The organism is Planococcus sp. TJ-301 (assembly GCF_058268475.1).
In genome coordinates this window covers 57,672-173,014 of the sequence record NZ_JBZDOH010000002.1, presented here as the reverse complement: position 1 = coordinate 173,014, position 115,343 = coordinate 57,672, and the positions used below count along the sequence as shown (strand labels likewise).

Sequence of the window (115,343 nt, the reverse complement as noted above, 5' to 3'; positions counted from 1 at the left end):
CAATGTTGTCCCGTTGTTTTTCAATTTCTCGATGATTTGGCGGACTTTCTCTTTCGATTGGTGATCCAAACTTGCAGTTGGTTCATCAAGTAGTAATAACCTTGGTTTTTTCACTGTCGCCATAGCGATATTCAAGCGTAATTTTTCACCGCCGGAAAATGTATTGGGATAGCTGTCCCATAACTTCGAATCGAGTTCAAAATGAGTTAATGCTCTTTCTGCTTCCACTCGTGCCACTTCCTCAGACTCACCCATTTCCAGCAATGCATTGGTCACGAGCTGCCGGCAAGTTGTTCTCGGCATCACATTCAAAAACTGCGACACATAGCCAATTTCATATTTGCGCAAATACAGCATTTGCCTTTCCGTCACTTTTGCCAAATCAATGATTCCAAAGCGGCCTGAGTCGTAAAGCAGCTTTCCTGTATCCGGCAGATACGTACGGTAAATACTTTTCAAAATGGTGGATTTCCCGCTGCCGCTTTTACCTACAATGCCAATGAATTCGCCTGCGTCCAACGTGAAATTAATATGTTCCGTTGCAGGCATCGTTTTGCTTAAATGATGAATAGTAAATCGCTTGCCAAAATCGGTTATTTCCAGCATTGCCATGTCATTGCCTCCTCGCTCTACTATTTCGTTCGGTAATTCGTCGTGGTGATCAATGCACCATTCACCATTGTGGCAGTCAGCATCGGGTACCCGTCATCCATTCTTTCAATAACAAGAATGTCGGCTTTCTTCCCTCTTTTGATCGATCCCAATTCATCATCCATGCGTACTGCTTTTGCTGGATTAAGGGTGACCATCATAAACATTTTGTGCAAATCATTGCCGTGTTTTTCATGCAGATCGAATATGGCATGCAAAAGTGCTGCCGGATAATAATCACTGCAAAGAATATCCACGCAATCGTGTCCAATGGCTTCTGCAGCTGATAAATTTCCCGAGTGGGAACCGCCAAGCAACACATTTGGGGCTCCAGCAATTGTATACAATCCAAGCTCTTTTGCTTTTAATGCCACATCAAGCGTGATGGGGAATTCACTGATTGTCGTCCCAAATGTTTTTACCAGATCCAATTTCTGTAGGTTGTCATCGTCGTGTGATGCTATCGCAATGCCTTTAGCCAAAGCGATGTCGGCCACTTCTTTGATTTTTTCGATCGTTAAAAACTCTGTACTCTGGCGTTCCGCGATTATTACGTTCACAGCGTCATCCGTGATATTGCGGTATCCTTTTAATGTTTCCCGGTAGACTTCCAAGTTGCGGTATTGCCCTTGTCCCGGTGTATGATCCATAAAGGACAGCAAATGCACTTTGTCGTCTTCGATATTTTTAACAAGTTGATCAACTTCATCAATATTGTCAATTTCGAAACGTGCATGCAAACGGTGGCGAATGAGATGCAGCTGATGATGGGTAGCGTCAATGGCATCTACCATACGCTGGATATTATGCGGATTCCGCATCGGTTTGTGCGTAAAAACATCTTCCCGGTAAAAAGACAGGGAATGGAACATCGTCGTTATCCCATGGCCGATTAATATTTTTTCCGCCTCTCTTAAGCTGATGTTGAAATCCATCATGCTAGTCGGACGGGGGGAAGCAATCGTTTCAATATAATCGGAATGGATGTCTATAAACCCCGGAGAAATAAAGCCGCCCCGCGCATCGATCAACTGAGCATCCTCGAAATGGACGATATCTTTTTGAGGAATAATCTCTTGGATCGTTTCTCCTTCAATAACAACAGCGTGCCCTTCAAGTATTGCTTCTTCTGTTATGATTTTCCCATTATGAATAATGTACACGGTGGCTGTTCCTCCTATAATAATGAGTAGACTAATTGCTGCGTATATTCATGTTGTGGATCTTCCAAAATCTGATCCGTTAAACCTTCTTCAATGATGGCGCCATTCAGCATGACCACCGTACGGTCTGCCAGCATTCTAATAACTGCCAAATCATGGGACACAACGAGCATGCTGATGCCTAATTCTCGTTGAATGGTTTTTATTAAATCCAAAACATTTGCTTGTACCGACAAATCCAATCCGGTTGTTACTTCATCCAAAAACAAAACTGGCGGATTATTAGACAGCGCTTTGGCAATTTGAACCCGCTGCTGCATCCCTCCAGAAAAATTGCGGGGCTCTTCTTTCATGCGATGCAAGGGGATATGCACACTTTCCAACAACTTTTTGCTCGTAGCTTCCATATCCCTTACGTTGCGGTTGCCAGCTGCAATCAGTTTTTCTGCAATATTCCCGACAGAAGAAAAGTTCATTTTCAAGCCATGCACCGGATTTTGATAAACCATGCCATAACTATGATTACGGATAAACCGTTTTTGCTGTGTCGATAAGTCAAAAACATTCTTGCCTTCTAGTGTTGGGTCTTTGATATAAGCTTCGCCGGATGAGACTTCTGCATCGAAGTACAAACATTGCATCAGCGTGGACTTGCCACTTCCGCTTTCCCCGACAATCCCTAAAATTTCTCCTGGATATAAATCCAATGAAATGTCTTGGCAAGCATATACGGTTCCGCAGTTTATACAGTAGTTTTTCTCTAATTGCCGCTTATCCATTTGCCCACATTCACGGCAACCCGGACCAAATTGCTTCCGTAAGTTCCTTACTTGCAATACCGGTTCCTCATGCATAGCTGCCTTTCACCTCAGCTTCCTCTTTCTCATTCACGTTTTCGTTCATCCGTTCCATACAATAACTCGTATCGTTGCATTGGTAGATCGTTTCTCCGGTTATGTGATCAATCAGTTCGTCCAAAAATACATCCGCCGCGCTGCATAAGTGGCAATGCACACCTTCAAACGATTCCACTGTAAATGGATAATCATCAAATGCCAATGACTCTACATTTGTATAAGGTGGAACGGCATAGATTTTCTTTTCCCTTCCCGCGCCGAGCAGGATTAAGGCATCGGATTGGTGCATTTTCGGGTTGTCAAAACGTGGAATCGGACTAGGCGCCATTACATAACGATGATTCACATATACAGGGTGATCCGCGGCAGTCGCAGTTTTCCCGAATTTCATAATCTGTTCGAATAACATTAACCATGCACCACTATAATCATCTTCTGAATGCATTCTCTTCGTTATATATTCTCTTGCTTCCACGCCGCGAAGTGGCTCTGGCATCGGAACTTGCAAGACAATAATTTGTTCTTTTGTTAACGCAATTTCCGGTATCCGGTGTCGTGATTGAATAATATCGGCATCTTCCGTGAGATCTGTAAGTTCAACGCCCGTGGTTTCATGAACCAGTTTTTTGATGCTGACAGCATTCACGGATTCGTCCGCGCCTTGGTCTATAACTTTCAGTACATCGGATTTCCCTATAATCGAAAGGGTGATTTGCAATCCACCAGTTCCCCATCCTCGGGCAATTGGCATTTCTCTCGAAGCAAATGGCACTTGATAGCCTGGTATTGCTACAGCTTTCATGATGGCACGGCGAATTTCTTTTTTAGAACCTTCGTCAAAGAATGCAAAATGCGTCTCAGCTTTCATTTTCCCGCACTCCTTTCTTCACTTGACGAATACTGTCCAATTTTGATTGGAATGTTACATAATGCGGCAATTTCAAATGGGAAATAAAGCCGGTAGATTCCACAGAATCGATGTGCAGCAAAACGAATTCTTCATCATGCGTCGGAAAATCGAAATTTGTATGTTCCAGGCATTGATCCAGGATACTCATCGCAATCGCTTTTGTTTCGTTTTGGCCATAACAAATGCCATAACCGATTTCAAATTCCAGTTCATCTTCGTTGCTTTCATTTTTCACTTTGACTGGCACAAAAGATTCCACTTCCGTCACTTTTATTTCTCCGATATAGAACTCATCTTCAGCGTCGTGCCCAACTTCGTTTGGATGCTCGACGTAAATAGGTACAGCGCCTACTCGCACTTCACCGACTGTCGGATGGACTTGCCCGTATCCTCTTAGCGAGGCATATCCCAGAGAGGTGACAGCTCCTGTTTGTCCGCGTGTCAATACTTGCAATCTGGCGCTGCGGCTTGTCGGGAAATCCAAATTTTGTTTTGTAATATCTATTGGAGGGGTATTGTCCGCTTCGTATTTTTCAAACAGGCCTTCTTCACGTAAATGCTCTACTACCTTCGGGAAGTACTGTACTCCCTCGGAAGGTTCGATATGTTGTAATTCTTGCTTATACTTTTGGAGCCATTGCTGATTTTTTGCTGCGTTTTCTTCTACCAGGTTAAAATCCAGTAATCTATGCGTGTAGTCGTAGGTCGGACCTAACAACTGTCCTCCTGGAATATCTTTGAAACTTGCTGAAATACGCCGCTCGACCAGCATGGTTCCTGTTTCAACTGTCTGGCTATAATAATTGCGCGGCAATGTGGAACGGTGAGCACGCATCAGGAAAACGGCTTCTTCCATGCTTCCTTCCGCTTGCTTGATAGACAATGCCGCCAGGTAAGGCGAATACAAGCTGCTTTCGGACATCACTTGGTCTACCATGCCACGCATGGTGGACATAATCGTATCGACCGCAATTATTTCGTTGCCTTTTAAACGTTCGTACTTCAATCTTTTTATAGAAGCTTCAATTGCCTCAGTGCCGCCTTTTACCGGAACATACCCCATTTAGTTCACCCCCATAAGTTTTACTGAGGTTGTCCTAGGAATGCAGACAATTTGTGATGCTTCATCTGTAAAGATCAAATCTATGCCTATCGGGTATTCCTTTGTCCGTTCATTTCTGGCTTGCCATAGAGCTGTGCTAAAACTCGTATCAAGCTGTGCTGTGTGTTGAACCCCTGGTCCGGTTAAAGTCAGTTCATTTTTATTTGATAAAAGTGAACTTTCAATAATCCATGTTGATGATTGCTGGGGATCAATAAGATTGCCATCTTTACATTGCTTTAACGCCTCTTGGATTGCCGCTTCTGTATCTTCACGCAATACAATGACAAAGTCCGCTTTGTCAATCGGGGCAAATCTGGCTAATGTATAATTTGAAATTTGTTCTATTAAGTCTTGTCGGTTTTCTGAAAGGATATGGAATGTAACCTCTGCATCCAGCAGCGTCATCGCACTCAGCAGCGTGGCTTCATAACAAGGAAGATGGTAATCGACTCTTTCAGCATTTTTTTGGATGGACGAAATTGTGCCTGGCCGTGACATACTATGCAATATTTTTCTGAAAACCTGCTGCAAATCATGTACTTGATCAATAGCCATACTATCTCTCCTGTAAATTCAGTTTGTTTGGATCGCCTTAAACTTCCATTGTTTCAAAACGGACTTTCGTTTCAAAAAGTTCCGCTTGCTCTTTCGCTCGCTGTTTTAAAATAATGTGTTCCTCTTTTATCAGCTCCGCTTTCCAACCAGAGGTTTCCGGTAAGTCAGCTTTATAGGCTGCATCAATAATTGCTAAGTTTTTGGCCAGTTCATCTTGCATACCAACAACAATGCCGATACCGATGCGTTTCTCAATTTCTACTTTGGCTTCGGTCACGAGGACTTCTCCGATATAAAATAAGGAATTCTTTGCAGATTCACGCATCTTAATCATTGTTAAGCCATATTGTGGAGCAACGATTTCCCGACACTCATAACGATCGACAATCGTTTTTACAAAATTTCTAGCCAAACTGCAATCACCTTGAATGAGAATCTCGGTTCTTCTGCGTCTTTTCATATTCGATGCATCCTCCTTTACAAAACTCATCGTAACTTGTCGCCAAGTTCGCATGTTTTACGTAACCGTTAAGAAATCGTAAACCTTCTTAACAATCCGGCCAATAAAAAAACAGGCAAAGGAGTTTTGATCCTTTACCTGTTCGTTCCTTAATCTATCGTTAATCCATCGTTAAATCATATTTAAACTTATCGCTGCGGTACAATATTTTCGTATGTTCCAGTACTTTTCCTGAGCTTACATCTATGCAATCGCTTTCTACAATAATGAGGGGCACCATGCTTTTGCATGAAAATAGTTGCTGCTCGTAAGAAGTAGGGAACGTTATACTTAACATGCTTTTTTTACTCGAAAATTCCGAGTAGCCAAGCTTTCGGTAGTAGGCAAACATCGACTCTATTTCATGGCCGTCTTCCATGATTTCAGGCAGCATCGCTGCATTTACAAATGAATTATGTATGGCGATCGGCTCACCATTGATATAACGCAACCTTCCAATTTTATAGACATCGTCATCTTCTTTAGCGTTTAAACTTTGATATATCCCTTCGTTGAAACGAATTTTTTCGCAGTATATATTATGCGTTTTTAAATCGTATCCTGATTGCTTCATCTTATCTGTAAAGCTTGTTTTGCCCGTCAAATTCAAGTGAATTTGAGTTGATGCCTCTTTTAGATAACGCCCCTTGCCTTGCTTCGAATAAATGTATCCCCGTTCTTCTAACTTGGTAAGTGCATTTCTTATCGTCATTCTTGGGACCCGGTATTTTTCTGCAAGTTCATTTTCAGACGGAAATTTCTCTCCGTATTTAAGTTTCTTTGAAACGATTTGATCCATGATATCATCAACGATTTGAGTTTCCTTATCTGCTGACATAAGAAGCATCCCCCTTCATTTTTTTGGTGCCTCTGGAACAAAAAATTCCGAAAGTTTACTCACTTATATGTATAACGCTTCTACTCTGCTCTATTTAAAATACCATAATAATATGATTTCTAGTAATAAACCACTTGTCCCTCTCTCAGGAAACCATGCATTTCAGAGATGCGATTCCAAGCCTTTTTTCTTAAGCTATAGCTCACTTCCGTTCTATTAGAGGTGGCTATAGTTTTTTTATTCCCAATAGTGCTGGCCGGGCTTAGTAAAACTCTATAAAGGGTAAACAAAAGCAAAGTTGGTGTCAGTTCCGCTGACTTGGAGCGTCCTGTCATTGGCAGAGATTCAGCTTTGATTTGCCGCGGCAATCTGGTATATTCAAAAAAATGAAACTTCTGCAAGGACGGAACGTATTTTTAAAAGAGGTGAGCATATGGGGTTTTTAAACCGCTTATTCGGCGGGAAGGAAAAACAGGCACCGGAAGTGGAAAAACGGACGCTGCGCAATTTGCGCGTCAAAGATTTTGTCACTTATGACCTTGTCGATTACGAAGTCGTCGGCAAAATCCACTACGACGACAGCGGCTATACGTGGGATGCCTATCAGCTGACGTCTGGCGGCAAAAGCACCTGGCTCAGCGTGGAAATGGACGATGAACTTGAAGTAGGCATATACGAAAAGTTCCGGATTCCGGGGCTCGAACCCGGAGCCAAGCAAATCACGCATGACGGCAAAACGTATCATTTAGAAGAAAAGGGCCGGGCGTACGTCACATCCCAAGGCCGCAGCGAGAACGTCAACGGTGCGGAAATGGACTATTACGAATACCTGGATGAATCCGGCGATATCTTCCTGTCCGTTGAAGTATGGGGCGGCGAAGTGGAAGTCAGCAAAGGCTCCAAAATCGAAGAATACGAAATCACCATATTAGCAGCAAGCTAAACAAATTGGAGGAGAGAATATGTTTCAATTTTTCAGTCGTGTACGAACGTATGTAGAATCCGAGCTTAACGCAGCACTTGATAAAGCAGAAGATCCGGTAAAAATGCTCGACCAGTTTATGCGGGACATGGGCTTGGACATTCGGGACGCCGAAACGGCTGTCGCGAAACAACTTGCCAACGAAAAGATCCTGAAGAAAAAATACGACGATGCCAGCAGCATGGTCGCAAAACGCCAGAAGCAGGCCGAAGAAGCTGTGGAAGCCGGCAATGAAGACTTGGCCCGCCGCGCACTTGAAGACAAACAGAACCATGTGGTCCAGGCGAACTCCATGAAAGAAGCTTACGAACGGGCAGCCAATGACTCGACGGTGCTGCGCGAAAAACTAGGCGAAATGAAACGCGAATACGACGAAATGCAAATCAAGAAAGATTCGCTGAAAGCACGTGCGGAATCCGCGAAAACGCGCACTAAGATCAATCGTACGATGAGTTCGGTCGACAGCGGCGAATCGCTCCAAGGGTTCAACCGCATGGAAGAAAAAGTCATGCACCTGGAAGCGGAAGCGGAGACATCGGAAGATATGCGGGCAGGCTCACGCACGCTCGATGATGAATTCGATTCGTTGAAAAAAGGCAGTGCCGTGGACGACGAACTGGCAGCCATTAAAAAACAGTTTGGAAAAGAATAACGAACCGCGGTCCGCTCGCTTGCGGGCGGGCCGTTTCCGTTCATATGGAGTGTTTAAACGATGATTAAAAAAACTTGGCTAACGGGCCTTGTGGCTGCCGTCCTGTTCTTATCGGCATGCGGCAGCCTCGTACAGGCGGAAGATTACGTGGAAGACAATTATGCGTTTGTCAATGCGATCCAAAGCGACGCCGGCGATAACAGCCGCGCCATGATGTACCGGTCCGACAAAGACATTGAAGGCACTATAGCGGAACTGAGCGGTATCCAAGAGCCGGAACAAGTCGGCGAGAAAGTGGAAGGCCGTCAAGTAATGGTCTATGACAAGGAATTCATCATTTTGACAGAAGATCCGGACAATCCCGGCTCTACGCTTGTGGAAGTGGCCGAAGATGAATTTGTCCGCAACCATTACAACCCCGGCTTTTTCAGCGGTATGTTTTTCGGTGCGTTCATCGGCAACCGTTTCGGTTCCGGCTGGAGCCAATCGCAAGCAACTCGCTGCGCGCGTGGTGGATGTTATTCTGGCGGCGGCGGATACAATTCGATTCCATCATCTACTACGGGCGGGCGTGGATCCGGATTCCGCGGAGGCGGACCGGGTGTCGGAAAATAACTCATAGCAAAGGAGCTTGACTAGTGAATTCATTCTTACTGACGTTTTTATATTTCCTGGCAGCGATTGCTGTCGTCCTTGTCGGCCTCGTCATTTTTGAACTATTGACGAGAAAGTACAAGGACTGGGAGGAAATCAACGCAAACAATACGGCCGTCGCTTTGTCGATTGCCGGAAAAATCATCGGTACGTGCGTCATCTTGACCTTCTCGATTTTGGAGAATGACACCATTCTCGAGACTGTCACTTGGGGGCTTTTCGGGTTGCTTCTCCAGTTTGTCGCTTATTTCCTGTTCGAATTGCTGACACCCCGCTTTTCCGTGGAAACCCAATTAAAAGAAAGAAACACTTCAGTCGGCATCATTTCGTTTGCCGTTTCAGTCGGTTTGGCGTTCGTCATCGGCGCTTCTATTACGTAAGGCGGTGTGTTGAATGCTGACTGAACAAGAATCCGTCCGGCAAAGCCGGGCGATTTACTATGCCTCCGGGATCGTCTCCATCTGCGGCATCATTTTCGAGGTGCTGTTCGGAGCGCTCGGTTCATACATTTTAGGAGATGGAGTGAAGCAATACACACTCACCATCTCCCTTTTTTTAACGGGAATGGGCATAGGCGCTTACCTCAGTGAGAAAATGACCCGCCATTTGATTGCGTCGTTCGTCTGGATTGAATACTCTATCGGCCTCATCGGCGGATTTTCCGCGATGCTGCTGTTCGGCGTAACGGCTTACCTGCCGCCGGGCACCAGTTCGCTGTTTTTGTACAGCGTCATTCTGATTGTCGGTTCTCTGACAGGTGTCGAGCTGCCGATTTTGATCCGCAAAGCGAGCGAAATTGGCGTGTCCCTCCAGAAAAGCGCTGCCAAGGTACTGTTTTCCGATTATGCAGGCGGGCTTGTCGGCGGGCTGCTTTTTCTGTTTTTGCTGCGCCCTTATTTCGGGCTGGTGAAAACGGCTTTTCTCGTAGCATTGATCAACGTGGCGGTCGCCCTGTGGATCGTCTTCCGCTTCAAGCATGAATTGAAGCGCTTTAAACTGCATGCTTCGTTCGGCGTTTTGTTTTTAGCTATTCTTGTACTCGGTGCTTTGTTCGGAGAGCAGGCGGCGTTTCATTTCGAGCAGCAGCTCTACAAAGACCCTGTGATTTTCTCAGAGCAGACGTCGTACCAGAAAATCATTTTGACGAAGCAGCAAGGCGATACCCGGCTTTACTTGGACGGCCAGCTGCAATTCAGCTCTTCCGATGAACACCGCTATCACGAAATTCTCGTCCACCCACCAATGGCTGCGGCGGCACGGCATGATCGTGTCCTCGTACTTGGCGGCGGTGACGGTCTCGCGGTCCGTGAATTGCTGAAATACGAAAATCTTGGAAGTGTCGACTTGGTCGACCTCGACCCCAAAATGACCGAAGCCGCAAGAAATCAGCATTTGCTGACGGAGCTCAACGAAAACTCGCTCGATGACCCGAAAGTGAATGTCTTCAATGAAGACGCGTTCCGCTTTTTAGAATCTGCGGAAGGCTTTTATAATGTCATCATCATTGATTTGCCCGACCCGAACAACGAATCGCTAAATAAACTCTACACGCAGGAATTCTATTCGCTCGCTCGCAATCATTTGCATCCGGACGGCGCCATGATGATCCAGGCCACAAGTCCGGTGTTTGCACCGCAAGTCTATTGGACAATCGATAAGACCATAGAGGCGACCGGCCTCCAGACCGAAAACCTGCACGCCGACATCCCGAGCTTCGGCGGCTGGGGCTACGTCCTCGCTTCCCGTTTTGGAATAGATGTGGAAAGCCTTGCCATTATGGATGACACCGAATATTTGACCACTGAGCTGCTGCCGGCATTGACGGCATTCGGCAAAGACGAAGACGCGGTGATCGAAGACAGCAATGGCGAGGCGGTTACGCTCGAGCCCAATACGCTCATCCGCCCGAACTTGATCGAGGTTTATGAGAAAGCATGGACGAATTACTGAAATGATACACGAGTTGTTGGCGGGTGAAGATTTTCTGCAAAAAAATTGCGCAAATCAACCGGCCATTGATACGTAAAAGCGCACCCTTCCAAATGGAGGATGCGCTTTTTTGATTTGATTTCAGTTGATCCATCAGAATAGCGATGGTTCTCTATCAGCTGTCAATCGGCTTCCCATGCTTACCTTGCTTCGGCATGTCCAGAGGAGTGAAATAATAGTCACATCCTTGCCAATCGAGTTCCTGGATTAGAATATCAAAAGAGCTTCGGAAAAATTCTTGGATCGTCCGGCTCGGATCGGCGGAACGGGCTGCCGTTTCCAGGTCCAGAAAAAACTCGCTCTTCTCTGGATCGTAATAGGCTTCGGCAGGCTGCAAGGAGGATGTATCGAGCTCTTTATAGAGAAAAGGATAAGGCAGCACGAAAAATGTCGGCTTATCGACGTTGTCATCTCCCAGCCAGAAACCGTATTCCAGCATATGCTCATCAAAAGCAGCTTTTTCGATAACTTTGTCCATGGGAAAGGCTTCAGGGATGCCATGCAAAATCAGCAGCGATACATCAAATGTGCCCCAAAACAGCGCTGGTTTCACCTTCCGGCAACGCATCGGGCCGACAAACTTCAGCTGTTCCCGCAGCGCATAATGGAAAAGTTTTAACCCTCTTAGCGCATCCATCTGGTTGAACTTTAAGGGAGCCGCATCTTCGTTCAACATCTTTTTATAAGCCATTTCCTGCGGCTTCGGGTTGATCGACAGCATGATCCCCCGGCTGTTCAACGCTTGGAAAATCTCGTCAAAATAGTCTTTGATGGATTTTGACGTTTCCAGTGGCACGCTTTGACTGTCGCCGTCCACATTGATTTGAATTCGACTGTTGATGATGTCCAAGTCGATTTGAAACGTTGCATCGCCATGAAACAATAAGCCGGTTGAGAAGCCCTCAGGTGTGACAGCCAAGGTTACATGCGCCCATTGCGGCTCTTGCTGCGCGGTTTCCAGTTTTATCTTCCCCAGAATCTGTGAGATCAAATGCAGCGTGAATTTGGTATCCGCCCACTCCGAATGCTTTATCATCTCAAGCTTCATCGCGTTCTCCTCCTTGGTCTGCTTATTCAACTTCTGTTTTTCTCCATTGTTTTCCGAAGCCGTTGACACTTGTTTTTCTTTCCACTTCTTTTATTCGATGCCAGCAGACATTTTCCTCTACTCTGTAAAAAAAGCGAACCGGATTGATTGACAATCAGCTTCTGGTGCACAAATGCTTTGCTTGCTCAGACAAGCGAAATGCATCCATCTTTGATTTGGGGGCAACAGTTTCGCCCGTTAACATGAACTAAATCGCAGTTAACATGACTTAGCCAGGTGTTAACATGAAGTGCGGAAGAGTCAACATGAGCTAGCTAGCCATTAACATGAACTATTAGAAATTTAACCGGTACTAGCTGAGAAGCATCTCTCTACAACCCAAGTTCAAGAGTGTAAATGGAAAAGCCGTTCGCCCCAGCGAACGGCTCCTTAATAGAAAGAGCGCATTTCGGCTTAGCGAAATGCACTTATCTTTGTTTTTGGGGCAACAGGTTCGCAGTTAACATGAACTAGCTAGAAATTAATATGAGTTACCGCCCATAGTATTCCTTCAAAGTGTTGCTGTATCCGGTATAGTTCTTCTGTCCAACGCTTGTAAAAACGTTTCTTTCCTCAAATTTCATTTCGGTCTGGCTAGCTCGAAAATCTCACCGAGGGTGGCATAGTTGGCGCCGGCCAAACGGCTGACGGCACCCAGCACTCTCGGATCAATGCGGCCGTCTTCGTAAATCGCCTCGTCGACATGGAATTGGACAATTTCGCCGATAAACAAATCGCTGCCAGGGCCTTCGCCGCCAAACGGCACAGCCTGGACCAACCGGCATTCCATGCGCACTTTCGATTCGGTGATCCCCGGAACTGAAACCGCTGTACTCGGAACGGGTGTCAGGCCGACGGTGTCCACTTCACTTTCCGAGGGCGGCAAGGATGCGGAAGTTTCGTTGATCTTTTCCACATTTTCGCCGTCCACAATGTGCACCACAAATTCCCCGCTTTCGTAGATATTGCGGGCCGTATCCTTCAGTTCTCCCTTTGGCCGCTGAATGGCCAATGACACCATTGGCGGATTGGACGAAACGATATTGAAATAGCTGAATGGTGCCCCGTTGACAACTCCCGCTTCCGATTGGGTCGTCACAAACGCAATGGGCCGCGGAATAATGGACCCGACCAATAATTTATAATTGTCTCGCTCAGTGTTTTGCTTCGGATCGATTGAAATCATGTTCTTCAGCTCCTTTTCATTTAGTAACTAAATACCCTTAAAATGTTCTGCTCAATATCTATTTTGAAACTAAATGCCTGAATGTCTTTGTTCCCTGGGAGCGAAACAATTCAAAAGAGCTGAAAACGCCAAAAAGAACGACCGTAAAGTGCACCACTCTTTACGGTCGTTCTTCTTTTTACTTTCACGGATAGTTTCAAAGACCATTTAAGAGCGTTTTAAATGTGAAGGTGCCGTTCCGAAGCTGTTCTCTCAGAAGGTCCGATTTCATTTAAGACCGCTTGCTCTTCAAGCTTTCTCATAACTGCTGCTACCTCATCCGCTCGAATCGGCTCCTCTTTCAACACATGAATCGTTTCGTTTTCCCTAACCGCCTGGACGGCAATTTCATCGATCCAGCGGCTTGGTATTTCTAAGTCCTTGAGTGACACCGGCAAGCCGATTTTTTGATAGAATGCCATCAACCCTTCGGCTTTTTCCGATTTCTCTTCCAGCAGCAATTGCACGAGCACTCCGTATGCCACTTTATCGCCGTGCAGCGCCTGGTGCGACTCGGGTGCGATGGTCATGGCGTTGTGAATGGCATGTGCGCCTGCGACGCGGCCGTATTTGTCGCCGAATCCGCCGACCATGCCGCCAAGCATAATGATGGTTTCGGCCACTTTGATGAACGCGGCGGACAGCTTTCGCTGCTTAGCATCGGCAATTGCGGCTTCCGCATGTTCAAACATTTCGTCGGCGCATAGTTTCGCGGTGTAATGGGCTACTTTCAAGGCAATCGGCGGGTCTTCAAAGCGGCTGATCTGGACATCCGCCTCGAACCATTTTGCGATGGTGTCGCCGATCCCGGCGACAAGCATCGGAACCGGTGCATCAATCAATACTTGGGGTTCGACCAAAAGCAGGTCGACGCTTCCTGGGAAAACCGTGTAATGCGTCATCGCCCCTTCGTCTGTGTAGATAACGCTGAGCGGGGTCCACGGTGCGCAATTCGATGCGAGTGTCGGAATCAGCACCAACGAGGTGCCGGTTTCATGAGCGACGCCTTTCGCGATATCCAGGACTTTGCCGCCGCCGGCTCCAATGATCGCATCGGCTCCTAATGACTTAGCGAGGCCTGCAACCCGGTCGATTTCTGCAAGCGAACTTTCTCCCTGGTAAATTTCAAATGCAGCTTCGACTCCATCCAGTTCCGGAAAAAAGGGACGCAGCGCTTGCCAGGATTTTGTGCCAGTCAGGATCAGCACTTTTTTAATGTTTCGTCTCATCAACTTATCTTCGAGTCCGTCGAGCACACCGGGAATGCAGATATATTCAGCCGGTGCACCTTTTACAATGATTCCTTCCATTCCTGTCCCCTCCTTGATTAGCGAGATTCCATCCATTCCGGTTTGCCGAAGCCTTCGAAATCGGAATCGATCAAAGCTTCAAATTCCGGAGACTCCACAATTTCCACTAAATCTTTGGCTAATTGCGTGTCTTTGTTTTCCGTCTTGACCGCCACTAAGTTGCGGTATTGGTCCGGCATGTCTTCAAGAACAAGCGCATCCTGCAGGTCCATTTCAGCCGCCAGCGCAAAGTTTCCTGGCACAGCTGCCAAGTCCGAGCTTTCAACAGCACGCGGCAAGCCGCCTGCTTCGATTGGCTGGAACACAAGGTTTTTCGTATTTTCATCGATGTCTTTTTCAGAAACCGTCAATTCTTCAGCTGCCGGATCGAGTGTGATCAAGCCGTGGTCCTGCAACACCAAGAACGTCCGCGCCGCGTTGACCGGATCGTTCGGAATAGCGATAGTTGCGCCGTCTTTGATTTCTTCGATTGACTTAAAAACGTTGGAATAAATGCCCATTGGCGCTGTTGGCACGGTGATCAAACCGGTCAGGTCCATGCCGTTTTCTGTCGAGAAGTTTTCCAGGTAAATCGAGTGCTGGAACAAGTTGGCGTCAAGGTCGCCATTATCCAAGGCGTTATTCGGCTGAATGTAATCGCTGAATTCAACAATTTCCACTTCGTAGCCTTTTTCTTCAAGAGCTGGCTTGAATGCCTCGTTCAGCATGTCGCTATAAGGGCCGGCCGTTCCGCCGAGTTTGATGGATTTGCTGTCGGTGTTCGATTCTTCACCACCACCGCCGCATGCGGCGAGCAAGGCAAGCAGGATGAGCAGGATAGCTGGTAAGATGAATTTTTTCATGTGAGTTTCTCTCCTTTTATTATCGTTTGTCTATTGCTTTGGATGTCCAGTCTCCAAGTTGCTGAAGAATTTGGACGAGAACGATCAAGATGACGACGGTGACGATCATGATGGTATTGTCGTAGCGGTAATAACCGAAGCGGATCGCCAAATCGCCGATGCCGCCACCGCCTACGACTCCCGCCATAGCGGAGTAGGCAACCAAAGAGATGATTGTGATCGTGACGCCTTGGATGATGCCCGGCTTCGCTTCCGGCAACAGCACATCTTTGATGATCATCCACGGCGTAGCGCCGACCGCAACAGCGGCTTCAATGACCCCTTTATCGATTTCGCGCAGCGACGTTTCGACGATGCGGGCGAAAAATGGGATGGCTGCGACTGATAGCGATACGCTTGCTGCCGCTGGCCCGATGGTCGAGTCCACCAATAGCTTGGTCAACGGAATCAATGCAACGAGCAAGATGATGAACGGAATCGACCGCACCATATTGACGATAAAGCCGAGAATCGATTTGATCACCCGGTTTTCCAGAAACAGCCCTTTGTCGGTGACAAACAACACGATGCCGAGCGGCAATCCGACGACAATGGCAATCGCGAGCGACACGCCGATCATGTATAAGGTTTCGCCGAATGCTTTTGAAATATCCGGCCATAATTCGATCATATGCTGAAAATCAAAGCCCATTTTTAATCACCTCCACTTTTGCGCCACGGCCTTCCATATAGGTGATGGCCCTCCTGATATTTTCCGGCTGTCCTTGGATTTCCATCAAGAACAACCCAAGCGGCTTTTCCTGTATATATTCGATGGTACCGTGGAGAAAGTTCCCTTTGACATCAAAATGCTGGACGGTATCGGTGATGACGCCTTCTCCGGCCACCGCTCCCTTGAACTGCACTTTGATGATGCTTCCTGTACACGCATCGAGAATCGGCTGCGGCACATCAAACGACACGACAGAAGAAATGAATTCCTTCGTTAAATCGGTTTTGGGATCCGAAAAGATGTCGTAGACTTCTCCTTCTTCGATGACCCTGCCGTCCTGCATGACCGCCATCCGATCGCAGATTTCTTTGACGACGTTCATTTCATGGGTGATGAGGACAATCGTGATGTTCAGTTCCCGGTTTATCTTTTTCAACAGCCGCAGGATCGACAGCGTGGTATTCGGGTCAAGCGCGGATGTGGCTTCATCGCAAAGCAGGACCGACGGGTTGTTCGCCAACGCCCGTGCAATGCCGACACGTTGCTTTTGCCCGCCGCTCAGCTGTGCGGGATAGACGTCTTTCTTATCCGCCAATCCGACCATGTCCAGCAATTCGTCGACCCGTTTCGCCGACTCTTCTTTTGGCCGCTTGGCCGCTTTCAGCGCAAACGCGACGTTTTCGCCGACCGTCTTTTGGCTGATCAAATAGAAATGCTGGAAGATCATGCCGATTTTCAGCCGTGCCTGCCGAAGCTTTTCACCGCGAAGGTGGGTCAGGTTCAAGCCGTCCACTTCAATATCGCCGCTTGTCGGCTGTTCCAATAAATTCATGCAGCGCAGCAGCGAACTTTTCCCCGCTCCCGAGTAGCCGACAATGCCGAAAATTTCGCCTTCGTTAATGGTCAGCGTGACGTTGTCTACGCCGGTCACCAGACCTCTTTTCGTTTTATAGTCTTTTGATAGGTTTTGTATGCTGATCATGATGGTCCTCCTCTTTCCTACCAATAAAAAAGTGCCTCTTTCATATAGAAAGAGGCACCGTAAATGGAATTGGTTTATCTTTCAGAATGAAATCATTCTGCAGGATTTAGCACCTTCCCAGCTCGTGCTGGGGGTTGCTGGACGTCTTCGGGCCTGTCCCTCGGTCTCTCTTGATAATGTTCCATATGAAGTTGTGTATTGGCTTGGATTTAATAGTATAGGACATCCTAAATGCTGTCAAACCTTTTTTTGAAAGTAATTGCTGTTTTCGAAATTGTTAGACCAGCTTCAGAAGGCGAATTTATTTCGTATTTTTTATTTTGATTGTGAGAATGGGTATGCTCGCTCCCCATCCTTTCCTACCCCCACTATCAACTTGGATCCCAGCTCAAAAAAGCTTGGAACTATTCATTTACCCCTTCCATCTCTATTGTAGAAAATCCAATATTTAGTTCAGCTGTTGCTTCCCTAACAAGTTGTTCAATGGTTCGGGCATCTTCAAGTCCGTCTCTTTTTGCATAGAGGTGGACGTTCATTGCGTTCTCTTCTCCGTCAATTGACCAAATGCGCAATTGCTGAACCGATTGGTCTCCAGGTATTTTTTCTAATTCCAACCGGGCGCTTTTCAAATCGATATTTTCGTATGCGCCTTCAAGGAAACATGTCATTCATTGATAACTAGCCAAATGGCTCCATTATATTTCAATGCGTGTATCCGACTATCAAACTAACGGAATTCGCCAGATTTAGTTTTGAATTCCGTCAACTTTTTTATCAAAAGATTTTCAAAACCAAAGTCAAAAAAACAGCATGCTTTAGTTAAAAGCACGCCGTTTTCACTATTATTGTAGATAATTCATTGGATTTACCGCATTAGAACGCGATCCGTTCCATGAACCAATATGAATTTCAAAATGTAGATGCGGACCGGTTGAGCGTCCTGTCGAACCAAGCAAACCGACCGTTTGGCCTTGTGAAACGGCTTGGCCAGCTGATACGCTAATCGCGTTCATGTGAGCGTAAACAGTCGCATAGGATTGGCCATTGATCGAATGGGTAAGAATGACGACATTTCCGTATCCACCCATCACGCCGGCAAAAGAAACATAACCGGACGCTGACGCAGAAATCGGTGTGCCGGTAGCATTTGCTATATCTTGCCCTAAATGCGATTCAGCACCTTCTCCGATATCCCGTCCACCGTAGCCGGATGAGTATCGGCCAGCAACCGGTCTGATAAACATTGCTCCAGAAGAAGGAGCAGCTGCGGCTGCAGGGATTGGGCTTACAGAAGGACTTTCTGTTTTCGCTGCCGGAACAGCTGAAGCCTTGGAACTGCTGGCAGCTTCCCGAGCCTCTGCAGCGCGTGCTTCTTCAGCAGCGGCCTGTGCTAACGCCTCTTCTTCTGCCGCTTGAGCGAGGGCCTCTTCTTCTGCCGCTTGAGCGAGTGCCTCTGCTTCTGCCGCTTGAGCGAGTGCCTCTGCTTCATCTTTTGCTGTGGCTTGAGCGCGCGCTTCTTCAGCTGCTTGTGCTCGTGCTTCTGCAACAGCTTGTGCTCGTGCCTCTGCCGCCGCAGCTTGTGCCCGTGCTTCTGCAGCAGCTTTTTCAGCTGCTATTTTACGAAGACGTTCTTCTTCCGCTTTTCTTGCAATTTCAGCCAAGCGGGCTTGCTCATCAGCGATTTGTTTTTCCAAGTCTTCGCTGATTTCGATTACTTCACTGAATTTAATCTCTAGGCTGCCTTTTTCTGTCGCTAACCTTTGTTGTTCGGCTTCCAGCTCATTTACCAGGCCGGCTTGCTCTTTTTTCTGTCCATCAAACGAAGCTTTTAACCCGACCAGTTCCGAACGGCGTGTTTCCTGGTCATTAAGCTTGCTTTCAACTTGCGCTTTTTGTTCGGCCAATGCTTTTTTGTCATCCGCCTGATTTTGCATAATCTCACGATCCGCTTCAATCAGCGCGTTGACTGCAGAAAAACGGTCAATGAAATCAACGAAACTATTGGCGCCAAGCAGGACGTCGAGATATTCGACCGATCCCCCGCTTAATTGGATGGCACGAGCCCGTTCCTTAAGCAGTCCTGTACGCTCCGCAATCTTTTGTTCAAGTTCTTCAATCGATTTTCTCAATTCATCGATTTCGGATTTTGTCCCTTCGATTTCGGATTGCACCTGATTGATCTTTGCTTCTGTTTCGGTAATTTGGGTATTCAAATCTGCTATTTTCGCCGCAAGCTGCTCCAATTTCGTAGCATTCTGATTGAGTTGCCCCTCTTTTTCATTGATGCCCGAATTCAGTTCGCTTTGCTGCTGCTGGGCTTCTTGTTTTTTCTCTTCTAATTTATCCAGGTTATCTGCATTAGCCGTTGGGACTAAAATGGATATGGCTAATATTGAAGATAAACTGGTCATCATCCATTTCGAAATCAAGTATTTTTTCCCCTTCCGATATCTTTCTGATATTGCTATATATGATTGATAATAATGTAAGAAAGTATTTTCTATGTTTAGAAATCTATTAATTGGCTTAGAAATAATTTTATGTAAGAGTTTACTTCTCAAACCTCTAACCCACTTAGTATATCAGTTAAACCTCTACCACTGATTACAGCCATATTTCAATTTCTTCTATTTGTGAAATATTTCTGTATTATTTTAACTATTCTGATTATTGAAGAAAGATAGCGTAAAGGGATAATAGCTTCCTAGGAGGTAATCTAATGGATAATACTTGGAACACAACTATTTATAAATTATAGTGGCCTGTTTATGATGTGATTTTTAATGTTGAATATTTTTTAGAAGCGCGCAAAAATGTAACTTTTTAAGTCCGTATGAATAGGCAATCCATTCAACTTCCCAATAAAAATACACCCTTATTCGTTAGATGGTCGTCTAACAATAAAGGTGTATTTTAGATGCAGAGATAGGGCACATGTTTTTTTGCCGCGGGCGTCACCGCTGTTTTGCTTCATATCGAGAAATCTCTTAGCGGAGGCGCGTCAAGGGACTAGGCAAGGAGATGGCCAAATTTAATTTGGACCATTTCCTTTGCTTCGAAGCTAGCGCAGCGATGCAACGCTTTTTCATGTCCCGAAGCTAGCGTAGCCGGGACAGAAACAATCGTCTTTGCTCTGCCCAAAGCGTCCAAAGCGGTTTATCAATATCAACATATTTTGTTCAACTTATAACCGCTAAAATCTTCCCTTTAGTTAGTCAGCCCATTCAAAATAGTGTCGATATTCCATTCCATCATTTTGATATACGTATCGCCTTCTTCTCCTGGTTTCCCAATCGAATCGGTGAATACTTTCCCTTTGATTTCCATCCCGGTTTCTCTTGAGACCGCTTCCATGCTGCGAGGGTCGATACTGGTTTCTAAAAATAAGCCTTCGATATTCTGTTCTTCAATAAGGTCCACTATATGCGTAATCTGCTTGGGTGTTCCTTGATTTTCCTGATTGATTTCCCAAATATATTCTGCTTGGAAATCATACGCTTGGCTGAAGTATTTAAATGCGCCTTCGCTCGTTACAAAAGTACGTTGTTCTTCTGGAATTTCGCTATACCGTTCAATGGCATTTTGATGAAGCGCTTCTAACTCGCCAATATAGGCTTCCGCATTTTGCTCGTATTCTTCCGCATGTTCCGGATCGATCTTGATGAATGCGTCCCTTGCATTTTCTGCGTATTTAATGCCATTTTGCACATCAAGCCAGGCATGAGGATCTTCTTCGCCTTCTTTGCCTTCAGTTGTCAAAAACATCGGCTCGACCCCTTTGCTCAGTGCAAATACGGGTGCATCCTCCCCTGTTTTGCCAGCAGTGTCCAGGAGTTTTTCAAACCAGGAATTCCCTGCTTCAAGATTCAAGCCGTTATAGAAGACGGCATCAGCATCGGTTGTTTTTTGTACATCCCTTGGCAGCGGATCGTATTCATGCGGATTGGATCCGACCGGAGCCAAGCTATGAATTTCTACCCGGTCTCCTCCTACATTTCGGACAATATCGTAAATAATGGAGTAGGTGGTGACTACCTGTATGGTATTTTCATTTTCGCTTGCCGCGTTGTTTTGGTATGGATCGCTTCCACACCCTCCCAAAGCAAGAAGCAATAAAAGACTAATAACTAAAAACTGCTTATGATTTCTCATCGGTATGCTCCCCTTTTGTAAATTTTAAGTCATCAACTTGTTCTGTTTTTTCTTGGCACTCAGTTCTCTCCAAATCACCCCTTGTTTAGGAGAAAACAGGAAAGCCAAAAAGAATAGCGCTGTTGCTGCAAGTACAATCGTAGCGCCTGACGCCAAATTATAAGTGAAGCTGAAATACAGGCCGATGACGGAAGCACTTGCTCCTATGGCAGCTGAGAGAAAAATCATCACCGATAACCGATCTGTCAGCAGATAAGCAGTTGCCGCCGGCGTAATGAGCATGGCTACGACCAGTACAATACCAACTGTCTGCAAAGAAGCGACTGTCACCATCGTCAGCAGCGTCATTAAGAAATAATGGATGAGCCTCACTGGAAGCCCGTAAACTTCTGCCATTGTCGGATCAAAAGATGTGACAAGAAGCTCTTTGTAAAAAAGATAAACCGCGGCTAATACAAGCACTCCGGTACCGAGCGTGATCCACATATCCGATGGCCGGACTGCCAATACATTGCCAAACAAAATATGATACAAATCCGTGCTGCTTTCGAGTACTGTAATCAGGATAACGCCTAAAGCGAATGCAGCTGTAAACATGATGCCGATTGATGTATCTTGTTTGATGCGGCTGTTTTGGCTGACAAAGCCGATTCCGATTGCGGTTAAAACCCCTGTGAACACAGCACCAAAGAAAAAATTAATGCCCAGTGCGTAGGCGATGGCCACTCCCGGCAACACCGCATGTGAAATCGCATCTCCCATCAATGCCATGCCGCGTAAAATGATAAAGCAGCCGATGACGCCGCAAATGACGCCGACCATGATTGAAGTCATTAACGCCTTTTGCAAAAAGTCATATTGGATAATCCCCTCGATAAAAGCCATGATCAGCTCACCCCTACTTCATGCAAAAAGGACAATTCTCGTTCGTACGCTTTCAGGATGATTTCTGGACGCAATACTTCCTGAGGGTTTCCGAAATGAATTACCTGTTTGTTCAGTAACAGTAATTGATCAAAATAATCATTCGCTTTGCTTAAATCATGGTGGATGACTACTACCGTTTTCCCTTGATCTTTTAAATCTTTCAAAAGATTGATAATCGTTTCTTCGCTAGAAACGTCAATGCCGACAAAAGGTTCATCCAAAAAGAACAGGTCGGCATTTTGTGCTAGCGCTCGTGCGAGAAATACGCGCTGTTGCTGGCCCCCGGAAAGTTCCCCGATTTGTCGATCTGCAAATTTCTCCATGCCCACTTGTTCCAAACACGCGTAAGCCCACTCTTTTTCTTTTTTCTTTGGACGCTTGAATAGCCCCAGAGTCGGATAAGTTCCGATCAAGACGGTATCAAGAACATGGATGGGAAAATCCCAGTCAAACTCGCTTCGCTGCGGAACGTACGCGATTTTTTTGCGGTTCTCCTTCAACGTACTTCCCAATATCTCGATGCTGCCCTTATCAATCGGCACGAGGTTCAATAATGCCTTTAACAGAGTCGACTTCCCAGCACCGTTAGGCCCGATAATTCCTAAGATGTTTCCTTGTTCAACCCTTAAATCAATTTCTTGGATCGCTGCTTTGCCGTGGTAAGAGACGTGGACATTTTTTAATACGAGTGCATAAGCCATTTTATTCCCTCCCGACATTGTTTGTTGCTAGTTGAATTGTTTTTCCTAAAGGAAACTTTTTAATAGTTTATTCCTTTTTCTGATAATTGTAAATAGAAAAGATTCCTTCATTTCTATATTTTTTTCATTATATTGAACCTGAAAATCGGATTGAAGAAGAATTTTTCTTGGACGCTCTGGTGCTGCTTGGCTAATAGCAAAAAAGCACAAAGGGCTAAAGACTAGCCCTTTGTGCTTTTCATTTTATTGGATCTTACTTCTTACTTTTGCAGACATCTTGCCCCTCCCATAAGTTCATTTGAGATGAGTTTTTATCTTTTATATACGAATTGGTAAATTTTAAGTTTTACTTTATGTTCCGCTTAGAAAAACATTGATTTCTTCTCAGCAGCGATAGGTGCAGTATAAATTGCAATGTATGATCAGATTCCTTTAGAATACCCTTTTCCGCTTAGACGCTTTTTTAAAGAGCTTTTGGAATATCAAGTACTGCACAAAAAACAGGAGCAAGGCGGCCAAACACAGATTGATGTAATACCAAAGGCCGTCTCCGAAAAAATCCAATGGAGAAGCGGTGGACGGCCGACGATCCAAGTAGAGATAATTGGATTCCGTCATGGGGTTCACAAGGAAACCGATAACTGCGGCGTAAACAAGCAGCAATGCATAAACGGAAAACACCGAACGGATGGTGATGGTGCTTGGAAAGACCAATCCCAGAAACAAGCAAGCCCAAGAAATCGCGGTGTGATGGATAAAGAATTTCCAAAACCGGTAATGTTGATAATCGTAAGGCAATTCGGGGGTCAATAAGGCCAGCACAGCCGGAACAATCCCGATAAAAAATGAGACCTGAATCCAAAAAGGCCGCAATGTCAGCAAGCCGGCCATGGCAGTAATAGAGGCGATTCCACATAAGTGAAGCGGCACATGGCGGCTGAAACTCCAAAGATCATGTGTAATGGCCCAATACTGGTAGGAAACTTCCGAGAAAATCAGAATGGCAAGCAATAGCCAGCGCAGCCGCTGGAACAGCTGAGCTTTCACTCCTAATCTATCTTTCAACAGGATAATGCAAAAGAGTCCAATGAAGGCTACGCTTAACGCCAGCAAGTGGCTAAGGGAAAAAAACTCAAAAGGATAGTCGGACGTTGCACCAAACCAGGTTTCCATAGCTGCCCTCCTGTATAACTCGTTATGAGAATAGTTTAGCATTATTTATCGGTGGAAGAAGTCTTATTTGCTACAGGCTTCATTCCATTATTTTGCACAATAAACGCCCCAAATCTATTGGCGTGGATACACTATGCGGAGTTTACAGAAGGTGTTAAAATGTCACTATATTCAGTATTTTCGATTTGAGACGGTCATGAATTGTAATGTGAAAGCTCGGATAGCAATACTTCACCGATTGGTTTTTGTATGTGCAACAGCGCTTAAAATTGGTTCTTTTCACTTCTTCGTCCACTAGCAGTTTCACTGGCAGTCCACCGCTTTTATATTTACATTGCCCCATGTGAACCTCACAAATAAAGCGGATTCGAGCCTATTCCCCTCCCAAATTTCAAGCTGCAAACTATAGGTTTTATTAACTGGACGTAAAGAGGGCATAAAGACTTATTTAAAAGGCAAAAGATTATAAAATTTTGTTGTTCCTGTAAATGGGACATGCTAAACTGAAAATGAATGATTGCGCTTACTTGCTGTGTTGGAAATACATCGAAAGACAATTTGCCGCAGTGCTTGTGTGCACAGGCAACAGCCCGGTATCCGCCAATCGCTCAAAAAAAACTAAGGATGGTGTCGAATGAAAGGAAAAGTCTTTAAAACCGCGATTGCGGCTGTATTGACAGCTAGCGTCATCGGAGTTCAAGCTCCGGGCAACGTACAAGCAGCAGAAGGTGATTTCGAGCTGACGATCATGCACACGAATGACACGCACGCGAACTTGGACCAAGTGGCCAAGCGCGCCGGAATCATCAATGATATCCGCTCGAAAAAACCGAATAATCTATTGCTTGATGCGGGAGATGTTTTCTCAGGAACACTTTACTTCAACACATTCCAGGGCCAAGCGGATGCGGAAATGATGAATTTGATGGGCTATGACGCCATGACTTTCGGAAACCATGAATTTGACCTTGGTGCAACGGATGGCCATCAGGCACTTAGTGAATTCATGTTTGCTGCAGGCTTGCCATTCGTATCGGCAAACGCGGACTTTTCACAGAACACCTTTATCAAGGATTACCAGAATGCTGAATATACAAGAGTATTTGAAGACGGTGAAATTTACAACGGCATCATCAAAGAAATCGACGGCGAAGAAGTCGGGATCTTCGGTTTGACGACAGCAGAGACAGTAAACATTTCAAGCCCCGGCGATGTGACGTTCTCGAATTACATCGAAGCGGCTGAAGAAGCTGTAGCGGCTTTTGAAGCGGAAGGCGTAGACAAGATCATCGCGCTTACGCACATCGGCCTTAATGATTCAGTGAATTACGACAACGACATGACATTGGCTGCAGAAGTTCCAGGAATCGACATCATTGTTGGCGGGCACACTCATACGAAAGTCCAGCCTCCAATTGTTGTGGAAAACGGCGACCCGATCGTCATCGTGCAAGCTAACGAGTACGGCAAATTCCTTGGGCAATTGGACGTCACTTTTGACGATGCCGGCGTTATCACAAGCCACACAGGCGTTTTGCATGATGTAGCTGCAACTACACTGACGCCGGATGCAGAAGTAGCAGCGGCACTTAAAAAGTATTCAGATGAAATCAATGCAATCAAAACTCAGCCAACAGGCGCTGAAGCTGACGTTTTTCTTAACGGCGGACGTAGCCAAACTCCTGGAGACGGAGTCGGTGTACGCTCTTCTGAAACGAACCTTGGAAACTTGATCACAGACGGCATGCTTGCGAAAGCGAAGACCGTTGACGCTGAAACAGTGATTGCTGTTCAAAACGGCGGCGGCATCCGTGCATCAATCAATGCTGGACCAATCACGTACGGTGAAGTCTTGACGACGTTGCCATTCGGCAACTCGCTTGCCATCATGGACTTGACTGGCGCTGAGCTGAAAACGGCTCTAGAGCACAGTGTTTCCCAATATCCGAATGAATTGGGTGCATTCCTTCACGTTGCGGGCATGAAGTTCACATTCGATCCAGCTAAAGCAGTAGGATCGCGCGTTACTTCAGTAAGTGTTAAAGAAGGCGATGCGTTCACAGCATTAGACCTTGCTAAAAACTACAAAGTAGCAACGAATACATTCGTAGCTGCAGGCGGCGATGGCTATACGTCATTCGGCGCAGCTTATAAAGATGGACGCGTATCTGAGCCAGGATTCACGGATTTCGATATGTTCGTTGACCACATTACGTCATTAGAAAACGTTAACCCTGTTGTTGAAGGGCGCATCGTAGCTGGCGCTTACGTCGAACCGACAGTTCCTGGCGAGCAAGAAGCAGATCCTGACCTGTCAGGTGAAGAAGCAGTCGTCAAAGCTGGCGAATTCAACGAAGAAGGCGAATTAACGATTGAATTCACAGAAGGCACGATCGCAGCATTGCTCGAAAGCGGCAAAGATCTATTGATTGACTTGCCGACTGCTGATTTGACTTTGTCAGCAGCTAATCTACAGCAAATCGCAGCAGCAGCTGGCGAAGGCTTTAATCTCGACTTCGCAGTTGAAGATGCGGCAACAGTAGACAGCCGCCCAGCATTAGCGCAGCAATTTAATATCGCCATCACAGACGCAGAAGGCAATGAAATTCCTGTCCAATTCACGTCAAGCGTTGAACTGGCATTCGACACGGACAGCAGCATCAAAGTCCAATTCGGTGCACGCGAAGACGCACAAGGCAAATGGAAAATCATCCAAGGCGAATTGAACGGCTCAACGTTCACGCTGAACGTCAACGAGTTCGGCAACTACACAGTGGTCACGAACAAAGGGCAAGCTAAAAAGAAATAAGATGTGGAAAGATCCGAGGCGCTGAGGCGTCTCGGATCTTTTTTGGTTTGGGGAGCTGGTTTTATGTGTTAACAAGGGTTTCTGCGGAGTTAACATGACCTGTCTGGAGTTTAACCAGCACTAGCGGTAGAGAGTCTCTCTATGATCCAAGTTCAAAATCCTAAATGGAAAAGCCGTTCGCCTAGGAACAACACAATCATGAAAAAGCAACTCAAACAAAAAGCACAACCGGCTGCTAATCGCCGATTGTGCTTCTCACCTTCATTTATATCACTTCATATACCGGTGCTTTCTCAAGTTTCTTAAGTCAGCAATTTCCTGCAATAACTTTTCCCCGATATTCGTTTCCCGCACTTTTTTCCGTTCCAATTCTTCGTCAACTAGCCGTTTCACCGATAAGACGTCGGTTTCATTGCTCAAGACTTCTTTTTTCGAATTGAAGTGCTGGTGGGCGACGAGCTGCATGCCGAAGGAATTGTAGAGCAAAGTATAGCCCGCGATTCCGGTGGTGGATTGATATGCTTTGGAGAAGCCGCCATCGATGACGATCATTTTGCCGTTCGCTTTGATCGGGTTTTCGCCGTCGATTTCTTTTACCGGCGTATGGCCGTTGATGATGCGTCCGTAATCGGGATTCAAATCGAATTCCGCAAGCATCTTGCGGCACATTGCTTCATCTTCCCGCAAATGGTAATACGGGTTTTTCCGTTCTTTATGCGTTTCTTTTTCTTTGATAAAGTAACGCTCGAACGTCGTCATTTCCCGTTTGCCGAAAAGCGAGGAATTTTCCCCTGTCCACAGGTACCACACCATATCAGTCGCAAAATCATCGGTTTCTTCCGGGTGGGCGAATGCGTAGCGCAGGTAATGTTCGAAAACATCCAGCAACTCGCGTCCCGCGTAAGTTTTGCCTTCGATTTCCATTTCTTTCATATCGCCGTTTTCTTCCAGCGGAATGCAGCCATGGATCAACAGATTGCCGTTATAGCGCATATACAGGCTGCCTTTTTTCATGAGGAAATTCATATGGCGCGCCAGTTTTTCCGAATGCTGAATCGAGAACAGCAGCTTGTCCATCACTTGCGCTTCTTCTTCCAGCAATTCTTCCGGCCGCTCCGGGTTGACCGTTGCAAAGCACGTGTTTTCAAGCTTATACGTTGTACCGTTGAGCGTGACTTCTTTATTGGTGTAATCGACTTTTTCTAATAACAGGCGGTCTTCCATGTCAAAGCACGGGCGCCTTTTAATGATCGGGCTTTCCAGTTTGAACTGGATGATGGAAATCGCTTGATGGATCTTGGTGATTTGCAGCTGTTCCTGCTCAGTCAATAGCTCATCTGAAATCCGCTTCGGACGGAAAACCGGATTGTCCTCGTAGTATTTCTCAGCCAGGTTCACAAGCGGCCGCAAGTTGATGCCATAGGCGTCTTCGATAATGTCCAGGTTGTTGTAGCGCGCGCAGATCCGGACAATGTTCGCCAAGCAAACTTTCGATCCTGCATAGGCACCGAGCCACAGGGCATCGTGGTTTCCCCACTGGACGTCCACCGAATGGTAATCAATGAGCGTATCGACGATTTTATGCGGGGCCGGGCCGCGGTCGTAAATATCCCCCACGACATGAAGATGGTCCACAACCAATCGCTGCGTCGTGTAAGCCAGTCCGATGATCAGCTTATCGGTTTGGCCGAGGGAAATGATTTGCTCGACCATTTTCTCGTAGTATTCCTTCTTGTTTGTAAACTCGTCCGTCTTGTACAGCAGCTCTTCAATAATGTAATAGAATTGCTTCGGCAGCGCTTTGCGCAATTTCGAACGGGTGTATTTCGAAGACGCATAAGCGACCAGTTTCAACAGACGCTCAATAGTCTCGACGTACCATTCCCGCAAATTCTTTTTGCTGGTGAATTCGCTTTTGATCAATTGCAATTTCTCTTCCGGGTAATAAACCAATGTCGCAAATTCGTTGAGTTCTTCTTCAGGCATTTCCCCTTCAAAAAGATCCCGGATTTTGACTTTCACATTGCCGGAACCATTGCGCAGCACATGCTGGAACGCCTGATACTCGCCATGCAAGTCACTGACAAAATGCTCCGTCCCCTTCGGCAAATCCAGTATCGCTTCCAGGTTAATGATTTCAGTTGCCACTTTTTCTTCACAGTCGTATTTTTCCGCCAATAAATTCAAGTACTTTTCATCTAACATCAGAAATCCCCTTCCCCTTCGTATTTCCAATAAAGACAATTCCGTTCTTAAAGCATCCCATCCGGTCACCCAAAGAATTTTCTCTGTATCTTCAGTTTATAGCACTTCGCGGAAAGGCTCTAGTGCAAACTACGTGGCTGGGTGAACTGTTTTTGAAAATGATGGGAATTGCGCCCGAAAAGTTGATACTGCAGAATCTAAAAAAGATGGCTTCGGCTCAATACCGAAGTCATCTTTTTACAAGGTGCTTTTATTAAACTGTTCATTTGCTGACAATGGAGAAAGTGTAACTTGTCTCCGACGTAAACTCCTCTTCCGCTTTCAGGACGGCGGATGGGAAATGGTCATGGCGCACAGAATCCGGAGGACTTTGCGTCTCTAGGCACAGCCCCAGATAGTCTTGAGCGTCAACTTCTCTTATGGAGCTGGCGCCTCCGATAAAGTTTCCGGTATACAAAACCACTGCCGGTTGGGTTGTTACGATCACGAGTTTACGGCCGCTTTCAGCTTCCGTTAATTCGATTCCTGGCTGCGTTGCGTTGTTCAATAAAAATGGGTGGTCGTAGCCGTTTCCTACTAGCTTGGTTTGCGGATGTTCGGCTGTTGTTGCTTCCCGGATGCTTCTGCCGCTCCTGAAATCGAATAATGGGTCTTCGGAAACTGGGACCAGTTTGCCTGTCGGCAGCAATTCATCATCCAGTTCCACATAATGATCGCTTTTCATCGTCAATTCATGATCCAGAATGGTGCGCTTGAAATTTCCGCTCAAATTGAAATACGAATGGTTGGTGACGTTCAGCAACGTCGTTTTGTCGGATTTTCCTGAATAGGAAATGACAAGCTGATTGCTGTCATTCTTCAGCGTATAACGGACCGTCATGGATAAGGTTCCAGGATATCCTTCTTCGCCATCCGGGCTGGTATGCGTAAATTCGACGATTGCTTCATTGTTTGTCTGGATTACTTTTGAATTCCAAATAACTGCGTGTAAGCCTTTCGGGCCGCCGTGCAGGTGATGGCCATTGTCATTTTGGGGGACTTGATAGTCCAACCCTTCAATGGCAAACTCCCCATCTTTGATCCGTCCGGCAAAACGTCCAACCAATGCCCCAAAGAAGTTAGGATTGTTCTTGTATTCTTCGACTGTGTCAAAGCCAAGTACGACATTCTCCAAGTTTCCGTTGCGGTCTGGCGCGATAATCTCAGTGATTGCACATCCATAATCAATGCAGGAAACTTGAAAGCCTTGATCGTTTTTCAATGTATATAATTTGATTGGCTTTGTGTCTTTAGCTTCAAATACCTTTTCACTGATTTCCATTTCTTGTTTCACCCCTCCAATCTTTTCCGATTATTTTGGTTCAAAGATATCCACCAAGAGCAAGGTGACCGCTCCAATCAGCGTCGCATCGTCTCCTAGTTTGGAAACTTCCACTTTTGTTTGGCTGGCTGCAGGCGTCAATGCAGATGTTTGAATGGTGTCACGTATAGCAGGCAAGATGAACTCTTCTGCTTTGGACACCCCGCCGCCAAGAACAATTTTTTCCGGATTGACGATGTGGATGAGATTTGTCAGGCCAATGCCCATCGCTCTTCCGGTTTCTTTCAAGATGGCAGTGAAGCTTTCATTGCCAAGGACAGCCTGTTCGAATATGTTTTCTGCCGACAATGGGTTTTCCGTTGTCCCGCTGTTCACTTTTCTGGCGATGGCTGGTCCGGTGACAAATGTCTGGAGGCATCCGCGGTTGCCGCATTCACAAATTTCGCCGTGCAAATCGATTGTCATATGGCCGATTTCCCCCGCAATATCGGATGCGCCGTGATAAAGTTTGCCGTTAAGGATCAGGCCTGCACCAACGCCACTGCCGATATTCACTGCCAGCATGCTTTCCAATTCGCCGTGGTTGCCGAACCAGTATTCGCCGAGCGCCATGGCTCGCGCATCATTCTCCACTTTCACTTCCAAACCAAATGCCTTTTCCAACTCTTCTTTGATTGGAATATTGGCCAAGCCCAAATTCGGCGCATACAAAGACGTGCCGGTATCGACTTCGACCACACCGTGCATGGCGACGCCAATGCCGATTAACGGATGTTCCGTTTCCAGAACTCCTTCGATGCAGCTTTTTAATGCGGCGATAAATTGCCCGTTGTCGATCGGCAGCTGCAATTTGGTTTCGGACCGCTTCAGCACCTTGCCTGCGAGATCCGCCAAAATGCACTCAATGCTTTCCGGTCCTGCATCTACGCCAATAATGGTGATGGCCTGGTTATTGACGATCAGCATCGTCGGTTTCCGGCCACCCAATGATTGCCCGATATCACTTTCTTCGACAATCCCTTGTTCAATCAATTCTTTTACGCTGCTGCTGACAGTCGGCGGCGTCAACTTCGTGTCCCGAGCAATCTGCGCTCGCGATATCGGTCCATCTTTTCTTATTTTATTGAGGATCATCGATTTGTTCACCGATTTCATCCATTTAAACGTACCTTGACGCATCGTAAATCCCTCCGTTTTTTGCTGAACTATTTAAGTTGGACTCATGAATATTCATAATCGATATTCCGCAGGCGTCTATGCTGTGTTTTTCCCCATATTGAGAGATATCTTAGCGGAGGCGCCTCCAGGAGTTAGATGGAGCAATGAGACAAGTGGTCTTCTCGGCTTATTGCGGAAGTCATGCCCAAAGCGGCCGGAGCGATGTTCCGTATGCTGCTTCTTAATCCCAACTCTATCGTCCGTAATAGCTTCCAATCTCGTTATTGTATAGTTTACCAAAATACTTTATACTTATGTTAATTAAATTAATTTACAAAGTATTGGAGGAATACGATGAATCAGGCTAAATTGGCTCAAACTTTCCGCGAAATCTTCAACAACGATACCGAACCACGTTTCTTTTTTGCTCCCGGCCGCATTAACCTAATTGGTGAACATACCGATTATAACGGCGGGCATGTGTTTCCAGCCGCTATTTCCTTGGGCACTTATGCAGTTGCCAGCCCGCGCAGCGATCAAAAACTGCGGTTCTACTCGCTGAATTTTTCGGAACAAGGGAAAATTGAATGTGAGCTTGGCGACTTGTCTTTTGACCCCGATCACGACTGGGCGAACTTTCCGAAAGGCATGATTCAGCATTTTATGAAAGATGGTTTTTCAATCCCCCACGGATTGGACATTCTGTTCTACGGAAACATTCCGAACGGTGCCGGACTTTCCTCTTCCGCTTCTATTGAAATGGCGACAGGCGTTGTTCTTGAAGGCCTGTTCGAATTAGAAATAAACCGTTTGCGTATGATTCAGTTGGGACAAAACGTGGAAAATCAGTATATCGGCGTCAACAGTGGCATTATGGATCAATTTGCAATCGGCAAAGGGAAAAAAGACTTTGCGATATTGTTGGATTGCCAATCACTCCATTATAAATACGCACCCATCGAATTAATGGATCATGAAATTGTCATCATAAACTCCAATAAACAACGGACACTGGCCGCTTCAAAGTATAATGAGCGCCGCTCCCAATGTGAACAAGCGCTGTCTGATTTGCGTACTGAAATGCAAATCAGCAGCTTAGGCGAGTTGACAGCAGAAAAATTCGAACAAGTTAAACACCTAATCGGAAGTGAGATAAATCGCAAACGGGCAAAGCATGCGGTGTATGAAAACGAACGAACACTGCTCGCGCTAAGAGAACTTGAACAAGGCCATATTCAAGCGTTTGGAAAATTGATGAACGAGTCTCATACCTCTCTTCGTGATGATTATGAAGTTACTGGCGCGGAGCTCGATAAAATTGCAGAATTGGCTTGGGCGCAACCGGGTGTTATCGGCGCGCGAATGACAGGTGCTGGCTTCGGCGGATGTGCGATTGCGATTGTTCACCAGACGCAAATCGAAAGTTTCAAAGAAAAAATCGCGGAGAGCTATACCGAAGAATTCGGTTTCCCGCCTTCATTTTATGAAGCAAAAATTTCGGATGGCGCAAAAGAACTTAGAGAGGAGTTTTGAATATGAGTGTTTTAGTTTTAGGCGGAGCCGGATATATTGGTTCACACGCAGTTTACCAATTGATCGATCGAGGGGACAGTGTTGTCGTTGTTGATAATTTGGAGACAGGCCATCTTGGAGCCATACACCCGAAGGCGGTTTTCTATGAAGGCGATATCCGCAATGCAGACTTTCTGGATACTGTTTTTGAAAAAGAATCGATTGATACAGTCCTCCACTTTGCCGCCAATTCCCTTGTCGGTGAATCGATGGAAAATCCCCTGAAGTATTTTGATAATAATGTCTACGGCACCCAAGTTTTGCTGAAAGCCATGATCAAGCACGATGTTAAAAAAATCGTCTTTTCTTCTACCGCAGCAACCTACGGCGAGCCGGAAGCGGTGCCGATTACCGAAACGATGCCAACCAACCCCGGCAATGCTTACGGCGAAACAAAGCTGACCATGGAAAAAATGATGAAGTGGACAGCATTGGCCCATGGCTTAAAATTTGTTTCCTTGCGTTATTTTAACGTGGCCGGTGCAAGAGAAACGGCAGAAATAGGGGAAGATCACCAACCTGAATCGCATCTCATCCCTCTTATCCTGCAAACAGCACTCGGGCAGCGACAGGAAATTACGATTTTTGGAGATGATTATGACACTCCGGACGGGACGTGCATCCGCGACTACGTCCATGTCGAAGACCTCATCAAAGCACATTTATTGGCGTTGGAGTATTTGAAAAAAGACGGGGAAAGCGATGTATTCAACCTGGGAAGCAGCCAAGGGTTTTCAGTGAGTGAAATGATTTCTGCAGCCCGTTCTGTAACCGGAAAAGAAATTCCGGTAAAAATAGGTCCTCGCAGAGCAGGCGACCCGGGCACCTTAATCGCCAGTTCAGATAAGGCTAAACAAGTATTGGGCTGGAAGCCTGTCCATACTTCTGTTGCTAAAATAATCGAAGATGCATGGAATTGGCATTCTTCGCATCCATCAGGCTACGAAAAGGAAGTGTAGAAATGGTTTACCAAAATCTTCTTGGACTTATTCACAAAGCCATCGAAACCAACTTGATAGAAGCGGATGATATCGATTATGCCCGCAACCAGGTGATGAATCTTCTGGGGCTGGAATCGTTTCCTGAAGAAGCTATCGAAGCTGCAGATGATAGCATCCCAAACCTGCTGGAAAATTTGACGGGTTATGCAGTGGAACAAGGCGTTATTACGAACATGTTTGACGACAAGGAAATGCTGTCAGCTACTATCATGAATTGTTTTGTAGCCAGGCCTTCTGCCATCAACACTCTTTTTAATGAAAAATATGCAGAATCCCCAATCGCAGCAACCGATTACTTTTATGAATTAAGCAAAAACAGCAACTACATTCAGATGAACCGGATCAAGAAAAACATTTCTTATAAAGCGGACACTGCCTACGGCCAAATGGATATTACCATTAATCTGTCGAAACCCGAAAAAGATCCTGAGCAAATCAAAAAAGAACGTGAGATGAAACAAACGCTCTGTTACCCAAAATGTCTATTATGTAAAGAAAACGAAGGCTATGCAGGCCGGATTGGCTATCCAGCACGCGCGAATCATCGGGTCGTTAAAGTCCCTCTCACAGAGGAAAATTGGTATTTCCAGTATTCGCCCTATGTTTATTATAACGAGCACAGCATTTTGCTTTCTGAGGAACACCGTGACATGAAGATTGATCGAATTGGATTTGAACGATTGCTTAGTTTTACAGCGCTCTTCCCCCATTACTTTATCGGTTCGAACGCCGACTTGCCGATCGTTGGAGGGTCCATTTTAAGCCATGACCATTACCAGGCCGGACGTTATGAATTTGCCATGACGACAGCGGAAGATGCGTTTGTGTTCCCTTTGAATTCACATCCTGGTATCGCCGCATCCGTCGTGAAATGGCCGATGTCCGTTATCCGTTTGAAAGGCAAAGAAATCGGCAAGCTGGTGAATGCTGCTGATGAGATTTTACAGACGTGGAAAAATTATTCCGATGAATCAGCGGATGTCCTAGCATTTACCGGCGATACACCCCACAACACCATTACCCCTATCGCGCGAAATCGCAATGGGCTGTTCGAAATCGACCTTGTGCTAAGAAACAACCGGACAACCTTGGAATATCCGTCCGGGATTTTCCATCCGCATGCGGATGTCCAGCACATCAAAAAAGAAAATATCGGATTGATTGAAGTGATGGGCCTTGCTGTCTTGCCGCCCCGGTTAAAAGATGAACTGGCTGAAATCGAGGAATTTTTGCTTGGGCATCTACATAACGTAGCCGCTCCCCACCTCGAATGGGCTGAACAATTAAAAGCACAATATGGCGTTCTTGCGCTTCGGGAAGATGTCGAAGTTCTCCTGCAAAAAGAACTGGGGAGAAAATTCGTCCGAGTGCTTGAAGACGCCGGCGTATTAAAAGAAACGACAGCATTTGAACGATTTATCAGCACCTTGAACAAACAAGGTGTCTGCCCTTAATACAATAAAAAAGAGGCTGATCCTTTTTCAAGGTTCAGCCTCTTTTGTGTTTTTCCGTATGTCGGCAAATCCGTTTACACTTTCGCTAAAATCAAGACACCTTTCGCTTCCAACTCAACATTCCCGCTCAATTGCTGATCTGTCAGCAATTCCTGGTACTGGCTGTCTTGCAAATCGATAGTAGCTTGTTCGGTATTATGGTTCAGCACAAACAGGTAGGTTTGACCGTCTTTCACGCGTTCAGTTGTTTCGATGCCTTCCGGTACAGCCAGCAACGGCTCGACGCCAGCTTCTTCGCAGACCGTCTGCAGGAAGTCGACGAGGAATTCTGCGTCCGGGCTTGACGCCACGTACCACGCTTTCCCTTTGCCGAATTTATTGACGGTAAGAACCGGCATGCCTTTGTAAAAGTCAGAACCGTATTCTGCGACTGCTTCTGCGCCTTCGGTATGGATCAAGTCAAACAGCAAATTGCATGAATAGCTGCCACTCATGTTGCCGCGGGCATCTTTCAGTACGATTTGGTTCGTTTCATCCGGATGAAGCGCATCGATTTCTTCCGCCCAAATGCCAAGAACATGGCGCAATTCGCCAGGGTAGCCGCCCAATGTGACAATGTCGCTTTCGTTTACGATGCCGCTGAAGAAAGTTGTCAGGAACGTGCCGCCGTTTTGCACGAATTGTTCTACTTTCGTTGCATAGCCTTCTTTGACCATGTACAAGATCGGCGCAATGACAACATCGTATTGGCTCAAGTCTTCTTCCACGCCAATCATATCAACTTGGACATTGAGTTTGTACAGCGCATCGTAATATTTATGGACTTCGTTGACGTAGTCGAGCGACACGGAAGGTCCGCTTGACAGTTCAGTCGCCCAGCGGTTTTCCCAATCAAAGACAATCGCTACTTTGGCGTTGACCCGTGCATCGAGCAAGCGATCAGATAGGCTGTTCAATTCTTTACCTAATTGGGCTACTTCATTGAAGACCCGCGTATTTTCATGGCCGACGTGTTCAATGACCGCTCCGTGGTATTTCTCGCAAGCGCCGACTGAGCGCCGCAGCTGGAAGTACAGGATCGTATCCGCTCCGCGGCCGATTGCCTGGTAGCTCCATAAGCGCATGACGCCTGGACGTTTCAAGGAATTATACGGCTGCCAGTTTTGCTGGCTCGGCGTTTGCTCCATCAGCATGAACGGCTGTCCGTTCTTCAATCCGCGCATCAAATCATGCGTCATGGCCGTGTAGCTGAACGGCGTATCGATTGCCGGGTAATTGTCCCATGACACGACATCCATTTCTTTCGCCCATTTGAAATAATCCAGCATCGGGTATGTGCCCATCAGATTTGTTGTGATCGGGGTATTTGGCACGTGCTTGCGGATCGCATTGTATTCCAGCTTGTAGCAATCCAATAAGCTGTCCGACTGGAAACGGCGGTAATCGAGCGAAATGCCCTGAAAATCGGATTCGTTGTTTTCGCGTTCTTCGCTCAGCATATTCGGTGCAACGATTTCGTCCCATTCGTAGAAAGCATGGCCCCAGAATCCGGTATTCCACGCTTTATTGAGCTTTTCGAGTGTGCCGTATTTGTCGCTCAACCAATTGCGGAAAGCGTCTTGGCAGTTGTCGCAATAGCAATAGCCACCGTATTCGTTGGACACGTGCCAGATCAAGACGGCCGGGTGGTCTTTGTAGCGTTCTGCTAATTTCTCAGCAATCTTCTCAGAATACTCGCGGTACGTCGGGCTGTTCGGGCACGAGTTGTGGCGGCTGCCGAATTTTCGTTTTCTGCCGTAAAAATCCACGCGCAAAACATCCGGGTATTTTTTCGCCATCCATGCCGGATGCGCTGCCGTGCTTGTTGCGAGGCATGTGTAAATGCCGTTTTCGTAAAGTCGGTTGATCTTGTCGTCAAGCCACTCAAAATTATACGCTTCCTCATTCGGCTGATTTAATGCCCACGAAAAGACATTCAATGTCGCGACGTCGATCCCTGCTAGTTTGAACATCCGGACGTCTTCGTCCCAAATTTCTTTCGAATCCCATTGTTCCGGATTATAGTCCCCACCGTGCCAAATTTTTGGCAATTTATCGTTGATCATGTTTTTCCATCCCTTCTGGTTCCACTTCGATCACCTAAGCTTTGGCTGATCCAGCAATTGGATTTGATCGCTTGTGGTGTTTTCAAGTTCCAACACAATTATTTCGTTGTGTTCTTTTTTCAATAATGGCCCCGGCAAGTAAAGGCGCTGCTGCGGCCCAGCAGAATTCCAGTAGCGTCCGAGGTTAAAGCCGTTGATGAAGACATTGCCTTTTGTAAAACCGTGCAGATCGACATATGTATCCAGGCCTTCCGCCGCATCAAACGAACCGCGGAAGAATTTCGGGAAACGCTGGTCTTGGCTCGTCCCATAGTCTTCAGGCAAGCGATCCAGCTCCACTTTGAACATTTCCCAGTGGAAAAAATATTGTTCACCGAGCCACAGGTTTTTAACCAATCCTTTGGGATCGGTCAAATGTTCTCCGTAATTGGCGCGCCCCATGTTTTCGACCAGTATCTCCAGTGTGTTCATGGCATCCGGGAAATCGAGTACGAGCTCTTTTTCCGCATCGTTGATATACGTTGTGGCGATGTAGCGCCCGTTTATATAGATGAAGCCGCGGTCGCGGATATTGCTTGAGTTGAATTTTAGTTCCCCTTGGCGATTGACTGTCGTGCGGTAAAGCGTGTAGCCATATGCCTGGTCGATGTCTTCCATCGCCAGCGGCACAATGTGCTCGGCTTTGCCGCTGATGTCTTCCAGGACGTCGAACAAACTGACCGATTCCGTAAGCTTTATGCTTCCATATGCTTTCGCAGATGGTGCCTCTACAAAATCCGCTGGCACTTCCCGATACTTGCTCAAAACCTTTTTTACCGCTTTGTATTTCTCGGTAATGGCACCGCCCTCTGTCAGCAAACTGTCGTAATCGTAGCTGGTGATTGTCGGGTAATAGATATCGTAATGATTGGCGCCATTCATGAAGCCGAAGTTTGTGCCCCCGTGGAACATATAGAAATTGACAGAGATGTTCTTCTCCATAATTTCTTTAAAAACTGCTGCGACATCTTCCCCGCTCCGCACCGTGTGTTCACCTGTCCAATAATCAAACCAGCCGATCCAAAACTCGGCCACTATTTTCGGCGATCCCGGCTTGAATGCTTCCAGCGCATCGAACGACTCGTCCACACGCGAACCGAAGTTCAGCGTCGTCGTGACGTCCGGCAGCGAGCCTTGTTTGATAAAGTCCGGACCGTCTGACGTGAAGAGGAATGTATCCAATTCATGCTTTTCGTATTGTTCTTTGTAAAATTCCAGGTACACCCCATCGTTGCCGTAAGCACCGTATTCGTTTTCGATTTGCATGGCGATGACCGGCCCGCCGTTTTGGTACAAGTGCTTTTTAAACTTTGGCAGCAATTCAGCAAAATAAGCTTCCACATGCTTCAGAAAAGACGGATGGCTGCTTCTCATGACCAAGCTTTTATGCTTTAACAGCCACGACGGCAGGCCGCCCATTTCCCATTCTGCGCAAATATACGGCGCCGGGCGCAAAATCACATAAAGCCCTAGACTATGCGCCAGCTCGATAAAGCGTTCGATATCCGCCATTCCGGAAAAATTGAACTCCCCTTTTTTCGGTTCATGGAAATTCCACGGAATGTAGGTCTCGACTGTATTCAGCCCCAACGCCTTCAATTTCAACAAGCGGTCTTCCCATTGTTCCGGCACCGTGCGGAAATAATGCATGCCGCCCGATAAGATTTGGAAAGGCTCCCCTTTAAAATAAAACGATTCGTTTTGAACAGTCAGCACTTCGACGCCTCCTATGTAAGTTGGAATGATGTTGTTGATATTCCGCAAAGCTGCTCCAGCTTTGCGGAGCATCGCATTTACACACGCTTTAACTTAAAAATAATTGATGAAAAGTCAGCCGGATGTTCATTGGAGCGGCAGCGGTTGAGCTGCAAGCCTGCAGCCATTAATTCATCGCCATAAAACGTGTCGTCCAACCCATCGATTGCATACTCGAATTCCGGATTCAGCCCTTTGAAGAAAACGCGGGTGAGCCCGGGGTTCGGTTGGGCTAGAACTTGGTAAAAGCCAAGCATCGCTTCACGCTGGTCCTCTGACACGACTACCCAACTGGTGCGGTTGCCGTCTGCTGCAAAGGGGCTTTCGATGCGGTAAAATCTTCCTTGCTGGATCAGCGCACGATTTTCTTTGTAGAAAGCGATCTGCTGTTTCACTCTTTCTTTTTCTGCATCCGTCATCATCATCACATCCAGCTCATAGCCAAATGCGCCAAAGTAAGCGACGTTAGCCCGTGTCTCAAGGCTCGTCATCCGGCCCACTTGATGATTGGGCACTGCGGATACGTGCGCACCCATTGAAGAAATAGGATAAACCATGGACGTTCCGTATTGAATCTTCAAACGTTCAACCGCATCCGTATCGTCACTCGTCCATCCTTGCGGCGCATAATGCAGCAAGCCCGGATCGAACCGGCTGCCCCCTCCTGCACAGGACTCAAATAACACATGTGGGAATTCTGTAGTTAACCGTTCATATAAGGAATAAACGCCAAGAATGTAACGGTGCACCACTTCGCGCTGCCGGTTTGCTGGCAAACCCAGTGAGCCGATTTCCGTCATATAGCGGTTCATGTCCCATTTTACGTATGAAATCGGAGCGTCTTGCAAAATGTCTGCCATTAAATCGTGAATGAAATCCACAACTTCCTGTCTAGAGAAATCCAGCACAAATTGGTTTCGGCCATGCGACATCTGGCGCTTTGGAACGTGAATCACCCAATCCGGATGGGCTTTATACAGTTCGCTGACTTTCGACACCATTTCCGGTTCAAACCATAAGCCGAATTCCATCCCCAAGCCGGTAATTTTTTTTGCCAATCGGGTGATGCCATTCGGCAATTTGCGCTTATCTTCGGACCAATCGCCTAAGGAAGTGGTATCAGCATCGCGTTTGCCGAACCAGCCATCGTCTAAGACAAATAGCTCTACACCCAATTCCTTGGATGATTTGGCGAGCTCGAAGATTTTCTTTTCATCAAAATCGAAATACGTCGCTTCCCAGTTATTGATCAATACGGGACGATCACGATCGCGCCATTGCCCTCGCGCCAACCGGGTCCGGTACAACCGGTGGAAAGTCTGGCTCATGCCGTTCAACCCTTCAGCCGAATACACCATGACCACTTCCGGCGTTTGGAAGCTCTCACCGTTTTTCAGCAGCCAATTAAAATCGAATGGATTGATGCCCATCATTAAGCGGGTTACGTCGTAATGGTCCACTTCTACCTGCGCCAGGAAATTGCCACTGTACACAAGGCTCGCTCCGTATACTTCACCTTGGTGTTCTGTTGTTTCTGGGCGTTTCAGTGCAAGAAACGGATTGTGCTGGGCACTGCTCGTTCCTCTTGTGCTGGCAATGCTTTGAATTCCAGGAACCAGTTTGCGGTTTTTGATATGCCGCTCTCTTGCCCACGAACCTGAAAGTTGAACCATCTCAAAATTCGAATCCGGCAAATCAATGCTGGCACTTAGCGCTCTCGTCAAATTCACATCCGCCTGCCCGCGATTGATAAATTGAGCCGACCGGGTAATCGCATTTAATTCCTCAAACAATGTATAGGAAAGCCGGAGCTCTACATCGATTTCTTTATCGTATAAAAAAATCTCTAAGGTGCTTGCTTCCTCATCACTCTCTACATAAGTAGCAGGCAAACCTTCCAGCTTCTTTTTACCTCCGAAAATTCGATGATCCCGATACACGAAATTCGTTATGCGGCTGCCGTCTTCCTGCAGAACCTGATAAGCCGGCTCGCGGAAATCGGTTGTTCCGTATGCCGGATACTCCTGTTTGAGCAAATCCAGCGAAAACACAAGATCCCCTTCATTGATACAGGCTGTATTCGGAGTGGCTTCCACATGGAATAAGCGATGGAACGACTTTCTGTGGTGAAGCTTCTTTCCATAATAAAGTTGGCCAAGTTGATCATTTTCCATAACGCTAAAAATGTAGCTTGTTTTTTCAGTTTGCAGATGAAACTCCCGCGTAGAGTCGTTGTATAAAATCGGCACAATTTACCTCCTACTTGTAACTTAGATAAAGTGGACTTCTTATCCGCTTCGGCCGCTCTGGGTAGAGCAAAGACGATTGTTTCTGCATCGCTTCGCTAGCTTCGAAACATGAAAGTGCGTTGCTCCTGCGCAAGCTCGTCGCAAGAAGCCAGGAAAATCACCGTCTCATTACTCAAAACCTCCTGCTTCTGTCTCTGCATCGCTACGCTAGCTTCGAGACATGAAAGTGCGTTACATCGCTGCGCTAGCTTCGAAGCAAAGGAAATGGTCCAAATTTCATTTGGCCATCTCCTTGCCTAGCCCTTGGACGCGTCGGCGCTAGGTAACTGAATAACTGAAAGCAACTAAACTTTTCTACTACTTAATCAGATATGGAGAAAAATAGCGGAGACGCCTGCGGGGCAGCGAAGCGACGAGACAGCCGAGACCCTGCAGGAGCGCAGCGACGAAGCGGCTTGGCGCTCGCCCGCGGCAAGCGTAGCTATTTTTCGGAATATCGATGATTAACTTTAACCCTTTACCGAGCCCATCATTCCCGCAACAAAGTGTTTCTGCATCAGGAAGAATACGATCGCGGTCGGCAATGTAGCGATGACGATGGCTGACATGATGACGCCGTAGTCTGGCGAGTAGCTTGAACCCAAGTTAGAAATCAGTAAGGGAATGGTTCTTTTTTCCGGTGATTGCAGGATGACCAACGGCCACAAATAATTATTCCAGCTGTTCATGAATGTAATGATCGCCGCTGCAGCGTATGTCGTTTTCATCGTAGGCATGTAAATTCGGAAAAAGACGCCAAGTTCACTCAAGCCATCAATCCGTCCCGCTTCCACCAAATCTTTTGGAAACATTTTCGTGTTCTGGCGGAAGAAAAAGATGAAGAACGCTGTTGTGGCTGTCGGCAGAATAACTGCGCCCAGCGAGTCAATTCCAATTAAAGGTGCAGTGTCGCTGATGCTGCCGAACATGCGGTACAACGGCACCATAATTGCCGCAAACGGAATCATCATCGACAGCAGCAAAATGTTGAAAATGATGTCTTTTCCTCTGCTGCGATGGATCTCAAACCCATAGCCAGCAAGCGATGCAAGCAATAGCGTCAAAATAGTAGTGATGATCGCGATGATCGCTGAATTGACCAGGGCCGGAACGATGTCCACTGTCGCAAACAAGGTTTTCATGTTTTCAACCAAGTGGGTTCCAGGCAGTAAGCGCCCCTGCGTCACATCCACCGATTTATTGGTGATGCTGACGAGCATCCACAGGAACGGGAAAATGGACACTATGGCTGCGAGGCTTAGGAACGTGTAGATGAAGATTCTTTTCAAGTTTTTCATTTTCTCTCACCTGCCACTCTGAATTGAATAATGGAAAGAATTACAACCAAGATTACGATAACGTACGATACGGTTGACGCGTAACCGAAGTCAGGCGTGTATTCGAATGAAAGATTGTAGATATATTGCGAAATGGAAATTGTCGCATTTCCGGGTCCGCCATTAGTAATGTTGACGATTTCATCAAAAATCTGCAATGTACCGATTGTTGACGTGATCGATGTGAACAAAATAATCGGTTTCAACAGTGGAACGGTGATTTGGAAAAACTGCTGGATGGAGTTTGCTCCATCAATTCTTGCTGCTTCGTAAATCGACTTATCGACGTTTTGCAAAGCCGCCAGATAGAAAATCATATTATAGCCAGTCCATCTCCATGTAATCGCCAGGATGATAACCACCTTTGCCCAAAAGGGATCGGCTAAAAAGTTGATTGTTTCAGAGATGAATCCGAAATTGAGTAAAAATAGGTTGATGATGCCATCGACACCGAACAAGTATTTAAAGATGACCGAATAGGCAACCAGTGAAGTGACACAAGGCAAGAAAATCGCGATTCTGAAAAAGCCTCTGAATTTCAGTTTGGGATCATTTAACAATACGGAAAAAAATAACGCCAAGACAATCATCAATGGGACTTGAATGAGGAGATAGATTGATGTATTGGTTAGCGCTGCGATAAATGTCGGGTCACCGAACAATCGCTGCCAGTTCTCTAAGCCCACATATTCGAGATTCCCGCCCATTCCAGATTGGAACGACAAGAGAAAGGCTTGTACCATCGGATAAAAGTTAAAAATTGTGATTGCGATGACTGAGATAATGATGAACAGCCAACCAACTTTTTTCTTGAAATACACACCTGTTTTTTCGCGTTTGGTTTCTTTATAGCGCAAGCGCACTGGAAGATCCATTTCACCTTTTTTCGTTGATTGCTGACTCATGTTTCTCATTCCTCCTATAAAAAAAACTTGAGCTGAGCCGGACTGGTGAGCGAACAAGCACTTCTACCAGTTATTCGGCGTCAACTCAAGGCTTCATTTATTTTCAATCAATTATTTGAGTTGTGCTTCAGCTTGTCCTTGGACATTTTCAAGTACTGTCGTAAGCTCTGCGCCGTTCAAATAATCCTGCATTCCAGTAACCAAAATATCTTCAATTGCATAAGTGTGAAGGCCATAATTGACGGCTGGAATTTCGTCAGTCCATTTCGAGAAGTCAGTGATGATTTGCTGCCCGCCGAAAAATTCGTCTTCTACTGCATAAGCATCGCCTTCAGCTGCCGCTGAGTAAGTCCCAAGAGCGCCGATGTCTTTAACCAATGTTTGATACAAGTCAGGATTCGAACCGAATGTATTCAACATGAAATCTGCCGCTTCTTCTTTGCCGTCCACGTTCAAGACGTACCATGAGCTTCCGCCCAAGTTAGAAGCGTTGACCGCTCCTTCCATATCCAATCGTGGCATTGGAACCACTGCCCAGTTACCTGATTGATCTGCTGACTGTTTGATGCTTGGCGTAATCCAGTTTCCTGTTGGAACACTGGCGACATCCCCGCTGTTGAAGGCGCCGACAAACTGGCTCCAGTCAGAAACAATTTTGCCGATGTCTGCATCCATCATCTTTTTGTATGTTTCAAATGCTTTGGCAAGTGTTTCGTTACCAGCAAGGTTTGGTGTTGAGCCATCTTCATCCACATACCAAGAACCGTTTGTCTGAATCATCATGCGGATTTGCCCCAAGTCGTTCGGGTCCAATGTCAGCATGTTTTTGCCTGTTGTTTCTTTTACTTTTTTACCGATTTCAATGTATTCATCCCACGTGATATTCGTTACATCTTCTACTGTATATCCTGCTTCTTCAAGATAGTCTGTTCGTACATACAATCCAGCTACGCCTGAATCGAATGGCAGTCCGTATTGCTCGCCTTCGTGGCTCGTAGTCGCAATTTTGTATTCAGCAAAGTCGGATGCTTCGATGACATCCGTCAATGGATGGAATGCATCCGGGTAAGCTTGCAAGAAACTTTGTGCACGGTAATCTTCGATCAAGACAATGTTTGGCATTCCCTTAGTCGTACCAGAGCTAAGTCCCGTGTTTAGTTTTTGAATAATATCGTCTTGTGCATTTTCAATGATTTCGACTTCAAACTCGCCGTCTCCATTGTATGCTTCTTTTGCTTTTTCAAGAGCTGCAATGTTGAATGCCGGATCCCAAGCCCAAGCTGTAATGGTATCTGTACCGGATGAACCTTCTGAACCGCCGCTTCCACTTGCTTCTTCATCCCCTGAAGAACAAGCTGCCAACACAAGCATGCCGACTGCCAGCAATAACATAAGATAAAACTTCTTCATCTTAAATCCCCCTTTTTGTAAGCGCTTAACTTTTCGCCTTACATACAGTATAGCGACCAAAAAAAAAAGATTGTTAGCACAATCTTTAGGTGTTTTATTCAAAAATTTTTAGATATTTCAAACTTCTATTCGTATTAGTTGGACTATTCTTAGATACTTGTAATTTTGTTGGAAATTTCTGAAACTTCCGTTTTTCGAAGAGGCATCTCCACTTTCACTTTGGTTCCCTCGCCCTTCTCACTTGTAATTTCTACGCCATATTCTTCTCCATACAGCAATTGAATGCGTTCATGAACATTGCGTATGCCGATCCCGCTAAACAGATGGCGTTTCTCTTTGATATCTTCTTTCGTATGGTCGCCTTTGATTTCCATGCCGTCGCCATTATCAACAATCTCACATAACAGGTTGTCGCCTTTTTGGGACACGAGTATTTGGACAAAGCCTTCTTTTTTCTCGTTGAACGCATGGAAAAAAGCATTTTCGATAAACGGCTGAAGGATCAGCTTTGGCAGCTGGCAGTCCAGGCAATCCGGTGAAATGAAGAAATTCACTTTGATTCCCTCACCGTAGCGTGCTTGGTTGATCAGGACGTAATTTTTTAAATCCGTAATTTCCTGTTCCACGGTGATGGTTTGATCGACATTACTGAGGGCATTTTGCAATAACGAAATCAGCGCGTGGATCATATCGGTCGCTTTTTCCTTTTTGCCTTGTTGGACCATAAACTTCACTGAAGCCAAGGTATTGTATAGGAAATGCGGATTGATTTGATGCTGCAGCGCCATCAATTCCGCGCCGCGCTGCTTTTGCTGAGCCTGGACGACGAGATCGACGTATTCCTGCAATTCGCTGAGCATGGAGTTGAAGGCAGTGGCGATTTTCTTCGCTTCATAGCCGCCGGTTTCAGCCACAGGCTTGTTGAAATCGTGTTTGGCCATTGTTGAGATTTGCTTGACCAATCGGCTGATTGAATTGGTCATCCGGCGGGAAATGATGAATACCACAATCACAGCCAGCAGGACGATGCCCAGACTAATCAGGAGAATTTCTTTCGTATTGACCAAATTATCCAAGACCGCGCTTTTATCCACCAGATTCACCAAATACATATTGTAGGTTGGAAGGTATTGCGACATTAACATATAATCCTTATCAAACACATGCACATCTTTAAATTCCAGTTCCTCATCGTCGACTTCTTTTGCCAATGCCATGACGTCGACCGCATCATCCCCGATCATTTCTTTTTTGTTGCTGGAAATGATCCTTCCTCTTTCATTGACCAACATCACTTCGTTTTCTATGCTCGTGTAGCCTTCGTAGAATTCTTTCAATTGCGCTTCCCGGATCGGGAAATACAAGACACCGTAAATTTCACCAGTCGACCATTCCATTAATGCTTTCGTTGCCACAATCATCGGTTCGTCGTTAAACGAAGTGGACGGCAAAAATTGATAAACCAGTCTATTGGGCTGATTGATCGCGTATTTTGTAATCGGATGGTTTCGCAGCACTTCCCATGAAACCGGCCAATTTGAATAATTCGCGTTGTACAGCCGCTCGTTGAATCCCAGCACGATCATATTCGCATCATAGGACTCTACTGTCGGATAAATGCGTTCCATCTGCCGGCTGATGTCATGATAAGCTCTTGATGTTTCAATAGCGTTTCCATTTTCTTGAGTCAAGACCCTTTTGATGGTGCCGTTATTTTGGACTTCATTCATCGCACTGACGATGGCAAAGCTATACGCCTCGAATTCCGTTTCAATCTGTTCCAAGGCTTTCGTGTTCGAAATGCTGAAGGTTTCCATGAATAAATTGGAAGACATCCGGATCGAGCTGAAAGTGATCAGGAGCGACACAGCTACGATGCTGAGCACCATGATCAGGAACATTTTGATAAACAGGCTGTTATTTCTTAAGACTAGAAAGACCTTTTTCTTCATTTTCATGGTGCGCTTGGAGCTCCTTTCGATAGCTGCCTGGAGACATTCCAGTTATGCGTTTGAACACTTTGCAAAAATAGCTATGCTCCGAATAGCCGACCATCCCGCTAATGTTCGAGATGGACACGGTGCTGTTCTCCAGCAATTCCATCGATTTTTTGATCCGCACCCGATTCAAATATTCGCTGAACCCTTCTTTGTGGTGTGTGCTGAAATACGAAGACAGATAGGATGCGTTAAAGTGGAAATGGTTGGCGATTTCCGATAGTCGCAGCGGCTCTGTGTAATGCTGTTCGATGTAAGCCAGAATCTTATCGAGGTTATTCGCCGGATCACCCGCTTTGTCGCCCAAGAGCATGATGATCCGCACTTCTTCCAGGAATCCATTGAACTGATCCAGCGCTTCGTTGACATGAACGGCTTCGTTAATGGTTGAGAAATAGCCGTATTTCTTTTTTTCGAGGTCTTCGGTGTTGTATTTCATGGCATCCAATAACACGATGATGTTGAAGACGATATTGCCTAAAAATGATTTGAATTCGAAGCTGTCGTTATTAAAGCGCCCAGCCAAATAATCGACATGGTTTTCCAAATACGTAAAATCCGCATTGAACAGCCGGTCTTTGAACATCTCGATAAAGTGATTCAAGTCGAAATTGGCTTGTTTTTCATTTTCTATCGGCAACTTATCGTAGACGAATAAGCTCGTATCCGGCAAATAAAACCCATACTTTTTCATCTTGGAACGGCCTTCATCGTACACTCTTTTCATGTTGTCGATGGCATCGAATGGCTCATACACCATCCACATTGTGCCTATCAATTCGAGTGCCTGGTATTCGATGGCCTGTTTGACGGCTTCTAGCTGATGCGGTTTGAAATTGAACAAAAGAAGGGTTTCGGACTCGCTGGAATTCAAGGCGAAAATCGGCAGTTCTTCAAGAATAGAGCGTTTTAATGTCGTTTTCAGCTGACTCGAATCCAGGCTTTTTCCATGGATAGCCACTAAAGCGAATTGGCTATTGGGCAGCACATCCGATAAAATCGCCCCTTCTAAGGCAAAGTCGTAGCCCAGGATCATGCTCTCCAGCATTTCTTCGACAGAGCGTTCTGGCTTCACTGCCGATCCGGAATGCTGCAAGTCCGGAATCCTTCCCACTACTCGGTTTAAGATCCGCAATAATTCGGGACCGTTCAACTTAGGCTTTAATATATAATCGGCGACGCCGTTCTGGAACATCGACCGCACGTAATCGAAGTCTTCAAAACTGCTCAAGACAATGAATTCAGTGTTTGGAAATTCTTTCTTTCCTTCTTTAACTAAGTCGATGCCGTCCATGATCGGCATGACGATGTCCGTAATGACAATATGCGGAGAAAATTCCGCAATCAATTGCATCGCTTCTTTGCCGTTCGAAGCTTCCCCGACAATTTGAAAGCCCTCTTGTTCCCAGGCAATATAATTAATGATCCCTTGTCTGATCAACATTTCGTCATCGACAATAAGAACTTTACATGCTTCTCCCATGAACTTACCCCCTTAAAATGAAACTCATAAGAAAATCCCGATCCCCTCAGATCCGGCTATCTATCTATTGGATTGAATCGTTTGTTCAATCCCATTCACTTGGCAATTCTCTGAATTCTCTTTCTTGCCAATCTACAGATATGTTACCATCTTTTTATAGAACCATGTCGATTAATCAAAACATTGAAATTTTGACGCATAGCAAAACCCGCCGCCCCTTCGCTTTTCGCTGCAAGGGAGTTGCGGGTTTTAGTATGCCTTAACGGTGTTCGTAGGTTTCGATGGATCCTTCTTCAATTTGCGATTCTGTTTCTTCCTGCACTGCCGGCATTGTCGCAAGCGGTGCTTGTGCAACCGGCTGCTTGTTGCGGTTAACATATGATTTCAGCAAATCGCCGATGTCGATGCCGGTCATTTCCTTCAGCGGCTCCTGCATGTCGACCATCGTTTTCGTAACGCTCCGACCAAACGACGGGATGCCTTGGCCGTTGCCGGAATCGATGATTTTCACGGACTCAATGTTGCTTAGTGGCAACGCGACTTTCTCCGCAAATACCGGCAGCATGTCGATGAGTTTTTCGGTGATGATGACGTCGCCATGCTCTTCCATCGCTTCTGCGAGCAGCTTGCGGGATTCAGCTTCCGCTTTCCCTCGCTCGCGGATGACCTCGGCCTCTGCAGCACCTTCGTCACGTCTGATCTTCGCTTTCGCTTCGCCGTCAATGACGGCACGGCGGGCTTCCCCTTCCGCGGAACGCGTCGTTTCGTAATACGTGGCGTCGGCTTTCGTTTTGCGCACTTTGCTTTCTTCTTCTTCGAGTTTTACGGCGCGTTCCCGTGCCATGAATTGCAGGTTCAATTCTTCATCCTGGATTTCCATCGCAAGCTTGGCTTTTTCCAGTTCGTACGACTGCTCGGACTTCGCACGCGCGCGCTCGGTTTCTTCCATAAAGGCGGCGTCTTTCAAGTCTTTTTCTTTTCTCGATTGCGCAGTGGAAATCTGGCGCTTGTACTCTTCTTCTTTCGCTTCCTGATCGGTCTGCGCACGGTGAATCCGGGTTTCGCGCTCAGTGTTCGCTTCGGCGATTTCAGCCAGCTTGCGCACTTCCGCAATCCGCGGCCGCCCCAGGTTCTCGAGGTAGCCGTTGTTTTCATCAGCATCACGCAAATCGGTCAAGCCGAGAGACGTAATCTTGAAGCCCATCAAGTCGAGCTGTTTCTGAGCGATATCCTGGACGTCATTATTGAATTTTTCGCGGTCGCTGTTGATGTCTTCAACGGTCATCTTCGATAAGATCGCGCGCAAATTGGAACCGAGCACTTCGATGATTTCGGTTTCAATCTCTTCCTGCTTTTTGCCCAGGAACTGCTCGGCGTAATTGGCGATGCCGTTCAGCGTATCCGCCACTTTCACCATTGCCACGGCGTCCGCGACGATCGGCACGCCGGCGTTCGTATAGACGCGCGGCGTTGCCAGCTTCAGCTGGAACGATGTCAAAGAGACAGGCGTCGAGGTCTGGAAGCGTCTCAGCAAGTAGCCGCCGCCCCGGATAATTTTCATCGAACGCCCTTCGTCGTCGGTGAAGATGTTCGTGTCTTTTGTCGGGTCTCCCAATTTTGGCCCGGTGATAATCAATGCTTCATTGGATTTGGCGGTGCGGTACCGAATTTTCATCCAAAAGAAATACCCAACGCCTGCGATCGCTGCAATAATCAGCAGCGCGATAATGACTGAAATGATCCCTAATGATTCCATTGTGCTTCCACTCCCCTTTGATCAAATAGTTGCCGTGCCCCCTATACGCCACTCCCCGGTTCTTGCTCTGTACTGCTTTGTGCATGAGATCGTGGCCTATAGTAGTTATACGGATGATTTGTCTAAATGTTTCAAAAAAGGGAATCTTTTTACAGGATTTGGATCATGCAATTATGGCCGGTAACCGTATCCCAGGTTGAAGAAGAAATAAAAGATGAAAACAAGTAAAGCTGCCGGCAACAAACTGATCGCTAGCAGGATTTTTGCCCAAAGGGTCTGGACATGAGTAAACCACTTATAATAGATGAAAATCAAAATGCCGATGAATGGCACCAGCAGCAGATTCGATGCGGTGTATGCCCACGCTGAGTTTTCATCCCAGTAGGCATCAGGAACAGGGATGATGCCGGCGTATTTGGCATTGATGCGCCGGGTGATGCCGATGAACAAAAATGTGACGAAGGCATAATAAATGACGGCCAAACTTTTCGCTTGCCAGTTGAAATAAGGGCTGGTCATAACGAAGAGAAAAATAACTCCGATTATGATAAATAACAAGTAACTTTCCATCATTCCACCTCTTCCTGGCTTCTGTCGAATAATTCCCCGGCTCGCCTCTTCCATTCCGAAGCAACCTATTTACTTAAAATAAGTTTCATAAGGAAATAAGTTCCAAAGGTGGTGTGGCGTTTGATTAAAGTATTGGGCATCATTCTGCTGCTGTTTGCAGGGCTTCTTTTCATTGGCAACCGGGTATACGAGTTCACCGAAAAGCCGGAGATTACCGGCAGTTTTTCGATTCGCACAAGCGCGTCTCCCGGCCAAGTCAACATTATCGAAATCATGGAGATGTACGATGATGGCGGCCCTGGAAACCCCTTGCATCAAGATAGCGAAAGCCAGGGATTCCATTCACTGCGCATTCATTACGGGGAATACGGCAGCTTGCTCGAAAAGTATAAAGAAATAACCGATATCCGGATGCAGGAGATCGATTATTTTGATGTCGTTTGGACTGGCGATGAGCAGGTGGCCATCCATGTGATGCACCGAAACGAAGCCGGGGAAAGTTTTGTTTCCGAGTCCTACCACTTTGATTTCCTGACGGATACGCTTACCCGGCAGGAGCCGTAAACATTGTTTTGAAACGTTTGCGCCGCTGTTCCGTACTATAAGAAAAGGGGGTTGGATCATGGTTGGAGATTTTTTTATGGTATTGCCTTTGCTTACGATCTTATTCAATTTAGTTTTTATCGGCGTCGGGATTTATGTTATTTTCGCTTTTTTGAAACAAGGGAAAGAACGCAATGCTCTTTTGAAAGAAATTGCTGATGAGCTACGCAGGAGATAATTTTAGAAAGGGGCTGGGTCCAGTATGGGATTATTCCGTTTTTTATTTCTCGAAAAGAAATATTTGGTCCACACGGCATTCGGCCATGAAATGTACAACCGGGCTGTCAGAAGGTTCGAAGCACAAAAAATTTCATACGACGTTGTGCGGAAGATGAATGACACTAGCTTCGGCTCTACCGGACAAAGCGACATCCCTTTGGTTAGGAACTCTTCCGCAAGCAAAGTTCAGTATGATTTCTATGTAAAAAAAGAGGACCAGCACCGCTGCCATTTTAATTAAAATGTCCGAACAAAAACCGCAGTCCCCGGACTGCGGTTTTTTTCTTTAACGTTTTTTCATAAATTCATGATAGCCGCTCTTGTAAAACTCGTACCATTCATCAATCTCTGCTTGCGGCGCTGACTGAAGCGCCTCCATCATTTCTTTACCGAACTCCAGGAACGCTGACCCATTCGCCGTGATGATCTTGCCGTCGCGCACCGCCTGCTGCTCCGCGTAATCTGCCTCGCCGGTATAATTTTCAGCGGACGCCTCCTTCAGCTCCGCCAACTGGTTGCTTGTATGCCGGACATCGTTCAATACGCCGTTCATGCCTAGAAAAACAGACGCGTCGCAAATCGCACCAACGACTTTATTGGCATCGAGCGCTTTTTGCACAAGCCCCATCACCGCCTGGCTTTCCTCTTTGCGCCACGAATTGCCGCCGATCAACACGACACCGGCAAAATCATCGCCGACTTCCTCCAACGCATAATCCGGCACAGTGCGGAAACCGCCGATTGAACGCACCGGTTCCTTGCTGAGCGACACTGTCTTCACGCAATAGCGCTGCTCGCCCTGCTCCGGCTTTTCATTTAACGCCGCTGCAAGCGAAGCCGCCTCCCAATCCGCATACTCATCCAGCACCACAAACAAAACTTCTCCCAACTTCATCCGAACATCCCCTTTACAATAAACTCACATTCCTTCTGGCTGAATATTCTATTTACTTTGCATTATAGCAGTTTGTTGCATTTGAAATAAGCTTTTGGGAGCGGAAAAGCTTATTTACCTAAACAAGCGCGTCTTTTAGGCACGCGCTGACGAATACGCTCCATTGCGTGTGAAATACGCTCGATATGGGTCGAAATACGCTCGGCAAAAGCTGTAATACGCCCCATTAGCTCCGAAATGCGCTCGAGACGCAATTTGAGCCACAAAACTGTTCATATCTCCGCCACCGAAAATTGATATTCAATTTATATTCGTCCGCTATGATGATTTCGATAGCAGTATAGAAAAAGGAGTGTCACGTATGAACAAATTCTTAAACCCGATCACGGATTGGGTATCCACCAAACGGGGCATGTGGATTACGATTATCGTCTGGTTCGTAGGGATGATCGCCCTTAGCATGGGCCCGACTTTAAACGATTATAAAGTAGCGAACTTCCAGTCGCTGCCCGATGATGCCCAGTCGATCATTGCGGACAACAAACTGAAGGAATATTTTCCGAACGACCAAGGGACGCCGGGCATCCTCGTCTTCCATAACCCGGAAGGCGATGTTAGCCTAGAGGCTGTCAAAGAAATCTTGGCCGGCATCACGGCAGCTGAGCTTGATGGCGTCGAGTCGATCGTCGACATCAGTCAATTGCCCCCACCTGCCTTGAAAGGCTTTTATTCAGAAGACGGCACGACGATGATTGTGCCGATGGCGCTCCAAGCGGGGCTCGGCAGTGCCGATTTCGCGGAAATCAACGATGAAGCGTCGGAAATCGGACGGGACATCGCCGCTGATTTCGACGCCATGGAATTCTACATCACCGGTCCCGCAGGTATTGCCGGAGACACTGTCAAATTATTCGAGCAAGCGGATTTTGTACTGTTGATCGCAACCGTGCTGATCATTTTGGTGCTGCTGATTGTCATCTACCGCTCGCCGCTGCTTGCTATTATTCCGCTGCTCGCAACGATCATCGTCTACCAGGTCGTTAACCAGACGCTCGCGTTCATGGGTGCTGGCGGACTGGAGCTGACGAGCCAGACGACGTCGATTATGAGCATCTTGCTGTTTGCGGCGGTTATTGATTATTCGTTGTTCGTATTCTCCCGTTTCCGCGAGGAACTGAACCATTACGAAAGCAAATTTGAAGCGATGAAATATGCCATGCGTGCTACCGGCGAACCGGTATTTTTCGCTGGCGGCACCGTGCTGGCTGCAATGCTCGTGCTGTTCTTTGCAGATTTCCGTGACTACTCGAATTTCGCACCGATTTTCGGCACAGCTGTTTTCGTCATCATGATTGCGTCTATTACGCTGATCCCCGCGTTGTTCACCCTTTTCGGCCGCAAAGCGTTTTGGCCGAAAGTACCGAAATACGGTGAGGCAAAAGAAATGAAACACGGCATCTGGGGCCCGGTAGCAAAATTCGTCGTCAACAAGCCGTTGTTGTCGGGTGGCCTTGTTACGATTCTGTTGCTCGTTTCGGCCATCAACATCATCAACTTGGAATTTGAATTCGATACAGTGAAATCATTCCCGGAAGATTTGCCTTCCCGCGTCGGCTATGAAATCGTCGAAGAGAAATTTGATAAAGGCGAACTTGCCCCTTCCACCTTGCTCGTCGAAAGTGATGAACCAATTTCGCAAGAAGCGGCAGCGGCAATTGCTGAAGAGCTGAGCGCATATGAGAAAATCGCTTCCGCACGCCTGTCTGGCCAAACCGAAAACGGCGAAGCGGTGAAATACAGCATCGCGCTGTCGCTCAATCCGTATTCGGTGGAAGCACTCGACTTCATGGAAGACTTGCGCGCCGACAGCGGAACGCTGTTCCAAGCCGCGGCCATTGATGGAGACGCACATTTTGGCGGCGTCACGCCGAAGCTTGTCGACGAACGCGCCGTCAACAACAGCGACATCTACAAGATTGTGGCACTTGAGACTTTATTGATTCTCGTGCTGCTGTTCGTGCTGACACGTTCGTGGAAAATGCCGTTTTATATGATGGCAACAATTTTATTCTCTTATTTGTCTGCGCTTGGCCTCGGAATTTTCTTGGTCGATGTATTGTTCGGCTTTGAGGCAATCAGTACCCGCGTGCCGGTTTACGCGTTCATCTTCCTGGTCGCGCTGGGCATCGATTACAACATCATCTTGGTGTCGCGCTTTATCGAAGAACGGAAAACGCGCCGGGTCAAAGATGCGCTTGAAATCGCCATCCGCAACACCGGCGGCGTGATTTCAAGCGCCGGCATCATCCTCGCAGCGACGTTTGCAGCGCTGACGACGATGCCAATCGCCGATTTGTTCATCTTCGGCTTTATGGTGTCAATCGGCATCCTGATCGACACGTTCCTGGTGCGCGGCTTGCTGCTGCCGGCGTTGATATTGTTTTTTGAAAAAGACCAGTAAACCCTGCATACTAAGGATAACCGGAAGCCGCAATTCAGGGCTTCCTTTTGATGGGGAGGAAAACGCATGAAAATTCTCGTCGTGGACGATGATCTGTATATCCAGCAATTGGTGGCGATTCATCTGGGCAATGAAGGCTATAAGGTGCTGCGGGCAAGCGACGCGGATGCTTCGCTTTTGCTGCTCGAGGAGGAAACGGTCGATCTCGCTATCGTCGACGTCATGATGCCGGGCATGGACGGCTTTGAGCTGACCCGCGTCCTGACGCGCGACCTCGGCATCCCAGTGATTCTGTTGACCGCCAAAGACCAGCTGGAAGACAAGGAAAAAGGCTTCTTGTCAGGCACCGAGGATTATGTGGTCAAGCCATTCGAGCCGAAGGAATTATTGTTCCGGGTCAAAGTGGTGCTGCGGCGCTCCGAGCGGTCGGTCCAGGAACACCTGCAGGCTGGCAATTTGTCGATCAACCGCCGCAATTTCGAAGTGGCGATTGGCAATGAAATCCTGATTTTGCCGCTGAAGGAATTCGAATTGCTGTCGCTTCTGGTGTCGCGTGCCAATCAGGCAACACCGCGCAGCCTGCTCATGGATTACGTCTGGGGCGAAGAGCACGAAGGCAATGAAATGACGCTCAACACCCATATCAACCGTATCCGCGACCGCCTGAAACGCTACGGCGCAACCGTCGAAATCCATACGCTGCGAGGCATCGGCTATAAGCTCGAGGTGCCGAAATGAAGACCTTGTACCGGCAATTCACTGTCGCAACGTTGTTCATCCTAGCCATTAGCATCCTCGTCGGCTTCACGATCGCCAATTTCTTTTATTTGACGGTTACGAAAGACGAGACCATCAAACAGAACGTCGCCATTGCTGAAGAAATCGTTGACACGCTCAAATTGGTGCCGTATTCAGAAGCAGGCTTCGACAGCTATCTGGAAGCCGTCGCAAAACTCGGCTACCAGATTGCACTTGTCGACAGCACCGGCACCAAGACGTTCTTCGGTGAACCGTTCGATGACACGGCGTTTCCGGATGAAGCGCACCGTGTTCTGACGGAAAGGTCCGTCTACACCGGTTTGGATCGTTTAACGGACCAGATCTTCATGATCGGCCATTTCACCAATGAATTGCATAATACGGTCGGCGTCCCCTTCGAACTCGCCGGTGAACAGTACGGCTTGTTCATCCGCCCCGATACGAAGCTCGTGTCGACCGATATCCACTCGGTGCTGATCGGCTTTGTTGCGGCAATTGCGCTGGTCAGCATCATCGGCATGATTTGGATGGCGCGCCAATTGACGCGCCCAATCGTCCAGTTGACAGAAGCGACCAAACACATTGCGCGGGAAAATTATAGCTTTCCTTTAGACATCCGGCGCAACGACGAAATCGGCCAGCTGTCGGAAAGTTTCAACTTGATGCAGAACCAGCTCAAGCACAACGACCTGGCGCGCAAATCGTTCATCAGCAATGTTTCGCACGATTTCCAGTCGCCGCTCATGAACATCCAAGGTTACGCTGATCTCTTGAAGTCGTCGGACTTGCCGGACGCTGATCGTCTGTCGTATACATCGATCATCGACCAGGAAGCGAAGCGGCTGTCGAGTCTGACCCGGCAATTGCTGCTGCTGACTTCGCTTGACCAAGGCGCGTATCCCTTGAAAATGAAAGAATTCGGGCTCGACGAACAATTGAAGAGCGCCGTCCAGAAATACCGGTGGCGCCTTGAGGAACAAGACATCAACCTGTCTTATCATCTCTCCCCAACCCGTTTCCACGGCGATCCCGAATTGCTGGAAAACGTCTGGGATAATTTATTGACCAATGCCATTAAGTACAATAAACCCGGCGGCAGCATCGAAATTTCGTTGCAACCGGACGATTCTGAAGTTGTAGTGTCGTTCAAAGATACGGGCGTTGGGATTTCACAAGACTCCCTTCCGCAGCTGTTCGACCGCTTTTACCGGGGAGATGCCGCACGCAAGAAAGACGGCACCGGACTCGGCTTATCGATCGTCCAACAGATTGCCGAACTGCACCACGGCACAATCGAAGCCGAAAGCACACTCGGTGAAGGCAGCTTATTCACGCTGCGTTTGCCGCAGACACCCTTAAAAGGATAATTGGAGGATTTAGTTTATGGAAAAAGTTTGGAGTTTACGTTTGATCCAGTTCTCAGCCATCTTCGGCTTCCTGGGCACTTATCTTGGATCACATATGGCTGGGCAGATGGATTACGCGTTACGCCCGATCCACGCGCATATTTTATTGGTCGGCTGGCTGTCGGTTTTCGCCTGGGGCATTTTCTACCGCGTCTACACGATTAAATACAAAAAACTTGTCGCATTCCACAGCATACTCGCGATGGTCGGTGCAGTCGGCCTGACCGCCGGAATGTGGATGTATAATTTGAATCCGTTCAACATGAGCGATACGCTCGTGCTGGTTCTGTTCATCGTTGGCGGAAGCTTGCTGCTGCTGGCGTTCCTATTGTTCGCCGTGATCACGTTCCTGACGGAGAAAGAATAGGTTTACAGCAAACCCGCTTTCGGCATTTTGTGCCTAGAGCGGGTTTTTGTTTTGGCATTATGTGGTTTGTAGGCGTGTGATTTCACGTGTGTTCAGAATACGCCCCATTGCATAGGAAATACGCTCTGACAATGAAAAAATATGCTCTGCAATGATGGTCATACACCCCATTAGCGGAGAAATACGCTTTCACGCATTGGAAACTCTATTTGCACAAAAGAAGCGCGCCCTATAGGCATGCGATTAAAAGCCCAAATTACCGTTTAAAAACTTCCTCTACTTTCTCCGCTAAATAATCTTCACTTTCGACGTCTTCAATCAGCAGCGCGAGGACGTATGGCGGTTTTTCTGTCGGATAGCCGATGAAAAGGCCGTTTTCGTTGCCTTGCGCTTTGATGAGGCTGAGCGACCCGGTAAAGCCGTCGAGCGATTCGCGCATTGCGGCTTGGAGCGGCTCGATGTTCGCTTCGCTGATGACATTGTCTATCCAGACTTTCGGCGTTTCACCTGCAAGGAGTGTCGGCTCATATACGGAGCCGCCGTTTTGAAACGCTGAATACAAGGCTGCGAGATGCAGAATGTTCGCCTGCACCTGGCCTGCAGAACCCGGCGCACCGTTTAAGGACAGCGTCGACGGCGTCAGTTCGATGGTGAACGGCATCGCTTCGCCGAAACCGAAATCTGCTAAGCGTTTTGCGAATGCCTTGCTCCCTTGCGCCTTCAATTGCGAGTTGTACAGATTATTGGCGGTGGCCTCTAAGGTTTTATTCGTCGCATCAGGCTTTACGGTTCCTGCTTCTAATCCGGCTGCAGCGAGAAGCGGATTTAATGCCGCGCCTGGCGTATAGGCTGCTGCGAAGCGGTTGAAGAACACCAGGCCCGGATCATTCGCGAGCTCCCGGTAGCGGCTCTGGGCGATGTTTGGGATGAATAAGTTCGGATCGTAGCCTGGAGAGCTGACGAGCGCTAACACTTCGCCGGTTTTCGGATCGATTGCTGCGGCTGCGCCTGGTTTGCCGTCCATCGCGTTGTAAATGCGCTTTTGCAGCTCGGCATCGATGCTCAGTTTTAGCGCTTCGCCTTGCGCCGCTTCCCGTTCTGACGCGGTGACGGTTTCGCCGCTATTCGCTTTTTGGATCAAGATGCGTCCAGCCGTGACGCCGCGCAATTCCGCTTCGAAGCTTTCCTCCAAGCCGCGGCGGCCGATGACGTCATCCGTCTCGTAGCCTGTGCCTTGCCGTTCCGCCAATTGCTCGGCCGTAATTGGCCCGACAAAGCCTGAGATGTGAGACAGCTGCTCGCCATACGGATAACTGCGCAAGGTCATCTCATTTCGCACTGTGCCTGGGATGGCGAACAGCTGGTCAAGCACAGCCTGGTCTTCGCGTATATGAGCAAGCGGTACATAGAAATTCGGCTGCACCCAGCTTTGGCCCAGCTTGTCGTTAATTTCCGCTGGCGTGATATCGAGAAGCGCGGCGACGTCGGCAATGCGCTTTTCATCAAATTTCTCTGGGATGACTCCGACTTCATAGCTAACCGCGTTGATGGCGATGCTTTTGCCGTTGCGGTCGACAATGTCAGCCCGCGGCGCAAGGTCTTTCACTGCCGAGACCGTGTCGCCACGCTCGAGCCCCGGCAAAATGAACGACGGGTCCCATTCAACAAACCAATCGCTGTTTTCATACAGCAAGCTCATCGTTTTCGTGAACTCGATCGGCCCGCCTGCGCTGTCCATCGCCAATTCCAGCTTAAAATCAGCCGGCAGGTCGCGGCTCCACTCGGCGTCTGCCGCCGGCTCGCTAACTTTCACGGCAAGGTTCTGGATGGCAAGATCGCTATGGAGCTTTTGCTGCCAATCAACAAAAAGCTCTTTGCCGAATGCCCCTTTCGTGCCTTCATTCAAATACGAATCGTACATCCCTGCAAAATCCTTCTGCTGCCACAGCTCGATAAATTCTGTGAGACGCGCTTCTGCAGCGATCTGCTCTTCCGACACCTTTGCCGCTTCTTCTTCCGGCTCCGCTTCCGGCGCGGGCTGCGCCTCGTCTTGGCAGGCGGACAGGATTAGGACGAATAAAAATAAAATGATGGCTCTCATCTTTTTTTCCATTCCGGCACCCCCTTTCTTCTTAGTTTAACAGTTTTCTGAATAGTTTGAACTTGTAATTTAGGTTATCATGGAGGAAAGATCCAATACGCTCTAGTCTAAAACGAAAGGCGGTGCTGCGGATGTTCGAGGAAATGAAATCACGGCATTTATTCGGCTGGATGTTTGGCGCGTCGATCGCATCGATTTTTATCCTGCTGCAGGTCACACAAAACCCGCTCATTATCGACGTCGCGCTGCAGCTGGTGTTTTACGTCGTCGTGCCGGTATGGTTTTTCAGCTACCATTTCAAAAAACGCGGCGTGAAACTGCGCCAAGTCGTGTTCTTCCGCGGCACCGCGCGCTGGCTGCTGCCGGTCTTCGGGCTTACCGCTTTGTCATTGGCGTTTTCCATTGGCATGATTTGGCTGCTCTTGCGGGCGCTCATGCCGATCGCCCCAGCCGCGGTCGATTTCGTGCTTACACCCCAGCCCCTTCCCGACGCATTATGGTATTTGTTCGCTACCGGTTTTATTGTCGCAGTTATCGGGCCGATTGCAGAAGAGTTCGTATTCCGCGGGCTCATTCTGAACCGGTTGATCTCGAAATTCGGCTTCTGGAACGGGCTCGGATTATCGAGTGCCATTTTTGGCATGTTCCATATCGACTTTTTCGGTGCGTTCCTGTTCGCGGTGGTCGCGTCGCTCTTGTATTTGAAGACCGGCAATCTGCTCTTGCCTATTTTGCTGCACATCGTCAACAACACCGTCGCCGTCTACCAAAGCTTTGTCAATCCGTCTTTTCCGCAATGGCTGATGGTGACAAGCATCAACGACCTCTACACGAAAAGCATTCCGAACCTCATCGTACTGCTCGCCAGCCTAGCGCTGCTGCTGTTTATCATCGCGCGGATGGCCAAAGGCTTGGAAGGACAGATAAAAGAAGACCAGATCTTTTCGGAGTAAATTCTTTGGGAGGTGCAAGGCATGAAAACCCATTTTCTGCCGACGACGCTGCGCGGCCGGATTGGCACGATGCTCGCAGCTTTGGCGTTGCTGGAATTTTTAGCTCTTTATTTTTTTGCTGAATTGTTCGATGTCATTCGTTCTGAAATGTTGTTCACTGCATTTGGTCTGGTTGCGATGGCCGCCGCTATCACAGGGGCCGTTATGGCCCTGCTTGCTATACGCAAAGACCGGGAGCGCTCTGTACTCGCTTTTTTGTCGATTGCTCTAGGCTTTGTGACAGCCGGCTTCGTCCTCGGCAACCTTGTCGGCATTCCGGGTATTTGAAGCGGGAATATTCTTCTTCTACTTAAGAAAATCCTGGGGCCGATGTTGATGGCTCCAGGATTTTCTCTTTTTTCGCTAGTGCCGGTTAAACTTCAAATAGTTCATGTTCACTTCTTATTAACCCATGTTAAATCACCGCTTCGTCATGTTAACGCCAAATTAGGGCATGTTAACGTGCAAGCCTTCTCCGTAAAACCACAAACAGATGCACTTCGTCCCAGCGAAATGCGCCCTCTCCATAGAAGGAGCCGTTCGCTGAAGCAAACGGCTTTTCCAATAATGCACTTGAACTTCCATTCAGCTCGCCGCAGTCTTTGCAAACTGGCTGTTGTATAGATCGGCGTAGAAGCCGTTTCGGTCGAGCAGCTCGCTATGCGTGCCTTGTTCGATGACGCGGCCTTTGTCCATGACGAGGATCAAATCGGCTTCGCGGATTGTCGACAGCCTATGCGCGATGACGAAACTGGTGCGGCCTTTCATCAATCCTTTCATCGCCTTTTGTATGAGGACTTCGGTCCGCGTATCGACGCTTGACGTTGCTTCATCGAGTATCATGATCGGCGGGTCGGACAGGATGGCGCGTGCAATCGTCAACAGCTGTTTCTGTCCTTGCGAAATGTTCGACGCTTCTTCATTCAATAAGGTGTCATAGCCGTCCGGCAGCGTGCGGATGAAATGGTCGGCGTGAGCCGCTGTTGCCGCAGCAACGATTTCTTCTTCTGCCGCACCGGTTTTGCCGTAGGCGATATTGTCTCTGATCGTGCCGTTGAACAGCCACGTATCCTGCAGCACCATGCCGAAATTGCGGCGCAGTTCGCCGCGCGGCAAGTCGCGCGTGTCGATGCCGTCAATCAGGATGCGGCCGCCGGCCAATTCGTAAAAGCGCATCAACAAATTGATGAGCGTCGTTTTGCCTGCGCCGGTCGGGCCGACAATGGCGACAGTTTGCCCCGGCCGTACCCGGATGTTCATGTCTTCGATCAAAGGATTGCCGCCGTAGCCGAATTCGACATGTTCGAACGCTACTGCACCTTTCGCACGCTCTAATGCAGCATCCTTCGCTTCCTGGCTTTGTTCCCGTTCATCAAGCAGCTCGAATACGCGCTCAGCTGCGGCGACGGTCGACTGGATGATGTTCGCGATATTCGCCGTCTGCGTCACCGGCTGTGTGAACTGCCGCGAATACGTGATGAACGCCTGGATGTCGCCGATTGAAATGCGTCCTTGCGTCACCAGGATGCCGCCTGTCACGCTGATCAGCACATAACTGAAGTTGCCGATAAATTGCATGAGCGGCATGATGATGCCGGACATAAACTGGGCTTTGCGCCCGGCTTCGTATAATTGTTCATTCGTTTCATTGAATTTATGGATCGCTTTCTTTTCGTGGCCGAACGCTTTGACGACCGGATGTCCGGTGTACATCTCTTCGATGTGGCCGTTCAGTTCACCGAGCGTGCGCTGCTGGTCGGCAAATTGCGTCTGCGAGCGCTTGAGGATCGGACGGATGACGAACACCGACAGCAAAAGGCTGGAAATCGCAATCGCGGTCAATATCGGGCTGATGATCAGCATCATCACCGTGATGCCGATGATCGTCACGAATGACGTGATGAACAGCGTCAAACTTTGCTGCAGCGTCGTGCCGATCGTATCGATGTCGTTCGTCACGCGGCTCAGCGTTTCGCCTTTCGCCGTTTGGTCGTAATAATTGAGCGGCAGCCGTTCGAGCTTTGCGCTGACGTCTTCGCGCAAATCGTAGACCGTATCCTGCGCCACCGTCGACATCAGATATTGCTGCAAATACATGAACGTGCTGCTGAAAACGTAAAGCCCCGCCAGCAGCAATAAAAGCTGGCCAATCGCGTCGAAGTCGATCGACGCTCCCGGCACGCCGCGGATTTCGCCGTACGCGCCTTCGAATAATTCCGTAATCGCCAACCCCATAATCATCGGACCGATGATCGTAAACACCGTGCTGAGGATTGCCGCTGCGAACACCACCGTCAGGCGTGCGCGGCGTGGCTTTAAATAAGCAAGCAGCCGCTTGAGCGTCCTTTTGAAATTCTTCGGCTTTTCGCCTGCCATCATCATATTCGCACCGGGCGGCCCGAAGCCTGGCCCGCCGCGCTGAGGCCGTTTCTTGATGTCGCTCATGCGATTTCCTCCTCTGACAGCTGGGACTCGGCGATTTCCTTATAGACTTTATTCGTGCGCATGAGCTCTTCGTGAGTGCCCATGCCGGCAATCCGTCCTTTTTCAAGGACAATGATGCGGTCGGCGTCCATCACCGAACTGACACGTTGTCCGATTAGCAGCACAGTCGCTTCTCCGGTTTCTCTCGCGAGCGCGGCGCGCAACTTCGAATCGGTTTTGAAATCGAGCGCCGAGAAGCTATCGTCGAAAATATACAGGTCGGGTTTGCGGATCAGCGCACGCGCAATCGCGAGGCGCTGCTTCTGGCCGCCGGACAAATTGGATCCTCCTTGCTCAACGTACGTATCATAGCCGTCTTCCATCGATTGGATAAATTCGTCCGCTTGCGCGATTGTCGCAGCGCGCTTGATTTCATACGGTTCCGCATCTTGCTTGCCAAAGCGGATATTGTCAGTCACCGAGCCGGAAAACAAGATCGATTTCTGCGGCACAAAGCCGATTTTCGAGCGGATTTCGTCTTGCGACGCGTCGCGGATGTCCACGCCATTGACGCGGATCGATCCTGCCGACACTTCGTAGAAACGCGGGATCAAATTAATGAGCGTCGATTTTCCGGAACCGGTCCCCCCGATGATTGCCGTCGTCTCGCCTGCTTTCGCACGAAACGTGATGTCCGACAGCACCGGCTCTTCCGCTCCCGGGTAGCTGAACGTCACCTGTTCGAACTCGAGCGTGCCGCGTTCGCGGTCAGCGGTTTGCGTGCCGAGGTCCTGGAACGCCGGGCGCATCGCCAGCACTTCGTTGATGCGATTCGCTGACACGGCAGCGCGCGGTACCATGATGAACATCATCGATGCCATGACGAGCGCGAACATGATAAGCATGACGTATTGGATGAATGCCATCAAATCGCCGATCTGCATCGCGCCGCTATTGATGCGGATGCCGCCGAACCAGATGATCGCGACAACCGTCAAGTTCATGACCAGCATCATCACCGGCATCAGGAACGCCATGATTTTATTGACACGGATCGAAACGTCCGTCAGTTCGCGGTTCGCCTTCTCAAGCCTGACCTGCTCCTGCGGCTCGCGCGTAAACGCCCGGATGACGCGGATGCCCGTCAAGTTTTCGCGCAGCACCAAATTCAGCCGGTCGAGCCGCTTCTGAACTTCCGTGAACAGCGGAATCCCTTTTTTCAGGATGAATAAAATCGACACCACCAACACCGGCATTGCGCCGATGATGACGAGCGATAACTGGGCATCTTTCGAAATCGCCATGATGAGCCCGCCGACCAGCATGATCGGTGCGCTGACAACCATGCGCAGCATCACCAGGACCACTTGCTGCACCTGCGTGATGTCGTTCGTTGTCCGTGTGATGAGCGATGCGGTTCCTACTTCATCAAATTCCTGCAGCGAAAACTGCTCGACGTGCGTGAACACTTGCCGCCGCACATCGCGCCCCATTCCCATTGCAGCTTTGGATGAGAAATAACTCGCCGCCACTGACGCCGCTGCGCCGAACGCCGACACCGCCAGCATCCAGCCGCCAATCTGCCAGATATACGGCACATCGCCAACCACGACGCCATTATCAATAATGTCCGCCATCAGCGTCGGCAAAAACAGATCCGCCATCGCCTGGATGAACACCAGTAAAAACACCATCCCTACCAGCCATTTATAGACTTTTAAATTCCTCAGGATTTTCAGCATACGTGCCGCCCCCTTCATTTCTCCATTGCTGCAGCTCTAAAGCTCCATAAGGGTTTGCTTTTAAGCTACTGCTTTTCAGAGAAGCTGTCAAAATACAGGCACGCTTTCGCTCAATAAAATCTGCAATTATTTCCCTTTGCAATCTGCCGGGTCGGGATGCGCTCTTTTATATAGAAGAAGCCGTGTGCCGAAGTGCACGGCTTTTCCGTTTCTTCAATTGAACTTAGGGTGTGGAGTGATGCGCGTCCATTCAAAAGCGTGGTTTTTGCTAGTGCCTGTTAATTTCCGATTAGTGCATGTTAAACTCCTGGCATCGCCTGTTGAATCTCGGACTAATCATGTTAAATTTTTCTCACTTCATGTTAAAGCAAAATTACTGCTTGTTAACGGGGGCCGCGGGCCGAGCTTTTTGAAAAGTCGTGCGAATGTTTCATTTCTATGGATAGGCGGGTGGAGGTTTTATTGGTAAACTAATGGATATACTTAGAAAAAGAAAACCGGGGTGAATGAAATGAAGTTTCATGTTTTGGGGGAAAATACAAAATTGGAGATCGACGTGCTGCAGCGGAATTATCCGGACAGCTTGGATTTTTGGGATGCCAATTGGATCGCTTCAACAATCCATCTTGAAATTCCAGGCTATACGGTGCATTTCGAAGCCGATTTGCGCACGGATGAGCTGCGGGATTTTGTCGACGAGCTGCGCTCGATGAACGAAAATCTTGGCGGCACCGCCATATTGAAAAATTTGGACAGCTATATTTACCTCGAAGGCGCGATGGATTTTCGCGGCAAGATTTCATGGAACATTGAAACGTGCTATCCGGCAGGGATCGGCGCCGAACTGACGTGTGATTTCGAATCGGATCAGACTTATTTGCGGATCTTGATCGATGAACTCGATCGAGTGCTGGAGGCGTTTCCGGTGCTCGGGAAAAATCCGGATTAACAGCTCGCGCTGGATAGGGGCGGATGGTCCATGAGAAGGTCTACATTCATTAGCCTTATCGCCATATTGGTTTTGCTGAGCATTTATTTCCTGGCCATCAATCCGCTGCTTGCGGACAATCGGTGGGCTGCGTTTTTCATCTACATGCTGATGTTTGTGGGCTTGAGGCTGCTAACGAAAAAATTGCATGGCCTCACTAATTTGGACAAGCGCTTTGATGCACAAACAAGCGTCTGGCTGGTGGTCGGCACCTTGCTGTTCTTCACCGTGTTCGTATCCGCCTGGCAATAAAACCACAGAAAAAGCACAATCGGCTCAAGACCGATTGTGCTTTTTTCCTTTATTTAAAAACTTCAGCGGCCATCCCGGCAACATAATCACTGCCGCCGTTGTCTTCCACGTTTTCGATCATCATCGCCAGCACGAACTCCGGATTTTCGGAATCGTAAGTGACGAAAAAGCCGTTTTCTTTGCCGCGGTCCTCACCGGCCGCTTTCAGTTCAGCGGTTCCGGTTTTGCCTGCAAGCGGTGCTTTATCGATGTTCGCTGACTGCGCGTAGCCGTCAACGACAACATTGCGCATGCCCTCGCGAAGCGTCGCTGCGTTTTCTGCGCTGATCAAGCCTTCTTTCCAGACTTGCCCATCTTCATCGTTCAATAACAAAGTCGGCTTATACATCACGCCGTCCGTAATGAACGGCGTGTACATCGACGCCAAGTGGACAATGTTCGTGAGCATCTGCCCTTGGCCGAATGACGTATCCGCCAATTGTCCTGCTGAAGCGATTGTGCCTTCATTGGAAATCTGCGACGCTGCAAGCCCAATCGGGAATTCGATTGTTTCACCAAAGCCATAATCTTTCAATCCCGCAATGAATGTTTCCGCGCCCATGTTCAAGGCCTGCTGGGCGAAATAAATATTATCCGAATAGACGAGCGCGATATTTAAATCGACTGGATTCGGCGCTTCCGGATGCAGTCGCGACACTTTGTAATCGCCCCATGAAGCATCTTTCTGCCACGTTTTCCCGTTGATCGTGATGCCTTCTTCCGGCTTAAGCGTCCCTGCTTCCATGCCGATTGCTGCCGTCACCGGCTTCAACGTCGACCCCGGTGCGTACGCTGCTTTGAAACGGTTAAACAGCGGATTGGCCGGATCTTCCTCCAGCGCTTTATACTGCTCGCCGCTAAGGCCTAGCATAAAGCGGTTCGGATCGAAGCCAGGCGACGAAACCAATGCCAAGGTCTCTCCCGTTTCCGGATCGATTGCAGCGCTTGTCCCTGGCTCGCCTTTCATAGCGTCATATGCCGTTTTCTGCAATTCTGCGTCAATCGTCAGCTGCACCGTTTCGCCGTCTTCTACCGGCTGTTCAGCGACATCAATCGGCTCGCTGCCTTCAGCCGGCTTTTCGATCCAGATCTTTAATCCGTCTTTGCCGCGGAGCCGGTCTTCGAGCGCTTGCTCAAGCCCTTGGCGGCCGACCATGTCGCCCGCCGTATAGCCGTCCGCTTTGCGTTCTTCCAATTGTTCTGCAGTGATGCCGCCGATATAACCTGTCACATGCGACAGCGATTCGCCGTACGGGTATTCGCGCATCGAAGTTTTTTGCGCGCCGACTCCCGGGATTTTCACCGCTGCATCAATCACTTTGTCATCCGTGCGCGCCACTTTCGCGATTGGCACGAACATTTCCGGCTGCACCCAGTTCTGGTTCAACTCGTTGTCGATCCTTTCGACTGTCGTATTGAGCAGTTTGGCCAGTTCTTCTTTTTTCGTGTCATCCGTGAATTTTTCCGGGACGATGCCGATATTGAAGCCGCCTCCGTTAATGGCGACTGGCACATTATTGCGGTCTAGAATTTCGCCGCGCGCTGCTTCAATGCGGTCGATGCGGATTTTGTCTTCGGCTTCAAGCTGCGGGAAAATGAACGACGGGTTCCATTCAACGAACCAGCCTTCCTCTTCCCCTCGCTCTTCGAAGAGCAGCGTCATCTGCTGTTCAAACTCGACGGGACCCGCGATCGTGTCCATCTTCACCTGCACCGGAAAATCGGCCGGCTCTTCTTCATTCCATTCCGTGTCTTCGGGCGGCTCTGTAAACGTGACTTCCAGATTTTCGATGCCGAGATCTTCCTGGATTTTTTGCTGGCGCTCGACAAATTGCGCCGGCTCGAAAGCGCCTTTCGTGCCTTCGTTCAAATACCCTTCGTACATCTCAGTGAATTCGCTTTTATTCCAATGGCTTATGTAATCGGCTAGCCTGTCTTCTGGCGTCGCTTGCTTGTTGCAGCCGGCGAGCACGAGTAAAAGCACAGCCGCCAATGCCGCGATAATCATTTTTTTCATATAACTGCCCCCTGTCCATTCCTTTATTTTACAATAAATCCGAAGAAAAGTTAAACGAGGGCTCTTCGGTTCTTCCACAAAAACGCAAATTAAGAAGCCGGAGAAAAGTCTAAGCTTTTCTCCGGCCCCATCATTCGTCAACACTCTATTTATCTGTCGGTGTATGAATCTTTAGGAATCTTGTAAACCCGCGCTTCATATGGAAGCAATTGCGCCAAGTCGATGTCTTGGTAATTTGCCAAAAGCAGCGTCGAGCCTTCAGGCGCAGCGCCGCAAAGACAGGCGTGCTGGGCAAGATTCGCCACGATAAGCACTTTTTCATCCCCGTATTCGCGCGTATAGGCAAATACGGCTTCGTGGCCCATCTCCACCAGCTTATACTCGCCGTAGACGAAGACGTCCATATTCTTGCGCAGCCAGATCATCTGTTTATAAAAGGCCAGCACCGAATGCGGATCGTCTTCCTGCGCTTCAACATTCAGCCATTGGTAATTCGGATTAAGTCCGAGCCAAGGCTTGCACGTCGAGAAGCCGGCGTGAAGACTATTGTTCCATTGCATCGGCGTCCGTGAATGGTCGCGGCTTGTCGAACGCAGCAGCGTCATGATCGCCTCGTGCTCCATGCCGGTTTCTTTTTTGTGGAAATACAGGTTATGTGTGTGAATATCATTAAAATGCTCCAACTCTTCAAACGGCGCGTTTGACATGCCGATTTCCTGCCCCTGGTAGATGAACGGCGTGCCTTGCATGAAGAAATACATGCAGCCTAATGCCGTCGCGCTTTCACGCCAGAACAAATGTTCATTCCCCCAAGTCGAAACGACGCGCGGCTTGTCATGATTTTCGATGAATAATGCATTCCAGCCGACACCGTTCACTTTTTCCTGCCATTTGCTGAGCACTTGCTTCAGCTCGGGTACGTTGACGCCGTTGCGCACTTCGACGTTCCACAAACCGATGTCCTCGAATTGGAAGATCATATTGAATTTGCCATTTTCCGCACTAACCCAATCGTGAATTTCATCCACCGATACGCCGTTCGCTTCACCGACGGTCATGATGTCGTGCTGTCCGAACGTTTCGTCGTATAATTCCTGCAGCAGCGGCTGGATGCCGTCGACATTCATCATTTTCTCCCATGCAGGCACAAACAAATGGCCTTCTCCGTCCTCAACATTCGTGTAGTCTTTTTTAATGTGGCTGATGGCATCGACGCGGAATCCATCGATTCCTCTCGCAATCCACCAATTGACCATTTTATAGAGTTCTTTGCGGACTTCCGGGTTTTCCCAATTCAAGTCAGGCTGCTTTTTCGAGAAGATGTGCAAATAATACTGCCCTGTCTTTTCGTCGTATTCCCAAGCCGGCCCGCCGAAAATGCTTTCCCAGTTCAACGGTTCGTCGCGCCAAATATACCAGTCGCGCTTCGGATTGTCACGCGATGAACGCGATTCCAAAAACCACGGATGCTCGTCGCTCGTATGGTTGATCACCAGATCGATGATCAGCTTCATGCCGCGCGCGTGCACTTCTTCCATCAGGCGTTCGAAATCTTCCATCGTGCCGAATTCTTCCAAAATTGACTGGTAGTCGCTGATGTCGTAGCCGTTATCGTCATTCGGTGAGTCGTACATGGGACAAACCCAAATCACATCGATGCCAAGTTCTTTCAAGTAATCTAATTTGCTCGTGATGCCGTTAATATCGCCAAGGCCATTGCCGTCAGAATCCATGAAACTGCGCGGATAGACTTGGTAGACGACCGCTTCTTTCCACCATTTTTTATCCATATCCGATCCCTCTCAAAGACGACGGCAAGATCCCCTTTCAATCAGTCGGGAAGGAACTACGACTTGTTTCGGAGGCACCGTTTCGTCCGTTATTTTCTCTAATACCAATTCCGCTGCATGCAGCCCCAGATCGTAAATCGAAATATCCACTGTGCTGAGCGGCGGCTTCAAATGCCTTGAAATGGCATGGTTGTTAAAACCGATGATGGAGACGTCTTCAGGTACGCTGATTTCCAGATCCTCGAGATAGCCGATCACTTCGTACGCCACCATGTCATCGTGCGTTACAATTGCCGTCGGCGGGACTTCGAGCGCCATCAGCCGGCGGATTGATTCGCGTTCGTTGCCGTGCATAAATTCCTGATTGACCGTATACGCCGCATCAAACGGGATGCCATGTTCGCCGAGCGCCAGCTTATAGCCTTCCAGCCGGTCGAGCGATACAACGAAATCATCCGCGCCGCCGACAAACGCGATATGCCGGTGGCCGAGGCCGATCAAGTATTCGACCGCCTCTTTGGCGTTATTGATGTTGTCGTTGTCAACATAGGAAACGGCGCATGGATCTTTGAACGGCCGCCCGACTACTGCGAACGGAATGCCGCTTTGGCGCAGATACTCCATGACCGGATCGTCGATTTTCGAGTACAGCAGAAGGATGCCGTCCACCCGTTTGCCTTGCGCCATTTCGACGACTTCGCGATAAATTTCTTCCTGCGTGGCACCAGTCGACAAATACAAGCCGTACTGGCTGCCATGCGCCCGTGTCGAGATGCCGCGCAGCACTTCCGGGAAGAAAGGATTTTGAAACGCCAATGTAGCCGAGTTTTCCATGATGACGCCGAGCGTCTGGCTCTTTTTCGCCACCAAGTTCCGGGCCTGGAAATTCGGGTAATAGCCCATAATTTCCATCACTTCCCGCACCTTCTCTTTCGTCTTGCCAGTGATCCGCGGATTATCGGCTATCACCCGGGACACGGTGGCCGGTGACACTCCGGCCCGTTTTGCAACGTCTTTGATCGTGACTGCCATTTTACCGTCCCCCTTATTTTACTGCCCCATCCGATACCCCTTTGATGATTTCGCGCTGTGCGAAGAAGTAGAAGATGATGACGGGGACGATAGCGAGCGTCAATCCCGCGAGCGCCAAATGCCATTGCTTCGTGTATTCTCCGAAGAAGAAGAACATCTTCAGCGGAATCGTTTCGCTTCCCGGTGTGTTGATGACGAGCGACGGCAGCAAATAATCGTTCCAGATCCAGATGATGTTAAGGATCGCCACCGTTACCGTAATCGGCTTAAGGATCGGGAAGATGATGTGCCAGAACACTTGCCAGCGGTTCGCTCCGTCAATTGTCGCCGCTTCATCAAGTGAACGCGGGATATTGTTCAGCGCTCCGTGGTACAGGAAAATGGAAAGGCTTGCGCCGAATCCGAGATACATGAAGATCAAGCCGCCGCGGTTCAGCATTTCGAACTTGCCGAATACTGTCACGAGCGGAATCATCACGGATTGGAACGGGATCAACATCGCTGCAACGAATGTGAAAAACAGTACGGTGCTGAGCCTGCTCTTAGCGCGCGACAACGCATAAGCCGCCATGGCCGAGAAGACGATGATCAAAACCACGCTGACGACGGTGATTAATAATGAATTGAACAGCGTGCGCATGAAATCGAGCTCCTCGAAAGCGGTGATGTAATTATCAAAGCTCCATGCTTCCGGAGGGCGAATCGTATCCATGAAAATTTCTTTTTTCGATTTGAACGAGTTGACGAACATCAGGTAAAACGGCACCAGCCACAAGATCGCAAGGAACAGCCCGAGGACTTCCAGTTTGATATTCCACTTTTTCCGCATTACATTTCGACCTCCTTGCGTTTATTCAAATACACTTGCACAAGGGCGATAATCGCAACGATCACAAAGAAGATGACGGCTTTCGCCTGAGCGTAGGCAAAGGCATTCTGCATGAACGCCGTCTTGAAAATTTCCATTGCGACCATTTCAGTCGAATTGTAAGGTCCGCCGCCTGTCAGCGACAAGTTTTGGTCGTACAGCTTGAACGTATTGGACAGCGTCAGGAACATGCTGACCGTGAACGCAGGAGCAACGAGCGGAAAAACGACATAACGGAAACGCTGGAACGATGATGCCCCGTCTATTTCAGAAGCCTCCAACAGCTCTTTTGGCATCCCTTCCAAATAAGCGATGTAGATGACCATTATGTAACCTGCCATCTGCCAGCTCATCAAAATGACCAAGCCCCAGAAACCGGTGTCCGTCGTGGACAGCCAGCCCTGCAAACTTTCCATTCCGATGATTTCGCCGACACTGGCGAATACTTTGATGAAGATGAATTGCCAGATGAAACCCAAGATCAATCCGCCGATCAAGTTCGGCATGAAGAACGTCGTGCGCAATAATTTGCTTGAGCGGACGCGTCCTGTAACGAGCAGCGCCAGCGACAAACCGATCAAGTTGATCAAGATGACCGATACGATCGAGAACTTTGTTGTGAACCAAAGCGAATCCATGAAACGCTGGTCATTGAACAAGTCGATGTAGTTTTGGAATCCGACGAATTCCCCCGTGTCGATGCCGTTCCAAGTGGTGAATGAATAATAGACGCCTAGAAGCATCGGAACGACGACAACTAACGTAAGCGCCAGCAAAACCGGGGCAAGAAACAACCAATAGGATAAATCTTTTGTACGCATACAGACATCTTTCCTTCCTTAAATTATACCGCGAAAGCCCTAGTAACAAAACAAAGTAGCACGGAGGCTACTTTGTTTTACCACTCAAATTATGAAAATTGACGCTATTCCGACTTATTTAGCCCGGTCTGTTTCCCAAGCTTTTTTAGCTGAATCAATAACTTCTTCCCAGCTAGCTTCTTCGCTTAGGTATTTCTGAATATTAGCTCCAAGTTCGTCCTGTCCCCATCCAGTCGGATAGCCCATGAATACCCATCCGATTGTGTTGCCTGACTCGGAAGCGTCATAGATTGCTTTTGACATTGGATCAGAGATTTTCGAAGTATCATAGCCTTCGTAAGCAGGGATGAATTTGAAGTCTTCCAATACAGCTGTTTTACCTGCATCGGATGTGTAGAGCCAGTCCAAGAATTCTTTCGATTCTTTGACGACATTTTCGTCAGCTTTTTTGTTTACGCCCCAGTACATCGGCACGCCAACTGGCAAGCCAGCATTTTCAACGCCTTCTACAGGGATCGGCATAAGGCCGACGCCGTTGTCAGCAAGTTCAGGATCGATGCCAGCGATTGAGCCGTAAGCCCAGTTTCCTTGCTGGATGATCGCAACGCGCTCAAGCGAGAACAATTCTTCTACTTGTTGAGAGTAGTCAAGGCTTACTGTTGGCTGTTTTGAGTATTCGTTCTGCAAATCAACGATTTTCTTGAAACCGTCAGCGTATTTGAAGTCGACTGTTTTTGCGTCGAATGCTGTCAATACGTTGTTGTCGAATTCAGGAGCAAGGAATGTGTTTGACAAGTGAAGTCCTGTAACCCACGTTTCTTTGCCTGGGAAAGCGAATACCGATTCAAGTCCAAGTTCTTCTTTTTTCGAATCCAATGTTTTCACAGCTTCTTCAAGCGATGCGAAATCAGTGATCGATGCAGGATCGATTCCCGCTTCTTCGAATAGGCGAGTGTTGTAGATGAAACCGTACCCTTCTTGGTTATAAGGAAGTCCAAGAACTTCAGACTCAACCGTTACGCCTTCAAGCGTGCCTTCAAGAGCTGCCCCTGCTGCTGCTGTGTCCGCCAAGTCAGACAAATTGTCTTTCCAGTCTGCAACATCCTGGGGTCCGCCGATGTTGAAGATTGCTGGTTCGTTGCCTGATGCAAAGCGTGAACGTAGCGCCGCGCCGTAATCTTCTCCGCCGCCGACAGTCGTGATTTCAATATTGACGTTCGGGTTCTCTTTTTCGTAAAGCGCCACTACGTCTTCAAACTGGTCTTTGAATTCCACTTTGAATTGGAAGATGTCAACGGTCACTTCTTCTTCTCCGCCGCCTTCAGATCCTGAAGCGTTTTCTTCCCCACTATTGCATCCTGCCAAAACTGCTGCTGATAGCATCAATGATGCTACAAGCCCCTTGCTGAACTTTAAATCCTTCATCAGTAAATCCCCCTTTAGAATGTCGTGCAATCGTTTGCACAAAGTAGCAAATAAAAAGCGGAAACGGTCTAGAAAGCGTTTCCAGTTATTAATTATTAAAATCATAACACCGTGAAAACGTTTGCACAAGATGTAATTTTGAAAAAATTCCAAGTTTTTTAGGACACTTAGAACTGTTTGATAAAAAAAACAGGATCGACTTTTCGCCGCTCCTGCCTCCACTTTATTTAAAGTCGTCCTTTTAATGCTCGAACACCAACAGCGCGGCACCTAAAATGCCGGCGTCGTTTTCAAATCGTGCCACTTCTATCTCCAAAGGATTCAACAGCACTGGTTTCAGCTGTTGTTGGAGCGAATCCATCCACAAGTCCGCAGCTTCTGAAACGCCGCCGCCGATGATGACCATTTCCATGTCGAATGCTGCTTGCAGGCTGCTGATGACGAGCGCCAAGTCCAAAGTGAATTCTTCCACGACTTGCTTTGCTGCCGGATCTGTCCCTGCGTTTTCAAAAAGCTCCGGCGGTGTGATTGCTAGCCCCGCTTCTTTGATGCGGCGGCGCAGCGCTGTGCCGGATACATACATTTCGCTGCAGCCCAAGCGGCCGCATGCGCATTTTACGCCATTCGGATAAAGGATCATATGCCCAAGCTCAGCCGCTCCGCCATGCGGACCGCCGCTTAGTAGTTTACCGTCCCACAGTACGCCACCGCCAAGGCCGGTGCCGAGCGTCAATACGACCACACGGTCAAGCCCTTGCGCAGCCCCGAACTTCGCTTCCGCGAGCGCCACGACGTTTGCATCATTTTCTACTTCGACGCGTTTGCCCGTCGCTCCTTCGAGCCATTCCTTAACCGGGGTGCCGGTCCAGCCCGGAAGTGTTTCTGCAGCGTAGATGACTTTCCCTTGCTTCGGATCGACGAAGCCGTGCGTGCCGACGCCAATTGCGCTGATGTCCGGTCGCAGAGCCAGGACGCGCAGGACGTTCTCTTCCAGATACGGGTATAACGGAATGCGGGTAGGAATCTGTTCTTCGTATAAAATCTTGCCGCCGGCGTCAATGACGCCCATGCGGATTTTTGTGCCGCCAATGTCAATGCCTAATACGTTTTCCATAGTTCCTCCTGTTAAAGCTGTTTTTTTATTGCTTATAATAAACGATTGCTTCGTACGGTTTGAGCAGAACATCGCCTTCGCCAAGATGCAGCGCGTAATTTCCGATCAGCCTTTCGCCTGCCGGACGCGCAGCTGATTTCGTGTTTTCCGAGAAATTGCAGTAGACAGTCAGCTTTTCATCCTGCCACCTGCGTGTATAGGCGAATACGTCGCTGTCTTCACGGTACAGCAATTCAAAATCGCCGTGAGTGATGATGTCCATTTCTTTGCGGAAGCCGATCAGTTTTTTGTAATACTGATAAATCGAATCCGGATCGGTATGCTGCAAGGCATTGATTTCTGTGAAATTCGGATTGACTTTCAGCCACGGCGTGCCAGTCGTAAATCCGCCGTTCGGCTCAGCCGACCATTGCATCGGCGTCCGCGCGTTGTCACGGCCTTTGGCATGGATTTTCACCAGGATGTCGTCATGCGGAACTCCGGCTTCGCGTTTTTCTTTGTACATGTTCAAGGTTTCGATGTCTTCATAATCATCGATCGACTCAAAGCGCACATTCGTCATACCGAGTTCTTCGCCTTGGTAGATATAAGGCGTCCCTTGCATGAAATGCAGGCAAGTCGCGAGCATCTTTGCCGATTCAACACGCCAGTCCGTGTCTTCGCCAAAACGCGAAACGATGCGCGGCTGGTCGTGGTTGTTCCAGTATAAACTGTTCCAGCCTTCATCGTGCAAGCCGTGCTGCCATTTTTCCATATTCTCTTTCAAGTCGGTCAAGCGCAGCGGCTTCAAATCCCATTTTTCGCCGGATGCCTGGTCAAGCCCCATATGCTCGAACGTGAAAATCATATTCAATTCCCTGTTTTTTGCGGTGGTATAATCGCGCGCTTCTTTCGGCGTTGTGCCCGGCGTTTCGCCGACTGTGACGATGTCATATTTCGACAGCACTCTGTTGTTCATTTCTTTCAAGTATGTATGGACGTTCGGCCCGTTCAGGAATTGATGGCTGCCATCGCCACCCGGTGCGTCGTGCATGTCCGGCACTTTGGAAATCATATTGATGACGTCCATGCGGAAACCGTCCACACCTTTGTCGAGCCACCAGCGCATCATTTCATAGACCGTCTCGCGCAATTCCGGATTGTCCCAATTCAAATCCGGCTGCTTTTTCGAAAACAAATGCAAATAATACTGGCCTCGCTCTTTTTGGTATTCCCAAACCGAGCCGCTGAAGAATGAACGCCAGTTTGTTGGCTCGTCACGCCATATGTAGAAATCCGGATGATTCTTGAACCATTCGTGTTCGTCCGAAGTGTGATTGACGACGAGATCCATGACCAGTTTCATGCCGCGCGCATGGATTTCCGCCAGCAATTCGTCGAAATCCGCCATCGTGCCGAACTCTTGCATGATTTTATAATAATCGCGGATGTCGTAGCCGTTGTCGTCGTTTGGCGAATCATAGATTGGCGACAGCCAGAGAATGTCTACGCCAAGTCCGTGCAGGTAATCTAGTTTCTGGATGATGCCGCGGATATCGCCGACTCCATCCCCATCCGAGTCCATAAAGCTTCGCGGATAGATTTGGTAAACGGTCGACTTTTTCCACCATTCTGTCATAAAGTTTCCTCTTTTCTAGTAAGTGAATATTATTCTAACATCATACATGAATTTGCTGAATTGCCCACTATATTATTTGAACAAATGATTTTAAATGTCGATATTCCGCAAAACAGCCAAAGCGACCGGAGCGATGTATAAAAGCTAGCTCCTAATTTCAACTTAAAGAATTCACCTAAATATATTTGTGTTAACTATAATTAAATTTAGGTTGACTCAAAATATATGCTTACTTATACTTAGTTTATCTTGAGCTTTTGGAGGGACCTAATGACTACGACAACAACACGCACGGCCAATCATTCGAAGACTTTGAACTTAGTACATATCGCCATGTTTTCCGCGCTGATGGCAATCGGCGCAAACATCTCTTCTTTCTTGATCATCGGCGGCGTGCCGATCACGCTGCAGACATTCTTCGCCATTTTGGCTGGCCTCCTGCTGGGCAGCCGCATGGGCGCAATTTCAATGGTCGTCTATGCCTTCATCGGCCTCGCTGGCGTCCCGGTATTTGCAGGATTTTCAGGCGGCATGGACACATTGATCAGCCCAACTTTCGGGTTTATCGTATCCTTCGTCTTTATCGCGCTGGCAGCCGGGTTGATTGCTGAGAAATTCCCGTCGCGCAAAGGCTTCGTAGTTGCAGCGCTTGTCGGGCTAGTTGTCAATTACGTTATCGGCACAAACTGGATGTACGCGGCTTATAAGCTATGGTTCGCTGCACCAGAAGGCTTTACGTACAAGATGGCGTGGGCTTGGATGATGGTGCCGCTGCCAAAAGATATTATTCTTTCCGTGCTCGCAGGATTTTTCGGCTACCGCCTAAAACCGATTATCCAACGCTTCAAATAAAACACGAAAACGGCCGGCCCTTAAAAATGGGGCCGGCCGTTTTTTAAAATTGTGTCATGTACCGCAAAAAGTTTTGTAAGGGTTGTCCGGGTCTGCCGGAGGTTCGGTGTATGGCTGGTGCTCACGCTTGTGGGCGTAAGGCTCTGCCAACGCTTCGAGCAGCCGCTCCATGACGCTGTAATCGCCCTTTTGGACCGCCGCATCGAGTGCTTCTTCGACGCGGTGGTTGCGCGGAATGACGGCTGGGTTGCTGTTTTTCATGAGCTCATGTACCTCTTCGACCGATTGCGGTTGACGGCTCAACCGCTCTTGCCATGCTTTGTTCCACTCATTGAATGGGCGTGTGCCGGCCAAAACGGTTTCGGCAATGGTCCCGAACGTCAGCGCGCGGAACGTATTGGTATAGTCAGCACTCGCTTCTTTCATGACCTCAAGCCATTGACGGATGAGCTGTCCGTCTTCGGGCTCTTCTGTGAAGAGCCCGATTTTCCGGCGCATCTCGTCCAGCCAATTTGCCTGGTAGGCTTCGATAAAGCCTTCGAGCGCCTGCTGGGCAATTTCGATTGCTTCTTCTTGATTGCTGCTGATCAGCGGCAGCAGGGTTTCAGCGAAACGCGCGAGGTTCCAGCCGGTAATCTGCGGCTGGTTTCCATATGCGTAGCGCCCGCCTTCGTCGATTGAGCTGAAGACGGTTGCCGGGTCGTAGCGGTCCATGAAAGCGCACGGACCGTAGTCGATGCTTTCGCCGCTAATCGTCATATTATCGGTATTCATGACGCCATGGATAAAGCCAACCGCCATCCATTTCGCAACGAGTGCCGCTTGGCGCTTCGCCACTTCCTGCAAGAACGCCAAGTATTTATTGTCTGCGTATTTGAGTTCTGGATAATGGCGGCCGATGGCGTAATCGGCGAGCGCTTTGCGGTCTTCGATTTCGCCTTTATAAGCCGCGAACTGGAATGTGCCGAAGCGCAGGTGGCTTGCCGCCACACGTGTCAGAACTGCGCCTGGCAGATAGGTTTCGCGTGTAATTTCTTCACCGGTGGAAACAACAGCGAGACTGCGTGAGGTCGGGATGCCGAGCGCGTACATCGCTTCACTGATGATGAATTCGCGTAGCATCGGCCCGAGCGCAGCACGGCCGTCGCCGCCGCGGGAATATGGCGTCCGCCCTGAGCCTTTCAGCTGGATGTCAAAACGCGCGCCTTGCGGTGTCAACTGTTCGCCGAGCAGGACTGCGCGCCCGTCGCCGAGGATATTGAAGTTGCCGAATTGATGTCCGGCATAGGCTTGCGCAAGAGGCGCCGCGCCTTCTGGAATTTGGTTGCCGGCGAGCATCGCTATCCCTTCTTCCGTCTTAAGCGCCTCGCTATTTAAACCGAGCTCCGCTGCCAGCGTGTCATTAAAGGCTGCCAGCTCTGGCGAACGCACGGGCCATGGTTTCAACTGGGTATAGAACATGTTCGGAAGCTGGGCATAACTGTTTTCCAACTTCCATCCAAAACCGGTTATTTGCTTGTTGTCAGCCATAAAATCTTCCTTCCTTTATAGTTCATTTGTTCCTTCTACTATACCTTTTCCGCCTGCCGATCGCTCGTCTGGAGGTCCGAAAAATCCTACTGCCTGAAGGCATTCCAGGGAATAAAAAAACCGCCGAGGTTTCTCGGCAGCGTTGAAAACGTTCCGATTCCTCGGAGCGTGCGTGGCTATTGATTTCAAGCTTTTGTTGATACATACAGCTCCTAGACAGTTATGTCCTCTTCGACCAGGACATACGGATGTCTTTCCAGCAGCATCGTTTGGATGTTTTCAGGCATCGATTTGCTTGCGTAAGCGTATATCAATGGGAACTGCAATTCCTTCGCCGCGACATCGATGATTTTTTCAAAATCCTTTATCAGGTGTATAGGATCTTCCATTGTCTCCCACTCCACATGCGCCCAAGAGCGGAAAGTTGCCTCTTTTTCTAAATAAGGTTCGACCGTTTTTTCAAAATACGCCTGAATTGCAGGCGGATGATAGCTGCCGCTTGAGTAGTAAAAATCGTAGCTTTTTACAAAATAGATAAAATCCATTTGTGCTTTTGTAAGCTGGGTCTTTAATTCAGCTTGGATCTTTGGAGACAAGCGGGGATTTTCAATCAGGATGACGTAATCCCCTGCTTCAACGCCATGCTTAGCATAAGCTACGACTTGATCGATGTACTTTTGAGTTCCTTCATACGAATACAGCACATGGACATCTCGCCTTTCGTCAAACAACTTGAGCATGTTATTGTTCATATTATCACCCCTATAACAGTTTAATAATGTTCCATAAAAATTTTCATAGAATGATTATACATAAAAAGGAAACACATGTCCTTTTTCAGCTGCTTCAGCTTGTAGTGCCTCTTCCATCCCGCTGTGATTTTTGCGGTATAATAAATGAATTAAGGGCCGCCATGGCAGTTTCCCGTTCTTATAAATTGTATGAAATGAGGTATTCGATGATCAGCCAATTGAGTAAAATCTACCCTTCGCTCCAAGTCCACCGGCAAGGCGCTCCAGCTGCCGATCCAGCTTATAAATGGTTTTCCGCAGAAGACGGCCTCATTGTTGGCATCCATGAAACGGAACTTGCCCCAAAAGATTTATCGCTGCTCGCGGCATTCCTGACTCCTTACAATCCGAAGTTTCCGGTCCAAACGGACGAAGAATCAAGATGGCTTGCTCTGGTGAAACCTTCCGCGCAAGGCGATGCAAATGGATTCGCTTTGAATTCACCTTACCGTTTCGTCCATTTCTCGATTAAGGAAAAGCAAATTAGCCCGACCTCCTTCAAACACGCAATCCATGATTTTTTCGCCCAACAAGTGCCGATTTTGTGGGAAAATGACCATCAGGGCATACTGGTTGAATATTTGGCCGCAGAAGATGGCGCCATTTCCTATGAAGAAATTATCGATCCCTTGATGAGCGATTTGTACATCAAGATCCAGTTTTTCGTTGGCCCTTTCCATGACAGTCTAGATGAGGCCGCTGACCATTACCGGGCAGTGACGGATGCAGCGAAGACAGCCGTTCTTTATTCCAATAAAGCGGTCATCAGCTATGCAGACGCAGTACCGTATTTATTGATCAATCAGGCACAGGAACCGCTGCTAAGCGACATCAAAAGGAGCGTTTTGCAGGCATACCAGGACGATGAAGAAACCTTAAAAATGATCGAAACCTTTGTCCGCAATAATTTAAATATCTCGGAGACATCTAAAGCACTGCACATGCACCGCAATAGCCTGCAATACCGGCTTGATCGCTTCCACGACAACACCGGCATCGACGTCCGCAAGTTCCACCAAGCCATGGCTGTTTATCTGGCGATTTTAATCCAAAAGTAAAAGTGCACAAAAAAGCGCTTTCATTTTTAGGCACGTTTAACATTCTCATAAAGCCATCGTTCGGTTATGCTGTACCAATGACGAAACTATTATTGGGGGAAAACAAATGACTGGCTTATCATTAGTGAATATCAGAAAAGAATACGAAAAAGGTGTAGTTTCCGTACAAGACTTCAACTTAGAAATTCGCGATAAAGAGTTTTTGGTACTCGTGGGGCCATCAGGTTGCGGGAAATCAACGACACTGCGCATGATCGCTGGACTCGAAGACATCACGGAAGGCGATTTGTTCATCGGCGACAGAAGAGTCAACGACGTTTCGCCAAAAGACCGCGACATCGCAATGGTATTCCAGAACTATGCGTTGTACCCGCATATGACTGTTTATGAAAACATGGCGTTCAGCTTGAAACTGCGTAAAATGAAAAAAGAAGACATCAAAGCGCGCGTTGCCAATGCCGCAAAAATCCTTGGCCTTGAAGATTATTTGAACCGCAAACCGAAAGCTCTATCAGGCGGTCAGCGCCAGCGTGTCGCATTGGGCCGCGCAATCGTCCGCGATGCGAAAGTCTTCTTGATGGATGAGCCTTTGTCGAACTTGGATGCGAAGTTGCGCGTACAGATGCGTGCAGAAATCCAGAAGTTGCACCGCCGCTTACAGACGACGACTGTCTACGTTACCCATGACCAGACAGAAGCAATGACAATGGCGACGCGCTTGGTTGTTATGAAAGACGGATTTATCCACCAAGTCGGTACGCCGAAAGAAGTTTACGACTTGCCTGAAAACATGTTCGTTGGCGGCTTTATCGGTTCGCCTTCGATGAACTTCCTGCGCGGCAAATTAGTCGGCAGCCAGTTTATGATGAACGACATCCAGATTCTTGTCCCTGAAAGCAAATTGAAAATGCTTCATGACCAAGGCTATGACGGCAAAGAACTCGTTCTCGGCATCCGCCCTGAAGACATCCATGATGAGCCAATTTTCCTTGATCATTCACCGCATACCAAACTTAAAGCGTACATTGACGTTGCGGAATTGATGGGCTCGGAAATCATCCTCTACTCCAAAGTGAACGACCAGGATTTCGTAGCGCGCGTCGATGCGCGCTTCAATGTCGAAGCTGACACTACGATTGACATGGCATTCGATATGAACAAAGCCCATTTCTTCGACAGCGAATCTGAATTGCGCATTCGATAAAAAAGGCTGTATTCCGCAAAACGGGTGCTGAAAACTGAAAATCCCTTCGCTTCTGCGAAGACTGTTCCAAGCTGCCGGTCGTTTCCCGGCAGCTTTTTCTTTTGCTTTTTTCAAACAGGGCCGATGCGGCTAGTTCACCCGTTAACCGGCATTATTCCAGCGTTAACATGACTTATCGGTGAGTTAACCCGATCTAGCCGGCAATTAACATGAACTGTTTTGACTTCAACCCGCATTAACAGAAACCCTCTCTCCACGATGCAAGTTCAAGGGCAGAATTGGAAAAGCCATTCGCTTTGGCGAACGGCTCCTTTTATTGAAGGGCGCATTCCGCCTCGGCGAAATGCAATCATATAGCCCGACTAACTTATAGAGCAGGAAGATTAACCAGCGCTAGCATACACTAATTCGATTTTATCCATCACTAGCAAAAAAACATCTCTCAGCAATCCACATGCTAGTACAAAATTTGTAGGAGCGGCTGGAAATCCCGCCGCTCTTCTTTGTTGCATTGCGCTGTTATTTGTTATTCATAGATTAATATGAATATAACTTTTTACTTGCGTTTTTTTGCGCTCAGCGAAAAAGCAAACGGAAAAATGATCATAACAAAAGGAGTATTGGATTCATCCCAATACTCCTTCTATTTCACCGCTCAGTTATGAGCTTTCAACTATTAACGATCTGAATTGCCTGTTGCTGCACGTCCGTTCTTTTCAGGGAAGACGTTGCGGTCCAGGTATTTATGGAAGAACCATTCGCCTGCACCAATAACAAGGGCAGAAATCAATGCCGCCTGCACGATGTCTTCAGCGTTTTCGATCAATGCATCTCCCATCAACCAAATCACCAAGAATGCTAGGACGATGTCGGCGATTGTCGCCATCAGATTGCGTTTGTTGTGGTCTTCGCGGTCATTGTTATGAGTAGAGTTATTGTGGTTTGCACCATTATGCTGTGCCTGTTTGCCGGCTTTGCGGAAAATCATCAGATCCCCCAATGCGTAAGCAAGCAATGTCAGCACCAAGCTGATCAATAGCGTTTTCTCGAATTCCACATCATAGATGCCGGTTAAAATAATTAAAAGGACAACTGCAATCATAACAAATTTGATAGCTAATGCTTTTATGTGATTCATATTTTTTCCTCCTTTCATAATTTTAATTAACATTCAACCTTACAGAATATATATACCCATTTTTCTATACATAAACCTATTTTGTAATAATTTTTTCTTGAAATTTTAATGATACTTCTACTTGCCTTTATTAAAGAAAAAAAGGCGAATTCCGGCCAAAAACCATAAAAAATGACAGCCGAAAAATTGGCTGCCTTTTTGCATTTAGCTAAGCACTTAAAACAAAATATCCCTTTTGCTTGCAATCGTTCTGCCCCCAACCATCTCCAAATTAGCCAATGGATCGTGTGGCTGCAGACCGCTGAAATCGATGCCAGCCAATTTATCGAGGAGCGCCACCGGCACCTGGAAAGTCTGGAACGGCCCATAGACGAATTCCAAATCCTCGATCAAGTCTCGCTGAGTCAGCAAGTAAGCTGTTGCTGACAGCGTACCGTCTTCTTTGGCCATAACCGCTACTTTCCAGAATTCGGCCGGAATTCGGAATTCACCCCGGTACAAAACATCGTCTTCCCGGAAAACCGGTCCGGTGAAGACGTTCACTTTAAAACCATTGGCCCCTGCGTTTTCCAGGATGTAATCTTCCAGGCTAAGCCAGGTCTTCTGATTAAGTGCTTTGTGCTGCGGCACGCTATTGGTGAAATGGAACGTATGGGCATTCGCCTCAATAGCATCCCTTCCCCAGTTCGGGTCCTGCCTTCTTGTTAAATGTCCGCGGTCCAGGTCATTCCGGTCATACAACTCCGGCCCGCTCTGGAATTCCCTAGCCAGCCGAGGATCGAAATACCATTTGTCATTCGAGCGCTGGACGCTGACCAATTGGCTGCCGTCGATGTTCACTGCCGAATAATAGGCAAGCCGCCGCGACCTGCTCATGACAATGGAAAAATGCGTATAGTCGAGCTTTGTCTCGCCGTCCAATGTTTCCGCAACATCCGCTCTATTTCTTACTGGCGGAAGCGGCACGTCCATCCCAAGCCCCAGAAACGCCGCGTCGTATCCGTTTGCGCCGCTGTACCAATCGGCATCGAGTTCGCCGACTTCCATCGGCTGGGGAACGGCGTCCCGAAGCGGCGCTTGGGGCAATATGGCATCCAGCAGACGGGATTCCGCTGCGTCCAGGTTCCCGCGCTCGCCGTCCAGATGGCGGAGAATCGAACTGATCCGGATGCCTTCATTGGCAATCCATCTACTGGAATCATTCGGATCCGGCACGCCAGCATGATGCAGCGCGGCGACGATCCACTGGTCATTGAAAACCGGTGAGCCTGATGAACCCGGCTCGGTATCGCTTACATAATGGACAAAATGGTCCGACAGGAACTTCACTTCGTTTTCCCGGACCGTCACCGCTTTCGGTCCCCCTTGCGGATGCTGGATGATGGAGACGTATTCACCTTCCAAAATCTTTCCGGGCATCGGCAGCAGCGGCAAATGGCCAAAATCCGAAACCAACGCTCCGCTCAGCGCCTTTTCCTGTACGGCAATGATCGAAAAATCCAGCGCTTCATCAGTGATGAACAGCCTCTCCGGCTCCAGCCGAAATGAGACAATGGTACGCGGCATGAAATTCACATCGTCTTCGTAATTGAACTCCGCAACGGCATTCAATGCGGTGTCATACGTATCAACCACATGATTATTGGTTAGGATCAGCGACGGTGAAATCAAAAAACCGGTGCCGTAGCCTTTGATCTGCCCCTGGTGGTTGCGCAGCGAAATGCGGCACACCGATTTTCCAGCATTTAATCCGGCTTCAAGATAAGCGATTGGAAACAAATCGCTGTTGTGGATGATTCGTTCTGTTGCGAGACTATCATGCGGGTTGATGACGCTCCGGCGCACTTCCATCGCTTCAGGTCCTGCTGCCACTGTTGCTTCCATCGCTCTTTCCTGTTGGAGTTTCTGGTAGCGAGCCAGTGCTTCTTGTTCAATATTCTCCATTCTTACATCTGTCATGCTGTCCTCTCCTTTATGGCTGGATTTTCAACATTCGACTTTGCAATGGAAAAAGAGCAGCTGATGAAAATCGGCTGCTCTCTATTGATCGTTTATTTCGTGTAAAGTGCGTTTGATACGAGGCGGAACAAATAATCTGTGTGGTCGCGGAATGCTGGCTCGAGTCCGATCAGCGTGACGTCTTTATCGCTTTCGCGGATAATGACCGGCTGGCCGGAAGCTGCCTGGTTCCCTTTCCAATGGCCTGCCATGAAGAAGTCGCTGTCATCGAAGGACGCTTGGACTTCTCCTGCTTCAGCTCCTGTGTACCAAGCCGGTCGATAAACGAAACCGATGTCGTCCTGGCTGTAGCCCGCTGTAATGCCGGTGCCGTCGTAGTCAACAGAAACGATGCCGTTGCTGTTGCTGCCGCCGCTATTGACGCTCACTTGCGTTAAGCCGAGCGTTTTGGTTGCGCGCGATGCGCCAGCTCCGGCTGCGATGTATTTGCCGCCGTCAGCGATGAACGCGTTGATGTTCGCTTTGAATTGATCCAATTGAGCAGCATTCTGGAAGCCGAATTCTTTGTTTGCCGCGCTTAAGTTTGTGGAAATCAAGCTTTCCGTGCCATTGTAGACGAACGCGTCAAAGCCTGCAAGGCCAGCTTCCGCCACTTCTACCGGTGACAGTTCCGTGACATCAAAACCAAGGCGTTCAAGCGCCAAATTCATGCCTGCATGCGACTGCACTTTGCCCATGCCGCCGTCTTCAAGGATGGCGACTTTCACAGAAGAAACCGCTTCGGCATCAGCCGGTACAGAACCGCTCTTCACTTGCAGGCCGGATGCTTTCACCGCTGCTGCGATTGTGTTGGCTGGCGCTTCCACAAAGAAATCTCCTGTTGTTTCGCTGCGTTTCACTGCAACGCCTTCGGCAAGAAGGCTGTTGACCAATTCAACCGCTTTGACGGATGAATTCGGAATAGTGAACGGCCCTTTTCCGGTTACCGAACCTTGTCCTTTTACTTCATTGACTTTCGTTGCTGCTACGTTGAACTCCGTGTTGACGGCGAATGCGTCAAAGCCCCAAAGTTCAGGTAGGCTCCAGGCAGAAATGTCGTACATTGCCGGCGTGTCATCGGTGATGTCCTCGCCGTCCCACAGGAACGTGTTCGCAAGGCCCGCTTTCGCTTGGTCCAGCTTCACGACATATGAACCTTTTTTATACGTCTTGCCTTCGACAGTGAAATCTTTCGTCGCTTTGATCACTTCAATATCGTTCGTAATCAAATGGTTGACCGCTTTTTCCGTTACCGTCGAATCTTTTTCATCCACTGGCAGCACATATGCTTCCGGGAAAAAGCCGTCTGCATGTAACGGATGGTCAAAGTCGATGCCGCGTTTGAAGATTTCAATCTGGTCCGTGATCATTTCGTCTTTATTGTCCGTTGCATATTGCAGCGCGCCCATGACGGCATCGTACATCCACTTCACGCCGTCTTCATCGTTTGTCGGCGCTTCTAATGTGTGGCCGTATGCACCGTGGTACATGGCGTACATCGGTGTGAAAATCGGCGGGTAATCGTCCCAGCCAGCCGCGTCGTCGCGCTGCGGTACATACGTACCCGTCATGTTCTGATAAATCGTGCCTTCGTATTCGCTTTTATTGCTCATAATCTCGGCTTCCATCGCTTCTGCTTGGCCATACGCCCATTTATTGTACAAATCGTACTCATAGTTCGGGTTATGCGGCGGCGTGCAAGGTTCGATCAAGCCTTGTTTGTTCGGTGCGTAATTTTTCACGTAGCCATGCGTATCGAGGAAAACCATCGGGTTCCATTCGGTAATCAAGTCAACGGTGTGCTGCGTTTCCGGCTGTGACTGCGTCACAAAATCACGGTTCAAATCAATGCCTTCGCCGTTAAAGCGCGTAGCGTCAATACGTCCGTCCGGATTGGCGACGACGTTGAAGACGAGGATATTGCTAGCCAGGATTTCTTGTGTCTGCACATCGTTTTGCGTAGCAAAGCGTTCGATCAATTGAAGCACCGCATCGCTGCCGACAAACTCGGTGCCATGGATCGAACCGTTGATCATGATCGGCACTTTGAAATCTGGATTATTGGCGATCCAGTCTTGTGCTTTACCTGGATTTTTGAACATCTGTTTGCGCAACGCCTGATTTTGGCCGAATTTGCCGCCTGATTTCGGATCAGCAATGGTCACGACATACAACGGGTTGCCGTCAGCCGACTCGCCTTGCACTTCCACTTTGATGCGGTTGGATGCTTTGTTGATGCGCTCTAACTCTGCACCGATCTTTGAGAATTTCGTAAAATCGTAATTCTCTGCGTTGAATTTGCTGCCGTCCTGCTCCTCTAAAGCGTTGACGTATGTAGTTTTCGGAGATTCTGCGAGAACCGAAGACCAAGGTGCTGTGGCGAGCATACTCATTGCTAATAAACCGCTTACTGTTCTTTTCATCTGATTTCCTCCAATTTTTATATTGTGTATAAATATTAGTTAACATTAATAATAATTGAAGCTTTTGGTAAATACTATCAAACTATGCGACTAAAGTATAGTCAATTTAATAGGATAAAGGTCATATTTTGTTTCATATGTGGGCTTGCATTTCCCTTTTTCATGAATCTAATTCCTCCCTTTCCAGAAACCTTGCCTTCCAATTCGGCGTTCTTATTGCAAAGGCTAAAACTGGAAAGCGGAGGTGGACCACCATGTTGAACTTTTTGCGATTCGGATATTTGCAGGCGGTATCCTGTATCTTCCCTGTTATCATCTTTGCTGCATTGGCAGTTTCAAAATTCGTTGAAATCCCCTTTTTGCCGCGCTATGATTTCATTTTGCTCATCTGCATCTTGGCACAGGTGTTCATGCTGGCATCGAAACTCGAGACATGGGATGAGTTCAAAATCATCTGTGTATTCCATGTCATCGGATTGGCGCTCGAATTGTATAAAGTGCATATGGGCTCGTGGGCGTACCCCGAAGAAGCTTATAGCAAATTTTTCAGCGTGCCGCTTTATAGCGGCTTTATGTATGCGAGTGTCGCGAGTTATATCTGCCAATCGTGGCGGCGTCTCGACCTGCAGATTTTTGGTTGGCCAAAGCCGTTTTACTCAATCGCAATCAGTTTCTTGATTTACGCGAACTTTTTTACGCATCATTTTTTGTATGACATCCGCTGGGGCTTGAAAGTGTTGCTGTTTCTCGTCTTCTTCCGCACAGTCGTGTCGTTCAGACTCCATGACAAAACCTATAAAATGCCGCTGATCCTGTCCTTTTTGCTTATCGGTTTTTTCATCTGGATCGCTGAGAACATCACGACGTTTCTCGGTGCCTGGCAATACCCGGACCAGCAAGCCGCTTGGTCGCTTGTCCATATCGGCAAGATTAGTTCTTGGTTCCTGCTCGTCATCATTTCCATCATCATCGTGGCGCAGCTAAAACGCGTGAAAAGTTCGGTACAGCAGCCCAGACGCGCGCTTGTTCCGCTTCATAAGGAAAACTTATAGAAACCGATCTTTTATTTCGAATTAACTTATGCGTCAGAGTCAGGTAAGATGGAAAGAAATCGGAGGTGAGGACATGCCTTTAACTTTCAGGCAGGCAGTGAAACAGGACGTCGGGCGGATCGTGGAGATGCTCGCGGATGACGTATTGGGGAAGGAGCGTGAACGTTACGCGCAGCCGCTTCCGGCAAGTTATTTAGAGGCGTTCCAGGCAATCGATGCAGACTCGAACAATGAATTGATCGTGGCTGTCGACGGAACTGGCCGCATTATAGGCGTTCAGCAAGTAACGTTCACGCCTTATTTGACGCATCAAGGCTCTTGGCGCGCAACGATCGAAGGCGTGCGGACGGATTCAACGGTGCGCGGACAAGGCATCGGCGGACAGCTGATCCGCCACGCCATCGAGCGCGCCAAAGAGCGCGGCTGCCTTCTCGTCCAGCTGACAACAGACAAACAGCGGCCGGACGCGCTGCGGTTTTATGAAGGGCTTGGTTTTACCGCTAGCCATGAAGGAATGAAGATGAAATTGGAAACAGAAGGGCAATAAAGTGAGAGAACCGAAATATGGGTTCAAGGGGTTGTGGAAACGAAAGCTGCAGACCCCCCTATTAAGAAGGAGGGAACGTATGGACAAGGAGGGGTGCGATTTCTTTGCGGCCATGCCAGCTGTTCTTCCGATTTACGAACGGTTAAAAGACAGTATATCAGCCGTTGTTCCACAAACACGTGTAGAAGTCCGGAAAAGCCAAATTTCTTTTATCGATAAGCGGGTATTTGCCGCTGTCTGGCTGCCACCCCGAAAAATCAAAGGGCGTCCAGACCACTATCTTATTGTGACGCTGTGGCTCGGCCATCCGATTCAGAGCCCCAGAATAGCGGAGGCTTCACCCATTGATCCTGGACGATGGGCGAACCACATTATCCTTGCCGACGCCGCGGAAGTGAACAATGAATTTTCAGGATGGGTTGCTGAAGCTTTAAAATTCTCACTCCAATGAAAAAGGAAACCCAAAGCGGTCTCCTTTTTTAATGCTTATTTATAGAAAACTGTCAGGTTGTTCTACTTCTTTACAATCTCTGCCAACGCTTTATCGAGTGTTTCATACTGGAATTTAAAGCTCGCCTGCTCCAGCCGCTCCGGGACGACCCATCGGCTCTTGAGGATCAATTCCGGTTCTGTTCCCAGTGCCACGGCCCCCAGTCCAAGCATCCATTTTGCTGCCGGCAGCCCGACTTTACGGTTCATCGCTCGGCGCATTGATGCCATCATATCGCTATTAGACACTGGGACCGGCGCGGAAGCGTTGAAAATACCGCTCAATTTTTCATGGTCGCGCATGAACAGCACAATACGGTACAGGTCTTCGATGTGGATCCAGCTGAACATCTGTTTGCCAGAGCCCTGCTTGCCGCCGAGCCCGAAGCGCACCATGTTTTGATACGGCTCCATGGCACCGCCTCCGCTGCCAAGGACGATTGCCATGCGCAGCGCAACACGGCGCGTGCCCTCTAATTTAAAATTGAAAAAAACCTGTTCCCATGCCTTGCCGACGTCCACCGAGAATCCTTCTCCCAGTTCGCCGTCCGCTTCCGCCATCGGCCGGTCTTCGGCGTGGCGGTAAATGGTCGCTGTACTGGCGTTGATCCACAGCGGCGGTGGATTTTCACAGGCCAGCATCGCTGTGCTCAGAATTTTCGTCGTTTCCGTGCGCGATTTCAGGATTTCATCTTTATTCTTATCGGTGTATCGGCAATCGACCGATTTCCCCGCCAAATTGATAAGCATATCTGCGCCTTCCAGCGCAGCGACGATGCCGTGATGGTCTTTCCACATGACGTGGTTGTTGAGCCTTGAAATGATGTGCACTTCATAGCCGGCTTCCGTTAGCTGCGCCCCAAAATATTGCCCGATAAATCCGGTTCCGCCTGCGATAACTACTTTCCGCTTCATCTGCTCTCCCCGTTTCTATTGTCAGTTAGTATACTAACGTTTCAAGCACTCCAAAAGATTCATAAAAAATAGGCATCCAGGAAATTTCTGGATGCCCTTTTTTATAGGAAGACAATAACCGATAAAATCGCCGCTAAAATCAGACGATAAATAGCGAAAGGTGTCAGTTTCACTTTCGCAATCAGCTTCAGGAAAAAGCGAATTGAGATCAAAGCGAAGATGAAAGCACTGATAAAACCGACTGCATAAAACGATAGATAATCCATCGACAGTGTATCCAGGTTTTTCAGTACCGATACAAGACTTGCACCGATCATAATCGGTACGGCCATGATGAACGTGAAATCTGCCGCGGTGCGGTGGCTCATGCCGAACAGCACGCCGCCTGAAATCGTCGCGCCTGAACGCGAGAATCCCGGCCATAGCGACAAACATTGCACAAGCCCGACTTTAAAGGCTTGCTTGTATGTAATTTCATCGAGCGAGTTGACTTTCGGCACGCGCGGCCCGAATTTATCAGCGGCAATCATCAGGATTGCCCCTGCAACCAATGCATAGATGACTGTTTCTACTCCGAACAAATGGTCATCGATTAAATCCTTGAATGCAAAGCCCAATACGACAGCTGGCAGCATGCCGACAATGACGTGAAGCAAGTTGAAATTCTTGTTCGTTTCTTGGCCTTCAATTTTGTATAAACCGACCAGGCTGAACAAACGTTTCCAGAACACGACAACGACCGCAAGAATCGAGCCAAGCTGGATGACAATCTTAAACGTATTTGCCGGATATTTCCCAAGAAACTCCTGCGATTTCAGCCACATATCATCCACGATGATCAAGTGCCCGGTTGATGACACAGGCGCAAACTCGGTCATCCCTTCCACAAAGCCCAGTATTAAGGCTTTCAATAAATCCATCCATTCCATTATTTCATCCTACTTTCTGCAAAGAGAGCACGGCTTGAGAATTCCGTTTCGCCAAAAACAGCCTTTTACTGGCAGATGCCTCTGAACTCTTATGTATGTAATTTCCCTAAGGCTCTCTCCTAATGAATTCCGTTTTTATTATAACAGAACATGTTGCTTTGCCGAAATCGCTGGAAAATTTTAATATTACGGTCTCCTTTTGTTGGATAAGCAGGCAGCAATACGGCTAAAGGCAGCGGTGCCGCCTTTAGCCGTATTTTTTCTGATGTTCTTTCTTGCGTCTGAGATAGTCTTCGTCTTCACGGAGCTCATCCCATTTCTTTTTGAAAATGGCAGCTGACTTTGCTTTTTCCGGATCAATCTGCCGTTCTTTGATGGTTCTGTCTTCGTTGTATTTTCTTCCGCCTTTGTAATTCGTGTAACGCCGAGCCCGGGTATAGCCCATCTGGATAAACTTGCGCGCCATGTCCATGCCGACAAAATCATCTTGTTTGCGGTATTCTTCGAACATCTCGTAAATTTTATCACAGGATTCCTGCGCAATTTCCGGCGTTTTGAAGCGCCAATGCGGTAAAATTTCGCCTTTATAAGGCTCCACAAGCAAGACTCCCTGCTCCCCTTTGCCCACCCGATACAGTTCCGGATGTTTCCGCAAATCCAAGTTCTTGTAATCGAGGTCATAATCAAAAGCCATTTGCACACACTCCTTTTTTATTTGCTTACCCGCTTAAGTGCGAATTGATGCACACCGTTTGGCTGTGGCTATATTTAGGACGGCAAAAGAGCTAGTTCATGTAAAGCTTGGATTACTGCCGATTAACTGCGGGTTAGTTCATGTCAATGCCGGATTAATTCATGTTAATTTTTAAAATTACCTAATAATTGTCTTTTTTTACATAATTCCAACAAATAATACTTATCGATTCATCTTTTTTAGGATATAATTTCAATATAAAGAAAATTCATCCGTGACTCAGGGGGACGCTTGTATGAAAACTATTCAACCATCTTCAAACGAATCAGTGGCACACCATACTGACAAAACTGAGCGAATGGATGCTATCGTCCGCAATTCCGGAGGTGCGCTGGACGGCGACAAAATCTGCCGCATTGTCTATGAAGCGTTCGGAATCGATTATTGCATGGTCCCGGTGCTCGAAAAAGAGATCGGCTTGCTTGTGAAAAAAGATGATAACGCTTCCATTGCGGCAATCGACCATTATTTGGCTACCCGTGAACACGCCGCAGACGGTCCCGGCATCCGCAAAATGATGAACGAATTATTCGGCACGAATCTTGAAGGCATCGCCGCTCTCAGCCGCACACGTATTTCGCTGTATTCAAAAGGCCAATGGATCGCTCGCAAGGACGGCGACCTTTTTGAAATCCACACCGGTTTTGAGGACATCGACGTCAAAGTCATCCCTTCTGCATTCTTCACTGCACAGACGGGATTCCACAAGCTTCCTGACCCTCTCGAACAGGCCCTTTGCGCTCTCGGCTATACGTTCAATTATCAAATCAGCGCGTTTTATTACTGCAACCCCGAAGGGCGATCCGTGCCGGACCACTTCAAGCGGCAAACCGTCAATACCATCATTGCGGTCACGAACGAACATTATTCCCAACTGTAACGCCCTCTTCTATAAGAGGGCGTTACAGACTGCCGAGAAACTTAGATGGTTCTTTGCATTTCGCTTCAGCGCACTTTCATGTCTCGAAGCTAGCGCAGCGATGCAGAGACAGAGACAGGAGCATATGTTTTAGCGGGGCTGTTTTGCGGAATATCGACTAAATAAGAAAAATGAATTATCTTTCTCAACAACTTCTAAACCCCCCTCTTCTATAAGAGGGGGGTTTTACTTTCTATTAATCGTTCAGGCTTTTATTTGCCGAATGAAGACAGGAATTTTACGCGATCGCCCATTGGCGGCGTATTGTTGTCGACAAGCGCTACTTCCAGAACTGCTGGTCCGTTGAGGCTTGTCAGGCGGTCCAATACATCCTGGTTTAAATCATCCATTGAATCCACCCGGAAACTCGGAATGTTCATCGCAGCTGCCATCGCTGAAATATCAACAGGCTCTTGCTCGAATGACGCATGTACGCGCTTGTATTGAAGCGAATGGCCGTGGTAGACCATACCGAGGCGTGCGTTGTTCATGACGACAAAAAGAATTGGCAGTTTATGCTCTTTCGCTGTCAAAATTTCCATGCCGTGCATAAAGAAGCAGCCATCCCCCGTCACTGCGACAACCGGACGTTCAGGCTCTGCGAACTTCGAGCCGATGGCAACGTTCAAGCCGCTGCCCATCGCGCCGAAATGGACATTGATGTCGAATGTTCCTGTTTCTGGAACGTCCATATGATGGATGACATACGCCATGAATTCACCGATATCGATTGTGTAGCGCGTTTCAGCAGGCAAGTATTGCTGCAATTTCAGCAATACGTTTTTTGTGCTGTATTCTGTAAGGTCCGCTGATGGCATTTCGGCAAGCGGCGCGTCTTTAGGCCGTGCCGTCAATCCAAGCGCTTTCAGTTCCTCAATCAGGAATGCCAGGCTCAAGTGGATGTCGCCAAGGATTGGCGCATCGACTTCGTATTTGCGGTTGAATACGGAAGCGTCAAAATCCAATTGAACAAGGAAGCGGTCTTTTGCCATATTGGCATTGTAATTATTCGTAGCGGTTTCGCCAAGGCTTGAGCCGATAACGAGAAGTGTTTTTCCGTCTCCTTCATTGATCAGCTTCGACGCCATGTCGCTGCCTGCAAATCCGAAGATTCCCGCAAACAAAGGGTGGCTGCTCTTCATGATGCTTTTGCCTTGCGGCGAGACCATAATCGGCCAATCGAGTAATTCCGCAAGTTCGACAAGCTGATCCGTGGATTGGCTTGCGCCTTGCCCTGCAAAGATATAGCCTGTTTTGCGTTCCGCCATTTCTTTTGCGGCGAATTTGATCGCATCGAGATCGGGCGCCATGTCGCGGCGCACTGGCGGAGCCGGAATTTCCGGTGTGCCCACATCGCCTTGCTGAACATCGATCGGCATTGCAATATGGACCGGCCCCGGAACGCCTGAAATCGCAATTTCCGTCGCTTTGGCAATTTCTTTCAACAGGTCCTTGGCATCCTTCACCGTCACGCTGTATTTGGTCACGGACTTGAAGACCGGATCCGCGTCCAATTCCTGCGACGCGTTCAATCCCATCGTGCTGACTGGAACCGCTCCTGTGATGAACAAAACCGGCAAATGTTCACGCATCGCATTGGCTGCGCCGGTCACCAAATTGGTTGCGCCCGGGCCGCTGCTGCCGATGCAGACGCTCATCTTATTCGAGTATTTTGCGTAGGAAGCAGCCATATAGCCCGCTGCTCCTTCGTGCTTCGCCACAACCGATGTAATTTCCGGCATGTCGTATAATTCATTGAAAAACGCATTGACAGATCCTGCTGGTATGCCGAATACGTGCGTCACTCCCGCGCCTTTTAAATATTCTAATGCAGAACGTACAGCTTTCATGATATTCCCCCTGGATATGATTAGTTTCTTTTCTCTCTTCCAAAATACTTAGCGGCAAGCTCGAGGGCAGTTATCGGCCGGCTGAAATAATAACCCTGCATGATAAAGCAGTTTTTCGATTTCAGGAACTCCAGCTGCTCGATTGTCTCGACGCCTTCCGCGATGACCTGCAAATTCAAGTTCTGGGCCAATGTAATGATCGTATTGGTGATGGCTGCGTTATCGTCATCCTGGACAATATCCTGAATGAACGACCGGTCGATTTTCAGGAAATCGATCGGGAAATTCTTTAAATAGCCGAGCGATGAATAGCCTGTGCCGAAATCATCGATGGCGATGTTGACACCGAGCTTTTTCAATTCCTTCATCTTCTTGATCGTCACTTTGCTGTTTTTGATAATTTGGTTTTCGGTCAATTCGATATGCAGAAATTCAGGCGCCAGGCGATATTCCGCCAAAGTCTCACCGATCATGGTAACAAGGTTGTCTTCTTCAAACTGGCGGCCGGATAAATTCACGGACATGCTCATACGGCTATGCCCCTGTTCCTGCCAGTCCTTCAATTGCCTGCAGGCATTCTTCAGCACCCAGCGGCCAATCGGCACGATCAAGCCGGTTTCTTCTGCAATCGGGATGAAGTCCACGGGCGAAACGCGGCCTTCAGTCGGATGGTTCCATCTGAGGAGCGCTTCAGCGCCGATGATTTCTTCGGTCGCGCTATCGATTTGAGGCTGGTAGTAAATTTCCAGTTCGTCATTGCCAAGTGCTTTGTAAAGCGCGTTTTCAAGCTTGATGCTTTCCATATTGCGATGGTTCATCTCGCTTTCAAAGAAATGGTAATGGGTCCCGGATTTTTCTTTTGATTTGTACATCGCTGCATCTGCGTGCTTGATGAGTATCTCGGCTGTATCGCCGTCTTGCGGGAACATACTGATGCCGATGCTCGTCTTGATGAAAACTTCATTGCCTTTCAAGGGGAATGGGTGGGCGAATGCGTCCATAACGTGCTCAAGCGCATCCAGAACATCCTCTTGGCCATTGACATCGGTGAGGATGATGGTGAACTCATCTCCTCCTTGCCTCGAGATGATGGCGTTCGGCGGGATGCTCACTTTCAGCCGCTCAGCCGCTTCACGCAGCAGCAAGTCGCCATAGCTATGCCCCAAACTGTCGTTGATCAATTTAAAGCGGTCGAGGTCCAAGTACAGCACAGCCACTTTCCGGTCTTTTTTCCGTGCTTCGCTCAGCGAAAAGTTCAGCCGGTCATTCAACAGCACGCGGTTCGGCAAATCGGTCAAGCTGTCGTAATACGCCAAGTATTTGATTTCTTCTTCAAGCAATTTACGCTCGGTGATGTCTTTGAACGTTACAACCTCGCCAAGCACTGAGCTGCCTTCCCTGATTTCGGAAATAACGCATTCTACCGGGAAATGCTCGCCATTTTTTTTGATGAATTGCTGATCCGGAGTGCAATTCGGCAAGTCTTTTCCATTTTCTTCGGTGACTTCGAAAATCACCCGGTACGATTTTCCAGTCAGCTCGTCTTTTTCATAGCCGAGCATGGCGGCACTCGCCGGGTTGCAAAACGTGATGTTGCCTTGCAGGTCCAGTCCGAAAATTCCTTCACCGGCGGAATTCAAAATCAGCATTTTTTCGCGGCCCAGGCTTTCCAGCTCTGCCACCACTTTTTCAAGCTCGCTGTTTTTTAAGCGGATTTCCGATGTCCGCTCCTCGATAATCACTTCCTGTTTTTCCATGTACAATAAATTCGATAGGGTCGAAGCCGTTGCATCAGCAATCGATTGGGCCAATTGCATGTCCGCTTCGTGGAACGACAGCCTGTCTTTTTCAAGTTCGACAATCGCCAGAGCGCCCAGTACTTCGCCCATCGCCACGAGCGGAATCATGAACATACCTTTGATGCCGAAATTCGTGCACACGTCATGGTTCGGCCTGCTGTCCGCAAAGACATCCGGTATGAGCAGCATTTTCTTCGTGCGCACCACTTCTTGCATCACAAGATCGTTGGTCTGGTCGAATTCCTGTTTGTTATGGGTTTCCAGCCATTCTTCTTCTGTCCAGTCGCTGTCGCGGCTCAGTGTCGCCGGTTTGATGCGCTGGCCCGCGAGCGGATCGAGCAGATGCACGGCCACGTTCGAGTTGTTGAGTACTTTGCCGACATAAGCGAAGCATTTATCCAAGCATTCCTGCATTGTTGCACACATTGAAAGGTCGCGCGTCAGATCCAGCAGCAATTGCTTTTCAGCGATTAAATTTTCCTTGCGCGTCAAATTCGTGGCGTTGCGGATGGCGACGCCCGCCATATTGACATACGCTTCGACCGTCTGGATTTCTTCTTCCTTCAAATTCATCGGGATGCCGTAATCGAACAGGAATACCAAGCCGAACAACTCGTCTTCATACGTAATCGGCAGCGCCAACAGCGATTTGATCTTGAAGGCACCGACTGCACGCGGGTCCGGGCGCGTATCTTTTGAAGTGTCCGGGATATAAATGGTTTTTTTAGTCTCGACAACTTCTTTCGCAAGTAAATCATATTCCATATCGATGACATGCATATCAAGCGTTGTGCCGTTGATGTATTTCGGCTTTCCTACATACCCCCGGTAATCGCCATTGCTTTCCGGCAGGTAAATACCCACCGAATCGCATTGGACAATTTCTTCTGATATCGCTGCCGTTACGTGCTCAAGCACTTCCCGAAGCTCCAATTTCGTATTGATCAGCCTCGTAATATGCGCAAGTCGCGAGTATCTTGTTTGTTCTTTTTGCATGCACACGCTCTCCATTCCTATTGCTTCCCAGCATGATTTCCCTGTTTGCAGAACTTTTAAAAAATGCCTTAAATTTACAATATTTCTCAACTAATTTTACCATAAAATCAGAATACTTTGTACCACATTTTAATTAAGGCATGGGCATATTATTTTACTAAGACAATAGCACCAACCTTATTAACGTAAATGCTGTTCAGAAGATACTAGACAATTATCAATTTTCCGTCAATACATACTTTTCATTGCCCCTTTTCCGTATCCAGCGTTTTCATTTACAGGTAAGATAGAGGTTGAACGGAACGAAGCCGGATGCGCACTGGCTGTTTGTGATGGTTTCACCCAAAATGAATTAAAGGGGCGATTTTGATGAAAGAGTTGCATAACCCATTGGCAGATCCATTTTTTAACGAGTTGGACGAACATGTAAAACCGCTGGCGCTCCAATTACGGGAGCTCATTTTCGAAGCTTCATCCAAAATGTCGGAAGAAATCAAATGGTCCAAGCCTAGCTATTCGCATGACGGGCTGGTGTGTTATTTGCAGCCGGCGAAAAACCACGTCAATTTCGGTTTCTATCAAGGCGCGCAATTGCCTGACTACGGCAATCTGCTGGAAGGCGACGGCACGAAAATGCGGCACATCCGCATCCATAAACTATCGGATATCCAGCCGGAGCCTTTCAAAAGCTTGATCTGGGAAGCGATTGAATTTAATCAGAAATAAGCGGTTAATGAATGTAAAAGGGAATGATTGATATGAACGTACAGATTGAGGAATTGAACGCAGCAAATTGGTATGATTGCTGCAATTTGGCGCTTGCAGAGGGCCAGGAGCAATACATGGAGCCAAACTCAGTATCCATCGCACAATCGAAATTCGAACTTTCGCTCAAGCCTTATGCCATTTACGCAGACGGCCAGATTGCCGGATTCCTGATGTACAATTCCCAGTTGGAAGAACTCGAAAGCTATTGGATTTACCGCATCATGGTCGACAAAAATCACCAAGGCAAAGGCATCGGCAAAGCTGCAGTGAAATTGATGATCGATGAAATGGCGAAAACGCTCGATGCGCAGAAAATCGCTGTCGGCTATCACCCTGAAAACACTGGTGCCCACGCCCTTTATGAAAGCCTGGGTTTCCATGACAACGGCGATCGCTTTGGCAAAGAAATGGCCGTCGTGAAAAACATGGCAACATGATAAAAAAGGCGTTCAATCCCCAAATGGATTGAACGCCTTTTGCTTTTATTCCATATCCTTGCTATACACCCTTAAAGCCCGCGCTTGTTCGCGACCGCTTCAAAAGTCAGTATTTCCCCGATGCGCGATGGCGCTTTGCCGTACTGGTAATCCGCCGATACCGTAACCTCCGTGAAACCAGCGTATTCGAGCAGCATTTTGAACTCCTCGATGCCATACCAGCGCATCGGGAACCATTCAAGTTCCGTCCCGATGAGCTCGCCATCACGCCATTTTTCGTAGCGGTTCTGCCCGATCGAATATTGGTTCAGCCAGTCGACTTCCACTTTTTTCGATTCCACCGTAATCACTTCGCCATACGGGTTATTCCATTTGCGCGTATTGGTTTTTTCAAGCTCAATATTCCCTGGCAGCGATACATCGACAATCAGCCTGCCGCCGTCTGCTAGATGGCGGTGGAAATTATGCAGCGCCTGGACTGATATTTCCCGCTCGTGCATGAGCAGGAATGTACCCGTCGAGATGATAATGGCCTGATAATCCGTTTCGCTTTCAAATGATTCCATTGATGCTTCAAAGACGACCGGGTCCAAACCGCGGTCCTCGCAATTAGCCCAGCAGATTTCGAGCATTTCCGTCGATGAATCAAAGCCGTCGACGTCAAATCCCTTTTCGAGCAGCGGAATCAGCATGCGCCCCGTGCCGACAGCCGGCTCGAGAATCTTGCCATCCACACCTTCCAATCGCTCCGCGTAATATTCGATGTCACCGAACGAACTGCCGATTGGCTTGTCCAGGTCGTAAACTTCTGATGATAGTTTGCTGTAATAGCTTAACAAATGTTTCCCCCTCCTCTTTATAGCGACCGGTGCGATTTGAGCACCAGCAGATTCAGCGTGATGAACACGGCGGCAAATGCCATAAGCGCCGCCAGTTCCCCTTTGATGGCGTCGAAGCCAAGCCCTTTATACATGACTGCCTTTAATGCTTCCGCGGCATAATAAATCGGCATGGCTTTCGCAATCGCCTGCAGCCAGTCCGCGAGCCCCTCGACCGGGAATATGCCTGCAAAGAAAATCTGCGGCACCACGACGAGCGGGATAAACTGCACCATCTGAAATTCGGTGGCTGCGAACGTCGACAATAGGATGCCAAGCGACAGCGCCACCAATGCCAGCGACAGGTTAATCATGATAACATGCCAGACCGACCCGGCAACGACAACATCCAGCACAAGGATCGAGAACGCTACGACTATGATGGTCTGAACTACTGCAAACAGTCCGAAGCCCACCAAGTAAGCCGCAAGCAATTCACCTTTGCGGATCGGCGTTGCCATCAGCCGCTCCAATGTTCCTGAAGTCCGTTCTTTCAGCAAGCCGATGCCCGAAATCAGAAAAACGAAAAAGAACACGAAAAAACCGATCAATACCGGGCTTAATACATCAAAAAAAGCGGTATCCTCGCTGCCGTAAATGAACTGCACAGCAATTTCCTCCGGTCGTTCTTCAGGCTCCGTTGCCAAGCGCATCGCCGCGTTACTGACTTGCGCCGACAGTGCTTTTGAAGCTGAAGGCTCTTCGTTCAATAAAATCAACGACATCTCGCCATTCGCAACCATCAGCAAACCGTCCAATTCATGATCGATGACCGTTTCACGGATCGCCTCCTCATACGGGATGACGTGGACTCCGCGTTCTTCGAGTGCAGCGGTGAACCAGACATCCACATTGACCGTGCCAAGCACAAGCTCTTCCGTTTCGTCGTTAAAGAAAAAATACATGAGCGTCAAAATAATCAACGGTGCAAAAAACAGCAGCGCGAGCGTGCGCCGGTCCCTCAGCAATTGTTTGATGATGCGCTTGACGATCGCCAGAATCCTCATCGGTGCTCCCTTCCGGCTTTCAGGAAAACTTCCTCGAGATCCTTTGCCCCATAAGCTTGCTTCAACTCGGCTGGCGTGCCGGTCGCGAGGATCCGGCCCTCCCTAACGAGCGAAACGATGTCGCAGCGCTCGGCTTCATCCATTACATGGGTCGTAATGATAATCGTTTTCTCATGCTCCTTTTTCAAGTGCAGCAATTCCGTCCACACCGACAGCCTCAGTTCAGGGTCCATGCCAACAGTCGGCTCATCTAGAATCAGCAATTTCGGATTGTGGACCAGCGCAATAGCAAGTGATAAGCGCCGCTTCATGCCACCCGAATAAGCCGATACCCGCTTGCCGAGTTCAGCGGTTAAATTGACGATGCCGGCGGCGTATGCGATGCGCTTCTTCCGGGCTGCACTTTTCAAGGGGTACAGCGAAGCGAAAAAATCCAAATTCTCTTTACCCGTCAACTCCGTATAAAGCGCATCCGCTTGCGCCATATAACCTACCTTCTCCAACAATTTAAGGTTCGGCACATTGACGCCAAAGATACGGATCGCACCTGCATCCGGCGCCGTAATGCCCACAATCATTTTGACCAGCGTCGTCTTTCCCGAACCCGATGGCCCGATCAAGCCGTAGATCATACCTTCACCGATTAAAAAGCTGATGTCCGTCAGCACTTCCTTCTTGCCGTAAGATTTGCTGACGCCTTCTACTTCAACTGCCTGCTCCATTGATAAACCCCCATTCCATAAAAAATGAAGTTTTGCGTTTTTGCTGCAAGGCTTTGAGGCTTTTTCCAGCCGGAGCGTTTTTTATATCCGCTTCTTAAATTTCATTCTACATGTTTTTTTTTCAAATAATAGAAACGAGGCTTATTTTTTCAGAATCGTTTATTAGTTCTGGCATCTGCGTTATACTTTTTACAAAAGCTTTTGCAAAAACCATAGCAAACCTTATTTTCAGCTGCGAAACAAAGGGGGAGCCGCATGTGAAGATTGCAGTGTTGTCAGACATTCATGAAGAATTGAACCGGAAGAAAACGGGCGCGGATATCTTGGCATTGATTGAGCAATGGCTGACGATCCACCGCCCGGATGTTTTTATTATCGCCGGTGATATTGCGGGCGATCCAGATAGGGCGCTGGAACTTTTAGAAGGATTACAGGCAGTTGTGCCATACATCCGGCTGCTGTTTGTCAACGGCAACCACGATATTTACGCCCCCGATTCACAGGCAGCCTATGATAAATTATTGGCGTTCCCCGGCAATTTGGGCAATGGACCTGTCGAACTCAGCGGCGGCTGGGTCATCATTGGCGATGGCGGCTGGTACGATTATTCGTTTGGCGTCGATGGACACACAGAAGAGGAATTTGCCGCTGGCGTCTACAAGGATTACCATTGGCCGGATATGCGCCACGCACATTGGCCGCGTTCCGATATCGAGGAAACCGGCGTTTCGCTGGCAAAGCTTGAAGGTTGGCTCCAACAGCACGAAGGCAAGAATATCATCATGGTGACGCATGTCATCCCGTTCCACCATTACCTGCGCGTCAAAAATATCGGCAGCTGGGATTTTTTCAACGCGATGATGGGCAGTGTGCGCTACGGGGAACTTGCGCTGAAATACCACGTGAAGAAATATATTTTCGGCCATATCCATTTGCGCTACCACGACTGGCATGAAGGCATTGAAGTGATCTGCAACCCGCTCGGCTACTACCCCTCCGAATGGCATGCTGATTCCCCTAAAGATGAGATTTTTTCAGCCATCAAAATTGTAGAAATATAAAAAATCAGCCTCCGGCGCAATTGCCGGAGGCTGATTTGGTTTAAAGCCTTGAAACACAAAATTGGTAAATAGCTGCTGTTGCCAAGCAATCGCCAAGCGCGTCATGGGCGTTATGCTCCAACTCAAGAAATGCTGACAGCGTCGTCAGTTTATGGTTTGGTGTTTCGGTAATCGCTTTTCTTGCCAGACGAACTGTATCGATGACGGTGTATTCCGGAATCGGTGTGATTTCTTCCAGCGCGTACAAAAAGCCCATATCGAATGGTGCGTTATGCGCGATAATCGGCAAGCCTTCGATGAACGCGATCAGTTCATGCGCGACTTCTTCGATGACCGGCGCTTCCTGGACGTCTGCATTTGTAATGCCTGTGATTCTTGTAATTGTACTGGAAATATGGCATTCCGGATTGATCATTAAATACATGGTATCTTCCCGATTATGGCCAATGTATTTCACGGCACCAATTTGGATGATTTTATCGCTTCCTGCTTTCAGGCCAGTCGTTTCAAAATCGAGGACGACGTAATTCTCCACGGTCTTCATGCTGGGCTTATATTTTTTAGGCTGGGCCGTTGCTTGCCTTCCGCGCCACGGCGGTCGGGTTTCTCTTAATTTCTGGTCGATTATTTGATTGGGATCTCGTTTATCCATGTTGTCCCTCCTTTTTCGGTTCCTTCTATTGTACCGAAAAACGTTTAACTTTTCCTTTTTCAGGCTATATAATCAGTAACACATTAATAAGGAGGAATTCATCATGGCAGGAGACAAAGGATTCGGAGATAAGCTTAAAGGCGCAATCAGCAAAGGCAAAGGCGAATTGAAAGACCAAGTCGGGAATGCTAAAGGTGATTCAAATCTCCAAGCTGAAGGCAAAAAAGACAAAACCAAGGGCAATATCCAAGACACCATTGGCGACATCAAAAAAGGTTTCAATAAATAAGCATACCAAAAACCCCTTAGCAGATGTTATGCTAAGGGGTTTTTTCGTATCCGCTCTTAGTGAAAAGGTTTTATTTCCCTTCCCATTCTTCAGCGAGCATGCCGTAAACCACATGGTCGACGTACCTCCCGTAAAGCCACTCCGCTCGGCGGATGGTGCCTTCCTCAACATAGCCGAGGCGCTCCGGTATGCTCCGGCTTTTCACATTGCCGGCCGCTGCACGGATTTCCACTTTATTGAGCTCCAATTCTGTCAGCGCATAATCTGTCAACGCACGCGCCACGCGCGTCATGATGCCTTTCCCTTGGTAATCCTGCCCCAGCCAATAGCCGATATAAGCGGTTTTATTGGACCGATTGATGTTATTGAATCCACCTACACCGACAATTTCCCCTTTGAGCAAAATAGCGGCATTCAAGGTTTTGCCTTCTGCATAATTGCCTCTTCCCGCCTTGATGAAATCTTCCGTATCTTTTAATTCCGTCGTGTAATCCAGCCATGGCAGCCATTCTTTCAAGTAGTTCCGAGAGTTGTCGGTCAGTTCGAAAATCCGCTTTGCGTCTCCAAGATCCACAAGTTTCAATGACAAGTCATTGTCAATCTTATGTATAAACATAGGCCATTCCCCTCTCTTTTTATGTTATATCGTAGCATACCCGCTATTTGCTGCGGATTTTTCATGAAATAAATATTCCCTTTATAATAATTAGAATATTCCTTCTATTATGTTGTACACTATTGGTAATTGATATTCACCTTTATTGTTAAAACCTTTGGGAAGAACAATCCATGATTTCAAATTCTTCGGAAAGGAGCAGTATGCGATGGCAGAAACAGAAGGCGTACGGATTTCATTTTTCATGATTCTCCTTATTGTGCTCATCCTAGTGGCAGCCATTAGCGCTGTGGCGATTTACGCAAGACAGCGCAGCATTGGCTCCTTAGGCTCTGCTGAAAAAAAACTGGATGACCGCTTTGCCAAAGGCGAAATCAGCGCTGAAGAATATCGGCAGCGCCTGCAAGAGCTCCACAGCAGGCGCAAAAAGCCGCCAGAAGGATAAAAGTGTGCAGATTCCAAGGAGTTTGCCCCATTCCGTTTAGACTTCCGAGCTTGGGGAAATCTGAAAGGGAAAACAGTAAAATCTGAAATGGAGGTTATAGGGATGGCTCATGAACAACATGCAGAATTGATCAAAACATTGCACGACTGCGCGGAAGCTTGCAATCATTGCTTCGACGCGTGCCTCAAAGAAGACGACGTCAAGATGATGGCTGAATGCATCCGCCTGGACCGTGAATGCGCGGACATCTGTGCGTATTTGGAACATGCCATTACGCGCAATTCGCCTTTCGTTTCCGAATTGGCGAAAGTTTGCGCAGTTATTTGTGAAGCATGCGGAACAGAATGCCAAAAACATGACCACGACCATTGCCAGCGCTGTGCGGAAGCATGCATGAAATGCGCAGAAGCTTGCAGAAACGCAGCATAATCTTTATTTTCAACATAAGAAAATCCCTCCTGCATAGGAGGGATTTTTTTTGCCTTTAACTACCGAGGTGCACATCATTTCATATTCACCCATTTATAGCCGATGCCCCAAACGGTGCGGAAATAATCATCGATTGGGAAGCCGGACTGGCGGATTTTTTCGCGGATGTTGCGGACATGTGAATCGACGGTGCGGCCTTCGGTTTCCGAATCGAAGCCCCAGACAATTTCAAGCAGCCGCGAACGTTCGTAGACTTTATCCGGATTTTTCATGAGCAGCCCGAGCATCGCGAATTCTTTCGGCGTCAGCCGGATGATGTGGCCGCGGTAAGCCAATTCAAAGCGCTCTTCGTCCCACACCAAACCATCCACTTCCAGCCGTTTAGCTGGCGCAGCTCTGCGCAGCAAAGCTTCCATGCGCGCAAGCAGCTCTTCTTCGCCGAACGGCTTGACCAAATAATCGTCGGCACCGAGGCGCAGACCCTTCACGATGTCTTCCTGCTGCTCGCGCGCTGTCAGCATAATAATCGGCACATTTGAGAAGCGCCGAATTTCCCTGCACACATCCCAGCCATCCATTTCCGGCATCATGATATCGAGGATCACTAAATCCACCGGTTCTTCTTCGAGCAGCCGGAGCGCTTCTTTGCCGCTCTGTGCTTTCAGGCAAGCGTAGCCATGCGGCTCCAAATACAGCTCCACCAAATCAAGCATCCGTTTTTCATCATCCACCAACAATACTTTGCGCATCGCTTTCCCCTCTTTCCAGCCGGACAATGACTTCCGTTCCTTTGCCCTGTTCGCTCTTCAGATCGATCCGTCCGCCGTGCGATTCGACAATTTCCTTTGCAATTGCAAGGCCAAGGCCGGACCCGCCGTTTTCGCGCGACCGCGATTTCTCGGCGCGGTAAAGGCGTTCGAAAACATACGGCACACTTTCTGACGGGATGCCTTCACCTTCGTCGCTGATGCGGATTACGATTTCATCGCCTTCTTGCCTGCAGTCGACCGAAACCCGGGAACCCGCAGCCGAATGTTTCAGCGCGTTGTCCAGAATGTTCAGCAGCACTTGCTGGATGCGGTCGGGATCCCAAAATGCGCGGAGGCCGGGTTCACACGCCACCGACAAAAAAATCCGCCCTTGTCTGAACGCCGGCTTGACCAATGCCGCAACTGAGCCGAGCAAATCAGCGATGGCTACGTCCTGGCGCCGTATTTCAAACTGGTGTAAATCGAGCTTTGCCAATTCGAATAAATTCCCGATCAGCGCTGCCAGCTGTGCCGACTCTTCTCGAATGATGGCGATGTATTCTTCCCGCTCCTTCTGCGGGATTCCCGGCCTGCTGAGGATATCCGCGTAGCCTTTGATATACGTAAGCGGCGTCCTCAGCTCGTGGGAAATGCTCGCCAGGAATTCATTGCGGGCATTTTTCAGCCGGTCGAGGTCGACCGATAATTTAGTGATGGCATTCGCCAGCTCTCCCAGTTCGTCGTTGCGGTCCGTCGACAAATCAACGCCTGTGTTGCCGATGCTCATCTGCTCCGCCGCTTCTTTCATCCGGATCAGCGGCAGCGTGATAAAACGCGACAGCATCAGCACAGCAACAATCGTCAACAATACGGCAATGGCGCCAGCCGCTAGAAATTGCTGCTGCAAATTGCCGACCATGCGCTCGATCGCCGCTGTACCGGAAAACATGAAGACATGCCCGGCGTGTTCGCCGTCGATTGTAATGGGGCTGTCTGCTGCAATATAGCGCTTGTCGTCCCATTTTTCTTCTACCACTTTTCCGCCTGCCGGCACTTCTTCAAAATCGGTATGCTGCAGCACATCGATTATTTCTGGTTCAAGCGGATCTGAATTGATGAGGATTTTTCCCACTTCGTCGGTGATGACGACAATATAGGAAGACGCCGCCTCCATCATGCCGACATGTTCGAGCGTCGTCGGCTCGAACATGTCGGCGAGCACTTCGCTGTGCGTTTCCCCGCGGGCAAGCAAGCTCGCCATGACTTCATCGACGCGTTCGTTGACGAGTGTGAAATACAATGCAGTGAACAGCAGCGCTTCGATCAATAAGATGAACGCAAAAAACAATAAGCCGATCTTCAGCGATAATTTATTGAACATAAGCGCCTCTTAGAAGCAAACGCGTTGCCAGCGTCGTCATCGCACTTCGCCGTTTTCCAAGATTTGCGTCCAGTCTTCACCTTTGTTTCCTAAGAGGAAAGCCTGCCCTTTGACTGTGTAAATCGCCAATTCATCCGGTTTCTGGGCTAGATAAAGAACGCCGTCTTCAGGCAGCTCTGGCAACGCCAAAGTTTTTTCATCGCCGGTTTCAAGTGTGTATTCCACGAGCTCTGACGCCGTTTCATAGCTTGCGTAATACAGCGCGTCTTCGCTGAACGTAAGCGCTGTACCAAATTGGCCGTCGCTTGTCAGTACTTTGAACGAATCGCCGCCATCCTCGGATAGATAAACGCCGGTTGATGTCGCCGCGGCGATGATTTGTGAATCGTCCGGGTGCATCGCCAAATAGGAAATTTCACCTTCAAGCCCTTCTACAGCCGCTTCATTCCAGTTTTCGCCTTCGTTTTCACTGCGGAAAAAGCCTGCTCCCATTTTGGAATTCGGCTGTGGGTTCATGACAAACATGTGGTGGCTTCGGTAGCCCACCGCCATGGCGTGGAAATCGGTCTCGCCTTCAAAGCCCATGTGTTCGAGTGAACGGCCGCCGTCCATGCTGCGTTGGATGCCGATCGGATTCATCATGCCGGAGCCTTGGCCCGGATGGCCGGATGTGTAAAACCCGAGGTCCACCGCGTTAAAGCCCATATAATCGTTGTGCATGCCATCCGTTTCAAGCCATTCGCCGCCGCGGTAGATTTTCAGCCCTTCGTGCGACGCAAAATACAACCCGTCGCCTTCAATATAGCCCATGCCGTGAACGTGCTCCAAAATGCCTTCAAAATCCACTTCGAAATCGCCTGCTTCCAGGCTCTCTTGTGTTGCCTCTTGCTTTGCTGCATCCTCTTCCGGTGCAGGTTCCGTTTCGTTTTCAGCCCCGCATCCGGCAGCGAGCAAAGCCGCTAACGATACAGCGATCCATAATTTATTGTTCAAGTGAATTGCCACCTTTCTTTATTCTGCTCCTTCTATTATAGCGGAAAACTCACGATTTTTTGTGCAGACGATTCTGCACAAATTCTGCATAAGCGATGGGTATAGTGAAAGTACACTAACAACGAGAGAGGGATTTCCATGATAAAAAACAAGTTTCAGATCACCATTTTGTCTGCCGTTGCGGCGTTCACACTCGCGGCGTGCGGAGATTCAGATGAACCTCAAATGACGCAGGAAACCGAGCAGCCAGCGACAGAAGAAAGCGGCGGCGGCGACCATAGCGGCATGGACCATTCCGGTTCCGGCGACATTCCGATGGGCCTAGAAGAAGCAGCCGATCCAATGTATCCGAAAGGCAGCACCGCTACTATCACGGCTGGCCATATGGAGGGCATGGAAGGCAGTGAAGCGACGATTGTCGGCGCATTTGATACCACTGTCTATGCCATAACGTACACACCTGAAACCGGCGGCGAACCTGTCGAGGACCATAAATGGGTCATTCACGAAGAGCTTGAAGATGCCGGCAATGAACCGCTTGCTGCAGGAGATGAAGCGGTTGTCATTGCCGACCATATGGAAGGCATGGACGGCGCAACCGCCACAATCGACACTGCCGAGGAAACGACGGTCTACATGGTCGATTTCACTACCGCTGACGGCGAAGAAGTCATGAATCATAAATGGCTGACTGAAAGCGAATTGTCTGCCGAATAATACCTTATTTTTCAAAACAAAAACACCTTTGACGCCAGCGCTGATTTAAAGCGCAGGGTTCTGAAGGTGTTTTTTATCATGCAGATTACGATAATGCCGGTATCCGTTCGCGGTATTTTTCAATCAGCTCATTATTGTGGCTGTCGGCCCCGTCAATGTTGCCGCTGAGAAAGACGGGAGGCTCGAAGCCGTTGTCGGCCATCACTTGAATGGCTTCAGCGAAGATGGCGTTTAATATGGCGGCCCCCACCACTGTCGATGTTGGCCCAAAAGGCACTTTGACGTTTTCTACGCTTAGGACGGCATCGCCCGCCACGGCATGGTTGTCGATGACGAGGTCCACTGAGTCATGCAAATGCTTGCCGCCCGAGTGTCTCGATGGCTGGCTGTTTGCATAAGCGATTGACGTCAGACCGATTACTGTGGCTCCCTTGCTGCGAGCGGCAAGCGCAAAATCAATCGGTACCGGATTTCGCCCGGAAGTGGATAAAACAAATACCACATCCTCCGGCCGGAAGTCCTGCTGTTTGAGCAACTCTGCTGCATACCCGTTTTTACGCTCCAGTCCAGAAGAACGGACTGCGCCTTCATGCAGCATCAGCGGTTCGATCAAAATCGGTTTGACCGGCACGAGGCCGCCAGCCCGATAAAAAACTTCTTCCGTCAGGATATGCGAATGGCCGCAGCCAAACAGCTGAACGATTCCGCCGTTTTGGATCGCTTCCGCTACTTTACGAGCTGCTTGCAGCATCACCTCTTTTTCCTGATTTTCAACGAGCTGCAGCATTTCGTGCACTTTATCAAAATACATTGCCAACATGAGCAAAACTCCTTCGCCACTAGCCATTAGTTAATTCTTATTTTCAGCGCTGAATTTCGGTAATGAATTTATAGCGGTCGGCGCGATACATGCTGCGGACCACTTCAAAAGGGAGACCATTCGATAAATAAGATACCCGCTCAATCATCAGGATCGGCGCAGGCATGCCAATTTCAAGCAAAGCCGCTTCTTCTTTCTTCACGAGCGAAGCTTCCATCCGCTGGGAAGCATGGCTGATCGCCAGCCCTTGCTCTTGTTCGATCAAAGAGTAAAGCGAACCGGCCAATTCCTGCTCGCTTAAATTCGGGAACAAATTCACGGGCAGATAAGTTCTTTCAAGTGCCATCGGCTTGTCGTTGGCGTAGCGGATGCGTTCGACCGTGAACACTTCGCCGCCACTAGCCAACTGAAGTTCGTTCGCTACATCCAGCTCTGGCAGCCCTCTGCTGAAATTAATGATTTTATTGCTCGGGACCAACCCCCGCGCTTTCATGTCTTCAGTGAAACTCGTCAAGCCGGTCAACGGCTGTTCCACTTTCGGCGACGCGACAAACGTGCCGCGCCCTTTTTCCCGGTGCAGCAGGCCCTCATTCACCAAATTGGTGATCGACTGGCGCACCGTCATGCGGCTGACTCCGAAAAATTCTGTCAGATCGCGTTCAGATGGAATCGCTGTCCCGACCGGAAATTCGCCGCCATTGATGCGCTGCTTTAACGCTGCTTCTATTTGGACATACATCGGTACGTGTGATTGTTTGTCTAACACCGTGTTCACTGCCTTTCCTTTTCTGCCAATTGGTAGGCATCCCGGTCAACAATAAGGGTAACATCGTCGTGCTTCCATAAGAAAGATGCTGGAAAATCCTCATTTGGCTGTTTTTCCAGCAGCCTTTTGACCGCTTCGCCTTTCTTTTTGCCGGAAGCTAATAAAAGGATTTTATCGCTTTTCAAGATCGAAGCGATTCCCATTGTAATGGCATGGGTCGGAACTTCTTCCAACGAGCCAAAAAAACGTGAGTTGTTGTTCCGCGTTGACTCGTCCAGTTCCACGCAATGCGTCAAACTGTCTTCTGGCGTCCCCGGTTCATTGAATCCGATATGGCCGTTCGTTCCCAAGCCTAGAATTTGCAAATGAATTGGGCCTAACCGATCGATGAGCGCTTCGTAGCGCCGGCATTCCTCTTCTATTGAAGAAGCCTGCCCGTCCGGCAGATAGGTGTGGCGCATCTCGATATCCAGGTTGTTGAATAAATTATCGTTCATGAACTTGTGGTAACTGTTGGGGTGGCTGCGGTTCAGCCCCCGGTACTCATCCAGATTAATGGTTTTCGCTTGTTTATAGGAAATCTTGCGCTGCTGAACCCCTTCTACCAGTTTGCGGTAGAGGCCAAGAGGTGTAGAACCGGTTGCGAGCCCTAGGACCGAACTGGGATTCCGCTTAATCTGCCCTTCCAGGATGTCGGCTGCACGGCTGCTCATTTCATCGTAGTCCTCAACAATTTCAACTTTCAAATGAGTCCCTCCTTCGCATAAGCGATTGTGCCGCGGCAGATGGTCAGCTGAACGTCCAAGTTTTCATCGAGGACGACAAGATCTGCATCTTTCCCTGCTGCGATGCTGCCTTTTTGGGACAAGCCCAGTTCTTTTGCGGCATTCGCAGAAGTCATTGCCACCAACTCGCTGATCGTGCAATTGGTGCAAGAGTGGACATTTTTCAAAGATGCATCCATCGTCAAAATGCTGCCGGCCAGCGCACCGCTTTTCAAGCGCGCATCCGTTTCGGTAACGATGACGTCTTGCCCGGCTAATTCATATGTGCCAGGCTCGAGCCCTTTTGCCCGCATCGCGTCTGTGATCAACACGAGGCGCTCCGCCCCCTTTTGGCGATAAGCCAATTCAATCGACTTCGGATGGCTGTGGATGAAGTCCACTATGATTTCGGCGGTTAATCGGTCCTCCAGCAATGCCGTTCCGACAACTCCTGGGTCCCGGTGATGGAACGCGCTCATCTGGTTGTAAAGATGGGTCACTCGACTCGCACCTGCTTGGAGCGCTTGCTGCATTTCCAGCCAAGTGCCGTCTGAATGGCCAATCGATGCCAAAACTCCATCCGCAGTCAGCATTTTAATAAATTCAAAACCGCCTTCCATTTCCGGAGCAAGCGTTACCAGTTTGATGCGTCCGCCGCTCAATTCTTGCCATTTCAAAAATAGGGCTGACGATGGCGCAATGATGTGCTCTAGTGGTTGAGCTCCAGGTTGCTTTGTAGAGATAAATGGCCCTTCAAGATGGACGCCCAGCATCTCAGCTTGAGCATCGCCTGCCTGAAATCGGCTGGCATTTTGCAGAGCCGCTGAAATCGCCTCATCGGATTGTGTCATCGTCGTCGCCAAAAAGCTTGTCGTTCCTTCTTTCGGCAGTGCTTCCGCTATCCCGCTGAGCGCTTCTGGCGTAGCGTCCATGACGTCAAAACCCGCAGCCCCATGGATATGGACGTCGATAAATCCTGGAACCAATGTCCAATTCTTTCCGGCTGCATCGATATGGACATCGGCAGCTTTCGATATTGATGGTGCTGTTTCTGTTATTTTTCCATTCTCCAGAAAAACGTCGCCAACGAAACTGTTGTTCACTGAATCCGCGATGGTGATGGTAGAAATCAAGATGGTTTTCTTCATCAATAGCACTCCTTACGAAAAACCAGGAAAGTCACGGATGAATTTCCTGGTTTTATAATATCATTATTGAATTTTCAAGATGGAAACTGTCCCTTGGTCTTGCTGACCTTTTTTCAGCATTTCCAATTCTTGTCCCGTTAAGTTCGTGAAGATGATCGGCGTTACAACCGAAGGTGCATTCGCTTCAAGATATGCAAGGTCGAGTTTCAACAACGCATCGCCGCGCTGGACAAGCTGCCCTTGTTCAACAACTGCTTCAAAGCCTTCCCCGTTCAATTTCACGGTATCAAGGCCAACATGGATCAAGATTTCGATTCCCGTGTCCGTTTCAATCCCAATCGCGTGTTTTGACGGGAATAACGTGACTACGCGCCCATCAACCGGCGAATGGAGTGTGCCGCCGGACGGTATGATACCGAAGCCTGGCCCCATCATTTCTTTTGCAAACACTTCATCCGGCACTTCAGAAAGTTCAATGATTTCTCCGTCAATCGGCATCTCGAAATCTTCTGTGCGGAGTTCTTTCACTAGTTCAGGCGCTGCTGCCATTTCTTCAACGGGCATATCCAAGCTTTCAGGTGTCGGGTTGCCATTTGCCAAACGCTTCTGCATCGCGTCCGCCAAAAATTCAACAGCTGTCCCGATGACCACTTGTACATTTGTTTTATTGATTTTCATCAAGCCCATCGCACCGTTGCGCTTCAAATCTTTCTCGCTTACTTTGTCTGCATCTTTAACTGTAAGGCGAAGGCGCGTCGTACAATAATCGACAGCTGTAATATTGCCACTGCCCCCGAGCGCTTCAATGGTATGGTACGCGCGGATATCATTGCTCCGGTTGCCTGTATCGGCATTTCCATTTTCCGCGTCTTCATCTTCGCGGCCCGGTGTTTTAAGATCCAGTTTGATGATCAGGAAATAAAAGATTCCGAAGTAAATCGCGCCTGTTCCGGCGCCCATTACCAATAGCATCAACGGATTTTGGGCCAGCCCGAAGTTCAGGACATAATCGATGGCACCGGCCGAAAATCCGAAACCGTGATGGATATCAAGTGCATAAGCCACCATCATCGATACCCCAGTTAACATGGCGTGGACAATGTACAATATCGGTGATAAGAACATGAATGAGAATTCGATAGGTTCCGTAATTCCTGTCAAGAAAGAAGTAAAGGCGATACTGAACAGCATCCCGCCGACGATTGCTTTGCGCTCTTTTTTAGCCGTGGCATAAATCGCCAGGCACGCTGCCGGAAGCCCGAACATCATGATTGGGAAGAATCCAGAAAGGAAAGGCCCCGCTGTTGGATCCCCTTTTAAGAAGCGGTTGATTTCGCCGCGCACAACTTCTCCGTTGGCGTCAGTGAAAGTACCGAAGTCGAACCAGACAATCGTGTTGATGACATGGTGCAAACCTGTAGGCAACAACAAACGGTTCAAGAAGCCGTAAGCCCCTACACCGAACATGCCGGCATTTAAAATCCAATCGCCTGCGCCGTCGATCATTCCCTGTATCGGCGGCCATGCGTAGCCGAATAGGCCAGCTAAAACAGTCATTGCAGCCGCGGTGACAATCGGCACGAAGCGCCTGCCGCCAAAGAAAGCCAGCCATGCCGGAAATTTCACATCGTAGAATTTATTGTATAATAGCCCGCCGACAATCCCCGAAAGAATTCCGGCAAAAACACCCATATTGATCGATTCATTGATCGTTACAATGGCTGATGTCAATACTAGATAAGCGATCGCACCCGCAAGCGCTGCGCCGCCGTTACTGTCATGGGCAAGCCCGAAAGCGATGCCGATTGCAAAAATGATGGCAAGGTTATCAATGATTCCGGCACCAGCTGCCGACAAGAACGGAATGCCGAGCAAGTCATCTTGGCCAAACCGCAAAAGCAAAGCTGCTGCTGGCAATGTAGCGATTGGGAACATCAACGATTTCCCGATTTTCTGCAGAAAATTGAACAAATGGATCCACCTCTTCTTCTTTAGTCTTAATTTTACTATAGAGATAATGTGTATAGATGTCTATACCAATTTTATTATTTATCAGATAAATGCACGCGCTTTCATTTATGTTTTTATAAGTTGGATAAAAGATTTTTAATGTCGATATTCCGCTAAAACAGCTACGCTTGCCGCGGGCGAGCGTAGCTGTTTTGCGGAATATCGAGAAATATCTTAGTGAAGGTGCGCCTAGCCCAAAGCGTCCGAAGCGGTGTATAAAGGTTAACGATCATTAATTTGCCTTTAACATGACGAAGCAATTCGTTGACATGACGAACAGAGAAATCAACAAGCACTAGCCGACTTTTAACATGAACTGTTGGAGTTTAACCGGTACTAACTGCAAAGCGTCTCACCAAGATCCAAGTTCAAGAGCTTAAATG

General features: G+C 48.2%; 102 protein-coding genes and 1 riboswitch (1 of these 103 only partly in view). Of the genes, 34 read left to right on the top strand and 68 right to left on the bottom strand.

The genetic code is table 11. From position 1 onward, the window contains the following. The 8 genes from phnL to AC4EHJ_RS11675 all read right to left on the bottom strand — a co-directional run. A protein-coding gene (gene phnL / locus AC4EHJ_RS11710) for a phosphonate C-P lyase system protein PhnL (RefSeq protein WP_490975805.1) crosses the window boundary here: on the bottom strand, positions 1-612 show its 5' portion. It extends 105 nt beyond the left edge of the window; 612 of the gene's 717 nt are visible here — the first part of the coding sequence; its start codon is at positions 610-612; the stop codon falls past the left edge of the window. A 20-nt stretch (positions 613-632) separates the two neighbouring features. Next, complete coding sequence (gene phnM, locus AC4EHJ_RS11705) at positions 633-1,814, bottom strand: phosphonate metabolism protein PhnM (protein ID WP_490975804.1); 1,182 nt, start codon at positions 1,812-1,814, stop codon at positions 633-635. A gap of 14 nt (positions 1,815-1,828) precedes the next feature. After that, positions 1,829-2,668 carry an ATP-binding cassette domain-containing protein gene (locus tag AC4EHJ_RS11700; RefSeq protein WP_490975803.1) on the bottom strand — a complete coding sequence of 280 codons (840 nt, stop codon included), beginning with the start codon at positions 2,666-2,668 and terminating at the stop codon, positions 1,829-1,831. Next, a complete protein-coding gene (locus AC4EHJ_RS11695) occupies positions 2,661-3,539 on the bottom strand; it encodes an alpha-D-ribose 1-methylphosphonate 5-phosphate C-P-lyase PhnJ (protein ID WP_490975802.1) in 879 nt (292 codons plus the stop codon). The genes AC4EHJ_RS11700 and AC4EHJ_RS11695 overlap by 8 nt, the downstream gene beginning before the upstream one ends. Further along, a complete protein-coding gene (locus tag AC4EHJ_RS11690; RefSeq protein WP_490975801.1) occupies positions 3,529-4,644 on the bottom strand; it encodes a carbon-phosphorus lyase complex subunit PhnI in 1,116 nt (371 codons plus the stop codon). Before AC4EHJ_RS11690 ends, AC4EHJ_RS11695 begins: the two co-directional genes overlap by 11 nt. Then, entirely contained in the window at positions 4,645-5,241 is a 597-nt protein-coding gene (phnH, locus tag AC4EHJ_RS11685; RefSeq protein WP_490975800.1) for a phosphonate C-P lyase system protein PhnH, read from the bottom strand. A 37-nt stretch (positions 5,242-5,278) separates the two neighbouring features. Then, the gene (gene phnG, locus AC4EHJ_RS11680) at positions 5,279-5,701 is read right to left on the bottom strand and encodes a phosphonate C-P lyase system protein PhnG (protein WP_490975799.1); all 423 of its coding nucleotides are present in this window, start codon (positions 5,699-5,701) and stop codon (positions 5,279-5,281) included. A 160-nt stretch (positions 5,702-5,861) separates the two neighbouring features. Continuing rightward, positions 5,862-6,578, bottom strand: a complete 717-nt coding sequence (locus AC4EHJ_RS11675; protein ID WP_490975798.1) for a GntR family transcriptional regulator — start codon at positions 6,576-6,578, stop codon at positions 5,862-5,864. 433 nt (positions 6,579-7,011) lie between these two features. Between AC4EHJ_RS11675 and AC4EHJ_RS11670 the strand changes: the two genes are divergently transcribed. From AC4EHJ_RS11670 to AC4EHJ_RS11650, 5 genes are read left to right on the top strand one after another with little or no spacing between them, the layout of a single operon-like run. After that, the gene (locus AC4EHJ_RS11670) at positions 7,012-7,521 is read left to right on the top strand and encodes a DUF4178 domain-containing protein (protein ID WP_490975797.1); all 510 of its coding nucleotides are present in this window, start codon (positions 7,012-7,014) and stop codon (positions 7,519-7,521) included. Between the two features lie 19 nt (positions 7,522-7,540). Continuing rightward, a complete protein-coding gene (locus AC4EHJ_RS11665) occupies positions 7,541-8,212 on the top strand; it encodes a PspA/IM30 family protein (protein ID WP_490975796.1) in 672 nt (223 codons plus the stop codon). A gap of 60 nt (positions 8,213-8,272) precedes the next feature. Then, positions 8,273-8,827 (top strand): DUF4247 domain-containing protein, encoded by a 555-nt coding sequence (locus tag AC4EHJ_RS11660; RefSeq protein ID WP_490975795.1) that lies wholly within the window; start codon positions 8,273-8,275, stop codon positions 8,825-8,827. A gap of 23 nt (positions 8,828-8,850) precedes the next feature. Further along, entirely contained in the window at positions 8,851-9,246 is a 396-nt protein-coding gene (locus tag AC4EHJ_RS11655) for a DUF350 domain-containing protein (RefSeq protein WP_490975794.1), read from the top strand. Positions 9,247-9,262: 16 nt separating this feature from the next. Continuing rightward, positions 9,263-10,816: a polyamine aminopropyltransferase gene (locus tag AC4EHJ_RS11650; RefSeq protein WP_490976017.1), complete on the top strand. Its 1,554-nt coding sequence runs from the start codon at positions 9,263-9,265 to the stop codon at positions 10,814-10,816. A gap of 154 nt (positions 10,817-10,970) precedes the next feature. Here AC4EHJ_RS11650 and AC4EHJ_RS11645 read toward each other — a convergent pair whose 3' ends face one another. The 12 genes from AC4EHJ_RS11645 to AC4EHJ_RS11590 form a co-directional block, all read right to left on the bottom strand. Beyond that, positions 10,971-11,903 (bottom strand): DUF5996 family protein, encoded by a 933-nt coding sequence (locus tag AC4EHJ_RS11645; RefSeq protein WP_490975793.1) that lies wholly within the window; start codon positions 11,901-11,903, stop codon positions 10,971-10,973. A 619-nt stretch (positions 11,904-12,522) separates the two neighbouring features. Next, positions 12,523-13,128, bottom strand: a complete 606-nt coding sequence (locus AC4EHJ_RS11640) for a flavin reductase family protein (protein WP_490975792.1) — start codon at positions 13,126-13,128, stop codon at positions 12,523-12,525. A gap of 218 nt (positions 13,129-13,346) precedes the next feature. Next, positions 13,347-14,477 carry an iron-containing alcohol dehydrogenase family protein gene (locus tag AC4EHJ_RS11635; protein ID WP_490975791.1) on the bottom strand — a complete coding sequence of 377 codons (1,131 nt, stop codon included), beginning with the start codon at positions 14,475-14,477 and terminating at the stop codon, positions 13,347-13,349. A 17-nt stretch (positions 14,478-14,494) separates the two neighbouring features. Next, on the bottom strand, positions 14,495-15,319 hold the full coding sequence (locus tag AC4EHJ_RS11630; RefSeq protein ID WP_490975790.1) for a MetQ/NlpA family ABC transporter substrate-binding protein: 825 nt from the start codon (positions 15,317-15,319) through the stop codon (positions 14,495-14,497). Between the two features lie 19 nt (positions 15,320-15,338). After that, positions 15,339-16,010, bottom strand: coding sequence for a methionine ABC transporter permease (locus AC4EHJ_RS11625; protein ID WP_490975789.1), 672 nt, complete (start codon positions 16,008-16,010; stop codon positions 15,339-15,341). Further along, the gene (locus AC4EHJ_RS11620; RefSeq protein WP_490975788.1) at positions 16,000-17,013 is read right to left on the bottom strand and encodes a methionine ABC transporter ATP-binding protein; all 1,014 of its coding nucleotides are present in this window, start codon (positions 17,011-17,013) and stop codon (positions 16,000-16,002) included. The genes AC4EHJ_RS11625 and AC4EHJ_RS11620 overlap by 11 nt, the downstream gene beginning before the upstream one ends. Positions 17,014-17,084: 71 nt before the next feature. Next, positions 17,085-17,193: riboswitch (SAM riboswitch) on the bottom strand. Positions 17,194-17,417: 224 nt separating this feature from the next. Further along, positions 17,418-17,681: a cation transporter dimerization domain-containing protein gene (locus AC4EHJ_RS11615; protein ID WP_490975787.1), complete on the bottom strand. Its 264-nt coding sequence runs from the start codon at positions 17,679-17,681 to the stop codon at positions 17,418-17,420. A gap of 174 nt (positions 17,682-17,855) precedes the next feature. Further along, positions 17,856-19,442, bottom strand: a complete 1,587-nt coding sequence (locus AC4EHJ_RS11610; RefSeq protein ID WP_490975786.1) for a peptidoglycan DD-metalloendopeptidase family protein — start codon at positions 19,440-19,442, stop codon at positions 17,856-17,858. Positions 19,443-20,220: 778 nt separating this feature from the next. Then, positions 20,221-21,165, bottom strand: a complete 945-nt coding sequence (locus AC4EHJ_RS11605) for a metal ABC transporter substrate-binding protein (RefSeq protein WP_490975785.1) — start codon at positions 21,163-21,165, stop codon at positions 20,221-20,223. A 24-nt stretch (positions 21,166-21,189) separates the two neighbouring features. Then, on the bottom strand, positions 21,190-22,050 hold the full coding sequence (locus AC4EHJ_RS11600; RefSeq protein ID WP_490975784.1) for a metal ABC transporter permease: 861 nt from the start codon (positions 22,048-22,050) through the stop codon (positions 21,190-21,192). A gap of 2 nt (positions 22,051-22,052) precedes the next feature. Then, a complete protein-coding gene (locus AC4EHJ_RS11595) occupies positions 22,053-22,793 on the bottom strand; it encodes a metal ABC transporter ATP-binding protein (RefSeq protein ID WP_490975783.1) in 741 nt (246 codons plus the stop codon). A 432-nt stretch (positions 22,794-23,225) separates the two neighbouring features. After that, positions 23,226-23,966 carry a YwaF family protein gene (locus tag AC4EHJ_RS11590; protein WP_490975782.1) on the bottom strand — a complete coding sequence of 247 codons (741 nt, stop codon included), beginning with the start codon at positions 23,964-23,966 and terminating at the stop codon, positions 23,226-23,228. Between the two features lie 634 nt (positions 23,967-24,600). Between AC4EHJ_RS11590 and AC4EHJ_RS11585 the strand changes: the two genes are divergently transcribed. Beyond that, on the top strand, positions 24,601-26,775 hold the full coding sequence (locus AC4EHJ_RS11585) for a bifunctional metallophosphatase/5'-nucleotidase (protein WP_490975781.1): 2,175 nt from the start codon (positions 24,601-24,603) through the stop codon (positions 26,773-26,775). Positions 26,776-27,045: 270 nt separating this feature from the next. On the opposite strand, the gene AC4EHJ_RS11580 is transcribed toward AC4EHJ_RS11585, so the two are convergent. The 3 genes from AC4EHJ_RS11580 to AC4EHJ_RS11570 all read right to left on the bottom strand — a co-directional run bounded on the left by AC4EHJ_RS11580 (position 27,046) and on the right by AC4EHJ_RS11570 (position 31,480). Then, entirely contained in the window at positions 27,046-28,980 is a 1,935-nt protein-coding gene (locus AC4EHJ_RS11580; RefSeq protein WP_490975780.1) for a fructose-1,6-bisphosphatase, read from the bottom strand. A 262-nt stretch (positions 28,981-29,242) separates the two neighbouring features. After that, entirely contained in the window at positions 29,243-30,313 is a 1,071-nt protein-coding gene (locus tag AC4EHJ_RS11575) for an aldose epimerase family protein (protein ID WP_490975779.1), read from the bottom strand. 18 nt (positions 30,314-30,331) lie between these two features. Beyond that, positions 30,332-31,480, bottom strand: a complete 1,149-nt coding sequence (locus AC4EHJ_RS11570) for an ROK family protein (protein WP_490975778.1) — start codon at positions 31,478-31,480, stop codon at positions 30,332-30,334. 333 nt (positions 31,481-31,813) lie between these two features. Here AC4EHJ_RS11570 and AC4EHJ_RS11565 point away from each other — a divergent pair, with 333 nt between their 5' ends. From AC4EHJ_RS11565 to AC4EHJ_RS11555, 3 genes are read left to right on the top strand one after another with little or no spacing between them, the layout of a single operon-like run. Then, positions 31,814-32,992: a galactokinase gene (locus AC4EHJ_RS11565; RefSeq protein WP_490975777.1), complete on the top strand. Its 1,179-nt coding sequence runs from the start codon at positions 31,814-31,816 to the stop codon at positions 32,990-32,992. A 2-nt stretch (positions 32,993-32,994) separates the two neighbouring features. Next, positions 32,995-33,990 carry a UDP-glucose 4-epimerase GalE gene (gene galE, locus AC4EHJ_RS11560; RefSeq protein ID WP_490975776.1) on the top strand — a complete coding sequence of 332 codons (996 nt, stop codon included), beginning with the start codon at positions 32,995-32,997 and terminating at the stop codon, positions 33,988-33,990. Between the two features lie 2 nt (positions 33,991-33,992). Then, positions 33,993-35,486, top strand: coding sequence for a UDP-glucose--hexose-1-phosphate uridylyltransferase (locus AC4EHJ_RS11555; RefSeq protein WP_490975775.1), 1,494 nt, complete (start codon positions 33,993-33,995; stop codon positions 35,484-35,486). Between the two features lie 74 nt (positions 35,487-35,560). Here the strand turns inward: AC4EHJ_RS11555 and AC4EHJ_RS11550 are convergent, their stop codons facing one another. From AC4EHJ_RS11550 to AC4EHJ_RS11505, 10 genes are all read right to left on the bottom strand, one after another. Further along, complete coding sequence (locus tag AC4EHJ_RS11550) at positions 35,561-37,591, bottom strand: beta-galactosidase (RefSeq protein ID WP_490975774.1); 2,031 nt, start codon at positions 37,589-37,591, stop codon at positions 35,561-35,563. Between the two features lie 30 nt (positions 37,592-37,621). Next, positions 37,622-39,346 carry a glycoside hydrolase family 35 protein gene (locus AC4EHJ_RS11545; RefSeq protein WP_490975773.1) on the bottom strand — a complete coding sequence of 575 codons (1,725 nt, stop codon included), beginning with the start codon at positions 39,344-39,346 and terminating at the stop codon, positions 37,622-37,624. 77 nt (positions 39,347-39,423) lie between these two features. Further along, complete coding sequence (locus AC4EHJ_RS11540) at positions 39,424-41,634, bottom strand: alpha-galactosidase (protein WP_490975772.1); 2,211 nt, start codon at positions 41,632-41,634, stop codon at positions 39,424-39,426. A 509-nt stretch (positions 41,635-42,143) separates the two neighbouring features. Then, the gene (locus AC4EHJ_RS11535; protein WP_490975771.1) at positions 42,144-42,971 is read right to left on the bottom strand and encodes a carbohydrate ABC transporter permease; all 828 of its coding nucleotides are present in this window, start codon (positions 42,969-42,971) and stop codon (positions 42,144-42,146) included. After that, positions 42,968-43,915, bottom strand: coding sequence for a carbohydrate ABC transporter permease (locus AC4EHJ_RS11530; protein ID WP_490975770.1), 948 nt, complete (start codon positions 43,913-43,915; stop codon positions 42,968-42,970). Before AC4EHJ_RS11530 ends, AC4EHJ_RS11535 begins: the two co-directional genes overlap by 4 nt. A 111-nt stretch (positions 43,916-44,026) precedes the next feature. Further along, complete coding sequence (locus AC4EHJ_RS11525) at positions 44,027-45,325, bottom strand: ABC transporter substrate-binding protein (protein ID WP_490975769.1); 1,299 nt, start codon at positions 45,323-45,325, stop codon at positions 44,027-44,029. Positions 45,326-45,474: 149 nt separating this feature from the next. Then, positions 45,475-47,283 carry a sensor histidine kinase gene (locus tag AC4EHJ_RS11520; RefSeq protein WP_490975768.1) on the bottom strand — a complete coding sequence of 603 codons (1,809 nt, stop codon included), beginning with the start codon at positions 47,281-47,283 and terminating at the stop codon, positions 45,475-45,477. Beyond that, the gene (locus AC4EHJ_RS11515) at positions 47,243-48,805 is read right to left on the bottom strand and encodes a response regulator transcription factor (RefSeq protein WP_490975767.1); all 1,563 of its coding nucleotides are present in this window, start codon (positions 48,803-48,805) and stop codon (positions 47,243-47,245) included. Before AC4EHJ_RS11515 ends, AC4EHJ_RS11520 begins: the two co-directional genes overlap by 41 nt. Before the next feature lie 259 nt (positions 48,806-49,064). Beyond that, positions 49,065-50,561 carry a flotillin family protein gene (locus AC4EHJ_RS11510; RefSeq protein WP_490975766.1) on the bottom strand — a complete coding sequence of 499 codons (1,497 nt, stop codon included), beginning with the start codon at positions 50,559-50,561 and terminating at the stop codon, positions 49,065-49,067. 171 nt (positions 50,562-50,732) lie between these two features. Next, the gene (locus AC4EHJ_RS11505) at positions 50,733-51,134 is read right to left on the bottom strand and encodes a hypothetical protein (RefSeq protein WP_490975765.1); all 402 of its coding nucleotides are present in this window, start codon (positions 51,132-51,134) and stop codon (positions 50,733-50,735) included. Between the two features lie 117 nt (positions 51,135-51,251). On the opposite strand from AC4EHJ_RS11505, the gene AC4EHJ_RS11500 reads away from it, so the two are divergent. From AC4EHJ_RS11500 to AC4EHJ_RS11490, 3 genes are read left to right on the top strand one after another with little or no spacing between them, the layout of a single operon-like run. Then, the gene (locus AC4EHJ_RS11500; protein WP_490975764.1) at positions 51,252-51,695 is read left to right on the top strand and encodes a hypothetical protein; all 444 of its coding nucleotides are present in this window, start codon (positions 51,252-51,254) and stop codon (positions 51,693-51,695) included. 58 nt (positions 51,696-51,753) lie between these two features. Beyond that, positions 51,754-51,912 (top strand): hypothetical protein, encoded by a 159-nt coding sequence (locus AC4EHJ_RS11495; RefSeq protein ID WP_490975763.1) that lies wholly within the window; start codon positions 51,754-51,756, stop codon positions 51,910-51,912. 24 nt (positions 51,913-51,936) lie between these two features. Continuing rightward, positions 51,937-52,194, top strand: coding sequence for a hypothetical protein (locus tag AC4EHJ_RS11490; RefSeq protein ID WP_490975762.1), 258 nt, complete (start codon positions 51,937-51,939; stop codon positions 52,192-52,194). 45 nt (positions 52,195-52,239) lie between these two features. Here the strand turns inward: AC4EHJ_RS11490 and AC4EHJ_RS11485 are convergent, their stop codons facing one another. Next, entirely contained in the window at positions 52,240-52,848 is a 609-nt protein-coding gene (locus AC4EHJ_RS11485; protein WP_490975761.1) for a type 1 glutamine amidotransferase family protein, read from the bottom strand. 361 nt (positions 52,849-53,209) lie between these two features. On the opposite strand from AC4EHJ_RS11485, the gene AC4EHJ_RS11480 reads away from it, so the two are divergent. The 4 genes from AC4EHJ_RS11480 (at position 53,210) to AC4EHJ_RS11465 (ending at position 57,841) form a co-directional block, all read left to right on the top strand. Next, entirely contained in the window at positions 53,210-55,309 is a 2,100-nt protein-coding gene (locus tag AC4EHJ_RS11480) for an MMPL family transporter (RefSeq protein ID WP_490975760.1), read from the top strand. Between the two features lie 66 nt (positions 55,310-55,375). After that, entirely contained in the window at positions 55,376-56,047 is a 672-nt protein-coding gene (locus tag AC4EHJ_RS11475; protein WP_490975759.1) for a response regulator transcription factor, read from the top strand. Further along, the gene (locus AC4EHJ_RS11470) at positions 56,044-57,435 is read left to right on the top strand and encodes a sensor histidine kinase (RefSeq protein WP_490975758.1); all 1,392 of its coding nucleotides are present in this window, start codon (positions 56,044-56,046) and stop codon (positions 57,433-57,435) included. Before AC4EHJ_RS11475 ends, AC4EHJ_RS11470 begins: the two co-directional genes overlap by 4 nt. Positions 57,436-57,451: 16 nt before the next feature. Then, positions 57,452-57,841 (top strand): hypothetical protein, encoded by a 390-nt coding sequence (locus AC4EHJ_RS11465; protein ID WP_490975757.1) that lies wholly within the window; start codon positions 57,452-57,454, stop codon positions 57,839-57,841. 256 nt (positions 57,842-58,097) lie between these two features. Here AC4EHJ_RS11465 and AC4EHJ_RS11460 read toward each other — a convergent pair whose 3' ends face one another. After that, the gene (locus tag AC4EHJ_RS11460; protein ID WP_490975756.1) at positions 58,098-59,954 is read right to left on the bottom strand and encodes a penicillin-binding transpeptidase domain-containing protein; all 1,857 of its coding nucleotides are present in this window, start codon (positions 59,952-59,954) and stop codon (positions 58,098-58,100) included. A 119-nt stretch (positions 59,955-60,073) separates the two neighbouring features. On the opposite strand from AC4EHJ_RS11460, the gene AC4EHJ_RS11455 reads away from it, so the two are divergent. Both AC4EHJ_RS11455 and AC4EHJ_RS11450 read left to right on the top strand, forming a co-directional pair. Then, complete coding sequence (locus AC4EHJ_RS11455; protein ID WP_490975755.1) at positions 60,074-60,895, top strand: CPBP family intramembrane glutamic endopeptidase; 822 nt, start codon at positions 60,074-60,076, stop codon at positions 60,893-60,895. A gap of 21 nt (positions 60,896-60,916) precedes the next feature. Further along, positions 60,917-61,222: a hypothetical protein gene (locus AC4EHJ_RS11450; protein WP_490975754.1), complete on the top strand. Its 306-nt coding sequence runs from the start codon at positions 60,917-60,919 to the stop codon at positions 61,220-61,222. A 297-nt stretch (positions 61,223-61,519) separates the two neighbouring features. Here the strand turns inward: AC4EHJ_RS11450 and AC4EHJ_RS11445 are convergent, their stop codons facing one another. Both AC4EHJ_RS11445 and AC4EHJ_RS11440 read right to left on the bottom strand, forming a co-directional pair. Continuing rightward, a complete protein-coding gene (locus tag AC4EHJ_RS11445) occupies positions 61,520-63,379 on the bottom strand; it encodes an ABC transporter ATP-binding protein (protein WP_490975753.1) in 1,860 nt (619 codons plus the stop codon). After that, positions 63,376-65,100: an ABC transporter ATP-binding protein gene (locus tag AC4EHJ_RS11440; protein ID WP_490975752.1), complete on the bottom strand. Its 1,725-nt coding sequence runs from the start codon at positions 65,098-65,100 to the stop codon at positions 63,376-63,378. Before AC4EHJ_RS11440 ends, AC4EHJ_RS11445 begins: the two co-directional genes overlap by 4 nt. Positions 65,101-65,611: 511 nt before the next feature. Between AC4EHJ_RS11440 and AC4EHJ_RS11435 the strand changes: the two genes are divergently transcribed. Both AC4EHJ_RS11435 and AC4EHJ_RS11430 read left to right on the top strand, forming a co-directional pair. Then, the gene (locus tag AC4EHJ_RS11435; protein ID WP_490975751.1) at positions 65,612-66,049 is read left to right on the top strand and encodes a WapI family immunity protein; all 438 of its coding nucleotides are present in this window, start codon (positions 65,612-65,614) and stop codon (positions 66,047-66,049) included. Between the two features lie 30 nt (positions 66,050-66,079). Further along, positions 66,080-66,340 (top strand): hypothetical protein, encoded by a 261-nt coding sequence (locus AC4EHJ_RS11430; protein ID WP_490975750.1) that lies wholly within the window; start codon positions 66,080-66,082, stop codon positions 66,338-66,340. Between the two features lie 49 nt (positions 66,341-66,389). Here AC4EHJ_RS11430 and AC4EHJ_RS11425 read toward each other — a convergent pair whose 3' ends face one another. From AC4EHJ_RS11425 to AC4EHJ_RS11390, 8 genes are all read right to left on the bottom strand, one after another. Continuing rightward, positions 66,390-68,396 carry a penicillin-binding transpeptidase domain-containing protein gene (locus tag AC4EHJ_RS11425; RefSeq protein WP_490975749.1) on the bottom strand — a complete coding sequence of 669 codons (2,007 nt, stop codon included), beginning with the start codon at positions 68,394-68,396 and terminating at the stop codon, positions 66,390-66,392. Between the two features lie 149 nt (positions 68,397-68,545). Further along, positions 68,546-70,186, bottom strand: coding sequence for a glycoside hydrolase family 13 protein (locus tag AC4EHJ_RS11420; RefSeq protein ID WP_490975748.1), 1,641 nt, complete (start codon positions 70,184-70,186; stop codon positions 68,546-68,548). Positions 70,187-70,198: 12 nt separating this feature from the next. After that, the gene (locus tag AC4EHJ_RS11415; protein ID WP_490975747.1) at positions 70,199-71,218 is read right to left on the bottom strand and encodes a LacI family DNA-binding transcriptional regulator; all 1,020 of its coding nucleotides are present in this window, start codon (positions 71,216-71,218) and stop codon (positions 70,199-70,201) included. A gap of 13 nt (positions 71,219-71,231) precedes the next feature. Then, on the bottom strand, positions 71,232-72,047 hold the full coding sequence (locus tag AC4EHJ_RS11410) for a carbohydrate ABC transporter permease (RefSeq protein WP_490975746.1): 816 nt from the start codon (positions 72,045-72,047) through the stop codon (positions 71,232-71,234). Then, positions 72,047-72,907, bottom strand: a complete 861-nt coding sequence (locus tag AC4EHJ_RS11405; protein WP_490975745.1) for a carbohydrate ABC transporter permease — start codon at positions 72,905-72,907, stop codon at positions 72,047-72,049. Before AC4EHJ_RS11405 ends, AC4EHJ_RS11410 begins: the two co-directional genes overlap by 1 nt. A gap of 114 nt (positions 72,908-73,021) precedes the next feature. Further along, entirely contained in the window at positions 73,022-74,332 is a 1,311-nt protein-coding gene (locus AC4EHJ_RS11400) for an ABC transporter substrate-binding protein (protein WP_490975744.1), read from the bottom strand. Positions 74,333-74,573: 241 nt separating this feature from the next. Continuing rightward, complete coding sequence (locus AC4EHJ_RS11395; RefSeq protein WP_490975743.1) at positions 74,574-75,446, bottom strand: ROK family protein; 873 nt, start codon at positions 75,444-75,446, stop codon at positions 74,574-74,576. 25 nt (positions 75,447-75,471) lie between these two features. Then, entirely contained in the window at positions 75,472-77,064 is a 1,593-nt protein-coding gene (locus AC4EHJ_RS11390) for a glycoside hydrolase family 13 protein (RefSeq protein WP_490975742.1), read from the bottom strand. Between the two features lie 270 nt (positions 77,065-77,334). On the opposite strand from AC4EHJ_RS11390, the gene AC4EHJ_RS11385 reads away from it, so the two are divergent. Next, complete coding sequence (locus AC4EHJ_RS11385; RefSeq protein WP_490975741.1) at positions 77,335-77,916, top strand: biotin transporter BioY; 582 nt, start codon at positions 77,335-77,337, stop codon at positions 77,914-77,916. 54 nt (positions 77,917-77,970) lie between these two features. Here AC4EHJ_RS11385 and AC4EHJ_RS11380 read toward each other — a convergent pair whose 3' ends face one another. Both AC4EHJ_RS11380 and AC4EHJ_RS11375 read right to left on the bottom strand, forming a co-directional pair. Beyond that, entirely contained in the window at positions 77,971-79,446 is a 1,476-nt protein-coding gene (locus AC4EHJ_RS11380; protein WP_490975740.1) for a protein adenylyltransferase SelO, read from the bottom strand. 212 nt (positions 79,447-79,658) lie between these two features. Then, the gene (locus tag AC4EHJ_RS11375; protein ID WP_490975739.1) at positions 79,659-80,198 is read right to left on the bottom strand and encodes an MEDS domain-containing protein; all 540 of its coding nucleotides are present in this window, start codon (positions 80,196-80,198) and stop codon (positions 79,659-79,661) included. Between the two features lie 206 nt (positions 80,199-80,404). Between AC4EHJ_RS11375 and AC4EHJ_RS11370 the strand changes: the two genes are divergently transcribed. Then, positions 80,405-81,295, top strand: coding sequence for a PucR family transcriptional regulator (locus AC4EHJ_RS11370; protein WP_490975738.1), 891 nt, complete (start codon positions 80,405-80,407; stop codon positions 81,293-81,295). 106 nt (positions 81,296-81,401) lie between these two features. Then, positions 81,402-82,499, top strand: a complete 1,098-nt coding sequence (locus tag AC4EHJ_RS11365; RefSeq protein WP_490975737.1) for an ABC transporter ATP-binding protein — start codon at positions 81,402-81,404, stop codon at positions 82,497-82,499. Between the two features lie 676 nt (positions 82,500-83,175). On the opposite strand, the gene AC4EHJ_RS11360 is transcribed toward AC4EHJ_RS11365, so the two are convergent. From AC4EHJ_RS11360 to AC4EHJ_RS11350, 3 genes are all read right to left on the bottom strand, one after another. After that, a complete protein-coding gene (locus AC4EHJ_RS11360) occupies positions 83,176-83,637 on the bottom strand; it encodes a DUF2512 family protein (RefSeq protein WP_490975736.1) in 462 nt (153 codons plus the stop codon). Between the two features lie 216 nt (positions 83,638-83,853). Continuing rightward, the gene (locus tag AC4EHJ_RS11355) at positions 83,854-85,596 is read right to left on the bottom strand and encodes a DNA/RNA non-specific endonuclease (protein WP_490975735.1); all 1,743 of its coding nucleotides are present in this window, start codon (positions 85,594-85,596) and stop codon (positions 83,854-83,856) included. A 92-nt stretch (positions 85,597-85,688) separates the two neighbouring features. Continuing rightward, entirely contained in the window at positions 85,689-88,058 is a 2,370-nt protein-coding gene (locus AC4EHJ_RS11350; protein ID WP_490975734.1) for a M14 family zinc carboxypeptidase, read from the bottom strand. Between the two features lie 254 nt (positions 88,059-88,312). On the opposite strand from AC4EHJ_RS11350, the gene AC4EHJ_RS11345 reads away from it, so the two are divergent. From AC4EHJ_RS11345 to AC4EHJ_RS11335, 3 genes are all read left to right on the top strand, one after another. Beyond that, on the top strand, positions 88,313-89,110 hold the full coding sequence (locus tag AC4EHJ_RS11345) for a DUF817 domain-containing protein (protein ID WP_490975733.1): 798 nt from the start codon (positions 88,313-88,315) through the stop codon (positions 89,108-89,110). Positions 89,111-89,183: 73 nt separating this feature from the next. Further along, entirely contained in the window at positions 89,184-89,657 is a 474-nt protein-coding gene (locus tag AC4EHJ_RS11340) for a GNAT family N-acetyltransferase (RefSeq protein ID WP_490975732.1), read from the top strand. 79 nt (positions 89,658-89,736) lie between these two features. Beyond that, the gene (locus tag AC4EHJ_RS11335; protein ID WP_490975731.1) at positions 89,737-90,108 is read left to right on the top strand and encodes a DUF5655 domain-containing protein; all 372 of its coding nucleotides are present in this window, start codon (positions 89,737-89,739) and stop codon (positions 90,106-90,108) included. Between the two features lie 62 nt (positions 90,109-90,170). Here AC4EHJ_RS11335 and AC4EHJ_RS11330 read toward each other — a convergent pair whose 3' ends face one another. The 3 genes from AC4EHJ_RS11330 to AC4EHJ_RS11320 form a co-directional block, all read right to left on the bottom strand. Next, entirely contained in the window at positions 90,171-91,061 is an 891-nt protein-coding gene (locus AC4EHJ_RS11330; protein ID WP_490975730.1) for a TIGR01777 family oxidoreductase, read from the bottom strand. Between the two features lie 101 nt (positions 91,062-91,162). Beyond that, on the bottom strand, positions 91,163-91,990 hold the full coding sequence (locus tag AC4EHJ_RS11325) for an undecaprenyl-diphosphate phosphatase (RefSeq protein ID WP_490975729.1): 828 nt from the start codon (positions 91,988-91,990) through the stop codon (positions 91,163-91,165). 247 nt (positions 91,991-92,237) lie between these two features. Next, on the bottom strand, positions 92,238-92,684 hold the full coding sequence (locus AC4EHJ_RS11320) for a DUF4385 domain-containing protein (protein ID WP_490975728.1): 447 nt from the start codon (positions 92,682-92,684) through the stop codon (positions 92,238-92,240). A gap of 295 nt (positions 92,685-92,979) precedes the next feature. Here AC4EHJ_RS11320 and AC4EHJ_RS11315 point away from each other — a divergent pair, with 295 nt between their 5' ends. After that, entirely contained in the window at positions 92,980-93,624 is a 645-nt protein-coding gene (locus tag AC4EHJ_RS11315; RefSeq protein WP_490975727.1) for a hypothetical protein, read from the top strand. Positions 93,625-93,875: 251 nt separating this feature from the next. Here AC4EHJ_RS11315 and AC4EHJ_RS11310 read toward each other — a convergent pair whose 3' ends face one another. Further along, positions 93,876-95,513, bottom strand: coding sequence for a thiamine pyrophosphate-binding protein (locus AC4EHJ_RS11310; protein WP_490975726.1), 1,638 nt, complete (start codon positions 95,511-95,513; stop codon positions 93,876-93,878). 20 nt (positions 95,514-95,533) lie between these two features. Continuing rightward, on the bottom strand, positions 95,534-98,308 hold the full coding sequence (locus AC4EHJ_RS11305) for an EAL domain-containing protein (RefSeq protein WP_490975725.1): 2,775 nt from the start codon (positions 98,306-98,308) through the stop codon (positions 95,534-95,536). Between the two features lie 369 nt (positions 98,309-98,677). Here AC4EHJ_RS11305 and AC4EHJ_RS11300 point away from each other — a divergent pair, with 369 nt between their 5' ends. Both AC4EHJ_RS11300 and AC4EHJ_RS11295 read left to right on the top strand, forming a co-directional pair. Beyond that, positions 98,678-99,034, top strand: coding sequence for a DUF1801 domain-containing protein (locus tag AC4EHJ_RS11300; protein ID WP_490975724.1), 357 nt, complete (start codon positions 98,678-98,680; stop codon positions 99,032-99,034). Positions 99,035-99,057: 23 nt separating this feature from the next. Further along, positions 99,058-99,513: a GNAT family N-acetyltransferase gene (locus tag AC4EHJ_RS11295; protein ID WP_490975723.1), complete on the top strand. Its 456-nt coding sequence runs from the start codon at positions 99,058-99,060 to the stop codon at positions 99,511-99,513. A gap of 71 nt (positions 99,514-99,584) precedes the next feature. Here AC4EHJ_RS11295 and AC4EHJ_RS11290 read toward each other — a convergent pair whose 3' ends face one another. The 3 genes from AC4EHJ_RS11290 to AC4EHJ_RS11280 are packed head-to-tail and all read right to left on the bottom strand — an operon-like array spanning position 99,585 to position 102,120. Then, entirely contained in the window at positions 99,585-100,352 is a 768-nt protein-coding gene (locus AC4EHJ_RS11290; protein ID WP_490975722.1) for a class I SAM-dependent methyltransferase, read from the bottom strand. A gap of 17 nt (positions 100,353-100,369) precedes the next feature. Continuing rightward, positions 100,370-101,398, bottom strand: a complete 1,029-nt coding sequence (locus AC4EHJ_RS11285) for an ABC transporter permease (RefSeq protein ID WP_490975721.1) — start codon at positions 101,396-101,398, stop codon at positions 100,370-100,372. Then, positions 101,395-102,120: an ABC transporter ATP-binding protein gene (locus AC4EHJ_RS11280; protein WP_490975720.1), complete on the bottom strand. Its 726-nt coding sequence runs from the start codon at positions 102,118-102,120 to the stop codon at positions 101,395-101,397. Before AC4EHJ_RS11280 ends, AC4EHJ_RS11285 begins: the two co-directional genes overlap by 4 nt. A 257-nt stretch (positions 102,121-102,377) precedes the next feature. Here AC4EHJ_RS11280 and AC4EHJ_RS11275 point away from each other — a divergent pair, with 257 nt between their 5' ends. After that, a complete protein-coding gene (locus tag AC4EHJ_RS11275; protein ID WP_490975719.1) occupies positions 102,378-103,181 on the top strand; it encodes a metallophosphoesterase in 804 nt (267 codons plus the stop codon). Between the two features lie 40 nt (positions 103,182-103,221). Here the strand turns inward: AC4EHJ_RS11275 and AC4EHJ_RS11270 are convergent, their stop codons facing one another. Next, a complete protein-coding gene (locus AC4EHJ_RS11270; protein WP_490975718.1) occupies positions 103,222-103,833 on the bottom strand; it encodes a 3'-5' exonuclease in 612 nt (203 codons plus the stop codon). 103 nt (positions 103,834-103,936) lie between these two features. Between AC4EHJ_RS11270 and AC4EHJ_RS11265 the strand changes: the two genes are divergently transcribed. Next, positions 103,937-104,122, top strand: a complete 186-nt coding sequence (locus AC4EHJ_RS11265; protein WP_490975717.1) for a CsbD family protein — start codon at positions 103,937-103,939, stop codon at positions 104,120-104,122. Between the two features lie 70 nt (positions 104,123-104,192). Here the strand turns inward: AC4EHJ_RS11265 and AC4EHJ_RS11260 are convergent, their stop codons facing one another. Next, complete coding sequence (locus tag AC4EHJ_RS11260) at positions 104,193-104,738, bottom strand: GNAT family N-acetyltransferase (protein WP_490975716.1); 546 nt, start codon at positions 104,736-104,738, stop codon at positions 104,193-104,195. Between the two features lie 208 nt (positions 104,739-104,946). Here AC4EHJ_RS11260 and AC4EHJ_RS11255 point away from each other — a divergent pair, with 208 nt between their 5' ends. After that, entirely contained in the window at positions 104,947-105,183 is a 237-nt protein-coding gene (locus tag AC4EHJ_RS11255) for an SHOCT domain-containing protein (protein ID WP_490975715.1), read from the top strand. 102 nt (positions 105,184-105,285) lie between these two features. After that, positions 105,286-105,612, top strand: coding sequence for a four-helix bundle copper-binding protein (locus AC4EHJ_RS11250; protein ID WP_490975714.1), 327 nt, complete (start codon positions 105,286-105,288; stop codon positions 105,610-105,612). Positions 105,613-105,686: 74 nt separating this feature from the next. Here AC4EHJ_RS11250 and AC4EHJ_RS11245 read toward each other — a convergent pair whose 3' ends face one another. From AC4EHJ_RS11245 to AC4EHJ_RS11235, 3 genes are read right to left on the bottom strand one after another with little or no spacing between them, the layout of a single operon-like run. Beyond that, complete coding sequence (locus AC4EHJ_RS11245; RefSeq protein ID WP_490975713.1) at positions 105,687-106,361, bottom strand: response regulator transcription factor; 675 nt, start codon at positions 106,359-106,361, stop codon at positions 105,687-105,689. Then, positions 106,336-107,742, bottom strand: coding sequence for a sensor histidine kinase (locus tag AC4EHJ_RS11240; RefSeq protein WP_490975712.1), 1,407 nt, complete (start codon positions 107,740-107,742; stop codon positions 106,336-106,338). Before AC4EHJ_RS11240 ends, AC4EHJ_RS11245 begins: the two co-directional genes overlap by 26 nt. 36 nt (positions 107,743-107,778) lie before the next feature. Beyond that, positions 107,779-108,735 carry a F510_1955 family glycosylhydrolase gene (locus AC4EHJ_RS11235; protein WP_490975711.1) on the bottom strand — a complete coding sequence of 319 codons (957 nt, stop codon included), beginning with the start codon at positions 108,733-108,735 and terminating at the stop codon, positions 107,779-107,781. A 138-nt stretch (positions 108,736-108,873) separates the two neighbouring features. Between AC4EHJ_RS11235 and AC4EHJ_RS11230 the strand changes: the two genes are divergently transcribed. Beyond that, on the top strand, positions 108,874-109,452 hold the full coding sequence (locus tag AC4EHJ_RS11230) for a YdhK family protein (RefSeq protein ID WP_490975710.1): 579 nt from the start codon (positions 108,874-108,876) through the stop codon (positions 109,450-109,452). Positions 109,453-109,537: 85 nt separating this feature from the next. On the opposite strand, the gene AC4EHJ_RS11225 is transcribed toward AC4EHJ_RS11230, so the two are convergent. The 5 genes from AC4EHJ_RS11225 to nagE all read right to left on the bottom strand — a co-directional run bounded on the left by AC4EHJ_RS11225 (position 109,538) and on the right by nagE (position 114,921). Next, entirely contained in the window at positions 109,538-110,272 is a 735-nt protein-coding gene (locus AC4EHJ_RS11225; protein WP_490975709.1) for an SIS domain-containing protein, read from the bottom strand. A 43-nt stretch (positions 110,273-110,315) separates the two neighbouring features. After that, the gene (locus AC4EHJ_RS11220) at positions 110,316-111,038 is read right to left on the bottom strand and encodes a GntR family transcriptional regulator (protein WP_490976016.1); all 723 of its coding nucleotides are present in this window, start codon (positions 111,036-111,038) and stop codon (positions 110,316-110,318) included. A gap of 5 nt (positions 111,039-111,043) precedes the next feature. After that, entirely contained in the window at positions 111,044-111,784 is a 741-nt protein-coding gene (nagB, locus tag AC4EHJ_RS11215; protein WP_490975708.1) for a glucosamine-6-phosphate deaminase, read from the bottom strand. Beyond that, positions 111,781-112,950, bottom strand: a complete 1,170-nt coding sequence (gene nagA / locus AC4EHJ_RS11210) for an N-acetylglucosamine-6-phosphate deacetylase (protein ID WP_490975707.1) — start codon at positions 112,948-112,950, stop codon at positions 111,781-111,783. Before nagA ends, nagB begins: the two co-directional genes overlap by 4 nt. Before the next feature lie 63 nt (positions 112,951-113,013). After that, complete coding sequence (nagE, locus tag AC4EHJ_RS11205; RefSeq protein ID WP_490975706.1) at positions 113,014-114,921, bottom strand: N-acetylglucosamine-specific PTS transporter subunit IIBC; 1,908 nt, start codon at positions 114,919-114,921, stop codon at positions 113,014-113,016. Between the last annotated feature and the right edge of the window lie 422 nt (positions 114,922-115,343).

Coding starts and splice junctions, on each gene's coding strand:
- AC4EHJ_RS11250 (WP_490975714.1), top strand. CDS start 105,286: ATGGCTCATGAACAACATGCAGAATTGATCAAAACATTGCACGACTGC.
- AC4EHJ_RS11595 (WP_490975783.1), bottom strand. CDS start 22,793: ATGGCTTATGCACTCGTATTAAAAAATGTCCACGTCTCTTACCACGGC.
- AC4EHJ_RS11355 (WP_490975735.1), bottom strand. CDS start 85,596: ATGACAGATGTAAGAATGGAGAATATTGAACAAGAAGCACTGGCTCGC.
- AC4EHJ_RS11555 (WP_490975775.1), top strand. CDS start 33,993: ATGGTTTACCAAAATCTTCTTGGACTTATTCACAAAGCCATCGAAACC.
- phnG (WP_490975799.1), bottom strand. CDS start 5,701: ATGAAAAGACGCAGAAGAACCGAGATTCTCATTCAAGGTGATTGCAGT.
- AC4EHJ_RS11620 (WP_490975788.1), bottom strand. CDS start 17,013: ATGATCAGCATACAAAACCTATCAAAAGACTATAAAACGAAAAGAGGT.
- AC4EHJ_RS11535 (WP_490975771.1), bottom strand. CDS start 42,971: ATGAAAAACTTGAAAAGAATCTTCATCTACACGTTCCTAAGCCTCGCA.
- AC4EHJ_RS11480 (WP_490975760.1), top strand. CDS start 53,210: ATGAACAAATTCTTAAACCCGATCACGGATTGGGTATCCACCAAACGG.
- AC4EHJ_RS11665 (WP_490975796.1), top strand. CDS start 7,541: ATGTTTCAATTTTTCAGTCGTGTACGAACGTATGTAGAATCCGAGCTT.
- AC4EHJ_RS11440 (WP_490975752.1), bottom strand. CDS start 65,100: ATGCTGAAAATCCTGAGGAATTTAAAAGTCTATAAATGGCTGGTAGGG.
- AC4EHJ_RS11645 (WP_490975793.1), bottom strand. CDS start 11,903: ATGAAGCTTGAGATGATAAAGCATTCGGAGTGGGCGGATACCAAATTC.
- AC4EHJ_RS11410 (WP_490975746.1), bottom strand. CDS start 72,047: ATGCGGAAAAAGTGGAATATCAAACTGGAAGTCCTCGGGCTGTTCCTT.
- AC4EHJ_RS11360 (WP_490975736.1), bottom strand. CDS start 83,637: ATGAATCACATAAAAGCATTAGCTATCAAATTTGTTATGATTGCAGTT.
- AC4EHJ_RS11465 (WP_490975757.1), top strand. CDS start 57,452: ATGGAAAAAGTTTGGAGTTTACGTTTGATCCAGTTCTCAGCCATCTTC.
- AC4EHJ_RS11325 (WP_490975729.1), bottom strand. CDS start 91,990: ATGGAATGGATGGATTTATTGAAAGCCTTAATACTGGGCTTTGTGGAA.
- AC4EHJ_RS11605 (WP_490975785.1), bottom strand. CDS start 21,165: ATGAGAAATCATAAGCAGTTTTTAGTTATTAGTCTTTTATTGCTTCTT.
- phnH (WP_490975800.1), bottom strand. CDS start 5,241: ATGGCTATTGATCAAGTACATGATTTGCAGCAGGTTTTCAGAAAAATA.
- AC4EHJ_RS11435 (WP_490975751.1), top strand. CDS start 65,612: ATGAAGTTTCATGTTTTGGGGGAAAATACAAAATTGGAGATCGACGTG.
- AC4EHJ_RS11675 (WP_490975798.1), bottom strand. CDS start 6,578: ATGTCAGCAGATAAGGAAACTCAAATCGTTGATGATATCATGGATCAA.
- AC4EHJ_RS11590 (WP_490975782.1), bottom strand. CDS start 23,966: ATGGAAACCTGGTTTGGTGCAACGTCCGACTATCCTTTTGAGTTTTTT.
- AC4EHJ_RS11530 (WP_490975770.1), bottom strand. CDS start 43,915: ATGAGTCAGCAATCAACGAAAAAAGGTGAAATGGATCTTCCAGTGCGC.
- AC4EHJ_RS11335 (WP_490975731.1), top strand. CDS start 89,737: ATGGACAAGGAGGGGTGCGATTTCTTTGCGGCCATGCCAGCTGTTCTT.
- AC4EHJ_RS11405 (WP_490975745.1), bottom strand. CDS start 72,907: ATGCGTACAAAAGATTTATCCTATTGGTTGTTTCTTGCCCCGGTTTTG.
- AC4EHJ_RS11695 (WP_490975802.1), bottom strand. CDS start 3,539: ATGAAAGCTGAGACGCATTTTGCATTCTTTGACGAAGGTTCTAAAAAA.
- nagA (WP_490975707.1), bottom strand. CDS start 112,950: ATGAAGAAAACCATCTTGATTTCTACCATCACCATCGCGGATTCAGTG.
- AC4EHJ_RS11455 (WP_490975755.1), top strand. CDS start 60,074: ATGTTCGAGGAAATGAAATCACGGCATTTATTCGGCTGGATGTTTGGC.
- AC4EHJ_RS11550 (WP_490975774.1), bottom strand. CDS start 37,591: ATGATCAACGATAAATTGCCAAAAATTTGGCACGGTGGGGACTATAAT.
- AC4EHJ_RS11240 (WP_490975712.1), bottom strand. CDS start 107,742: ATGTTCAATAAATTATCGCTGAAGATCGGCTTATTGTTTTTTGCGTTC.
- AC4EHJ_RS11565 (WP_490975777.1), top strand. CDS start 31,814: ATGAATCAGGCTAAATTGGCTCAAACTTTCCGCGAAATCTTCAACAAC.
- AC4EHJ_RS11700 (WP_490975803.1), bottom strand. CDS start 2,668: ATGCATGAGGAACCGGTATTGCAAGTAAGGAACTTACGGAAGCAATTT.
- AC4EHJ_RS11495 (WP_490975763.1), top strand. CDS start 51,754: ATGGTTGGAGATTTTTTTATGGTATTGCCTTTGCTTACGATCTTATTC.
- AC4EHJ_RS11310 (WP_490975726.1), bottom strand. CDS start 95,513: ATGAAAGCTGTACGTTCTGCATTAGAATATTTAAAAGGCGCGGGAGTG.
- AC4EHJ_RS11505 (WP_490975765.1), bottom strand. CDS start 51,134: ATGATGGAAAGTTACTTGTTATTTATCATAATCGGAGTTATTTTTCTC.
- AC4EHJ_RS11470 (WP_490975758.1), top strand. CDS start 56,044: ATGAAGACCTTGTACCGGCAATTCACTGTCGCAACGTTGTTCATCCTA.
- AC4EHJ_RS11340 (WP_490975732.1), top strand. CDS start 89,184: ATGCCTTTAACTTTCAGGCAGGCAGTGAAACAGGACGTCGGGCGGATC.
- AC4EHJ_RS11245 (WP_490975713.1), bottom strand. CDS start 106,361: ATGCGCAAAGTATTGTTGGTGGATGATGAAAAACGGATGCTTGATTTG.
- AC4EHJ_RS11485 (WP_490975761.1), bottom strand. CDS start 52,848: ATGAAGTTGGGAGAAGTTTTGTTTGTGGTGCTGGATGAGTATGCGGAT.
- AC4EHJ_RS11375 (WP_490975739.1), bottom strand. CDS start 80,198: ATGAACAATAACATGCTCAAGTTGTTTGACGAAAGGCGAGATGTCCAT.
- AC4EHJ_RS11370 (WP_490975738.1), top strand. CDS start 80,405: ATGATCAGCCAATTGAGTAAAATCTACCCTTCGCTCCAAGTCCACCGG.
- AC4EHJ_RS11660 (WP_490975795.1), top strand. CDS start 8,273: ATGATTAAAAAAACTTGGCTAACGGGCCTTGTGGCTGCCGTCCTGTTC.
- AC4EHJ_RS11520 (WP_490975768.1), bottom strand. CDS start 47,283: ATGAAAATGAAGAAAAAGGTCTTTCTAGTCTTAAGAAATAACAGCCTG.
- AC4EHJ_RS11635 (WP_490975791.1), bottom strand. CDS start 14,477: ATGGAAGGAATCATTGTAAAAGGTGCACCGGCTGAATATATCTGCATT.
- AC4EHJ_RS11260 (WP_490975716.1), bottom strand. CDS start 104,738: ATGTTTATACATAAGATTGACAATGACTTGTCATTGAAACTTGTGGAT.
- AC4EHJ_RS11625 (WP_490975789.1), bottom strand. CDS start 16,010: ATGGGCTTTGATTTTCAGCATATGATCGAATTATGGCCGGATATTTCA.
- AC4EHJ_RS11690 (WP_490975801.1), bottom strand. CDS start 4,644: ATGGGGTATGTTCCGGTAAAAGGCGGCACTGAGGCAATTGAAGCTTCT.
- AC4EHJ_RS11395 (WP_490975743.1), bottom strand. CDS start 75,446: ATGGAAAACGTATTAGGCATTGACATTGGCGGCACAAAAATCCGCATG.
- AC4EHJ_RS11225 (WP_490975709.1), bottom strand. CDS start 110,272: ATGTTGGCAATGTATTTTGATAAAGTGCACGAAATGCTGCAGCTCGTT.
- AC4EHJ_RS11630 (WP_490975790.1), bottom strand. CDS start 15,319: ATGAAAAAATTCATCTTACCAGCTATCCTGCTCATCCTGCTTGCCTTG.
- AC4EHJ_RS11295 (WP_490975723.1), top strand. CDS start 99,058: ATGATTGATATGAACGTACAGATTGAGGAATTGAACGCAGCAAATTGG.
- AC4EHJ_RS11425 (WP_490975749.1), bottom strand. CDS start 68,396: ATGAAAAAAATGATTATCGCGGCATTGGCGGCTGTGCTTTTACTCGTG.
- AC4EHJ_RS11615 (WP_490975787.1), bottom strand. CDS start 17,681: ATGACATGTTTCCTTGAAGGCGCATACGAAAATATCGATTTGAAAAGC.
- AC4EHJ_RS11230 (WP_490975710.1), top strand. CDS start 108,874: ATGATAAAAAACAAGTTTCAGATCACCATTTTGTCTGCCGTTGCGGCG.
- AC4EHJ_RS11640 (WP_490975792.1), bottom strand. CDS start 13,128: ATGATTTCAATCGATCCGAAGCAAAACACTGAGCGAGACAATTATAAA.
- AC4EHJ_RS11365 (WP_490975737.1), top strand. CDS start 81,402: ATGACTGGCTTATCATTAGTGAATATCAGAAAAGAATACGAAAAAGGT.
- AC4EHJ_RS11280 (WP_490975720.1), bottom strand. CDS start 102,120: ATGGAGCAGGCAGTTGAAGTAGAAGGCGTCAGCAAATCTTACGGCAAG.
- AC4EHJ_RS11385 (WP_490975741.1), top strand. CDS start 77,335: ATGACTACGACAACAACACGCACGGCCAATCATTCGAAGACTTTGAAC.
- AC4EHJ_RS11390 (WP_490975742.1), bottom strand. CDS start 77,064: ATGACAGAATGGTGGAAAAAGTCGACCGTTTACCAAATCTATCCGCGA.
- AC4EHJ_RS11265 (WP_490975717.1), top strand. CDS start 103,937: ATGGCAGGAGACAAAGGATTCGGAGATAAGCTTAAAGGCGCAATCAGC.
- AC4EHJ_RS11320 (WP_490975728.1), bottom strand. CDS start 92,684: ATGGCTTTTGATTATGACCTCGATTACAAGAACTTGGATTTGCGGAAA.
- AC4EHJ_RS11330 (WP_490975730.1), bottom strand. CDS start 91,061: ATGAAGCGGAAAGTAGTTATCGCAGGCGGAACCGGATTTATCGGGCAA.
- AC4EHJ_RS11420 (WP_490975748.1), bottom strand. CDS start 70,186: ATGGATAAAAAATGGTGGAAAGAAGCGGTCGTCTACCAAGTCTATCCG.
- AC4EHJ_RS11525 (WP_490975769.1), bottom strand. CDS start 45,325: ATGAAGAAGTTTTATCTTATGTTATTGCTGGCAGTCGGCATGCTTGTG.
- AC4EHJ_RS11460 (WP_490975756.1), bottom strand. CDS start 59,954: ATGGAAAAAAAGATGAGAGCCATCATTTTATTTTTATTCGTCCTAATC.
- AC4EHJ_RS11305 (WP_490975725.1), bottom strand. CDS start 98,308: ATGCAAAAAGAACAAACAAGATACTCGCGACTTGCGCATATTACGAGG.
- AC4EHJ_RS11255 (WP_490975715.1), top strand. CDS start 104,947: ATGGCAGAAACAGAAGGCGTACGGATTTCATTTTTCATGATTCTCCTT.
- AC4EHJ_RS11300 (WP_490975724.1), top strand. CDS start 98,678: ATGAAAGAGTTGCATAACCCATTGGCAGATCCATTTTTTAACGAGTTG.
- AC4EHJ_RS11490 (WP_490975762.1), top strand. CDS start 51,937: ATGGGATTATTCCGTTTTTTATTTCTCGAAAAGAAATATTTGGTCCAC.
- AC4EHJ_RS11570 (WP_490975778.1), bottom strand. CDS start 31,480: ATGCGTCAAGGTACGTTTAAATGGATGAAATCGGTGAACAAATCGATG.
- AC4EHJ_RS11450 (WP_490975754.1), top strand. CDS start 60,917: ATGAAAACCCATTTTCTGCCGACGACGCTGCGCGGCCGGATTGGCACG.
- AC4EHJ_RS11445 (WP_490975753.1), bottom strand. CDS start 63,379: ATGAGCGACATCAAGAAACGGCCTCAGCGCGGCGGGCCAGGCTTCGGG.
- AC4EHJ_RS11285 (WP_490975721.1), bottom strand. CDS start 101,398: ATGAGGATTCTGGCGATCGTCAAGCGCATCATCAAACAATTGCTGAGG.
- AC4EHJ_RS11350 (WP_490975734.1), bottom strand. CDS start 88,058: ATGAAAAGAACAGTAAGCGGTTTATTAGCAATGAGTATGCTCGCCACA.
- AC4EHJ_RS11315 (WP_490975727.1), top strand. CDS start 92,980: ATGAAAACTATTCAACCATCTTCAAACGAATCAGTGGCACACCATACT.
- AC4EHJ_RS11600 (WP_490975784.1), bottom strand. CDS start 22,050: ATGGCTTTTATCGAGGGGATTATCCAATATGACTTTTTGCAAAAGGCG.
- AC4EHJ_RS11670 (WP_490975797.1), top strand. CDS start 7,012: ATGGGGTTTTTAAACCGCTTATTCGGCGGGAAGGAAAAACAGGCACCG.
- AC4EHJ_RS11415 (WP_490975747.1), bottom strand. CDS start 71,218: ATGGCAGTCACGATCAAAGACGTTGCAAAACGGGCCGGAGTGTCACCG.
- AC4EHJ_RS11270 (WP_490975718.1), bottom strand. CDS start 103,833: ATGGATAAACGAGATCCCAATCAAATAATCGACCAGAAATTAAGAGAA.
- AC4EHJ_RS11475 (WP_490975759.1), top strand. CDS start 55,376: ATGAAAATTCTCGTCGTGGACGATGATCTGTATATCCAGCAATTGGTG.
- AC4EHJ_RS11345 (WP_490975733.1), top strand. CDS start 88,313: ATGTTGAACTTTTTGCGATTCGGATATTTGCAGGCGGTATCCTGTATC.
- AC4EHJ_RS11400 (WP_490975744.1), bottom strand. CDS start 74,332: ATGAAGGATTTAAAGTTCAGCAAGGGGCTTGTAGCATCATTGATGCTA.
- AC4EHJ_RS11585 (WP_490975781.1), top strand. CDS start 24,601: ATGAAAGGAAAAGTCTTTAAAACCGCGATTGCGGCTGTATTGACAGCT.
- galE (WP_490975776.1), top strand. CDS start 32,995: ATGAGTGTTTTAGTTTTAGGCGGAGCCGGATATATTGGTTCACACGCA.
- AC4EHJ_RS11380 (WP_490975740.1), bottom strand. CDS start 79,446: ATGGCTGACAACAAGCAAATAACCGGTTTTGGATGGAAGTTGGAAAAC.
- AC4EHJ_RS11515 (WP_490975767.1), bottom strand. CDS start 48,805: ATGGGAGAAGCATGTAAAGTTCTTATTGTCGATGACGAAATGTTGATC.
- AC4EHJ_RS11510 (WP_490975766.1), bottom strand. CDS start 50,561: ATGGAATCATTAGGGATCATTTCAGTCATTATCGCGCTGCTGATTATT.
- AC4EHJ_RS11430 (WP_490975750.1), top strand. CDS start 66,080: ATGAGAAGGTCTACATTCATTAGCCTTATCGCCATATTGGTTTTGCTG.
- AC4EHJ_RS11580 (WP_490975780.1), bottom strand. CDS start 28,980: ATGTTAGATGAAAAGTACTTGAATTTATTGGCGGAAAAATACGACTGT.